Raw genomic sequence first — 115,343 nt, 5'->3', positions numbered from 1 at the left:
GACGGACACTATATTGCTTTTTATGAAAGTGGAGCAATTAAAGAAGAGGGTAATTATCAATATGGAAGACGTGTGAAACGTTGGATGAGTTATTATGATGGAAAAGCAAAGAATGCAAAAGGACAACGTCATATAGAAACACAATATACAGAAGACCCTTTTGATAAAACTACAAAACCTTATACACTTAGAGAGTGGGACGAAAAAGGAAAATACATAAAAGACAATAGAAATTAATGAAAATCATCTATTCTAAACTATTCTTTAGTAGTTTATTGCTATCAATTTTATTTCCTTTTTTTGGTTTTGCACAATTAGATAACAGTTCTTTTTACCCTAAAAAAGAACTGTATTCTTTTTCAGATTCTGCTTCAAAAGTAAATAAAAACTCAAATCCAAGCTCAAATCAAAGACAGCTAAATCTTGAAATAGATTATTTTGGTTTCTTTCGTAATAGGGAGTTTTTTGAAACTGTTGCAGACGGCTATACACTTTTTGGTTCACACTTTTTGAGTAAACTATCTTATTCTGCTGATACAACCCTCAAAATATCGGGAGGTATATTTTTACGAAAAGATTTTGGAAGTGCAGCTAATAATAGCCGTTTTAATCAAATACAGCCTTATTTTCAGTTCTTATATAAAAAAAATAAACATCAATTTATTTTTGGTAACCTAGAAGGAAATCTACAACATAATTTAATAGAGCCATTATTCAATTTTGAGAATATAATAAACAGAAGACTTGAAAATGGAGTACAATATAAATATGTATCCAAAAATACGTCGTTAGATACATGGATAGATTGGGTAACAATGATTTATCCTTACTCAGATTTTGATGAAGAATTACATTTTGGATTGAATATAGAACGAAATATAATTACTTCTAAAAATAAAAAAAAGTGGAAAAGTACAATTCCAATTCAACTTACAGCTATTCATAAAGGAGGACAAATCAATACAACAGATAATCCTTTGGTAACTATTTTTAATGCTGCAATTGGCAACAAAACAACTTATTATTTTCAAGATAGTAATGGAAACAATAGTTCCTATTTGAAATATATAAGAACCCATCTTTATAGTGTGTTTTTTATAGATAACTCCTCTGTTCCTAATTTTGCTTTTAAAAATGGGATGGGTATGTATGCTAATTTAGAGTTGGCTACACAAAAACATCAACTTATGTTGTCTTACTGGCGAGGACAGGATTTTACATCTCCCTTAGGTGGAGATATTTATAGCTCTGTAAGTCGGATTTATGCGCCAAATACAGAAAATGAACCCTTGAGAAATTTGTTTATTTTACGTGTTCTGACAAATTTTTCTATTCCAAATATTGCAAAAGATGATGCAAAGATAGTTTTTCGTGCCACTCCATTTTATAATTTAGGGACGAATGAACTGAATTTTAGCACAGGTTTATATGCTATCTTTAACACTCATTTCTTATTGAAAGGATTTAAAAAGTAAATAAGACCTTTTTTTATCCTTGATTTGCTTGTCTTTCTGCTTCAAAAAGATTTTGAAAAAATTCCTTTGACTTATTTCCTTCATAATGAAAAGCTAAAATAGTTACAATGGAAATGATTATTATCATCAAAAAAGGAGTAAAGGAAGCCAAACTAGAAATAGATTGATGGCTTACTTCTCGTGAAAAAGTAGTAATAAGAAAAGTAGCAGCTATAAACATAACTGAAAGCCAAATAACTAAGAAGACAAGTACAAAAGTATGTAAACGCATTTTTATGTGAATAAGTGTAGATCCTTTTCCTTCCTCGATTTTACCTTCTATTCTTGGTAAAAATGAATTTCGATAACCAATAATACGACTGATTTTGAAAGAATTTTCATTTATAACACCTTCATATTCTTTGTGCTTTCCACTTGAAAAAACACCACTCATTCGAATCCATTGTTCGGGTTCTGTTTTGTTATTCAATCTTTTTAGAATTTCTTCTTTTGATAAATGAGTTTTATAAGTTAGATTTTCATAGGGTAGATACTTCATATTTTTTGAGATTATGCATATTATTTAGCTTTATACTTAGTAGCTTTGTGCTTACTAACAGTCATTCTCATTTTATATAGATCTTCTTCTAGTCCTTTATTCATTAGTTTCGACACTACTTCATCACTACCTAATTCTTCTTTTTCTCTGTGTTTTAGATAATCTAAAAAAAATTCAACAGTTTCATACCTTTTTATAATATTCCTCTTTCCTTTATCATTTGCCATTGGAAATATATCTTTAATTTTACTATAATATTCTTTATAGAAAATAGGTGTATCTTGTAAACATAATTCTATATACACATATCTGTTTATTAAATCGTCTATATAATATCTACCTTTTAAAGATATACTAATACTTTCTTGACTCTCCATCTTATTATTAAACTCTCTATCAGAAGCATTTTCATTTGTTTCTATTAATCGATATTCATATAGTTCGTTTATTTCACTTAATATTACAGACCTTTTAAAGCCCTGTTGCATAAATGAATCAATAATTTCTGAGGCTTGTATAAACTTTTCAGTTTGATTATATTGTTCAATTCTATCTAATAAAAACATTAATAGTTTTATTTTAAAAAAAACAAAATCACTTCCTTCAGCAGGGTAAAATAGGTTATGTATAGTACTTTCACTATGATTGTAATACTTCCTATTTAACAAAGCAATAGCTTTTAAAAATTCCCAAAACGGTATAGACTCAGGATGCTCTTCATCAGACATTCTTTGTCTTATTATATATTCTGAAACTTCTGTATGTCCAGATAGGAGAAAATCTCTAAATACATTAAGTCCATCACGTAGATTAGGATAAGTAGTTTCTTCTAAAAATCTAAGCATTTCTGAATTTTCATTTCCAAAAATAGAATTCTTCAATCCTTGAAAAAAATCTAATATAGCATCATTATCTATCTTAAACGTACTCATTCCTAAAGAACCTGTAGATTCTCCAACCATATTAACATTTTTAATAGCATAATCAATGCGTTTCTGTAATACCTCAGCATATGGAGGAGCTGTAATATGATAAACATTATTTACAAAAGCATCAAAAGGTGGTTTGTTTCGCCATTCGTAATAATATCCTTCTCTTAAAGATAGCATTACAGCACATTTTGCTTTTCTATTAATACTTTGTGCAAAAAGAAATACTTTTTTCTGTATATCTAAATTAAATTGATCTGCATTATCAATAATTATTGTAAGTCGCATGTACCTTTCTTTTAAAAAATAGAGAGATATTTTATTAAAATGACTTTCATAATCTTTTGTTCTTTCATTTAAAAATTCTCTTAAATATTTATCATATTCATTTTCATCTACTGGTGAAGTCCAAATCTCTTTGTATTCTTTTATTTCTGATAAGTAAATTCTTTCTAAAACTTTTCTAGAATATAGTTTTAAACTTTCGTAACGCTCATGAATATTACTAATAATATCTTTATAAATTTTTTCACTTATTATTTTTAAGTCTTCATCTACATATTTACGAAAATCTAAATAAACATAAGGACGTTTATTTAAAATTTCATTCTCTATACCTGACTTAAAAAGGTAGTTAATAAATGTCGTCTTACCAGCACCTTTTGAACCAATTATTAATATGGGTTTAGGAGGTTCAATATCTCTCGTTCCTATTGGGTAGTTTTTAAACTCATCGCTTATTTGTTCTATTATACTTTGTGTATTTCTAGCTCCACTTACTTCACTTAAATTCGGAGGTCTATCCCCAAATAATTTTTCTATGTCAGATTTATTTTTTTTTATTTCTTTATTCTCAACAAAACACTCTTTTATTAATTCTTCATTATCTAAAACTTCATGCTTATATATTTCATTAAATACTTGATTTAATATTGGTGTAAGCTCAGAACTTAAAGAATTTCTAACAATCTCAGCATTTTTAACTGGTAAAGATGAATAAATGCTTTTTCTAAACTCTTCTTTTATTTCTGTTGAGTAAATTCGCCCATTTTCTATTACAGATACTTTAGACAAAGCATTAAAAAATTCTATAAAGCGTTTGTCTATATCCTCTATTCCATTAAAAATTATGCAAGAATTTTTTTTCCAGTCACTACCATCTGAATTAACAAACTGCCCAATTATAAATTGTCTTCCATTTGAGATAACTCCATACTGTACCCCTACCTCAAACAAGTACTTTCTTATTTGTTCTATTACTTTTTGATTACCCTTCAATAAAGAATTTATACTAGCCTTCTTATGATTAGTTGGTAAATGAATCTCCACAAAGTTTTTTTTAGCTTCTAATACAAAACTGAAAGATGGTACTGATATTAGATAGTCATAGTAACCTTCTTGAACATATTTCTCCCTATCAATATTTTCTTCTTCCCAGCCAAGCACTTTTATGAGCAAATAATCTAATATTTTAGATCTTGTATCTGTTTCTGATAAATCAATCTTTTCAAATTTCTCAAACTCAAGTTTAAATTCTTCAAAACGTAGTTTTGCTATATCTATATTCTGCATTGATTTATGGCTTAAGTATTTTATAAAATTTATTTATTGAAATTAGAAATATGGAAGATTAAATATAGTCATTTCCTAAAAATAATCCTTTTTTATCAAGTTACAAAAATTACTCATTATTTTTATACCTTTATTCCTTTAAAATTAAAATCATTTTTTTCAATTTTATATCAGAAAACCAAACACATGAAACAATTAATTGAATGCGTTCCTAACTTTTCAGAAGGGCGTAATATGGATATTATCAATCAGATTACTAAACAAATTGAAAGTGTAGAAGGCGTTTCGCTTTTAGATGTCGACCCAGGAAAAGCAACCAACAGAACTGTTGTAACTTTTGTAGGCGAACCAGAACCTGTTTTGGAAGCAGCTTTTTTAGCGATGAAAAAGGCGAAAGAACTCATAGATATGAGCAAACACACAGGCGAACACCCTCGTTTTGGTGCAACAGATGTTTGTCCACTTATTCCGATTGCTAATATTTCGATGGAAGAAACAGCAAAATTAGCACACAAATTAGCTGAAAGAGTAGGAAAAGAGCTAGATTATCCTGTTTATTTGTATGAAAATGCAGCTACAAAAAAAGAGCGTAAAAACTTAGCTTTTGTAAGACAAGGAGAATATGAAGGACTAAAAGAACGAATCAAAACAGAAACTCCAGACTTTGGAAAAGCTGAATTTAGACCAAAAACAGGTGCAACAGCAATAAGTGCAAGAGACTTTTTAATTGCTGTTAATTTTAATTTAAATACTACTTCTTCAAGACGTGCAAACTCTGTAGCCTTTGATGTACGTGAAGCTGGAAGAGTATTGAGAGAAGGAAATCCAATTACAGGAAAGATAAAAGAAGACAAAAAAGGCGAACCACTACGACAAGAAGGAACATGTAAAGGAACAAAAGGAATTGGTTGGTTTATCGAAGAATATGGAATTGCACAAGTTTCTATGAATATTACTGACGTAAAAGCAACTCCTTTACATATTGCCTTTGAAGAAACACGAAAAAGTGCAGAATCTCGTGGAATGCGTGTAACAGGAACAGAAATAGTAGGTTTAGTTCCATTAAAAATGATGACTTCGGCAGGTAGATATTTCTTAGAACAGCAAGAGCGTTCGACAGGAGTTTCGGAAGAAGAATTGATAAAAATTGCTATCAAATCAATGGGTTTAGATGATTTGAAGCCATTTTATCCACAAGAAAAAATTATTGAATACAAAATTGCTGATGCTACAAAAACGCCTTTACTTCAAAAAAACTTAACAGAGTTTGCAGAAGAAACAGCTTCTGAATCGCCAGCACCAGGGGGAGGTTCTATTTCAGCTTATGTAGGAAGTTTGGGAGCAGCTTTAGGAACGATGGTAGCCAATCTTTCTTCACATAAAAGAGGTTGGGACAGTCGTTGGAAAGAGTTTTCAGATTTAGCAGAAGAAGGACAAATTTATAAAAATCAACTTTTGGCTTTAGTGGATGAAGATACTCATGCTTTTAATGGAATTATGAATGCTTTTGGTTTACCAAAAGAAACTGAAACGGATATTGCTGCAAGAAAAAAAGCTATTTCGGATGCCACAAAAAATGCGATTGAAGTTCCGTTGAGAATGATGGAAATTTGCGCTTCTATGTTTGACTGGTTAGAAAAATTAGCCAAAACAGGAAACCCAAATTCGGCTTCTGATACAGGTGTAGGTGCAATTTGTGTACGTGCTGCATTGCGTGGAGCTTACTTGAATGTAAAGATTAATACTGCTTCCTTTGATGATGCAACCTTTATTGAAGAAACTTTAGAAAAAGCAAAAACCTACCACAAAACAGCAAAAAAAGGTGAAAAAGAAGTTTTGAAATTGGTTAAGAATGCAATTAAGGAAATGTAAATTTTATAGAAATTCTTTTTAAAGGAATTTTTTATTAATCAAAAGACCATTTCAAATTTGTTTTTGAAATGGTCTTTTTTGTATTTCTTATCTAAATCAATTTAAAATAATTGTGCTGCAATTTTTTCAGTTGCTCCCGAACGCCCCATTGTATAATAATGCAGACATGGTACACCTTTTTCCATAAGTTCTTTTGATTGCTGAACAGCCCATTCTATGCCTACTTCTACAACAGCTTTGTTATCTTTACAAGCAGAAATAGCAGCTACTAAATCATCTGGAATATCAATATGAAAAATACGAGGCAAAACACTAAGTTGTTTTTGTGTGGTAAAAGGCTTCAAACCTGGAATAATTGGAACATTAATACCTGCCTCTTTACATTTTTCTACAAATGAAAAATATTTTGCATTATCAAAAAACATTTGAGTAACAATATATTCTGCTCCTGCATCTACCTTAGCTTTCAAATATGCCATGTCACTATTTAAGTTTGGCGATTCAAAGTGTTTTTCAGGATAACCAGCTACACCAATACAAAAATTTGTTGGAATTGGGTGATGCAAATCATCATCGATATAATTTCCTTCATTCATATTTACAATCTGCCCAATTAAATCAACAGCATAATTATGTCCATCTTTTTCTGGAATGAAAGAACCTTCTGATTTGACAGCGTCTCCACGAAGAGCAAGTACATTTTCAATTCCTAAAAAAGACAAGTCTATAAGAGCATTTTCAGTTTCTTCTTTTGAAAAGCCTCCACAAATAATATGAGGAACAGCATCTACTTGATAACGATTCATAATAGCTGCACAAATACCAACTGTCCCAGGACGTTTACGAGTTACTTTTTTCTCCAAAAGTCCTTCACCACGTGTTTTATATACATATTCTTCTCTATGATAAGTAACATCAACGAATGGAGGATTAAATTCCATTAAAGGGTTCATAGCATCAAAAATAGATTGAATGCTTTCTCCTTTTAGAGGTGGAATAAGTTCGAATGAAAAAAGGGTTTTACCTTTATTTGCGTTTAAATGTTCTATGACTTTCAATGCTATTCTGTTTTAGAGTAAGACGATAAAGAAAATAAACCAAATAATAGTAATTTTTATGGCTTAATTTTATTTTAAATACTGTGTAAAATGCGTTTGTTTTGTATCTAATGGATTACAAATATACAACTTACAACTTATTTAATTAAATTTGATTTGGTAGAATTGTTAAATTTGCGTTTTGAAGAGAGTGTTAAAACAAAAAGTTTTAAAAGATGGGTTTTAATTAAATTTTTACTCTTTAGAAAAAACATATTGATGATATTCTTAGGTCTTTTAATCGAAGTGATACCAACAATATCATAATTTGTATGTATTTCTTTTAATTTTGATTTCTAAAATCTTACTTTTTAATTTCTATGAAGCCTTGTGTTATTTGGTTTATTGGTCTTTCAGGTTCTGGCAAAACAACACTTTCAGATGCTCTTTTTGAAGAATTACATACTAGGTATCCTTCTACTTTACTCAAAAAACTAGATGGTGATTTGCTCAGAAATGGACTCAACAGTAACTTAGGTTTTTCTTTAGTAGATAGAAATGAAAATATTCGTCGTTCGGCAGAGGTAGCCAAACTTTTCTATGAGAGTGGTTTTGTTGTATTGGCTTCTTTTATTACTCCGACTCATCAAAATCAAAAATTGCTTACTGATATTTTTCAAAAAAGTAAAGTTTTTCAAGATTCTCAGAGTACTATTAATTTGTTCAAAGTTTTTATTGATTGTCCTTTGGAAACTTGTGAACAAAGAGATGTAAAAGGACTTTACAAAAAAGCACGCACAGGAGAAATAAAGGAGTTTACAGGAATTAGTAGTCCTTTTGAAAAACCATTACCAAATCAAGTAGATATAATCATCGATAGTAGTAAATTTACGATAAAAGAAAGTATAGGATTTATTTTGGATAAATTAGAAGAAAAAAGTTATTTGTAAAAACTGTTGCCCACAATGTCAATAAAAAGCCATATAATGCTAGAAATTTTAAAAAAAAATGTTACTTTGTGAAAGCATTCAATAAAATCTTTAGAAAAGTTTTTTATTGAGTTTTTACTTTCAATTTTTGTATAAAAATACTGCGATTATGAGTTTGCTTAAAAACCTTATTAATAAATTTCAACAGCTTTTTAGTGGTTCGGCTGCTCCAAGTCCAGATTCAAGTAGAGCTATCCAAGCAAGACAACAACTTTTTGTGGCTATTTTAGAAGCCTGTGAGGATGGTGTCATTACAAATGATGAAATGTCTGATGTTAGAGCCTTACAATCTAAACTAGGAATGTCTGACTCAGAACTTAATAGCATTAAAATCCAAGTTTTACAAAATCTTATAGATAGAGTAATGGAAGATAATATTGTTACTGAAGAGGAGATGGATTTTATAGAACAAATAGAAATTGACCTTCAACTGGGTGTTGCTGATTCTTTAAAAATAAAAGGAGATATTGAAAGAGTAAGGAGAATGTATAAGCGTTCAAACTCTGTGGGTGGAGATGAATTTGATGATGAAGATTTTTTTGATGATGATTATGAAGACGACTATGAAGACGATTATGATGATACAGAATATGACGAAGATGCAATTGATATTGGCGATGCTGCTGCAATAGCTACTGCTGTGGGTGCAGGAGCAATTTTGGCTAATCAACTTAATGAAGATAGCGAATTAGAAGATGATCCGATTGACGAACAAGAAATAGAAGAAGAAAATGAAGAAAATACAGATGAGGTAGAAACATTTTCTGATGAATCTTAAAAAAATATAGTCAAAAAAATAAACACAGTTTTTTTAATAGAAAATAGAAAAGAATTATTATGAATTTTAAGCAATAATTTTCTACTTTCTATTGTGTATTCTTATTTTCTCTCTGATGCAACTTCATCAAGATAAAATTCAGCTTCGTCTCTAGTAGCAAATTTTATAATTGGATGTTTAGCTCTCTGTGTCGAACGGTGGATTTGATAATCAGCAAGATCATCAGCAGAAGCAAGTTGGGCTGTTACTAAAAGCCCTTGTTCAACAAGATAAACCTGTATTTCTTGATGTAGATTTTCTACTTCCTTAGACATACTTCCCATCAAACGAATATCTGCAAAAATAGTGAAATGAGGTTTCATAAAACTAGCAGCCTTCTTCCAATCAGGAAAGAAATCTTTTACTTTATCTCTATTCATCCATCTGCCAATTACTTTAATGTATGCTCTATTTTTGTCAGTATCTACATAAATTTCGTAGTTTTCATTTCTTGCTATTTCTGTTTTCATTTTCTGATTGTTGAGTAAATATCTAAATAAATAATTTAAAAGGAGAAGCTAATCTAAAACCTAAAATATAAACTTGTCTTGATAATCAGATAATTCTTTAGTAAACTCAACAAAAGTAATGAATATTTAGATTAAAATGCTATTTTGTTATGTTTTTGTTTGTTTTTTTTAAACAAAAACAAAGGGTTGTGTAATGTTTGCGAAGTTGTGTTTTTTTTTATTTAGATATTTTTTCTTTCAAAGAATAACTATTTCTACTAATTTTTGGTTTCAAGAAAAATACTTTTTAATTCATATTTTAAGCTGTTTTTTGATAAAGAATCAAATTTAATTCGGCTTATTTTTTGTAATCACAATTTTGTAAATTTATTTAGAAGTTTACTACTTCATAAATTATAATTCCCTCCCTTCAACTTCTTCTTTACCCTTACTTTTGTAACTTATGATTTCAGCACCTTTACCTACTAATGAGAATGAACGTTTAGAAGCTCTTTTACGCTATGAGGTAATGGATACTGAATCTGAAAAAGAGTTTGACGATTTGGTAAAATTAGCCTCACAAATCTGTGAATCAGAAATTTCTTTAGTTTCCTTGATAGATTCAGAACGTCAATGGTTCAAAGCAAAGGTAGGATTAGATGCTCTAGAAACACATAGAGATATGGCTTTTTGTGCTCATGCTATCTTACAAGATGACATTTTTGAAGTAGAAAATGCACTTGAAGACGAACGCTTTCATGACAATCCACTTGTAGCCGATAAAGATGGATTAAATATTCGCTTTTATGCAGGAATGCCACTCAAAAATCCAGAAGGACTAAATCTAGGAACGCTCTGTGTTATTGATAATAAACCTAAAAAACTAACAGAAGCTCAAAAATTTGCTTTAACAACATTAGGACGCCAAGTTGTTACACAATTAGAATTACGCCTAAAATTTAGAGATTTACAAGAAGAAATGAAAAAGGTGCAAGCTGCACAAAGACAACTTATCGAAACGGAAAAAATGGCTACTTTAGGACAGCTTGCTGCCAATGTAGCGCATGAAATAAATACACCTCTAGGAGCAATTCGTTCTTCAGCTGATAATTCAGTTGTTACAATGGATGGACTTTTACCTCGTCTTACTGGGTTTTTACAAGGATTATCTCCTGAGAAATCGCTTATTTTTAATAATTTAATCAAGTATTCAGCAAATGCCAAAAATAATTTTTCTTCTAGAGAAAAACGAGCAATAAAATATAGATTGATAGAAGAGTTTGAAAAATTACAAATTGATGAGGCAGATACAATAGCTAATTTTATAGTAGAATTAGAAGTATATAATAATCCAGAACTTTATAAACCTTTATTAGAAACAGAAGATCCTTGTTATACTTTTAAAGTAGCACACCAATTATCAAGAATTGCCAAGAATAACAAGACAATAAAACTAGCTACTGATAAGGCTTCTAAAATTATTTTTGCTCTTAAAAACTTTTCTCGTCAAGACAAAACAGGAGAGAAAGCAATAATAAATATTAATCGTGGTATTGAAGATACAATCGTTCTTTATGAAAATCAATTCAAGCGTGGAATAGACTTACAGCTTCGTTTAGAAGAAATTCCTGAATTTATGGGATACCCAGATGAGCTAGTACAAGTTTGGACAAATCTTATTTATAATGCCATTCAAGTAATGGAAAGCAAAGGAGAACTAAATATTACTACAAAGTTAGTCACAGATTCATATAACAAAAAGGTAGTTGTCTCCGTAACAGATACAGGAGCTGGTATACCAATAGATATACAAGATAAAATATTTGATGCTTTCTTTACAACCAAACGAGAAGGTGAAGGAAGTGGATTGGGACTAGATATTACCAAAAAAATTGTAGAAAAACACAGTGGTAAGATTTGGTTCGAAACTCAAATAGGTAAGGGAACTACTTTTTTTGTAGAATTACCTCTATAAGTAAAACTTAACAGTTTCTATTTTTATTGAAGAACTGTTTATTTCAAAACAAATTAATTCGATAAAATATTAATCAATTGACAAATAGTCAAGAAGTTGTATTTTCTGAATTTTATGAAGAAAGTGTTATTTATATCATTTTACTACGATGTAATTTACTTTTGGTAAGAAATAAAGATAATTTAACTAACTTTGAAAACCACTATTATAATTATAAACGTATTCAAAATTTTTATCTTATGGCGAAAGCAAAAAAAACAAAAGCAATTCTATGTGTAGATGATGACCATATTATTCTAGGAAGTCTCAAAATTCAATTAATGCAAGAGTTTAATGATGATTTTATCATTGAAACAGCAGAGAGTGGAGATGAAGCATTAGAAATTCTAGATTTTCTCACAGAAAGAAACATCAATACATTAGTTGTAATTACCGACTGGCTGATGCCTGAAATGAAAGGAGATGAACTGTTGGTTGAAATAAACAAACAGTTTCCAAATGTAGCTAAAATCATGCTTTCTGGTCAAGCTGAGGATGAAGCTATTCAAAATGCTTTTAAAGAAGGAAATATGCACTTTTTCTTATCCAAACCTTGGGATAAAAAAGAACTTATTGATAAGATTTATCAATCTGTTGAAGTGATTAGTAAATAATTTTTTTTCTTTTATAGAAGAAAAGACAGTTTGATAAAACAATTTTATAAAGTTGGTTTATCAAACTTTTTATATTGTTATTAATTTTGATTCTGTATCCATTCAAAAGCTTCTTCTTTTGAATTGAAAATCATAGGAAATAAGCCTTCATTTTCCTGTAATTTTTTTTGTATAGCTTGAGCAGATAATTTTCCAAAAATAGAAGTTGGGAAAATAGCAATAGGATTAGTAATACCCATAGGAATGATTTTCTGTATAAATTCTGAAATAATCCATTCTTGGTCTTCTTGTGCTATTACTCCAGCATCAGTCAGATCACTAATGAAGATATTTGCTTTCTTTGCTTGTATGGCTTCATTTACCTTTTCCATATTTTGCCTAAAAAGTTTACTTGGAGTAAAGCCTTTTGATTTGTAATATATACAGTTGTATTGCTCATAATATTCTAAAAGAAAATAGTTGTCTTCTAAAAGTACCATAAAGAGATTATATATTAAAATAATAGTTGAAAAAATACAATTTCTAACCTAGCTAATCTGTAAAATGTTTTGTTAATTTTAGTTAGTTAATAACTATTTCTGCACTTCACAGCAATTTTAGATTTTTAGTTATACTAATTACTTTTTCGTAATTTTGTAGTATGTCTATTCCCTCTCACATCATCGACCAAATAAGAGAAAATGCCCACATTGAAGAAGTAGTGGGTGATTTTGTTACGCTTAAAAAACAAGGTTCTAGTTTTAAAGCATGTTGTCCTTTTCACCAAGAAAAAACACCTTCGTTTGTTGTTACACCAAGTAAAGGTATTTTTAAATGTTTTGGCTGTGGAAAAGGTGGTGATAGTATTACCTTTGTGATGGAGCATGAAAATCTGAGTTATCCTGAGGCTTTAAAGTTTCTTGCAGGAAAATATAGTATCGAAATTCCTGAAGAAAGCGAACGTAGTGACGAAGCCAAACAAGAACAACAACACCGAGAAAGTCTTTTAATTGTTCTTGCTTTTGCACAAAAATTCTATACTGAAAATCTTAAAAATACTGACGAAGGCAAATCTGTTGGAGGAAGTTATTTCAAAGAACGTGGATTTATCCAAAAAACACAAGAAAAATTTGAGTTAGGATATGCTTTTGATCAATGGGATTCTATCCTAAAAGCTGCTACTGAAAAAGGATATAGTAGCCAGTTTTTAGAAGATACAGGACTAGTAATAAAGAAAGAGGATAGACATTATGACCGTTTTCGTGGGCGTGTAATGTTTCCAATTCATAATGTTTCAGGTAGAACAATCGGTTTTGGAGCAAGAGCCTTAAAAAAAGACCAACAACCCAAGTATCTGAATAGTCCAGAAACAGAAATTTATCAAAAAAGCCATGTTCTTTATGGAATTTTTCAAGCAAAAAATTCTATTCGTAGAGAAGAAAATTGTTATTTGGTAGAAGGTTATACTGATGTAATTGGATTGCATCAAGCAGGAATTGAGAATGTAGTGGCAAGTTCGGGAACATCACTTACAGATGGACAGATAAACCTTCTAAAACGTTTTACAGACCGTGTAACACTGCTTTTTGATGGAGATAAAGCTGGTTTAAAGGCTGCTATTCGTGGAATTGATATTATTTTAGAACAAGGATTAGATGTTCAAGCTGTCGTTTTGCCAGAAGGACACGACCCTGATACATTTGTTACAGAACAAGGAGGAGAAAAAACTAAAAATTATTTGGAATCCAAAGCGCAGAATTTTTTGCGTTTTAAATATCAAGTTTTAGTACCTGATAAGGATGACCCAATGGCAAGGGCGAGTGCATTAAAAGAGCTTTGCCAAACGATTGCTGTAGTTCCTGATGTTTTCAAGCGTTCGTTATTGACAAAAGAATTGGCACATTGGATGGAAATAAGTGAGCAAGACGTAATCTTGGAAACCAATAAATTCATTCATAAAAGAGCAGCGCAAAAACTAAAGGAACAAGAAAGAGATAAAAACAGACAACACAGAGAAAGACATCAGAATAGAACTAGTCAGACCAATACCCAAAATAATTCTTCTGATGAGTTTGGCTATTTTCCACCTTCTGAATATGGACAAGCAGAGCACGAACAAGGTTTTCAAAATGAATCAAATTATTATGAAGAGTTTGGAGGACAAGCCATTGATTTATCCGAATTAGAAGCTGCATTAAATCCTCAACAAAAAAAAGAACAGCAAAATACAGCTTTTTTTCGTCAGTATGAAGATGAAATCACACGCCTGATGATTCGTTATGGACATCAAACTATTGCAGGAGGAGAGTATATTTGTGACTATATTTTGGAAGAGATAAGTGAAATTCCATCACTAAATCCTTCTTATGCACAGCTTCGTATTATTTATGAAAATGCACGAATTAATGACATCAAAATTTCGTATCAAGAATTATTAACCGATTTTATTCAGAATGATGAAAAATTAATACAAATTGTTACAGGATTTTTGACTGATTCTTCTCAGATTAGTCCAAATTGGGAAAAACGCATGCAACTTGTTATTCCAAATGAAGAAAAACAACTAGCTACTATTATCCCTCAAACTATTTTACATCTGAAAAGAGTTTTTCTAAAAGGAATTTTGAATGAAAACTTACGAAAAATAAAAAAAGCAAATAATCAAAGTCAGGAAGAAATAGAAAAATTACTACTTATTTATCAAGAACTTAAAACACAAGAAATACAAATTTCGAATGAATTAGGTATTGTAATTCATAAATAAGCAAATTTTCAAAAAAAACACTTTATTATGCTCATTTAATGAGAATAATAGAATAAAAAATTTTGCATTTTGCTAAAAGTAGTGTAGATTTGAGAACAAACAAATCAATTATTGATTTTGAGTTAAAAAAAAACATAAAAAAATACAATTATATAAAAAATGAGAAAATAATTAGTAGCCAGTTAGTATGGTATTTGAATGCCTATAATTAATTATTATTATTTTCTAATTTTCATTTACCATTTTTATCATTCGAATATATTTATTATGGGTTCTAAAAAAATACTTATTGCAGAAGACAGTTCTGTAATTCAAAACATTACTCGCAAAGTATTGCAATTTCAAAATTATGAAATTGAAACAGCAAAAGACGGTTTACAAGTGTTGGAAGCAATGGCAATGGGAGATTTTGATGCGATATTAATGGACATCAATATGCCAAAAATGGACGGAATGGAATGTGCTAAAAAAATTCGTGCTATGAGTGATCCTAAAAAAGCTAAAATTCCAATTATTGCAATTACTGGAAATGCTCGTAATTATACTGCAAAAGATTTTAGTGCAGTAGGAATCAATGATTATATGCAAAAACCTGTAAATTTCGATGATTTGGTTGAAAAACTTTCTTCTTATTTAGAAAAATAAGCTAGAAAATAAATTAAAAGAAATTCTATTCCAAAATCCAATTTTATTTCGGTAAAATTAAAAACCTTTATTATTCTATTTTTGTAGAACGATGAAGGTTTTTGCGCTTATGAATAATCTTATTACAGTGTAACATAAGTTTATTTGAGTTTTACTATCGTTGTTGGCAACACCGAAAATGGCAGAATTATAAATTGAACAGGGTTTAACCCTGTTTTATCTTAGTAGTATTATTTCATCTTTACAGGAAAACTATATGCCAAACGAAGTGAAAAAACAGAATTTCTGACAGGAAATCCAAATCTATCTAAAAAGACACTATTTCTTCCCCAGTAATGTCGGAATTCTGTAGAAAACCAACGCCAACTACCAGTTTCATATCTAAAACCAAAACCAACTAGCCAGCCTACATCAAAGTCATGTGTTGCCCAACGCAAATCATAACTAACGTGAACTCGGTTTTTAACTAATTGACTTTCAGTGTTTTGTTTACTTATTTCAGTTATTCTTGTCAAAAAAGGCTAAAAAAGGTTATTTTTGAATAGCTCTACTCAACTTTAACCTCTTTAGCCTTATGTTTGACAAAACTATAAAATTCGACGAAGACCACCTAATCGGTATTTTTTATTTAGTAGATGAGTTCTGTTTACAAGCTCAATCTTATGTATCTAGTAAATGGGTGGGAACAAAAAGCAGTTCTACTTTCACCCCTTCTCCTACTCGTGTTCCCCAGTTATCAGCTAGTGAAATAATGACTATTTTAGTATATTATAATTACTCAGGTTATAAGAATTTTCAATACTATTATCAACGTTTTGTGTGTAACGATTTAGTCCCTTATTTTCCTAAACTTTGCTCCTATAACCGATTTTTAGAATTAATAGAAAGGGTAAGTTTACCTATGTATGTACTCGCCAAACTCCTGTGTGCTAAAAGTGAAGAAACAGGTACTTACTTCATTGATTCTAAGAAAATAGTTGTTTCTGATAATCGTCGTATTCACTCTCATAAAGTGTTCAAAGACATTGCAAAACGAGGAAAAGGGTCAATGGGGTGGTTTTTTGGATTTAAACTTCACTTAGTCATCAATCATTTAGGAGAGGTAATGGCTTTTGAAATTACAGCAGCAAATAAGGCTGATAATAACCACGATCTACTCAAAAATTTATTAAAAAATTTGAAAGGAAATTGCTTTGGTGATAAAGGGTATTTGACAAAACTTTGGGAACAACTCTATGAAAAGGGACTTAAAATGATAACTAAAACAAAAAAAAATATGAAGAATCAACTCATCACATTGAAAGAAAAATACACACTTAGAAAAAGAGCCATTATTGAATCTGTAAATGATATTTTAATTTCTGTTTTTGACTTAGAACATTCTAGACATAGGAAGCCTATAAACGCATTTACGCATATGGCAGCTACAATAGTAGCTTATCATTTCTACCCAGAAAAACCTAGAATATTTGTACCTAAATAATACCGAGTTCACGTTAACTAGGATTTTTGTCATACTGAGCTTTCCAAAGATATGCTCCTGAAAGTGCTGCCGAAACTTGATAATTCCAGTAATTTCCTTCGAAAATATAAGAAAATGAATATTGATTTTCTATATAATGAAGCCTCAAAGAAGTTGTATTTGCTCGTACTTCCCCTACATCTCCTCCTATTTGGCTGTATAAAAGTTGAGGACGAATACGCCAATTATCTTTCAATTGTATTTCTAAAAACCCTCCTGCACCATATGCCAACCGACGAAAATTTTCGATATTGCGTATTCTTGAATAATTTCCCTGTGTAAGAAAACCTGCTGAAATTAATTGGGCTTGAGCAGAGTTTGAAACTAGAGAGAATAACAAAGAAAAAATAATCAAAAACGTACTTCTCCACAGAAAAAAAATGGGTTTGGATTCTTCTGTTTCTCTCTTAAATCTGTGGTTCAAATCATTCAGACAGCATACAAAACAAAAATTGTCGGTATTTTGTGTAAATCGGGTATTTCTTTTTTCCATTCTGCAACCGTTTTTGTTTTGATAAATTGATTTTCAGAAGTAATATTTGAAGCAACACAAATTTTTGTTTTCGGATTCAAGACCTTCAAAATATCTGTCAGTAAAGAATTATTTCGATAAGGCGTTTCCATAAAAATCTGTGAACGCCTTAGTTTCTGACTTTCAGACTCTAAACTCTTAATTTCATTTTTGCGTTTGGTTGCATCAATAGAAAGATAACCATGGAAGGCAAAATTTTGTCCATTAAAGCCTGAAGCCATTAGTGCAAGCAAAATTGATGATGCGCCCACAAGAGGAACAACTTCAATATTATTTTTATGTGCATACTCAACAGCCAATGCACCTGGGTCTGCAATTCCAGGGCAACCTGCTTCTGACATAATTCCCACTTTTGTAGGTTCGTTATTTTTATCATTCTTAGGGATTTGTTTGAAGTAATTTTCTAATTCAGTTTTTGTTGTTTTTTTATCTAACTGAAAAAAGATTAAATCATCTATTACAACTCCTAATTTGAGCGCAGAAATAAAACGTCTTGCTGTTCGTAAATTTTCTACTAAAAAATATTTTGTTTGCCCAATAATCATTGGTATTTCTTGTGAAAGACTTTCTTTATTTCCTTCTTCTAACCAAATTGGAATTAAATATATTTTCATTTTATATGCTAATTGCTATTGAAAAATAATAAAATAACACAAAGATAAACTAAACTTAACAAATCGTTCACTTACTAAATATCAAGAGTGGCTAAATGAAACACTAACTTTGCAGTCAATTAGAGAATACCTATTTATACATTTAATTAGGGTAATCAAAAAGTAAATTCAATAAAACGAACAATACTCAATTCATCTTGAACCTACCTCTGCAAAATCCTCTTCCTGTAAGAAACGAAAATAAAACAAATCTTTCAAAGATACTACTTCGCATTTTATATGCAGTATTGATTGTTTGTTTGTTTTTGGTTTCGATTGATATGTTGATGAGTGCTTTTCGTTTGTTTGGAAAAGAGGTAGCAAATACTATTTTTTCAGTTTCGGCGCATCCTTTTGTTGGAATTTTTATAGGACTCCTAATCACTGCCATTCTGCAAAGTAGTTCTACTGTTACAGCAATGGTGGTAGCAGCCGTAGCAGCAGGCGCACTGACTATCGAAACAGCTACTCCTATCATTATGGGAGCAAATGTAGGAACAACTATTACGAGTGCTATTGTTGCTTTGGGACATATTTCAAAAAAGAAAGAACTCAGAAAAGCGTTTGCAGCAGCTAGTTTACATGATTTTTTTAATGTCTTGACTGCTCTGATTCTTTTTCCATTAGAATATTATACTCATTTTTTATCTGATTTGGCTAAGTATGTAACTGAACTACTTCCTTTTTCAGCTAATTCTGGAAATTTTATTCCTCCTATCATTTCTATTCCTTCCAATTTTGTGGTTAGTCAATTACACGATTATCCAATCTTAATTTTGATTTTTGCTATTCTGTGTTTGTTTTTGGCTATTCGATTATTTATTAATCTTTTAAAAGAACAAATGATAGGAAAACAAAGACAACAAATGCACGAACTTTTTTTTGGAAGCACTTGGAAATCTTTTGTATGGGGATTTATCACTACAGCAGCTATTCAGTCTAGTTCTGTAACAACTTCATTGGTTGTGCCTCTGGTAGCTACTCGTAAAGTAAATATTCAAAAAGCATTTCCTTTTATTGTAGGAGCAAACATCGGAACAACACTCACAACACTTTTAGCAGCCCTTTTTAAGTCAGAAGCAGCCGTTACGATTGCGTTAGTTCATATTTTATTTAATCTTATTGGTGCTATTATTTTTTTAGTGATTCCTTTTATGCGTAGAATTCCAATTTTTCTTTCACAACGTCTAGGAATGGCTGCTATGAATAATCGAAGTAGTGCTTTGGCTTATTTGTTAGTTGTGTTTTTTGTTCTTCCTTTTGGCATGATTTATAGTTCTTTCCAACAGAATGACTTAGATTTGCAGAAAGTAAGCACAACAGAGACAAAACAAGACTCTTCCTTGATTCAAGAAAAAAAAAAGTGAGCTTAAGAGAACAAATTTTGATAAATTAATATACTATACTAGTCTATAAAAATAACTAAGTACAAAAATGGATTTTCATATCATATTTATGATTTTGGGTTTTAGTTTTGCAGCCTATTCGGTGGTGGGTAATGATGTAATTCAAACATTAGGAACATTTATAAGCTCCAATGGAAAAACGCCTTGGTATCTGCTGTGGGCTTATACAGGATTTATTTTGATAAGTGTGCTTTTTTACGGCTGGTATTCTGGACAGGGAGTAGCCTATGGAAGACTTAATAAAATTCCTTTTCCTGAAGTATTGCAATGGTGGCATGTCTTGCCTCCTTTAGTTTTACTAATTATTACTCGTTTCGGCATTCCTGTCAGCACGACTTTTTTAGTGTTGAGTGTTTTTGCGACCAAAAATATTGGAAGCATGGTTACCAAATCTGCTTTGGGTTATTTGGTTGCTTTTGGAGCAGCTATTTTTGTTTACTTCTTGATAAGTCGTTTTTTTGAAGAGAATTTTATTAGAAAGGAAATAAAGAAGAATGAAAAGAGAATCTGGACTGTTTTACAATGGATTTCGACTGGGTTTTTGTGGTCGCAATGGTTGATTCAAGATTTAGCCAATATTTATGTTTATCTCCCTCGTGGAAATGACCTTTCTACTACTGCTTTTGTCTTGTCAATGCTTATGTTATTGGCTCTATTGGGTTATATTTTTTATAGTCGTGGTGGCAAAATTCAGAAAATTGTGACAACCAAAACTAATACTACTGATATTCGTTCGGCTACTATTATTGACCTTATTTATGGAATTGTTTTGTTTGTTTTCAAAGAAATGAGCGATATTCCAATGAGTACAACATGGGTTTTTGTTGGTCTTTTGGCTGGACGTGAACTAATGCTCAATCTTCGTATAAATATGCAAGCTGCTTTTGAAGCTCGCCTAAAACAAGAAAAGAAAAAAGCTAGAAAGAAAGGCTTCAAAGAGAGTTCTGAAGGTATATTAGATACAGGTGTTTTTACTGATGATAATCAAGATATTTTGAACCATCCTCTTTATCCACGTTATTCGGATACACTAGCAATTTTGAGAATGATAGGTTCTGATTTATTGAAAGTATTTGCAGGTTTACTTGTCAGTTTGATTTTGGTTTGGCTCATCAGTTTTGTTAGATAGATAAACTGATAAGCTATATTTCCATAAATTAGAATTCAGAACTTCTAATTTATGGAAAATCCTTTTTTGATGTTTTAAAGTTACTTTAGCAAAAAACACTTTAGGTTTAATGAACATTATCACGGTTAATTTATTAATGTTCATTTTTCCATAGCGACATGTTTGCAAACCTGTCGCTATGGAAAAATAAGAGTGTTTTGATTTCTCCTAACTAATTTATTATTAGACCTTTAGATAAGTGATGACGTTTAATACAACTTATGGATAGTTGTCAAAATTTCTTCCATTTTATTTCCTATAGTTCTTGAAGATTCTCTATGATGATTATTTTGAAATGAAAAACAGAATTTGCGACCACTTTTAGTAATCAAAAAGCCACTCAAACAATGATTATTACTTATTGTACCTGTTTTTCCATATAAAAATGGTTTTGCATTTCTTGAAAATTCGTATCTACGTCTTAATGTTCCTGCTTCTCCTCCAATAGCAAGTGTTTCAAATAATTTTTCTTCTCCCATATCCTTACGAATAGATTTAAGCATTTCTACAAAATTACGAGGTGTAAAAAGGTTATAACGAGAAAGACCAGAACCATCAACCCAACGAGGACGATTATAAAATTTATTAAAATAATTTTCATCCAAATATTCAATCACTTTTTGTGTAGAAAGTGTTCCAAAAAGCTCTGCCGAACACATAAGAAGAGTCTGTTCTGCCAAAAAATTGTCGCTTTGTTGCATCATTCGTTTATACATTTCATCACTTTTTGCTGTATAAAATGTAGATGTATTTTCAGGCATTGGATAATCCAAATGGGTAATCTCTAAACCTAATTTATCTTTTAGAAGCAGTGTCATAAGTTCTGGTGTAGCATGAAAAGGGATAGATTTTCCATTCTTATAATACAAATCTCCAATATTATATTCAAAAGAATTGATACCCAAATCTCTTTCTACCCTAAAGTTATTAGTGTTTATATCACTATTTTCTTTTATCAAATTCTTAAAAATAGATGGATAGACTTCAATTTCACATGAAGGGTCAGCCTCAAAATAGACAGCATTTCCATACATAGGCAAAACCGATTTTTCTACGCCATACGTCGTTCGATAATCTTCCCATGCCCAACCATCGCCAAAAGGTTCATCTTTATAGTTAGTAGTAGAAAAGTAGAGTTTTTTTGTTTTAGATTTTAATAATAGAAAATCAATTACAGCAGAATTTCCAAAAATGGGATGCAAAAAAGTAGGATCACCTGTTCCCCAAAATATAAGAGAATCTCCTTTTTCAAAATAACTTAACGAAGGCAAACGCTCGCTCAAAATTTTGGTTGCTGCAAAAAGAGAAGCTATTTTTACGTTTGATGCTGGTGTAAAATATTTATCGGCATTATATTCAAAAATGTATTTCGAACTATCTAAGTCATATAAAACAAAACCATGAAAACTGTCTTTAAAACAATCTTCACCAAATACTTCGATTAAATTACCTATATAATCAGTGTTTTTCTTTTGAGCAGTAGCTGAAAAATTAATAAAACAACAACTAGCAACTAAAAAAAAGAGTAATTTTCTTGAAAAAATAAACGTAATTGTCATAAATAATTTTTAAAAAGTGTAGATAAAATTTGGTTGTAGTAGTAATCTTGAAATAAAAAAAGAGAGTAAAATGTATCCTTATCTAATTCCAAACGCAGAATCAAAAAGTATTGTTCAAACGTTGTTCCTACTTTATTAGTTTAACAAAGTTTTAAAACTAGGAACTAGGTTTTTTATATTAAAAAATAAGTTCTTATAGCATAATCTCACTTTTCCTCTTAACAATAAAGTGATATTTATTTAAAAAAACGAATTGACCACTCAAGCAAATTAAAATATTATAACATATCAAAACACCTTTAATTACTATAAAATAGTTGTGAATTACTTAAATTTGAAAAAATCTCTTTTCTATATTTCTTTTTTAGCATTTATAGACTTAATCAAACTATTTCATTTATCAATTTTTCTCAATGAATATTAAATACAATTATTCAAATATGCTACTTTTTATAGTAGGCATGTTTATTTGTTTTGCTTCTCAAAATGCCTTTGCACAGCGAGATAAAAATATAAATCGTTCTTATTTCAAACAACTTGATCAAGAACTTCCTACACCAAATGTTTATCGTGCAGGTTCTGGCGCACCAGGGCATGAGTATTGGCAACAAAAAGTAGATTACAAAATTCAACTTACTTTAGACGACGAAAAACAGCGCATTACAGGTCAAGAAACAATTACGTATCATAACAATTCGCCAAACGAACTTTCTTATTTTTGGGTACAGTTAGACCAAAACATGAGAGCAAAAGATTCTGATACCTACAAAACTTCTACAGGAACGCTAAACGAAAAGACAACTTTACAAGGAATCGCTTATGTAACAGGAAATTCTGATTTTGAAGGTGGTTTCAATATTGAAGGCGTGATGACAACAGATGGTACAAAACTCCCTTTCACTATCAATAGAACAATGATGAGAGTTGATTTGCCAACGCCATTGAAGGCAAATGAGAAATATTCTTTTCAAATAAAATGGAATTATAATATTCAAGATCAATTAAAATATGGTGGCAGAAGTGGATATGAGTATTTTGAAGGTGATAAAAACTATTTGTATGAAATTGCTCAATTTTTCCCAAGAATGGCTGTTTATGACGATGTAAATGGTTGGTTACACAAACAATTTTTAGGACGTGGAGAGTTTGCGCTAGAGTTTGGAGATTATGAAGTAGAAATGACTGTTCCTGCTGACCACATTTTGGGAGCAACAGGCGTTTTACAGAATCCTGATGAAGTTTTGACACCTGCACAAAAAGAACGTTGGGCAAAAGCTCAAACTTCTGATATTCCTGTCGTAATTGTTACACAAGATGAAGCAACCAAAGCAGAAAAAAACAAAGCAAAAGAAACAAAGACTTGGAAATTCAAAGCTGAAAATGTGCGTGATTTTGCCTTTGCAAGCTCTAGAAAATTTATTTGGGATGCTATGGCAGTAAAAATGCCAAATGGTAAGACAGTTATGGCAATGTCATATTATCCAAAAGAAGGAAATCCACTTTGGGGACAATATTCAACAGAAGTAGTAGCCCACACATTAGAAGTGTATTCAAAACATACAATTGATTATCCTTATCCTGTTGCTATTTCGGTTCATGGGCCTGTTTGGGGAATGGAATATCCAATGATTTGTTTTAATGGTGGAAGACCAGAAACAGATGGAACATATTCTGAACGTATCAAATATTCAATGATTTCGGTAATTATTCATGAAGTAGGACATAACTTTTTCCCTATGATTATCAATTCTGATGAGCGTCATTGGACTTGGATGGATGAAGGATTAAATACATTTATGCAATTTATTACGGAAGAAGAATGGCAACGTGATTACCCTTCAAGACGTGGAAATGCAAAAGATATTGTAGATTATATGAAAGGGGAAAAAGCTGGCATTATGCCAATCATGACAGATTCGGAAGAGATTTTACAGTTTGGAAACAATGCTTATGGAAAACCAGCAACAGCTCTTAATATTTTGAGAGAAACGGTTATGGGAAGAGAGCTTTTTGATTATGCTTTTAAAGAATATGCACAACGTTGGGCGTTTAAACATCCAAAACCTGCTGATTTTTTCCGTACTATGGAAGATGCTTCTGGAACTGATTTAGATTGGTTTTGGTGGGGTTGGTTCTATACGACTGATAATGTAGATATTTCTATTGAAAATGTAATGTTCTTTGAGCCAAATTCTGCAAATGCTGAAATAGCAAAAGCAACTAAGAAAGAACAAGAAAGCATTACATCACAACGCAACAAAACAGCTCTAAAAACAACTCGTTTGGAGCGTCGTCCACAGCTTAAAGATTTCTACAATTCTTATAATGGTGGAGTAACAGAAGCTGAAGCAAAGAAAAACTATGAAAGTTATATGAGTAGCTTAACAGATGAAGAGCGTACTTTTATCAAAGACAACCCTTATTTTTATCAAATAGATTTTAAAAATATAGGTGGACTTGTAATGCCTGTAATTATTGAATTTACTTATGCTGATGGAAGCAAAGAAATGCAAAAAATTCCTGCTGAAGTTTGGAGAAAAGATAATGCTATGTTTAGCAAAGTCTTTATGACTAAGAAAAAAGTAGTTTCTTTCCGTTTAGATCCAAATTTGGAAACAGCTGATACAGATGTTTATAATAATTCATATCCTCGTCAGGAAGTTCCTACTCGTTTTGAACTTTATAGAAGAGATAACAATTATTCTTCTCCAAATCCGATGCAAATGCAAAAGAAGAAAAAATAATAGTATCTGATAAATTAAATTTTTAGAAATAAAAAAACTCATTCTATATTTTTTATAGAATGAGTTTTTTTAAGGATCTAAATTTAATATTAATACAGAATGTAAACAGGGTTAAAATCCTGTTTAATTGATAATTATGTTATTGTTGGTGTGCCCACTGACAATATTAAAAACACAAACAAATTTTTGTTACACGGTATTAATACAGTTAATAAGTTACCTTATATTGTGCATTCAGTTCCTCAGAACTGAATGTTTCGCTTCCTCAGAAGCGTTTCGTCCAACTCTGAGGAGTTGAACACACAAAATAAACATTAAATTACTTTTGTTACATGGTATTAATCATTAAACTCTACAAAGTCACTTGATTTCTCATGCCATTGTAAGCCATATTTGTTCAAATCTTCCATAAATGGATCTGGATTAAACTCTTCTACATTCCAAACCCCAGCTTTCATCCATTTTCCTTCCAACATCATTTTTGCACCTATCATTGCAGGTACACCAGTTGTATAAGAAACAGCTTGCGCTCCCACTTCTTTATATGTTTTGGCATGGTCACAGTTATTATAAATGAAGAAATAAGCAGGCTTTCCGTCTTTAGTTCCTCTAATATGACATCCAATAGAAGTTTGTCCTTCATAATTTTCTCCCAAAGAAGAAGGCTCTGGCAAAACTGCTTTCAAAAACTGAAGAGGAACAATTTTTTGTCCTTGATATTCTACTTCATCAATTCTTGTCATGCCTACATTTTCCAAAACTCTCAAATGAGTAATATATTCATCTGAAAAAGTCATCCAAAATCTAGCTCTTTTTAAAGAAGGGAAGTTTTTAGTAAGTGATTCTAATTCTTCGTGATATAATAAAAATGATTTTTTTGGTCCTACCTCTGGATAATTAATCATTCTATTGATTTCTAACGGCTCAGTTTCTGTCCAGTCACCATTTTCCCAATATTTTCCTCGTTGAGTAATTTCACGAATATTAATTTCAGGATTAAAATTGGTTGCAAATGCTTTTCCATGACTTCCTGCATTACAATCTACAATATCCAAATATTCCATTCCATCTTTATCAAAATGATACTTTGCTGCGTGTGCTGTAAAAACGCCAGTTACCCCTGGGTCAAAGCCACAGCCTAAAAGAGCCATAATTCCAGCTTCTTCAAAGCGTTTTTTGTATGCCCATTGCCAACTATATTCAAATTTTGCTTCATCTATTGGTTCATAGTTAGCAGTATCTAAATAATGTGTTTTTGTTTCCAAACAAGCATCCATAATTGGTAAGTCTTGATAAGGAAGAGCTACATTAATAACTAATTTTGGCTCAAATTTTTTGATAAGTGTAACCAGTTCTTCAACATTATCAGCATTTACTTTTGCTGTCTGAATATCTCTTCCTGTTAGTTCTTTTACTTCTTTTGCAGCAGCCTCTACTTTTGGAAGCGTACGACTTGCAAGCATAATTTCTGAAAAAACATCAGGTAACATTGCACATTTTTTGACAACAACATTACCAACTCCACCAGCACCAATAATCAATACTTTACTCATAATAATTTCTTTTTTTAGATGTGAATTTGTGTTTTGAATTTCTTTTGAGAATAATGATTCAAAGATATTAAATAAATTTTGAAGTCAGAAGTCAGATTTTAGAAGTAAATCCAAAATGTATTATGTCTAGGTCAAAAAATAAAGTTAAATTTTTCAGTATTTAGTTTTTATAAGAATCTGAAAAGAACTTTTTAAGGATAATTTTAGTATTTTAGAATAAGAAATCAAAGTTAAAGTAAAATACGAGTAATCTTTACAACACAAAGCGAAACTCTAACGTATTACTTATATAAGCCCTACAAACTAGCACTTCCTAAAAGATTTATAAATCATGCATATTCATCAATTACACCCTGAAAAACACGAGAAATTCTTAACTCAAGCACGTATTGATCCAATTACAGGCGATACTTTGGAAGCTGGCGACAAAATTGTGCTTTGTGCTGAGTGTAAATCTGCTTTTCATTCGGATAGTTGGGCATATTTAGGCAATCGCCATTGCAATCAAACACGCACACTTCCTGCTATTCCTCAAAGCACTTCACTAGGACATTTCAAAAAACGTTCGGCTGAATATTATAGCCGAGTAAATTCAAACTTTAAAATTCATGAAAATTTACAAAGTGTAGTGAGTGCAGGACACCGTTTAGGAAGTGTTTTGATAGATTTAGCTTTAGTTTGGCTTGTTCAATATATGCTTTCTTACACACTTTCTCCTTTGCTTTGGACTTACTTTTTATTAAGAGATTTTTCATATAAAGGACGTTCTTTAAGTTTAGGAAAAAACTTAATGAATATTGAAGTAGTAGAAGAAAGAAATGAAAACAGACTAAGTTGGTGGCAATCTGTGCTTCGAAATGCACCTATCGGAATTCCTCAATTAGCAGGTGTTTTTGGTGCGTACGCTTATAATTTAAGTTATAGTTTTGGAAATTCTTTCAGAGTAGCTGATAATTTAGTTTCTGCTATTTTTACCATTATTTTGATTATTGATGTAATTCTTCTCTTTGGAAATAATAAACGAATTATGGATAGAGCAATGGATTTGAAAAGTATTTTTAGAACTAGAGAAAATAACTAGAAAAGTATAAACATATAGGACTTTATCAAAATAAAACTAGTGCTGAGTTTTATTTTGATAAAGTCCTACTTTAATTAATCTTCCTTTTTAAATAAAATAGTTGCTCTTGCGCTATATACTTTACAGGCAATAATTTCTAATTTTTCATTTCTGATAAATTCTACTTTACGAAAAAACCACTGATTACTTGTAAATATATTCTGTTGAAAAGGCATTAATTCTATATCTTTATTTCTATTATGGGTAGCTACAAGTTTATTGTCTTTTACTCTAAAAATATAACTTGTTCCTAATTCTTCACTATAATATCTGCCAGTATATTCTTCTACATCTACCTTTGATTTATCAAATGACTTCAAAAATACTTTTTTTCCATTATACTCAAAGTCAGAAATAGTCAGTTTTAAGTAAAAATCTTTTTCAGGTTCTTTTTTGTGAAATGAGAGCTTATAATTTCCCATCATAAACTCATTTTTAGATATAGGATATAATTCTGTTTTTTGATTGTTATCAGATGTTTCTACAAATAATGTATCTGAGTTAGAAGTAATTGTAAAAAATAATCCTGCAATAACTTCATAATTACCTTGATATGATTTTAAAATTTCATTTTTGATATTTATTGTTTCTTTTACTTCTGTTATTTTGGGAGCAGTTAACTCATTTTTTAAATAATAGTCTACAATTTTATAGGCTATACTTAGTGGATTAAATGTTTCTGAGTTACCTGCAATAGCTAAAGTAAAATTTTGGCTAGGAATACGAAGTAAATAAGAACGATAACCTGCATCACCTCCACCGTGAAAAATTACTTCTAACCCTTTGTAATTTTTGATTTCTTGTCCAAGTGCATACGATATTTCTTCCCCATTGTTGAGTTTACTTTTTGTCTGCATTTTATCAAAAATACCTGTATTTCCTACAATTCCTTTTTCAAAATTTAATGCCCACAAACTCAAATCTTCTACAGTTGTGCAAAGTCCAGTCGAACCAACAATAGAATAATTGAGCAGATTTTTTTGATAACCACTTCCGAAAGGAGAATATGAGTACACTCTATTTTTTATTATTCTTTCTGCATCATCTAAGAAAAAAGAATTTTTCATATTCAAAGGTGTAAATATTCTTTCTTGTGTAAATGCTGAAAAAGACTTTCCTGAAACTCTTTCTACCACTTTTGCTAGTAGCATAAATGCAGAGTTACAATATTCATACTGAGAACCTACTTCAAAGTTGATTTCCTTTTGATTAGTAACTATTTTAAAAGCATCCTCATTTGTAACTACATCTACAAAACCCACACCTGATAGGTAAAGCAAATCACTTTGTTCTCTGAGTCCACTAGTATGATTGGCAAGGTTTCGCAGCGTTATTGTTTTGCCAAAAGTGTTGAGGTTCTCAAGTTCTGGAATGTATTTTTTTATATCGTCGTCTAAAGATAGTTTTCCTTCTGATTCTAAAAGTAAAATTGAAAATGTTGTAAATTGCTTAGAAACCGAAGCCACCGAAAATATAGAAGTTGGACTAATTGGAATATTATACTCTAAATTTGCCATTCCAAACCCTTTTTGATACATCGTTTTGCCATCTTTTGTAACCGAAACTGCAACTCCTGGAGTATCAGAATTATCATAAATAGATAAAAGCTCATCTATTTTTTCGTTTGGAGTTATTGCTTTTGGTTTTATTGTTTTTACAAAAAGTTCGTATTTTCCAGCCTCAGCATTTTTTTCTAACATTTCTACTTCTAAGGTATAGTGTCCTGCTTTTGTAGAAGTAAGTAGAATAATTTCAGTGCCAAATTTTCCATTCGGACTATCAAAACTTTCTATTTTATTATTTTCAGAATCATAAGTTGTAATAATTACGTCTGCATTTTGCTGTTCTAATTTGAGAATAAGAAACTGATTTTCTTTCAATTGTATTTTACAATGATGCTTCTGATTTGCTGAAATTTCGTTTTTTAGTGTTGACTTTTCTGTGAAAATATAGTTTTTAATGTCTTTTTTTTGCTGTGCTTTTGCTTGTGAAAGTGATAGTAAAAAGAAGCTACAAAAGACTACTAAAAGAAGAAGTGCTTTTTTGATAAAAGATAATTTTTGTGAGTTCATAATTTTTTAAAAGTTTATTTGGGTGTGATAAAAAAGTTATGAAACAAAATTGAGGATAAAATCAAATGGATGCGACCGACTAAAAAAAGTCGTACTCTTTTTATGAAAAAAATGAGTACGACTTTTTACATTTTATAAAGTGCAACTTTTTTAAAGCTACCTTTAGATGCTTAAAAAGGAGTTTTTCGATATAATGAAGGAGTTGTCTTTGTGTATTTTTTAAAAGCTGTATTGAACGAAGATTTTGAATTAAATCCGACTTGATAGAGAATTTCTAAGATAGTTACTTGATTTTTTGTAGAATCTTTTAGAATAGATTTTGCCTTTTCGATTCGATATTCATTGATAAAATCAAAAAAATGTTGGTTGATATGATGATTAATTAAAACTGATAAATCACGAACAGGAATTTGAATTTGCTTGGCTAATTCTTGAATAGTTAAGGAAGGTTCAAGATAAGGTTCATGTTCAATCATATATTCTCTTAGCTTCTGAATTTGGTTATTTATTTCAAGGTTATTTTGTTTTGAGTTTTCAGTAATTGAAGTTGAGTTATTTTTTACTTCATTCTCATTTTTACGTCCTATTTTATCTTGAATTTGATTTTGTTCTTCTAAAGCAATAATTTCATTTTCTTCTAATTTGTCTACTTGTTTTATTTTTTTTTCTTGAATAAATTCTTTTGTAGATTTTAAATTCAAATCAATTTTTCTGAAAAGAGTAGGATAATAAAGAGCTTTAAAAACAAAACTACAAAGCACTATAAGTGCGATAATACTTACAAGAATATTAATCCAAAGAAAAAACTTACTATATTCTGTATAACTCAAAATATCTTTTATTACCACAAAAAAATGAGCTAAACTAAAAGTTAGAAGTAATTGAAAAAGCCATCTATAAGTCAGATTATCAGATTGTGTGTAATTTTCAAGGTAGATTTTTTTAAATTTCATTAAAAGAAAGAACATCAAAATAATATAAAATACCCATTGAATTTCGCCAAAGACAGAGAAAAAATAGCTTATTGAAGAATTATTATTTTGTAAAAAAAATATCTTTTGTTCTGTTGCTTTTAGATAAAAGGTAGGAATAGAAATAAGATGAATAAACAGAAAAGGAATACTATGAACTAAATATTTGGGTCGCCATTTAAAATTACTATCTAAAGCAGAACAGAAATAGAGATAAAATAAAGGCATTTCTAATAAGAATAATGTTCTACGTAAAAACTCTATTTTAGGGTAGGCTTGCAAATAGTTATAAATCACAAAGCCACTAATATTGATGGCTGTCAGTATTGTAAAAAGCCCAAAAAAGAAATTACCTAATTTGTTTTCCGTCTTGACCGTAAATAAAAATGTAGCCAAAAGCAGAGAAACAAATATAAAAAGTGTAGCAGAAGTATGTATTATCTTTAATTCCATAAGAGGTTAGTAGCATTTCTTTAAAAGTAATTCAAAGAAAGCAAAAATTCCCTTCTACTCCGAAAAGTAAAAGGGAATTTTTTATTTATATAGAAATTTGCGTTGGTATTTCCACCAATGACAAATTAAATTATTAGTCTAATGTAATTTCAAGAGCAAGACCACGAAGTTCGTGAATCAATACGTTGAAAGACTCTGGGATGTTTGGCTCTGGCATATTATCGCCTTTTACGATACATTCGTACGCTTTAGCACGTCCAAGAACATCATCTGACTTAATTGTCAAGATTTCTCTCAAGATGTGTGAAGCTCCAAATGCCTCTAATGCCCAAACTTCCATCTCTCCAAAACGCTGACCACCAAACTGAGCTTTACCACCCAAAGGCTGTTGCGTAATGAGTGAGTAAGGTCCGATAGAACGAGCATGCATCTTATCATCAACTAAGTGACCTAGTTTAAGCATGTACATAATTCCTACCGTAACAGTTTGCTCAAATTTTTCTCCAGTACGTCCATCAAAAACTTCCATCTTACACCATTCTGGTAAGCCTGCTTCTTTGATTTCTGCTGCTACTTCTTCTTCAGTTGCTCCGTCAAAGATTGGTGTAGCATATTTTTTACCCATTTTAAGACCTGCATGTCCCAAGATAGTTTCATAAATCTGTCCCAAGTTCATACGAGAAGGTACACCTAGAGGATTCAAGACAATATCAACAGGAACACCATTAGCAAGGAAAGGCATATCTTCTTCACGAACGATACGAGCCACAACTCCTTTATTACCATGACGACCTGCCATCTTATCACCTACTTTAAGTTTACGTTTCTTAGCAACATATACTTTTGCAAGTTTAACAATTCCTGCAGGAAGTTCATCTCCAACTTCTAGCGCAAAACGCTGACGTTTGAACTCTGCTGTAATTTCATTACGTTTTTGGTTGTAATTTTTTACAAGTTCTGCCAAAAGTTCATTAGTTTCTTCATCTTCTGTAAAATCTTTCAAGATTACATCAGCGATAAAGTTTACTTCTTCTGGAACATTATAGTTACTCTCATCACGGTATGCGTTTTTGCTTGGGAAGAATGCTTGCTCAATATTTTGTGGATTGAAACCTGAATCTTTTGCCAAAACCACATCACCGTATTTATGAACAATTCCTTGAGAAGTTTTATTTTCTAAAAGATCTGCCATTTTGCTTATCATCTGCGAACGCATTCCAACAAGGTCACGGCTATATTCTTTCTTCAAAACATCCACCTGTTTACGTACTTTTGCACGCATATCTTTATCCTTTTTAGGACGAGAGAAAAGCTGTGTATTGATTACAACACCTTGAAGCGAAGCAGAAGCACGCATAGAAGCATCTTTTACATCACCTGCTTTGTCTCCAAAGATAGCACGAAGAAGTTTTTCTTCTGGTGTAGGGTCTGTTTCTCCCTTAGGAGTAATTTTACCTACCAAAATATCTTGTTCTTTTACCTTTGCACCAATACGGATAATACCGTTTTCGTCCAAATCTTTAACTGCATCTTCGCTTACATTCGGAATTTCAGAAGTTAATTCTTCTTCTCCTCGTTTTGTGTCACGAACTTCAAGCTCAAACTGATCAATGTGGATTGAAGTATAAATATCATCTCTTACTACTTTTTCAGAAATAACAATTGCATCCTCAAAGTTATAACCCTGCCAAGGCATGAAAGCAACCATAAGGTTACGACCAAGTGCAAGCTCTCCTTTTTCAGTTGCATATCCTTCACAAAGAACATCTCCTTTTTTTACTTTTTCGCCTTTCAATACAATAGGACGTAAGTTGATACAAGTATCTTGGTTAGTTCTACGGAATTTAGTAAGGGTATAAGTTGTAAACTCGTTATCAAAGTTTACTAATTTTTGTTCTTTTGTCCAATTATATTTTACTACAATTTTCTTAGCATCTACATAGTCAATTACTCCATCATCTTCTGCTACAACTAATGCTCTAGAGTCCATTGCAACACGTCTTTCAAGACCTGTACCTACAATTGGTGCTTGTGGACGCAAAAGAGGAACGGCTTGACGCTGCATATTCGAACCCATCAAGGCACGGTTGGCATCATCATGTTCTAAGAATGGAATAAGAGAAGCTGCCACCGAAACGATTTGATTTGGTGCAACGTCCATGTATGTTATATTTTCTGGAGACTCTAAAGGAAAATCTCCCTCTAAACGACATTTTACAAGGTCAGATGTAAATTTGTTTTTACTATCTAATGTTGCATTTGCCTGTGCAATAATTTGCTCATCTTCTTCTTCTGCTGTTAAGAATTTAACTTCGTTAGTTGCTTTCTGATTCTTAACAATACGATAAGGAGTTTCGATAAAGCCCATACCGTTTACGGTTGCATGAACACAAAGTGAGGAGATAAGACCAATATTTGGACCCTCTGGAGTTTCGATAGTACACAAACGACCATAGTGCGTATAGTGAACGTCACGAACCTCAAAACCTGCACGTTCACGAGAAAGACCACCAGGTCCTAAGGCAGACATTCTACGTTTGTGCGTAATCTCTGCTAATGGATTGGTTTGATCCATAAACTGTGAAAGCTGATTTGTTCCAAAGAATGAATTAATAACCGACGATAAAGTACGGGCATTAATCAAATCAACTGGCTTAAAGTCTTCATTATCACGAACGTTCATACGTTCTTTGATAGTACGAGCCATACGAGCCAAACCAACACCAAATTGGCTATAAAGTTGCTCTCCTACAGTACGTACACGACGATTTGAAAGGTGGTCAATATCATCTACGACTGCTCTTGAGTTAATAAGAGTAATAAGGTGTCTAATGATACGGATGATGTCTTCTTTTGTCAAGACACGCACACTCATTTCTAAATCCAGACCTAGTTTTCTGTTGATTCTATAACGACCAACTTCTCCTAAGTCATAACGTTTTTCACTAAAGAAAAGACTTTGGATTACATCACGAGCTGTTTGTTCGTCTGGTGCTTCTGTATTACGAAGCTGACGGTAAATTTGCTCAACTGCTTCTTTTTCTGAGTTTGAATTATCTTTTTGTAATGTATTATAGACAATTGCAAAATCATTAATATTAATATCTTCTCTATGAAGAATGATTGCTTCTGTATTTGAATCGATGATAGTTTGGATATGCTCCTCTTCAATTTCAGAATCACGCTCCAAAAGTACCTCGTTACGAGTAATACTTACAACTTCTCCTGTATCTTCATCTACAAAGTCTTCTGTCCAAGTGCGAAGAACACGAGCAGCTAGTTTTCTACCCACAACTTTCTGAATATTTGCTTTAGTAGCTTTTACTTCTTCAGAAAGACCGAAAAGTTCCAAAATCTCTCTATCTGTCCCATATCCGATAGCACGCAAAAGAGTTGTAACAGGAAACTTTTTCTTACGGTCAATGTAAGCATACATGATATTGTTTACATCTGTCGCAAATTCAATCCAAGAACCTTTGAATGGAATAATACGTGCTGAATATAATTTTGTACCATTAGTATGTTTACTTTGAGCAAAGAAAACGCCTGGTGAACGGTGAAGCTGAGAAACGATAACACGTTCTGCACCATTAATAACAAAAGAGCCACGCTCAGTCATTACAGGCACATTTCCTAAAAATACTTCTTGTTCGATTGTTTCGAAATCTTCGTTGTCTTCGTCGTTACAAAGTAAACGTAGCTTTGCTTTTAAAGGCACTGCATAAGTAAGACCTCTATCAACACATTCTTGTACAGAATATTTTGGTGGGTCTATGATATAGTCGACAAATTCCAAAACAAAGTTATCTCTTGAATCAGAAATTGGGAAGTTCTCCATAAATACTTTATAGAGTCCGTCTGCTGTTCTTTTTTCAGGAGGAGTACCTAGTTGGAAGAAATCTTGAAACGACTTTACCTGCACATCTAGGAAGTGTGGGTATTCTAAAATGGAGGTCGTTTTGCGAAAGTTTATTCTGCCGTGTTTTAATGTAGCCAAGGCTCGTATAGGTTTGAGTGAACGAAATGGAATGCTTTATTCTTTATCAATTACAAATTAGAAATTTACGTCTTATAAGTAGATATAAATTAGTTAATGCTAATTTGTTGGTATAATGCTTTATAGCTATTTATTACTGCTTCTAAATAATCATTTTTTATCTTTTCTTATTTGTCTAAACTTATTAAAGTCAGAAAAATCCCTAAAATTAGGTAAAGAGTTATTTTAAAATTAGCTCTCTATTAAATTTTACGGTTTTATTCTTAATTAAAAAATTGTGAATTGAAGTAATTTCAAATAATTTGGAATACTTTTTATAATTCTAAATAAAATGCAGATAAAAACAAGAAAAATGCTATATTTTGGATATGTAATTATAATTTTGTTTTGATTTAGAACCAAAACTATACATTTGAAGCCAAAATATCCTGCAAATATAAGAATTATTTTATCATTTTCAAAAATAATTTTGTATTTATTCTTACAAAACAACAACTTAAAGTTGTTCTAACTCAATATCAAAAATTAGAGTGGAAAGCGTTGGAATTATTTCTCTTCCTTCCTGAGTTGTTCTTCCAGCCTCTCCATAAGCATAGCGAGATGGAATAAAAAAACGTGTTTTTTCCTTTAATTTCATTTGCTTGACTGCCTCTTCAAATCCTATTACTACCGAACCAGCACCAATAGTAAACTCTAAAGGGTTATTGGTTTCATAAGAGCTATCAAACTGTCTTCCATAAAGAACTTTTCCTACGTAATTTACTACTACTGATGCTCCATTATTTGGCGTAGCTGTGCCTTCTCCTTCTTCCAAGACAATATAATAAATCCCTAAATCTGTTTTTTCGGCTGTAAGGTTGTTTTCAGTTAAATATTGCTGAATAATTTGGTCTTCTCGCTCTGCCTGTACAGTTGCGTCTATTAGAGGTTCTATTTTATCTTTATTACAAGATGAAAATAGAAATGAAATAGATAAAAGCAGGAAAATATATTTTGATGATTTCATTTTTTAGCTGATTTTTTACTAAAATGGATAATTATTATTATTGCTGTTCGAAGAAGGATTTTTTTATTGTTAATTGAATACTTCGATTCTAAAAACTAATATAGCATAGGGTGGAATATCTGAACCTGCTCCTCTAGCTCCATATCCTAAATGGGAAGGAAGGTATAATGTTCCCTTTCCTCCTTTTCCAATGAGAGGTACACCTTCATTCCAACCATCTATAACACCACCTCCAACGGTAAAAGTAAATGGTTGTCTACCAAAAGAAGAATCAAATATAGCTCCTGATAATAGTTTTCCTTCATAGTTTACTGTAACTCTTTCTCCGTTTTGAATAGGTGTTCCCTGTTCATCAAGGACATAATACAAACCTGATTGTGTTTTTTGAGGAGTAATATTATTTTCAGTAAAATAAACTTGAAGAATACTATCTTGCACTAATGGACTTGATGGATTATTAGTTAGTGTTTCATTATTTTCATCTTTTTTACAAGAAGAAAATAAAGCACCTCCAATGAAAAGCAATAAAAGGCTTATTGTAATATACTTTGATAATTTCATTTTGGTAATAATTAGTTTTTAATGATTTTGTTTTTTAGTTTTTAATTTTCTAGGATTTCTATTTTATAGATAAGCATTGCATCAGGTTCTAGTTGTTCGCCTACTTCTTCTTTTCCGTAAGCTAGTTTGGAAGGAATATACAAATAACCTATTCCCCCTTTCCCAATAATAGGAATTCCTTCTTCCCAACCTTTTATAAAATTTCCTTTTCCAATAGTAATTTCATATATTTTTTCTGAATCATGAGAAGAATCAAGATTTTCATCTGTCATAAGAAAAGTTTCTTCATAACGAATTTTCACTTTTTCTCCTTTTTTTATTGGTGTTCCTTGCTTTTCAATTCTATAAAAAAGTCCAGATACTGTTTTTTTATAATCGGTAATGTCGTTGAGTTTTAGATATACATTTTCGATATAATCTTCTTGATTATCATCGATATAATAAGTGTTTGGTTTTTTTTGAGAAGTAGTTTCTTCTTCTTGTTCATTTTCATAATCTTGATTATTATCCAAATCTTCATCTAGCACTTCTACTTCAAAAATGAGCATTGTATTTGGTGGAATTGCTCCTTGAGAACCTTGTAAACCATATCCTAAATTAGAAGGAATATATAAAGTCCCTTTTCCACCTTTTCCAATAAGTGGGATTCCTTCATCCCAGCCTTGTATTACTTGTCCTATTCCAATAGCTACTTCAATAGGCTCACCTCTGTCGTATGAAGAATCAAATTTTTCTCCTGTTTTTAGTAGTGTTCCTTTATAATGAGCTTTTATTTTATCTCCTGTTTCGATGTCTGTTCTGCCTTGTTTATCTATTGTATATAAAAGTCCAAATTCTGTTTTTTTATAATTTGTAATTCCTTTTTCTACAAAATACGTTTTTTCAATGTATTCAACTTGTATTTTGGAAATACTGTCTAATTTATATTCATTTTCTTTTACTTTTCTTGAAAAATCTTTCTCCCTCTTTTCCTGTATTTTTATTTTAGTGTCCTCATATTCTTGAGTAGTATAGTCTTTGATAATACGAATTTCTTGACGAATCCAACTCCCCTCTTTTATAAAGTCAGGGTGTGGTTGTTCTTCTGAAAAAATAGAATCAGCATGTACAAAAACGGTCAGACTATCACCTATTTTCCCTTTTCTGATAACTTCTACCATAGACATTTCTCTAATTGCCTTATCATTCAAATCTATAAAAAGAGGAGTATCTTCTGTATATGAATCTCTTAAAAGAGAATCTGTAGAATTAAATATTTTCATCTGTATTTGAAAAATACTAGAATCTGTAAGAATTTTTCCTTTTCCTACTTTTCTAATTTTATAACGTATTCCTTTATGCTCTTGCATTCCTGTTTCAAATTGAGCTGAAACAGAAAATGTAATAAGCAAAAAAAGACAATTAAATATAGATGTATAAAAGAGAGATAATTTCATTATGACATTTGGTTTTAGGAAATTAGGATTGGAAATTAGAGAATGAGAAGTTTTTTTGTTACTCTAATTTCCAACCTCTATTACCTAATTTTTTTATTAATCTAATACTTCAACTCTAAAAACAAGTGTAGCATTTGGTGGAATATCATTTCCTGCACCACGCTCACCATAAGCCAAATGAGAAGGAATATATAGAGTGCCTTTTCCACCTGTTCCGATAAGAGGAATGCCTTCGTCCCAACCTTGAATAACTCGTCCTACACCAATAGGAAACTCAATTGGATCATTTCTATCAAAGGAAGAATCAAATTTTTGACCTGATAATAGAGTTCCTTCATAATGAACTTTTATAGTTTTTCCTTTTTGGATAGGTGTTCCTTGCTGATTGATTACATAATAAAGACCTGATTCAGTCTTTTGAAAATTTGTAATTCCTTTTTCTACAAAATAGGTGTTTTCTAAATAGTCCATTTGATTTTGCACTTTTGATTTTTCGTCCATTTTTTGTTGTTTTTGTTGTTCTTCTTGTTTTTTAGCCATTTCTTCCATGTATTTTTGTTGCATGGCTTCTAATTTTGCAGCATATTGTTGGGCTGTATAATTTGTCAGAATTTTTATTTCGTGTCTTAAAGAACTTCCTTTAGGAATAAAAATAGGGCGTATCTGACCATTTTGAAATACAGAATCAGAATGAATAAACAAAGTCAGGCTATCTCCAATTTTGCCTTCATTCATCATAATTTCTACAATAGGAATTTGTCTAGTCGTGCTGTCACGTAAATCTAAAATAAGAGGAAAGTCTTCGTTTTTTGTACTTCTAAGCAATGAGTCAGTACTATTATAAATACTCATACTTAACTCTACAATACTAGAATCTGTAATTGAAAGAGCTTTTTTACGCTCTTTTTTGGTAGTCTGTAATTGATAACGAATACCTTTAAATTCTTTTTCGTGTTTATTTTTGTCTTTATTATTTTGTGCATTTATAGAAAAAGAAATGCAACTTATTAAAATAATTAGAATAAAACGATATAAAAACATAAAATTTATTGTCAAGTAATAAAAGATTGATTTTTTATAAAGAAGTTGTGCTAAAAAGATATACATCTTCTTAACACAACTTTAAAGAGTATCTGATAAATAGCTTTTTGAAATTAGAGAGTTGGAATTATTTTCCAGCTTTAGTTACTTCTTCTAGCACTTCTACTCTGAAAACAAGCATTTCGTTTGGTCCAATTGCACCACCAGCACCTCTTGGTCCATAAGCTAAGTTTGAAGGAATATATAAATATCCTTTTCCACCACGACCAATAAGAGGAATACCTTCATCCCACGCTTGGATTACTTGTCCTTGTCCGATAGGAAACTCAAATGCTTCTCCTCTATCAAAAGAAGAGTCAAATTTTTCACCCGTCATAAGCAGTGTTCCTTCATAATTTACTTTTACTTTATCACCTGCTTCAATATCTGTTTTGCCTTGTTTATCTACTTTATAGAAAAGACCTGATTCTGTTTTCTTGAAATCAGTAATGCCTTTTTCAGGTAAATATGTATTTTCGATATATTCTACTTGTTCTACTGAAATTTTTGCTGATTCAGCTTGTGCTTCAGCTTGCTTTTTCATCTGTTCTTCCATGTATTTTTGCTGCATTACTTTTTGTTCTGCAACATATTCTGTTGGAGTCAAGTGTTTTACCAATTTGATTTCTTGACGAATAGAACTTCCTTCTTCAATAAAAGGAGGACGAGGTTGTCCTTGTACAAAAATAGAATCTGAATGGATAAACATAGTAACACTATCTCCAACTCTACCTTTTTCCATTAATATTTTTACAATACCCATTTTTGTATTGTTTGAATCACTCAAATCTATCATTAAAGGAAAATCTTCTGTGTATGTATCACGAAGTAAAGAATCTGTACTATTATAGATTTTCATAGAGATTTGAACTACGCTAGAGTCACTAAGTTCCTGTCCTTCTCCACGCTGACGAAGCATATAACGAATTCCGTCAAGTTCTTTTTCTTTATTAAGTGAGTCTGAATTACAAGACCACATTGTAGCACCAATAAGAGCAAATAGTATAGAACGATATAAAAAAAGAGATTTCATTTTTTGTTTGTTAGATAAAATAACTAGAATAAATAATAATATTGAAATAGAGTACATTGAAACTAGCCTACAAAGGTCTAATATAAAAGCCAAAGTAGAAAAGATTTATGGAAAATTAAATTTAAATGTAGGATAATTAATGTGTAGTTGTGAGTTCTGAACGATGCTCTTCGATAAGTTTCTCAAAATAAGTTACTACTTTATCGACAGGTTCTGTACTTCTTCCTCCTGCTGCATTGTGATGACCACCACCTCCAAAATAAGTACGAGCAAAATCGGCTACTGAAAATGTTCCGACAGAACGAAAAGACATTCTGACTTCATTGCCATAATCAATCAAAATTGCAGCAAATTCAATTCCTTCAATAGAAAGAGCATAGTTTACAATGCCTTCTGTATCACCCGACTGAGGATTGTATTTGCGAGTGTCTTTTTGTTTTAAGACAAAGTAAGCTGTTTTCAAATCCTGTCTGACAGTCAAACAACTGGAAAGCGCATGTCCTAAAAGACGAATTCTATTCTCGGTATTGCTATCATAAATCATACGTTGAACATACGAAGAATCTAAACCCATATCTATCAAATCGGCTGCAATACGATGTATTTTTCCTGTTGTATTAGGGTGTTTGAAAGAAGCTGTATCCGTCATAATACCTGCATACAAACATTGAGCTATCGGAATATCTATCAAATGTCTATCATTCATCAATAGAATAAGGTCATAAACTAATTCTGCTGTTGCTGCTGCTGTAATATCCCATAACTCAAAATGAGCAAAATCAGATTTACCTCTATGATGATCGACCATCAAAATAGGTGTATCAGGATTTTTTTCTATAAAAGAATCTAAAGGAGCTGTTCGATTAGGGCTAGAAAAATCCAAACAACAAATCAAAGTAGATTCAGCAACTAACGTCTCAACTCTTTGATGTGTTGCTTCTGAATAGACAACTACTTTATCATTGTCAGACATCCAATTCAGAAAATCAGGATATTCAGTAGGCGAAATAACTGTAGCTTGATGATTTTTCTTTTGTAAATAAAGAGATAAAGCCAAACAAGAACCTAAAGCATCAGCATCAGGGCGTTGATGTGGAAAGATGACCACTTTTTGAGGAGTGCTTAAAAGTTCTGCTAGACCTGCTAAATTTTGCATTCAAATACGCTTAGTTAATAAATTTTGAAAATCAAGATAGTCTTTAATTTCTTACAAACTATATTATGTTAAAACTAAAGGAATCTAATTTTCATTAGAAAAACGTTACAAAGATACCAAAACTTTTGAGTTATTGATTTTTGTTTAGGTAGAAATTAGAATAAATTATTTTCAAATCACAAATGTACCCTATTAATCCTTTTCTACAAATAATGCTATTTTATAATTTTTGAGAACAAGATAAGGTTTTAAAAGTTAGGTCTGCATACTATATCTTATTACAAAGATAATTTTTTAAACTATGAAATCCAGTAAATCTAACCGAAGAGAGTTTCTTAAACTCTTAACCTATTCTACACTCGGAGTAGCCACAACACCTATGTTGGCAAGTTGTGCTACTCTTTTTTCTACAAAAATGAAAAATAACGGATTCAAAAAAGCCATTGTTATTGGTAGTGGTTATGGTGGTGCAGTAGCTGCATTGCGCCTAACTCAAAAAAATATTCCTACTTTACTTATAGAAATGGGGCAAGAATGGAAACTAACACCCAAACACGATACATTTTGTAAAATGATTACGGCAGACAAACGCTCAAGCTGGAGAAGTTCTACACCTCATGCACCTATTACTATTCCTTTTTTTATCAAAAAATATGCAGGGGTTTTAGATAAAGAAAAGCATCCTAATATGGATGTTTTCTTAGGACGTGGATTAGGAGGAGGTTCTTTGGTAAATGGAGGAATTGCTATTACACCAGATAAAAATTACTTTGAAAAAATACTTCCTTCTGTAAATAGCGAAGAAATGTTTGATAAATATTTTCCTTTAGCTAATAAGGCTTTGCGTGTCAATACTATCGAAGCTGATTTTTTTGAAGAAACTCCTTATTATCAGTTTTCAAGAATAGCTAGAGAGGATGCAAAAAAGGCAGGTTATCAAACCAAATTTTTTCCTAATGTATATGATTTTGAATACATGAAAAAAGAAGCAAAAGGAGAAGTTTATAAGTCAGCTCTAAACGGAGAAGTTATCTATGGAAATAATGCAGGAAAATGGACATTAGACAGAACCTATATTGCTCAAGCACAAGAAACAAAAAACTTGGAAATCCGAACTTTATGCCAAGTAACCAACATAGAACAGCTTGAAAATGGACATTATAAAATTCTGATTACCAAGCTCAATACAAAAGGAGAACCTATTGCTCAGGAAACTTATACATGTCAGTATTTATTTTTGGGAGCAGGAAGTATGGGAACTTCTAAACTACTTATAAAATCGAAATATGAAGGAGGATTGTCAAAACTCAATGAAAAAGTAGGTCAAGAATGGGGAAGTAACGGAAATATAATGACAGGAAGAAACTTTGTAAATGCAACAGGAAGAAAACAATCTACTATTCCTGTTTTGGGAATAGATGGTTGGAACGATCCTGAAAACCCTATTTTTGCCGAAATTGCTCCTTTGCCTATGAATCTTGAAACTTGGACAACGCTTTATCTTGCCATTACTCAAAATCCAGAAAGAGGCTATTTTGCATATAATGAAATTACAAAAGAAGTTCAATTAATTTGGAACAAAAATCAAAATGACCCAGCAAAACAGGCAGCTAAAAAATTTATTGATAGAATGAACAAAGCGAATGGAGGCACAAGGTCTCATTTATTGTTTAATAATGGTTATGGAGATGATTTTTGTTATCATCCTTTAGGTGGTTGTGTATTGGGAAAGGCAACTGATAATTATGGCAGAATAGAAAACTATAAAAATTTGTATGCCATAGATGGTTCTCTTATTCCTGGAAGTGTGGGTGTGAATCCGTTTGTAACCATAACAGCATTGGCAGAACGAAATATGGACTATATTTTGAAAGAAGATTTTTTAAATGAATAAATACTGTTTGTTATAGGTGTTACCCAGCCGTGCCTCGCAAGAAATAAAACGACCATCGCTCGTTTTTAACGAGTGATTTATATGTATTCGGCTTGTAGCCGTGGTTTTTGTATTTGTTTTTATTGGCAATATCAGATTTAAAAAAGTGCCTAAATAGGTATATTTTTATTGCTAATTTATTAAACTTGTAGTATTGTTAAATATAGTACAAATCTATGTCAGAATATAGAAAAACGTATGAAGGGGGGTTATTTTTTATTACACTGACTGTTGTGGGGTGGATTGATGTTTTCACTCATAAAGAATACGCTGATATACTTGTGGAAAGTTTAGAGTTTTGTCAGAAAAATAAAAACTTATCTATTTTTGCTTATGTGATTATGCCAAATCATATTCATTTGATTGTTCGAAGAAATGAAGGTTTACTAAGTGATTGGCTTAGAGATTTCAAGAGTCATACAGCCAAAAAGATAATCAAAGAAATAGAAAATGGAGGTTTTGAAAGCCGAAAAGAATGGCTATTGCACATGTTCAAGTATTACGCAAAATTTCAAGCTCAAAATAGCAAGTATATGTTTTGGCAAAAATCAAATCATCCAACCGATTTAAAAAGTAATTAGACAAAAGATAGATTATATTCATCATAATCCAGTCGCAGCAAATATAGTAACTGAAGAAAGTTATTATCATTACAGTAGTGCAAATCCATTATCGCCTTTAAAAATGAATGGAGAAGAGTGAAAATTGTAGTATATTTGAATTTCAAATACAATTTCAAAAACCACGGCTACAAGCCGAATACATATAAGTCACTCGGCAAAGCCAAGCGACAGCAATCTTACGAGCCACAGCAGGGGCAGGGTTAATATCATTAGTAGCAGCTATACCAATAGTAGGAATAGTCGGAGGAGCTGGAAAACTAATTTGGAAAGGTGCTAAAGCTCTAGGAAATGTAGTAAAGAAGGGTAAAGCAGTAATAAGAGCTAAAAAAATTAATAAAATTAGAAAGACAAAGGAGTTAGCTGAAGCAAGTTCAAAACAAAAGTTAGTGAACAAACGAAAAGAACTAGATTTACCAGAAGCAGGCTCAAAAAATGATCAATCAACAGTTTCATTGTTAGAAATAGATGGACAGGAATTTTATGGTGTAAATAGAAAAATACAAAACCCTAAAACAGATGTTAAAATGAACGTTAATAATATAACAAAAACCCATGCAGAAGCTGATGCTGCTCAACAAGCCTTAGATGCAGGTATGAAAGGTAAAACAAATACTGCAACTATGACAATTGATAGAGATGCTTGTGCAGCTTGTGGTAAAAATGGAGGACTAAGGTCAATTACTAGGGAACTAGGTTTAGATAATTTACATGTTATCAGTCCTTCTGGAAGAAAAATATATACACCAACTAAACCAAAAAAATAATATGTATAAAGTTAATATAAATAAAGAGGAAAAATCGTTTTCTTCTAAAGATGCAGTTATTGAATTTTCAAAAAAATTTCTTAGAGGTGAAATGTGGTTGTCTAATGACCAAACAGAACTTTGCATACTGAAAAACACTACAAGAATATATGTTATGTTATTAACAGAAAGTAGTAGTAGTACATTGTTTGACAATAAAGTAAATACAGAAACCGAGTATATGGAAGAATTTACTTTATCCAATGGGCAGGTGGATGAGTTTAACAGAAAAGATACTTTGCCTGTATCAAATATGCAAAATGTGATTACTTCTTATTTAGAGAATAAGTTATTGAATGACTTTAATTATGAATCTAATGAAATAGATTAAATATGCAGGTAGAAGATTTTAATGAAATTGTTTCTGTCTATTTGAAGAAATTAAGCAAGTCTCATAAAACAGAAATAGTGGTTGAAAGTATGCAAGAAAATAACTTCGGTTGGGTTTATACTTACAATACTAAGGAATTTACAAACAATAAAGATTCTTTAAACAGGTTATTTGGACAAGGTTATTTAGTTATAGATAAATCGGATGGTAGTCTAAATACTGTTGATTTAACTATTGAAGAAGAGGTTATAGGTATTGATGTATCTCAAAAATATATGAAGCAAAAATATAATATTCCTATTCCTAATGAAGAAAAATTAAAACTAAAAAGGAGAAAAGATGCCACAGATTTTTATAAGAAATTAGAGAAGAGGAGCATAATTAATAGGTGGGTTAGTAAGATTTCAGTTTTTTTGAAGAAAATATGAAATTAAATATGCTAAATATTAATTATGAGATTCGTTATCAAGTAGGACTAAAAATCCTAGAGTTAGAAAATCGAATGAACCGTTCTTTAGCTTCAAAGAACATTCTAATGTATGTTTATCTTTATACCTTATTTGATGATAATACGATAATATTTCATACTGATTTTGCTCCTAAAATTGATGGTATTCTTGGTGGATTATATATTCCTGAAATAGTTTGGGATTGTAATTTACACAAAGTGAGAGAGTTTGAACCCCCCAGTTGAGCTTAGAATGAAAAAATAAATTGTTAAGCGTTGTCTAAAGACTACGATTTATCAGTTTGGCAAATCTTCAGATTTGCAAGTGTAGGTATTTTTGTATTTACTTGACTACACAAATCTGAAGATTTATATAATTGATAGGTCTTAGTTGCAAACTAGGGTAAACGCACGAAAAAAAATTGTACTCGTTTAAAGCAAATTAAGCTAGTTTTTAACTTTGCAAATTGAATATACTCTGATAATTAAAGTGCGTTTAAACATACTGAAAGCAGTATAAAAAGTTTCGTGCGTTTACCCTAGTTGCAAACTAAGACCAAAAACTAAGTAAATATTTTGTATTTACTTTACAGTTTATGATTTATTTTTTCTACAAAAAACAGTATCTTTCCAATAAAAAAATATGAGCGAAAGAGCATACAGTATCAATAATCCTGATGGTATTTATTTTGTTACTTTTTCTGTTGTAAACTGGATAGATATTTTTGTTCGGCAACGATACAAGGATATTATTGTGGAGAGTTTGAAGTATTGCCAAGCCAATAAAGGGTTAGAGGTTTTTGGTTGGTGTCTAATGAGCAGTCATATTCATTTGATTATACGAGCAAAAGAAGGGTGTAACTTATCTGATATTTTGCGTGATTTTAAAAAGTTTACTTCCTATCGTCTTATAAAATCTATTTCAGATAGAGATGAGCCAGAAAGCAGAAGAGAATGGATGTTGTGGATGTTTGAAAGAGCAGCCAAGAAAAATAGCCGAAATACAAACTATCAACTTTGGCAACAAAACAATCACGCAGAAGAGCTTTTTAGTGATAATTTTTTGCATCAAAAATTAAATTATATCCATAATAATCCTGTTGTTGAAAGCATTGTAGAAGATGCAGACCAGTATTTATACAGTAGTGCCAAAAATTATCAAGATGAAAAAGGGTTGATAGAAGTGATTTTTATTTGATTGTAATTACTTGACAACGCAAGTCATAGACTAAGCTGAACTTCATACCTCAACTTCATACACCCAAAAAAATAGAGTTTCAAAAATGAAGCTCTATTTTTTTGTCTAGCTATTTTATTTTTTACCCTGCTTCTGCTTTTAAGATGATATTGAAATTAATTCTTATTTTTGCATAAAATAAAATTGACACATTCCAAAAGACAAATAACTTGAATAGCTTAGATACAACTACACAACTCTCAAACGATTTTACGCAGCACAAAACTCAAATCTCTACTTGGTTTCAAGGTTTGCAAAGCAGAATCTGTCAAGCACTAGAAGAAGCGGATGGAAAATCAAGTTTTCAAATTGATACTTGGGAACGCAAAGGTGGTGGAGGTGGAAAATCTCGTGTTATCGAAAATGGAAATTTAATTGAAAAAGGAGGTGTTAATTTTTCGGCAGTTTTTGGAGAATCTCCTGACCAAATGCTAAAACTTATGAAATTAGAACCTGCTGATTTTTTTGCAACAGGTGTTTCTATTGTTTTGCATCCAAAAAATCCACTTGTTCCGATTATTCATATGAATGTTCGTTATTTTGAAATGAGCAATGGAATCTATTGGTTTGGTGGTGGTATTGACCTTACTCCTCATTATGTTTTTGATGAAGATGCAAAATTCTTTCATCATTCTTTAAAGACAGCTTGCGACAAACATCATAAAAGTTATTACCCAGAATTTAAGAAAAAAGCAGATGATTATTTTTATATTCCTCACCGTAAAGAAACACGAGGTATTGGAGGAATATTTTTTGACCATTTGAAAGAACAAGAGGATATTACAAAACAAGACCGTTGGGATTTTGTACGAGAAATAGGAGAAGCATTTGCACCAATTTATACTCAAATAGCCAATAAAAATAAAACTCTTCCTTTCACAAAAGAACAAACAGAATGGCAGCGCATACGACGAGGACGTTATGTAGAATTTAATTTAGTCTATGACAGAGGAACAAAATTTGGCTTAGAAACCGATGGAAGAACCGAGTCAATTTTGATGAGTTTGCCACCAAAAGCAAATTGGCAATATGCACATGAACCCCAAAAAGGAAGTGAAGAAGAAAGAACACTAGAACTTTTGAAAAAAGGAATTGATTGGGTTTAATAATCAGTAATTATCATTTTTCTTCATCATAAAAAAATCAAATGAAAAATCTATCCTATCTAATTCTGTCAATTTTACTAATTTCACTATTTTTTAGTTGTACAAATCAAGAGTCTAAAAAATTGCAAGCCAGCGAAGAAATAGAAAAAGTACGTCAGGATTCTATCAGAAAAATAGAAGCGCAAAGAGCCGAATTTGTAGAAGATTCTTTAAAAAGAATAGAACTTCAAAAGGAGCTTCAAGCAAGAGCAGAAGCTGAAAAGCAAGCCTATTTTGAAAAATTAGAAGATTCTGCAATGGTCGAACTTATTGACTATGATTCTAGCTTAGTTTTGGATATTCGATATGCGACAGAAAATAATTTTATGAAGCAAAAAGTCTATCCTTGTCCGAAGGCACTTTTGAGAAAAGTAGCAGCCGAAGCACTTTTTGAGGCTCATCAAAAATTTAAAGAACAAGGTTATAGAATCAAAATTTATGATGGATATCGTCCTTTGTCTGTGCAATGGATTTTGTGGAATACCACAACAAATAAAAATTATGTTGCCAATCCTAAAAAAGGTTCAAATCATAATAAAGGCTGTGCTGTCGATATGACGTTGGTAGATGCAGATGGAAACGAGTTGAATATGGGAACAGGATATGATTTTTTTGGAAAAGAAGCGCATCATACCTTTACTGCTTTCCCTGCCGAAACAAAAGATGAAATTTTGAAAAATAGAAAGATACTAAAAACGATTATGGAAAGTGTAGGTTTTAAATCTATTTCGAATGAGTGGTGGCATTACGATTTTAAGATAAAATATCCTGTTTCAGATACACCTTTGCCCTGTGAATAATAGGTCAATGCTATTTATTCATAAGCCTTTTTTTGCTACTTTGTCGAAACAATGGATATTCTTAAAAGAAAAAGCACACTTTTTGAATTATAGGAATTATTAATTTACCAAAATCCAAATCTAAAAAACTTTTTATTTTTATAATTATGATAAAAAAATATTGTTATACAAAAACAGTTTTTCTTCTCAGTTTACTCTGTTTTGTATTTTCCCTCTCAGCTTCAGCACAACAAGTTCCTATTCCAGAAGAAGTTTGTATGAATGGTTTTGAGCAGCAACTTTATGCGCTCATTGATACGTATCGTGGCGAGAATGAAGCTCATAAAATAGAAGTTTCTAAAAAACTTACTTTTGTAGCCAAACTGCATGCAAGAGATTTGTATCACAACCGAATAGATAAAGATTCATGTAGTATGCAAAGTTGGTCTGATAAAGGCTTTTGGAATGCGTGTTGTTTTAGTGAAAGAGATAACTCAAAACAATCGTGTATGTGGGACAAACCAAAAGAAATTACAGGATATGAAGGAAAAGCGTATGAAGTAATTTATAATGGAGGAAGTGAACCCAAACGAATTATGGAACTTTGGAAAGGAAGTTCTTTTTATTCGGATATTCTAAAAAACTCAGGTCGTTATGCTGATAAAGATTGGGCTGCTGTAGGCATTGGACAGTATAAAAATGTAACTGTAGTTTGGTTTGGAGAAGTAGAAGACGAAGATAAAGATGTGCAAAATTGTAGTGGTGCAGAGCCTGAATATGATTTGAAAAATGGAACATTATCAACTTCTACTCAAGTTGCTGATAATGGAAGCAATGAGGTAACTACACTTACAGGAGATAACGAAAATACAGATGCTGATGCAGGAAGTACAAGCTCAAATACGGGATTAGAAAGTGGGAAATTTTATCTGATTTATGGAAGTTATTCTACACAAGAATATGCTGATGCTGCTGTCAGACAATTGAGTGGACAGTTTCCACAAGCAAGAGTTATCACTACAAATGATAGCGACCGTTACAGAATTGCGCTTTATGAATACACTACCAAAGAAGAAGCACGAGATGCTCAAAACAAATTAGATTATACGTATGTAGGTGCTTGGGTACTTGCAGCAGAATAATTTTAGAAATTTCTTTTTTCAGAAAAGCCTATTTGATTTTTATTAAATTAGATAGGCTTTTTTTATGCTTTTCAAAATAATAAAAACCACAACTAAACAAATAGCGTAAATACAAAAATGAAAAATATCTTAACACTTACTGAAAAACAAACTCATTTCTTAGACGAAAATCGTCAAGATCCAATTACAGGAGATGGTTTTGAAATAGGCGATGAAATAGTTTTTTGTGCTGAATGTAAATCTGCTTTCTTAAGAGAGAGTTGGGAATATATGGGAAATAAGCATTGTAATCAAATACAAACACTTAATCAAATTCCTAAAGCTAAAAATCTAGAAATTAGAAAAATAGTAGAAAGTACATGTCATGTTCCTAAAATGACAGAAATTGCTTTTTCTTGGATGATAGATACACTTGTTTGGTTAATAATCAATGTTTTGGTTTGGCAATTCTCAAAAGACTATTTCGAAAATACATCAGTATTTTATAAAATAGTTGCCATACTTACACTCTTACTAAAAGATAACAATTTGATAGTTACAAGTTTGGGTAAATTTTCTAGAGGAATAAGTATTGTATATCTCAAAAATCATAAAAAAGTAAGCCCACTTTTATTTCCCTTGCACCATGTTATTTCTTCCATTTCACTTGCTTTAGTATTATTTGTCAATCATGTAGAGCTTGTTGTGAGCCTTGCTCCAGTTCTTTTTTGTATTTGTTTGTCGGATATACTATTTCAATTTGATAAAACTAGAAGAATAATAGACTATATTTTGGGAACTGCTACAAGACAAGATAATGATATAGAAGAAATTGACGTTTTTTTTCAAGAAGGAGGAACTTCTATATGGAATGGCTATCAAGACCCTACTTCACTTGAATAGTCTTAAAATTATTATTTATGTTTTTTAATAGAAAATGTAAATAAATTGAATTGTATTAACATTTTTAAACAATTAATAATTAAACCTTTTTTTCTAAAAAGTGTCTAATTAAATATTTCAAATTATTCTCTGTTGTTTAAACTTTTATTTTAATACTCTTTCTGATGAAATCTATTTTTTCCTTTCCCATTTTTATTCTTTCTTGTTTTTTTATTCTTTCGTTTTCTAATTTTGCTTTTGCTCAAAATTATAATTTACAGGGAATTGTTTTAGAAAAAGAAACCTCTGAGCCTCTTATTTCTGCAAATATTGTGATGCGTTTTGCTAGTGATACTTCAAAATTTGTTTTTGCAACAACAGATTTTGAAGGAAAATTTTCATTCAAAAATCTTACTCAGCAAAATTATATTCTTCAGATTAGTTATGTAGGCTATCAAAATTATTCTCAAAATATTATTTTATCAAAGCCAAGTACAGTTTTAGAGCCTATTTTGATGGAAGAAAGTACACTTTTAGCCGTAACTGTTGAGGGAAGGCAAACCATTTCGGAGCAAATAGGTGATACAACACAATATAATGCTTCTGCTTTCAAGACTGAAAAAAATGCAGATGCTGAAACTCTTTTGAAAAAAATGCCTACTATCACTACCGAAAATGGACAAATACAAGCACAAGGAGAAGCAGTAGGGAAAGTTTTGGTAGATGGCAAAGAGTTTTTTGGAAATGATGCTAGTGTAGCTCTCAAAAATCTACCTGCTGAAATTATTGATAAAGTACAGGTGTTTGATAGAGAAAGCGACCAATCTCAGTTTTCAGGTGTAAGTGATGGAAATACTGTAAAAACTATAAATATTGTTACCAAAAAAGATAGCAGAAATGGGCAATTTGGAAAAATTTATGCAGGTTATGGAACAGATGAACGTTATTTTGCAGGAGGAAATATTAATTTTTTTAATGGAAAACAACGTATTTCTGTTATCGGAATTACAAATAATGTAAGTCAGCAAAATTTTTCTACACAAGATTTATTGGGAGTTGTGGGTTCAACAGGTAATACAAGAGGTAGAGGACGCAGAAATAGAGGAAATCCTAGTGATGTAAATAATTTTTTGGTAGGTGGACAAAATGGAATTACAAAAACTAGCAGTATAGGAATTAATTATTCTGATGAATGGGGAAAGAAAATTCAACTTTCAGGGAGCTATTTTTTCAACTGGAGCGACAATAGTGCAACAACAAACCTAACGAGAGATTTTTTCTTACAAGATGATGCAAATGGAGCAGTTCAAAATCAATTTTATAACGAAAATCAAATTAGTGGTAGTGATAATCAAAATCATCGTTTTGCGCTTCGTTTTGAATACAAAATTGATTCAGTAAATGAACTTATTCTGACACCAAGATTAAATATTCAAAACTATACAAGTAATAGCCTTACTGATGCTCAAACACTTTTAGATGATGACTTTCTTTTAAACAGAACCGTAAATAATTTTAATAATAATTCAACAGCCTTTAATTTTGAAAATGATGCTCTTTTTCGTCATCGTTTCAAAAAACGTGGTCGTACTCTTTCTGTAAAATTAAATACACAAGCTAATTTACAAGACGGACAAAATAGTCTTTTAGCAAATGTAGAAACATTGAAAAGTTCTGATACGCTCAATCAAGAAACTTTTAATACTAAAAACGATATTCTTTGGGCAACTGAAGTAGAATACACAGAGTCTCTTTCAGAAAAATCTAGTTTACAAATTGAGTATGAATACTCAAATAATCAAATAGAAAACGAAACAGAAACCTTTGATATTTTTTCAGAATTGAATCAGGGCAGAATATTAAATAATCAACTTTCTTCTACTATTGAGAGTGATTATCTGTATCATAAAGCAGGTTTAGGTTATAGTTACCGTACCAAAAAACTCAATATTAATACTAGTTTTAATTATCAAAATGCAACTCTAAATGGAGGGCAGACTTTTCCTTTCGAAACTAACTTTGAAAGAAATTTTCAAAATATTTTACCTAGAGTAGTCATTCGTTATGAAATTTCGGATAACAGTAACTTGCGTTTGATTTATCGTTCTTCTACTCGTAATCCTCAAATTACACAGCTTCAAGAAGTGCTTGATAATAGCAATCCTTTACAGCTTTCTATTGGTAATGAAGACCTAAATCAACAAGTAGAAAATCGTTATATTGCTCGTTATTCGTATAATAACCCTGATAAACGTATTAACTTCTTTACTTTTGCATATCTAAGACAAACAAATGACTATATCACAAACTCTACTTGGATAGCACAACAGGATTCAGTAACTGTAGAAGGAGTTTTATTGAATGAAGGTGTTCAGCTTACTCGCCCAGTCAATGTAGATGGTTATTTGACAGGACGTTTGAATGCAATGATTGGCATTCCATTTTGGAAACTTAATTTTAATCTCAATAATCAGTTTGGTTACAATAGAATTCCTACTTTTATTAATGGACAAAAAAATCTAGCTAATAATTATGTTTTTACAGAAGGACTGACAATTAGCAGTAATATCAATGAAAAAATAGATTTTGGAATTACTTATAATTTGGGTTATAATATCGTAGAAAATACAATTCAACCTCAAGCAGATAATAACTTTATTACACATACTTTAGAGTTTAGAAATTTATTTCTATTCAAAAAAGGATTTTTATGGCAAAATGATTTAACTTATCAGAGTTATAATGGTCTTTCAGATAGTTTCAATCAAGATTATTTATTGTGGAGTATGAGTGTAGGAAAACGTTTTATGAAAGATGAAAGAGCAGAATTAAAACTAACTGTTTTCGATTTGTTAAATCAAAATAATAGTATTTCTAGAAATGTTACCGAAACTTATGTTGAAGATATACAAACGCAGGTTTTAAATCGTTATTTTATGGTAAGCTTTACCTATATGATTCGTAATTTCAAGACTGCCAAAGCAAAAGAAATGGAACAGGAAAAACATGGACAAGGCTCTGGAAGAGGCAAAGGAAGAAATTAACTTGATTATTACCCTAAGAGCCTTTTTAAGATTCTTAGGATTGAATAAAGGTTTCACCGTTATTTTTATATAACAGTCTTCCAAACCGTTGAATTTCATAAAATACTGTTTTTGATGTTCAGACTAGAAGTCTAAACTACCTTAATACAAACCGTGATAAGGTTTAATAAACTACTCTTTATCCTTTTATTTTTAGTAATTTTGGCATACTTTTAGGGAATTTATAACTAAATCTTATAATAAAAATATCCTATAAAAATAGCTTTCTATAAAACTCATTATTTATATGAGATTATTACCTAATTTAATAAAATGATAAATAGCACTACATTTCTTCGTCCTACTTTTTTCTATAAAATAATATTAAGTAGCATTTTTTTACTTTCTTCTTTGTTTCTTTCCACAAATGTACACGCTCAATTCAATTTCAAAAAAGATTCTACTAATAGAATTACAATAAACAAAGGGAGTCATTATACCAAAACGCCATTTGTTACTCTTCAAATAGCAGCTTTTGATGTTACACAAATGCAAATCAGTAATCGTCAAGATTTTATTGATGCTCATTGGATTCCTTATCAACCAACAGTCTATGGTTGGAAACTTATTCCAGAAGATGGCGATCAAAAAGTATATGTTCGTTTCAAAGATGCTAAAGCAAACATGATGGCAATTGTAACAGCAGATATTCATTTGGATATGACAGCACCAAAAAATCCTAAAATCAAAATTGATGTAGAGGGAGAAGCTATTAAAGATTCGACTCAACTAGTAAAGCTCTTTGTAAGCGCAGAAGAACCAGACAAACGTTATTATGTAATGGTTTCGAATCATCGTTCTTTTTATCGTCAGCGTTGGCAGCTTATTACACCAGAAATTGAAGATTGGCAGTTAGGAAGTAAATTAGATGGTGTAAAAATTGTTTTTGCTAAATTTAGAGACCGTTCAGGTAATATTTCGGATGTAGTTTCTGATAAAGTAGTTTTAGATACACAAGGTCCTGTTCGTCCATCAATTACTATAAATAATGGCGAACCTGCACTTACCAAGCAAGCTGCTGAAGTTCAACTTACTCTGACAGCAGGAGGAGCTACTGAAATGATGGTTTCTGATAATGAATCTTTTGAAGGACAAGAATGGCAGCCCATCAAAAAGTATTTAAAATGGAAACTCTCAGAAGGTGATGGTGAGAAAAAACTCTATGCAAGATTTAGAGACAATGCAAAAAATGAAACAGAAGTGGTTTCTGCAACTATAGATGTAGATTCTACGCCTCCTTCTGATATGACAATTATTATAAATGGAGGAGACCAAACCTCAAGACATATTGACGGAGTGGTTGAGCTTGCTATAAAAGCAACAGATGCAAAGTATATGATGATTTCGAATAGTGATAATTTTAGAGCAGGACGTTGGTTGCCTTATGAAGAATTAGTCAGTGATTGGCGTTTGATTGGTGAAAATGGAAAGAAGTCTGTCTATATAAAATTTAAAGATGATGCTGGAAATGAGTCCGAAGTAATTAGTGATGAAATTGTTTTGATTCGATAATCGTCTTGCTAAAGTATTTTAAAGTCCTTGTATAATTGATTTATACAAGGATTTTTTTATAAAAGTATTTTACAAGGATGATTAATTTGTTTATCATTATTTCGTTATATGCTAAACAAATAGTATATTTGTGAAATGAAAAGGGTGTAATATAATCATATAAACTCATAAAATTAAACAAAAATAATTTGTATCTAATTCATTGTATGTTTTAGATATCTTGGAAGGCTTGACTACTAGAAATAACCCATTTACTTAAATCTTTTAAGATGAAAATTACTATCGAAGAAAATCAGCATTATAAATTATATATAAGCTCTACAAAGAATAGAATCTATTTTAGTATGGTAGGAAAGTTACAAGATGAAAATCAAATTCCTTGTTTTATTGAAGATTGGAAAAGAGCTATTGCTCAAGTAACAACTAACTTTACTGTTCTTTCTGATATTAGGCTAATAGATTTACAAGGCAAGAAAATAGAAAAATTGCATGAAAAAGTACAATCTTTTCTTACTGAAAACGGACTTTTAGAAACAGCTGAAGTAATGCCTATGAATGATATAGCAGATTTACAAGCCAACCAAATGGTAGAACGTTCTGGAATGCCAACTACAAAATTTAGAAGTATAGAAGAAGCAGAAAATTATTTGGATACAATAGTAGCCTCATTTAATAAATCAAAATCAGAAGAAAAAAGAAATGATGCTTGTCAAACTAAAAATAAAGATAACCGAAAATCTGATTTTAGATAACAAACTTTAAATTATTAATCATTAAAAAATCCTTGTATAATTCATCTTATACAAGGATTTTACTTTTTATTGAATCACAACTTGAGCTATTATTGGTATCTCAATAATAACATAGAAATTATTTTTTCCATTTGATTGAACAACCAACAGCTTTTGCTTCTTTTTTAGTTACTTTTTTACCAGCTAAAAGTGCATCTACTGCATCTACTACGTATGTTTCTGTAACTTCGTCAGCACTTTTTGCATTGTCATCAATAGCACCAATATATTCTACTTTTAATTTTCCGTCGTTTTTGCTCAATACATAAACATGAGGTGTTTTTGTTGCGCCGTATGCTTTTGCAATACTTTGGTCTTCATCAGAAAGATAAACAAATGGAAACTCTTTTTCTGCTGCACGCTCTATCATCATCTCAAAGTTATCATCTGGTTGTGTCAATACATTTGGATTGATAGCAACTACAGGATAGCCTTTTTCTGCAAACTGATTGTGCAAAGAAATCAAACGGTCTTCATATAATTTTGCATACGGACAATGATTGCATGTAAAAGTAACAATATAGCCTTTGACATCTTCCATTCCAGCAAGAGAAACCATTTCGCCATCGATATTTTTGAGATTAAAGTCAGTTGCTTCATCGCCAACAGTATAACCATTTTCGTCAGTTGCAGCAGTAAATAAAAATGCAATAGCAAACACTGCCACTAGCATAGAAAGAGAAGTAAAAATTTTGTTGTAGTTCATAATTTTGAGAGTTTTAAGGATTTTTGAAAAGAACAGATTAATAAAAATAAATTGAAGTAATATAGGTAGTAATTAATTTTCTCATAACGCCAAAAGTGAATCAATCGTATGATATAGTTCTTCTTGATTGTAATCACCTTCGTGAAAATGATAAATATTTTTTGTTTTGTTGTAAAAAAGAGTGGCAGGAATAGAGCCAGACCAATCTTTATCTATTTCAGGCATCCAGTTATCATAATCCATAGATGTAATTAAATACTTATCCATAGCATAATCTGAAAAGTTTTTTCGTTCAAAAAATGGAAGTACTCGTTTTTCCAATTGGTCATCAAAATCCATGCTGATAAGTTTCATTGAAATTTTATCATTCGAATTATTATATTTTTTGTGTGCAGCATTAAAATAAGGAAGTTCACGCACACAGGGAGCGCACCAAGTAGCCCAAAAATTGATTACAAAGAGCGAATCATCTTCTTTTTGTGTAAGTTCAATAAGCTCATTTTTGTCTATTGGAGTAACTATTTGAGTGTTTTTGATAAAATCTTTATCTGATTTTATAATAAATGAAAAACAAATTAGACTTACTAAAATAGCTGAAAATGAATATATAAAATTTCGTTTTTTCATAGTTGAGTTTTTAATAATAGCTGTGATAACACTTTGATTATAACAAAGATACACCTTTATATAAGTAAAAAAAGTTTGTGCAATTTAAAAATTAGTTATAAAATCCTATCGTTTTATAATTATTATTAAATTGATTGAACCAAAATTGACCCAAAAATTGCTTAAAAATTGTGTATTAAGAATAATCGTTTCTAAAACTTCGATTGTAATTCTTTTTCAAGTTCACTTTATTACTATTACATTTATTTTTTATGAAAAATCTAAGAAAAGAACTTTCTATCAAAAACTTATTTATTGCTTTAATCTGTATTTCTTTTTCTTCTTGTAAGAATGAAAATATAGCCTCTCAAAATTCAGAAAAAATACTTCAGGCTAGTGAATCAAACCCTGTCTCAGATAATGTAAAGTCAAGTAAGGTCAATTCTTTTTCTCCTTCTGAATTACCTAAAAATTTACTTTTGGGAGAAGGAGAAGGACTTTCTAGTGTGATTGAGTACAGCTATGAAAATCATCAGGGTGCTTGGTCGCCAGAAACATTGGTACTTCGTAATCAAGAAGACTTTAAAAACTATCTTACAGATAACAAAGGACAGTCAAGTTGTTGGTATTTTGGAGATAGTTATAATCCAAACAAAACTGTTCCTCAATGGGCAATTATCGAAATCAAAAAAACTATTTCTATCAATTATTTAGGAGTCTTGAGTAGTGAATATTATTCTTCAGAAAGCTACTCAGATAGACATGTAAAGGATAGTGAAATTTGGGTTTCCAGTACAGATAAAAACCAAGATAGTTTTAAAAAAATTCTTCCAATTACTCTTCATAAAGATAAATTCTATGAAGTTTTCAGAATTGAGCCACAAGAAAATGTCAAATACATAAAGTATAAGATAAATTCTAATTATGGACATAAAACAGAGACAGCTATTGCTCCTTTGGCTGCTTTTTATGATGAAACTCCAAACAAAACAACTCAAGAAAAAATAACAAGTGGAAAAGCTGATTTTTATTCGATTTTCTTTGGATTGAATAGTGATTTTGTTCGTTCAGAAAGTAACCCTATTCTAGCTCAAATCAAAGATTATTTGACAACTAATCCGACTAAAAACATAGAAATATTGGTTCATAATGATAAGCTAGAAAATGAAAAAGCAAATCAAGAACTTACTCAAAAACGTGCTGATGCTTTAAAAGCAAAACTAAAAGATTTAGGAATTAATGAAAAACGAATCACAGCAAAAGGAATGGCTGCTACAAATCCAGTTGCCTCAAATGAAAATGAATACGACCGTTCGAAAAATAGACGTGTAGAAATAATTTTTAAATAGATTCTTGATTTAAGAAATGAAAAATTATTTTAATTTACCATACAGCTAAAAATCAAATTTTTTAGCTGTATAGATTTCTGTAAAGCACCTTCTACAACTTTTCTCTAATATCTTGTTTATTCCTTGTTTTTATTTACCTTTGTGTGTTTAATACTTTTTTGCGATAACTATCTAGTTCAAGCGTCGACGCTTGAACTAGATAAGAAAAATAAGAAATTCCATTTTCATAGAAAAAATACAACCGATTTTCATATATGTTAGATAATTTAACAGCCCGATTAGACAAAGCCATGAAATCGCTGAAAGGCGAAGGAAAAATTACAGAAGTAAACGTAGCAACGACCATCAAAGAAATTCGTCGTGCTTTAGTTGATGCCGATGTAGATTATAAAGTAGCCAAAACAGTTACAGACGAAATCAAAGATGAAGCTTATGGACGTGAAGTTCTTATTGCTGTAAAACCAGGGGAACTTTTTACTAAAATTGTCTATGATAAACTGACAGCTTTGATGGGTGGAGAAAAGAAAGAAATGAATCTTTCTGGTAATCCTTCTATTATTTTGGTGGCTGGTCTGAATGGTGCTGGTAAAACGACATTTACTGCAAAATTAGCTAATCATCTTAAAAAACAAGGTCGTCAAGTTCTTTTGGCAGCTTGTGATATTTACCGTCCTGCTGCCATTGAGCAGTTGAAAACTTTAGCTGAGCAAATCGATGTTGAGGTTTATGCAGAACCTGAAAATAAAAATCCTGTTGAGATAGCTCAAAATGCTATCAAACACGGTAAAAGCATAGGAAAGAAAATTATTATTGTCGATACGGCTGGTCGTTTGGCAATTGATGAAGCATTGATGAGTGAGATTTCAGAAATGAAAAATGTTCTGAATCCTACCGAAACTTTGTTTGTTGTTGATGCAATGACAGGTCAGGATGCTGTTACGACTGCAAAAATATTCAACGACCGTATCAATTATGATGGTGTAGTTCTTACAAAATTAGATGGTGACTCTCGTGGTGGTGCTGCCCTTTCTATTCGTAGAGTAGTTGATAAACCAATTAAGTTTATCGGTACGAGTGAAAAAATGGACGGAATAGATGCTTTCTATCCTGACCGTATGGCACAACGTATTTTGGGAATGGGTGACGTTCTTTCACTTGTTGATCGTATGCAACAAGCGTATGATGAAGACGAAGCACGTCGTATCAACAAGAAAATCCGTAAAAACCAATTTGATTTCAACGATTTTATTTCTCAAATCGAACAAATCAAGAAAATGGGTAATATCAAAGACTTGGTAGGAATGTTACCAGGTATTGGGTCAAAACTTAAAGATTTTGAAATTGATGATGATGCCTTCCGTCCTATCGAAGCAATCATTAATTCAATGACTGTACACGAACGCTCAAACCCAGATGTTTTAGATGGAAGTCGTCGTCGTCGTTTGGCTGCTGGTAGTGGACGTACTATTCAAGAAGTAAACAACCTTATCAAACAGTTTGGTGAAATGCGTAAAATGATGCGTAAAATGAACCAATTCCAAGGCGCAGGTGGAAGTAAAAAATTAGCCAAAATGATGAAAGGCAAAAGATAATTATTAATGATTAATTAGTTGCTAATTATTAATTTTAAAAAGCGTTTTAGATTTATTTCTAAGACGCTTTTTTATTAAAAAATATCCAAAAATCAAATCTGATTCTTATGAAATTTATTTATAGTATTATGTCACTTTTTATTTTGATATCTTATGATTCATTTGGTCAAAATATTACAAGGATAGAAGGTTATACCTATCAAGTAGAACAAAATCAAGTAACTAGCGACACTACTTTATGTGCTGTAAAATGGTATGATGGTTAAAAAAGTACTAAAAGAAGAACGTTATTGGATAGGAGAAGAAGGAAGAAATATTGAAAGAATAACATACACAAAAAACGAGGATATTCAGAAAAAAGAATACATCCTCAATGATAGCACTCATTTTCAAAGCAGTGAGTTTGAAAGAGATGAAAAAGGAGAACTATCAAGGCAAATACTCTCTTACAATGGCAATACTCAAATAATTAATCAAGAAAATAAATATAACAAAGAAGAAAAACTTATAGAATCAATTGGTAGATTTGAAAATGCTCCAAAAAAAGTAGCTGATGAATTTACGACCTACAGTAAATATAAATATGATGAAAAAGGAAACTTGATCGAACTTAATCAATCTACAAAAAATGAAAAAATAACACTCATAACATATAAATATGATAACAATAATAACTTAGTAGAGGAAATATCTCTAAATTACAAGAATAATGAAAAGTTCAAAACTACTTGTCTTTATGATAAAGATAATCAAGTCATAAAAAAGGATGTTTATCAAAATGATGAATGGGATTTTACTACAGAAACAATTTGGGAACATGGTATTATTAAATCTCAAACAACTTATTACGCTCCTTATCTAAAAGAAGAATACAATGAAGTCACTTTTTTTAAGAATAGTAATTAATAAAAAAAACTACTCAATTTCATATTTATACAAAATTGAGTAGTTTTTCTGTTAAAACAATTTAGAGATTTCTAAATTACTTCTTAGTAAGTTGTAACATTTTTACCTTGATAATTATTCCATTTCTCATGGATATGGTTATAATCATCTTCATCACGTGGTTTTGCTCCGATGACAACACCACCATTTTTGATACCTTCCTTATAAACTTCTGCGTGTTCTTCAGGAATTCCTGAGCCTACTAATGCGCCCAAAAGACCACCTGTAAGACCACCAGCACCAGCACCAGCCAAAGAAGCCAAAACAGGACCAGCAGCTACCAAGCCAAGACCGATTCCGGGAAGAGCAACAGCAGTTACTAATCCTACTACTGCGCCTAACACACCACCAATGGCTGAGCCAGTTCCTGCTCCTTCCATAGCTTTATTTCCAAGTTCAGTATCTGTATTTTTGAAATGTCTATCACGAGTTTTGTCTGACATCATTACGTTAATGTCTTTGTCTTCATAGCCACGTTCACGTAATGTATGATAAGCTCTTTCAGCATGTTCAGGTTCATTGAAAAGTCCTGTCATCATTCCTCCTTCACGGTATTTGCGAGTGCTATACGTGTTTGTAGTGTCAAGAGGATCGGTGTTTCTGTAATTGTCCATAGGAATAAATTGATAAAGTTTAAAAAATAAATTAAAAATGATAACTAAGTTATCAAAAAATAAAGAGTAAAAAATAACATAAAATATGAATGACTCTTCGCTTAAAAGAACACCCATTTTGAAATAATGTTTTGATAAAGAATTATTATTTATCATTTTGTTTAATGTAAATTGATTTTTTGACAAATAAATAGCTGATTTTAATAAACAATATCATAATTTAATATTATGGAATTAGAATTTATTTTAAATTAAAAAGTATATAAATAGATGTAAAATTTGTATGATATTTTTTAATTAAAAAATCTGTTTTTAGGAATCATATTCTATAAATTTTTACTTATTTTTTATTGAGGAACAAGTATTTATTTTTTATAATTTGTAATTCATTTACAAAATCCGTATTTTTTGATATAAATTAATCTTTAGTATTTTTCCAAACTAAAAACATTCCCTGTCTTATGAAATCACACGAAATAGATTATAAAATTATCGGAAACGATATTCAGATTGTAGAAGTTGAGCTAGACCCAAATGAAACAGTTATTGCAGAAGCTGGCGCAATGCTTTATATGGAAGAAAATATAAGTTTCGAAACTAAAATGGGTGATGGTTCAGAACCTGAGCAAGGAATTTTTGGAAAACTTATGTCAGCAGGTGCAAGAATGATAACTGGTGAGTCTCTTTTTATGACACACTTTACACAACGAGGAAGTGGAAAAGGAAAAGTTGCTTTTGCTGCTCCTTACCCAGGGACGGTTACACCTGTTCAGCTTGCTTCTTGTAATAATCGTACGCTGATTGTTCAGAAAGATAGTTTTCTTTGTGCTGCCTTAGGTGCAAAAATTTCAGTTCATCTCAATCGTCGTTTTGGTTCTGGCTTTTTTGGTGGCGAAGGATTTATTATGCAAAAATTGCAAGGCGACGGAATGGTATTTTTTCACGCTGGAGGAACAGTTATCGAAAAAGAACTTAAAGGAAATACATTGAAAGTCGATACAGGTTGTATTGTAGCTTTTGAAGAGGGGATTACAATGGACATCAAAAAAGCAGGAGATTTAAAATCTATGTTTTTTGGTGGCGAAGGTCTGTTTTTGGCTACACTTAGTGGAACTGGTAAAGTTTGGTTACAATCAATGCCTCTTTCGAAACTCGTTCAAGCACTTTCTCCGATGAGTAAAGCAGCTTCAAAGGCAACTTCTTTAGGTGGAATGTTGGGAGGTGATTAATATAAGAATTACATTTTTTGATATAATCTAGTCAAGTAATCCTTATTTTTAATTAGTTCAGTAATCTTTCCTTCAAAAGTATTTATGTTTTTTAAGTTGGGAAAGCTAAGTTTGGCTCTTGCAATCGAAATTGAGCAAATTAAATTTGGATAGTTATAAATAAGGATTAATTGTTTTATTGTATCAGTTTCTATCTTTTTTAATCCAAATTTTTCTGCTGTTCTTTCATTGATAATATAAGTAGTTCCCTTTATTGTTACATCTTCTAAAAATTGAGTATCTTTGGTTTCATATTCTGAAATTAGATTGAGAAGTCCTTCTAAATAGTGTTTTAAAATAAAATTTGAACGTTCTCTTCCTGTTAGTTTTCTATCGATGACAAAAAAATAATCGAATAAACTACCTCCATGTACGAGAATAATTTTGTTTTTCTCTCTTTCTGCAACAAATAATGAGGAATAATAAATGAGCTGATTATTTTCTTTCAAAGAAGGAATATCAAAAAAAGGAGCTATAATAGAAAATGTAATTGCTATTGGAAAAAAAATAAAAAGAAGTAGATTCAAATAGAGTAATATACAACCCATAGTTAGGTTTACAAGTAAAGACAATACTATTATTTTTGCTGTTATGCTATTTTTTTCTTTCTGAGATTTTGAATAATAAGGATGCTTCAAAGCAGGATTATTTAATAAGTAAAGTTTGATAGTTTAAATTTACAACATGTATCATGATAAAAAAATATCTTCAAACATTTGAAGTTCTTTCAGAAACAGAAATTGATGATTTTGTAAAAAATACCACTCCAAAAAAACTCAATAAATCAGATTTTTTTATTCGTGAAGGAGAAATTTGTAAGGAGATAGCCTTTATTAAGTCTGGAACTTTTCGGTCTTTCTACACTTCAAACAAAGGAGAAGAATTTACATATTGTATTATGTTTCCTAATAATTTAATGGCTGCTTATTCTTCTTTAATCACAGGAGAAACAACCTCTGAAAATATGCAAGCAATTACAGAAGCTGAATTATTAACTATTCCTAAAACTAAAGTAGATGATTTAACTCAAAAAAGTACCAACTGGCTCAAAGTCTTCAAAATTATAGCTGAACAACAGTATATTGAATTAGAAAAAAGAGTTTTCCAACTTCAAAAAGACAATGCAGTTCAGCGTTATAGAGATTTAATTGAAAAACAGCCTCAATATATTCAACAAATTCCATTGCAATATTTGGCTTCTTATTTAGGAATAACACAAAGACATTTGAGCCGAATTCGTAAGGAAATTGTTTTTTAGACATTTGTCCTATATCCTCATAAACCTCTTTTTTACCTTTGTTTAATCGCAAAAACTAATATAAATATCACTAAAAAGATTAAACAAATGAAAAAGAAAATTCTAATTATCAATGGACATCCAAATAAAGATTCCTTTAATTTTGGAATTGCTCAAGCCTACAAGGAAGGAGCAGAAAACTCTCAGGCAGAAATAAAAGAAATTGTTGTTTCAGAGTTAAATTTTAATCCAAATCTAAAATATGGATACCAAAAAAGAACAGAATTAGAACCTGATTTAGTAGAATCTTGGGAGAAAATAAAATGGGCAGACCATTTAGTTTGGATTCATCCTGTTTGGTGGGGAGGTTTACCTGCTATTTTGAAAGGATTTATTGACAGGCTTTTTTTACCTACTTTTGCTTTTCAATATAGAGAAAATTCTGTCTTTTGGGACAAACTTTTAAAAGGAAAAACAGCACATATTATTACTACATTAGACCAACCAAGTTGGTACTACAAATTCATAAATGGACAGCCAAGTACAAAACAACTCAAAAAGAACACCTTAGAATTTTGTGGTATCAAGCCTGTAAAAGTAACCTATATCGGAGTTGTACGAAACTCTACCCAAGCGCAAAGAGAAAAATGGCTAACTAAAGTAAAAATATTAGGTAACAAACAAAAATAATACAACTCATATCGTTAAGACTTTCGCAAATTCAAACTATTACTAAATTTTATTTTGTGCAAATGCTATTTTTTCCATAGCGTTGGGTTTGCAAACCCAACGCTATGGAAAAAACAAAATACTATTTTGTTTAGAAATGAATTTGCGAAAGTCCTAATCGTTAAAAACACTTTTATTTTAGAAAAATAGAAGTGTTTTTTGTTTCTGAAAATGCGTACTTTGTAAAAAAACAATTCAAAAATTATATACAAGAAAAATATGCGTTATTTCATTATTTACAAACCTTACGGAATGATTTGTCAGTTTTCAAAAGAAGGTGATAAAGCAACTTTGGCAGATTTAGCTTTTGATTTTCCAAAAGATGTTTATCCACTTGGAAGGCTAGATACAGACAGCGAAGGATTATTAATTCTGACCAATGATAAAAAACTAAATCATAAATTGTTAAATCCTGATTTTGCTCATGAGCGCACTTATTATGTACAAGTAGATGGACAAATTCATAAAGAGGCATTGAAGCAGTTAGAAGAAGGTGTTGTTATTCGCATCAAGAAAAAGGATTATTTTACGAGTCCTGCAAAGGCAAAATCTATTGAAGAACCAACTCTTCCACCACGTAATCCTCCAGTTCGTTATCGTGCTTCGATTCCTACATCTTGGATTTCACTTACACTTACAGAAGGAAAAAATAGACAAGTAAGACACATGACAGCAGCCGTAAAATTCCCCACTTTGCGTTTGGTGCGTTATGCCATTGAAAATATTGAATTAGGAGAAATGCAGTCTGGCGATATTGTAGAGCTTTCTGGAACAGAACTTTATACAAAATTGGGAATGAAGGTTAGGGAATAATTGTAAATGATAAGTTGTAAATTGAAATTCAGTACAACAAAATTTTGTTTAATTTATAGCCAAACGACTACAAATTCTTTTTCTTTATTGGTAAAATTATGATGAAATAAAGGCAGCCATTTATTTGAAATTAAATCATTTTTAATTCTTCCAAGAAGCTGACTTTTATTATTATTTATCAAATAATCATTTTCTAATTTTACGTTTAAGTCTTCTTTAAAAAAAAGTCCTTCAATATCTGCATATTTATAAAGTGCTTCTTTTGAAGACCAAAAAAGAGTTTGTTCTTTCAATGTTTGTGCTTTTTCCTGTTCTGTTTTACTCATAACACGATGAAAAACTCGGCTAATTTTTGGTGTAAGCGATTGAATATCAATTCCTACTTCATTATTTTGGTCGATAATGGCAGCGCAAAAAGGAAAATCATGAGAAATGGAAAGTTTTAATTTTGTGTTACCTTTCAAAAAAGGTTTTCCTGTTTGAGTTTTTTCTAAAAAAGTGTATTCAAAATCCATTTGTTCTACTAGATTTTTTACCAAAAGACGAACGGCTAAACGCTCAAGTTTTTTCTCGTTTTGTTTCGTTTTTAATCTCTCATTGGAGCTTTTATCTGAATATTTACTATTGATATATTCTAAATCTTCTTTTGGTAACTGATTTTCAAAAAACAGACTATTTTCTGTAATTTGCCAAAGTGCAACCAAACGATTTTCGGATTTTTCTAAAATTTGTAAAGGCATTTTTAAAAATTATAAGTGATAAATTGCAAACGATAAGTTATGCTCCTTTTTATAAAAAATTCACTGTTGTTGGTGTCTGACCAACGACAAAATAACCACTAATTTAATCAAAAAATGAAAAAAATAGTTTACGTATTATATTTACTGTTTTTTGCAGTATTATTTGTTTTGCAAAGTCAATATAGTTTTGTTTTTGCTCAACATGCAAAGATGATTTTTTCTCATCAAGATTCCTTGCGAGGAGCTTTGAGAAAAGAGCGAGCTTATGATGTAAAGTATTACGATTTGAATGTGAAAATTGATATTAAAAATCAATCTATTTCAGGATTTAATAAAATAACGTTCCAAAATCTTGATTTAGATTCAGTCTTACAATTAGACTTATTCGAAAATTTTGAAATTGATTCTATTGTCTATTATAATCAACATACGACTCAAAGTTTTATTAATCCTACTCAAATTCTACGAAATAAAAGAGAAGGAAAAGTTATTTGGGTAGAACTTCCTACCGAAATTAGAAATAGCTTAAATACTTCAAAAAAGAACAAAACTAATGAAACTATAAGTGTTTATTATCACGGAAAACCTCAGAATGCAGTTAATCCTCCTTGGGATGGTGGTTTTACATGGAACAAAACAGCAAATGAAAAACCTTGGGTGACTGTTAGTTGTCAAGGATTGGGAGCTAGTAGTTGGTTTCCTTTAAAAGATCATCTGAGCGATGAGCCTGATAGTGTTCGTATTTATACAGAAGTTCCAAAAGACTTGTTTTGTGTTTCAAATGGTGATTTAATTTCTATTAATAAAGAAACAACAGACAAAAATTACATTGGTTACGAATGGAAAACTTCTTATCCAATTGCTTCTTACAATATGACTTTGAATATTGGCGATTATGTTCATTTTGAAGATACATATATCTCTAAAACAAAGCTAACAAATCCTATAAACAAGCAAGATTCTTTAAAACCTATAAAACTAGACTATTATGTTATTAAGGGAAATGAGAAAAAGGCAAAACCTTATTTTGAGAGTCAAGTAAAGCCAATGTTAGAAGCCTTTGAATACTTTTTTGGAGAATATCCTTTCGAAAAAGATGGTTATGCGCTTGTAGAAACGCCTTACTGGGGAATGGAACATCAATCTTGTGTAGCTTATGGAAATAATTACAAACTTAATCCGTATGGTTTCGATTTTATAATTATTCACGAATCAGGACATGAATTTTTTGGAAATAGTGTCAGTGCAAACGATAATGCAGAACTTTGGATACACGAATCATTTACAACTTATTCGGAAGCTCTTTTTGTAGAATATTTTCAAGGAAAAGAAAAGGCAATTGATTATTTATTGACTCAAAAACCTAAAATTTTGAATCAAGATGTCATTCTTGCGCCTTTGGATGTAAACTATAACGACTGGCTAGGTGCAGATATGTATTACAAAGGAAGTTGGATGCTGCATTCTTTGCGTTCTGTGATTGATAATGATGGATTATGGTTTGCTACAGTTAAAGAATTTTATCAGACCTACAAACATTCACACATAAATACACAGCAAGTTATCAATTTTTTCAATCAAAAAACAGGTAGAAATTTAACTCCTATTTTTAATTATTATCTAACTAATAAAGAGATTCCTGTTTTGGAATATGAGATTTTGGAAGAAGATGATAACATCTTTTTATCTTATAAATGGAAAGTAAATCAATCAGAAAATACTGAAAACACAGATTTTAATATGCCTGTTGAAGTATTTTTGAATGGAGAAAAAGAAGCAATTGAATTAAATGCCACAACAAACATTCAAAAACTAGATATTTCGGACAAAATCAATAAAAAAGATAGAAAGAAAATGGAGAGTGTTGAACTGACAATTAATGTAAGGAAATATTTAGCTAAAACTCAAAAAAAATGATTTTCTACCATTATAAAGGTCAAGACCATTTCTAAGGTAGAAAATCAATGAACATAGTTAGTTTTTTACCTTAGCAATCGTCTGTAATCGGACGTTGATAATGGTGAAAAACTAATTAACTAACTAAAGTTGTATAATCAGCAGCTGACATAAGCTGAGCTACATCATCAACATTATTGACTTTAATTTTTATCATCCAACCACCAGCATAAGGATCTGAGTTTACTGTTTCTGGAGAATCTTCTAGTTCAGCATTTACTTCTGTTACTGTTCCTGTAATTGGCATGTATAAATCAGAAACCGTTTTTACAGCTTCAACAGAACCGAAAACTTCACCTGCTTCTACTTCATCGCCTTCTGTTGTGATGTCTACATAAACGATATCACCAAGTTCTGATTGAGCAAATTCTGTAATTCCAACAGTTGCAATATCGCCTTCTAAGCGAATCCATTCGTGTTCTTTAGTGTATTTTAATTCTTCTGGAAAAGTCATAATGATTGATTTGTGTTGTTGGTCTAAATTTCAAATAAAGCGTACAACAACGGCAAGAAAAAATATAAAAATAAGTTACAATCCATTACTAAGATTTAGCTAGATTGTTTATGAGTCAAATATACAAAAATAGAATAGGCAAAAATAAAATTTACGAATCTTTTATTAAAATAGATTTGATTTGCAAAGTGAAATTATTAATCTAAATTTTTTCTTTTGAATCTTACAAAATATAACTCTTTGCTAATCAGGATAATCTCAGTAAAGGATTTTCCCTCAACTGCCAAAAAAAGTTTGTGTTTGTATATACTTCTGGAAATGAAATTAACTCAATTAGAGTTTCTTTATTTCTGTCTGAAATAGAAGTCAAAAACTTTTTAATGAGTGTAGTTTGTAATTCTGTTTTTATTTTGATTCCACTTTTATCTTTTATTTCAATTATTGATTTGTCATCTGATTTGTAAGTCACAACTACTTTTTCTATGTGTTTATAACTAATAAAACTTTTCTGTTTTTTTTCTGAAAAATAGATAATCAGCTCATTTTCTCCTACACCTAGCATCGCTTTATCTGTATTAGAAGAATATACCAAATTGATATAATAACGAGCCAAAAGCAATAAAATAGGCGAACTCACAAGTCCAACAAGTCCTACCGAAACACCAAAATAAAACATAAAGACAACATACATAATCATTGCTAAAAAAAGAATAAAACCAGTACCTTCTCTTTCATTATAGACTATAATATTATTTTTTATAGATTCATATTCACTTGTCCAATATCCATTTTTTGTTTGTTTAATAAACTTTTTGAATGATTTTGCACCTTCTAATGGAATAAAAACGGTTTCTTGTTTTGCTTTTGCAAGAACAAGATTTTGCCCAAAAGTTGGTTTTTTGATGGTTTTATTTTGATCACAATGTTTTTTGTCTAAATAAAGCCACGTATCTTTTAAAAAAGCTGATTTGCAGCTTGCACAAAAAACTACTTCATCGCCTTCTTCTATCAAATCTCCTGTAATCGGGTCTTGACGGTTTTCTTTTAAAAAATCGGAATGTAAAACGGCATCTATTTTATGAATGTGCATAAATTTATCTTTTATATTTCTTTTTTCATAAAAACTGTTTTTGACTCAATATAGTTTTATAGTTGTCAAACTCTCTGTTAGTCTTTACCTTTGTAAAAATAAAAACAAATTATTCATTTTTTCAGTCGTTTTAATTTATTTATGACTCCAGACCAATTACGTGCCTTGCAAAATCGAACAGAAGATTTGCGAGGCTATCTTTGACTACGAAACCAAAAAGTCCGAAATCGAAGAAGAACAAGCCCAAACTTTCAAACCCGATTTTTGGAATGACCCAGAAGAAGCCGAAAAGCTGCTAAAAAATATTAAAGCTAAAAAAATATGGACAGATAGATTTGAAAAACTTTATACTCAACTTGGAGATTTAGAGGTTTTATATGAATTCTATCAAGCCGAAGAAGCTACAGAAACTGAAGTTAATAAGGAAGCTAAAAAGGTAACAAAAACTTTAGAAGACTTAGAATTTCAGAAAATGTTAAGTGGCGAAGAAGACAAACTAGATGCTATATTGGAAATAAATTCGGGTGCAGGAGGAACAGAAAGCCAAGACTGGTCTGAAATGTTGCTTAGAATGTACAGAATGTGGGCAGAAAAAAACGATTACAAATACCAACTTCTTGACCTTGTGAATGGAGATGTTGCAGGAATAAAATCAGTTACTATTCGTATTAGTGGCGATTTTGCGTATGGCTATCTCAAGTCTGAAAATGGTGTTCACCGTTTGGTGCGTATTTCTCCATTTAATTCGGCTGGAAAACGTCAGACTTCTTTTGCTTCTGTTTATGTGTATCCTTTAGTAGATGATTCTATCGAAATTGAAATCAATCCTGCTGATATCGAAAGGCAAACTTTCCGTTCGGGTGGCGCAGGTGGACAGAATGTAAATAAAGTAGAAACTGCTGTTCGTTTGAAGCACATTCCGACAGGAATTGTAGCCGAATGTCAGCAAGAGCGTTCTCAGCTTCAAAATGGAGAACTGGCAATGGAAATGCTTAAAGCAAAACTCTATCAAATAGAAATAGAAAAACGTAATGCAGCCAGAGATGAAATAGAAAGTTCTAAAAAGAAAATTGATTTTGGGTCACAGATTCGCAATTATGTTTTGCATCCTTATAAACTTATTAAAGATGTTCGCACAGGTTATGAAAGAACAGACATACAAGCTGTTTTAGATGGTGATTTGACCGAATATATGAAAGCATTTTTGATGGAGAATTAATAAACCTTTCAATTTGATTTCAAAAGCCTATTATTTATTATAAAAATAATGGGCTTTTTTTATTGCCTAATTTTAAATGTTTGAAATAGAGGTTTAAAATCGCCATAATTTTTGAAATATTTGAAAATGGCTTGTTATCTTGAGTTTAGATTTGCTTTTTCATTAAAAAAAACGTATTTTGGGTACATATCAAAAGTTACAGAAAAAAATAGGTTTAACATAATTTATTCAATTTTTAACTTGAATTATCACTATTTCACTAAACCTAAACTACTGGTTTTACGTTCTTAATTGCGATTACATTAGTTATCAAGTTAAGAATCAAGAGTTTTCTGAAAAAATAATTTGAGTTAATGTGAGTTCATAAGGTTTTGTAAACAAACCTCAAAATAAGCTTATTTAATTTTTCACTCAAATTTTTACTTAAAACTTACTAAGATAAGAATAAAGCAACTTTTGATAGCTACACACACAAATAATAAACACTCACTATTAAATTTTTTTCGCTTATGTTAGAGTATCAAAAAATGATTATTCAGAAAGTTAGTTTTTCTAAAATACTTTTTGAAAAAGAATTACGCAAAACAATAGCTATTCTTACTTCAAATGAGGTTTTTGAACTTCGTAACTGGGCTATTTCTCAATTCGGACAACTGTATTATGATATTTTATTACGTTGTTTTGCCAGTTCAAGAGTAGTAGCTTAAAAAGCTATTTCTATCATTTTAGTCAAATTTTTTAATACATATACTTAGCCAAAAACTATTTGCTACATTTTTAATCTATAAAACTTGATAAATCAAGTTCATATATAAGTTTAACCGACAAAAATTATTTTTATAACTTTTCTATATAAAATAGGAAAGTTATTTTTTTGTAACTACTTTTTTACAAATTCTATATTTCTTTTTAAGCCTTCAAATTTGGTTCTTTTTATAGCACTGCCTATAAATAATTCGTCAAAAAGCTCGTTTGTAAGTTCGTGCCAATCTTTTTTTGTCATTTCTTGCAACAATTCAGGGGGCAAAAAATCATTTTCGTTATGAGGAATTTGAGCTGATTTTCGCTTATTCCACGGACAGACATCTTGACAAATATCACAACCAAAAATCCAATCTTCAAATTTTCCTTGCATCTCTGATGGAATTTTGTCTTTTAGTTCTATTGTAAAATATGAAATACATTTGCTTCCATCAATTTGATAGGGATTTTCTACTGAAAGTGCATCAGTCGGACAAGCATCTAAACAGAGGGTACAATTTCCACAGCGATCTTTTGTAGGATTGTCATATTCTAATTCTATATCCAAAACTAAGGTTGCCAAAAAAAAGAAACTACCCGTTTTGGGATGAATAGCGTTTGTATGTTTTCCTTGCCACGTAATTCCACTTTTTTTTGCCCAAACTTTTTCCATAATAGGAGCAGAATCTACAAAAGCACGTCCATTAAAATCTCCAAATTCACCTTTTAAATGATTGATAAGATGTTTTAATTTCTTTTTAATGACTTTATGGTAATCTCTCCCATACGCATATTTTGAAATTTTGTAATTATTTTCTTGCTCAAATAACACAGGTGGATAATAATTGTAAGCAAATGTAAGAACCGATTTTGCATTATCAACCAAAAGACGAGGATCAAGACGAATATCAAAGTAATTTTCTATCCATTGCATCTGTCCGTTTTTACCTTGTGTAAGCCATTTTTCCAAATCTTTTGCTTCTTTTTCTAAAAATGTAGCTTTACTGATTCCACAATGCAAAAAACCAGCTTCAAAAGCTAAATTTTTAAAACTTTCTGTTTTTTGATGTAATGATATTGGATTCATAAAAGGAAGAAAAAAATTAAAATAAGAATAATAAAAAAAATAAAAATAGTTATTCCAAAAAAAGCAAAGGTAGAAAAGGTAGCTAGAAACACAAATAAATAATTTGTATTAATTTGATTAAAATTTTTTCAAAGCTCCTTTCGATAAAAAACAGATAATTAGATTAATTACATTTAAAACTGTATATTTTCAAGTATTTAGAAGTTTATTTTGAAAAAAATATTCTTTGCAGTGATTCATATTGTATTAATCTTTTGTTAAAGAATACTATTATACGTAAATTTAGACCAAAATAATTTTCAACCATCTAACAAAAGACTTGTTTTTGAGTCTTTAGGTTTTCTGAAAGGAGAATTTTCTTCTTATTTAGAATGTATCTAATATCAACTCAAAATATGGTTTTAATTAAAAATCAATGAAAAGTACCTCCTCTTTCTACAAGATAATTTTTCTTTTTATTATCTTTTTCTTACCTCTTGATTCTTTATTAGCACAAAATGCAGATTCAAAAGAATTACCAAAGGCTTCTATTACTAAAGAACTTTATATAATGTTTGCTCAAGATGTGCCTGAAGATGCAAAAATATTTGAAGCAGATATTACAAGCCTTAATCTAATTACATTAGAAGAAGCTAATCGTTTTTTTAGTTTCTTCAATGATGCAAGTGTCAAGTTCGACACAAATATTATCACTCAAAAAGTAAAAATTACACTAATTCCTGATGCCGAAAAAGAAAATTGGACTTTAGAAGAGTGGAGTTTATTTTTTAAAAATAAAACAGCTCAACTTTATAATGAAACAGGATTTGTTGATTTTACAAATAAATAACCAGCTAAAACAATGAAAAAATACTTTTACCTTTTTAGTGTTGTCTTACTGACAGCCTTTTTTTATACAGCCTCCTTTTGGAACTCACTATATGCACAAGGAACTACTTGCTCCACAGCAGATCCTTTTTGCACAGATTCAGGAGTAACTTATCCTGCAGGAGTAACCCCTGGGGGACCTCCTTATAATTTAGCTCCGACGGGACCAAATTATGGTTGTGTAAGTTCAGCTAGAAATCCTGCTTGGTTCTTCATGAGAATTGATCAACCTGGTACAGTTAATTTGCGACTTGCCTCTAGTCCTGCTGAAGATGTTGATTATGCAGTTTGGGGACCATTTAATGCTTGTACTACTCCTAGTGAAGCTTGTACAATAATATCTACTGGAACGATTGCTCCTAGTAGTTGTAGTTTTGCGGCTTCTACATCAGAATTCCCTGTTCTAAACAATGGACAAACAGGAGAAATATTTGTTATGATGGTTACGAACTATAGTAATGCTCCTTCTACTTTATCAATAACAAAAACAGGGGGAGCAGGTACTACAGATTGTTCTATTGTATTTGTGGATGATTGCCCAGTAGATTTTGGAAATGACATAAGTGTTTGTAGTACCGAAACTCTTCCTTTATTAGATGCTACTTGTCCTATTGCTAGTCCAAATTATAGATTTGAGTGGTTTGTAGATGGGGTTTCTCAAGGTCCTCCTTCTACTATTTCTACCTTTGATCCTAATCATACACCACAATTTGCTCCTGTTATTTATAGTGTAGTTGTTACAGAATTATCATCACCTTGTCCAGTCGGAGAAGATGAGATAGAAGTTACTATTAAACCTGAACCTGTAAAAGACTTAACTGTTTTTCCAAATGATAGCACACTTTGTTCAGGTGCAGGTGCTTTTGTTAGAATAGTAGGTTCTCAATTAGATATTGATTATCAAATTCTTAGAAATGGAACTCCTTTTGGAGGACTAATGACAGGTACAGGAGGTACAATACAACTTCCTCTTACAGGACTTCCAATAGGAATTTCTACGATTCAAGTTCAGGCAGGTTATATAGATGCACCTACTTGTACTGTTTTGCTAGACGAACAATCTGAGTTAGAAGTATTAGGTGATATTCAAATTGATTTGGGAGATGATAGAATAATATGTGAAAATACTTCTGTAGATTTAGATGGAACAGATGCTTCTCATCCAGCTAATGCAACCTACCAATGGAAACGAAGTACAGATGGAGGAATAACTTATATAGATATTCCATTAGCTACCAATGTAACTTATACAGCATCTGAGACACTGCCTATTCCACAGACTCCTTTTGAAGTTTTTTATAAATTAGAATTACGTGTTCCTGCAAGTAGTTGTGTGTATGAAGACGAAATAAAAGTAACCTTTGAACCTTTACCTATTACAAATCTTATTGTAGAAACAGATTCAATTTGTAATACAGGAGAGGGAACCGTTACGATAGTAAACCCAGAAGTAGGAACAAGATATACCTACCAACTTTATGAAAATAATGCAGGTGTCATTGGCGCACCTATTGGAACAGCAGAGTCTTCATTAACAGGAAACCCTATTGTCTTTACTACTCCTACCATAAGCACCACTACAATGTATTTTATTGTAGTACAAAATACAGTATCAGAAGGAGAGTGTAAAGTAGTTTTAGATATAGCACCTGAAATTATTGTGCATCCACTTCCAACAGCCGAATTTAGTGGAGGAACAAATCTTTGTCAAGGAGAGGATGTTGAACTTACCATAACAATGACAGGAACACAGCCTTTTACGATTGTTTACCAAAGAGATAGCGAACCAGATGTTACAGTTACTGGGATTAATGCAGATACCTATTCTTTTATTACAAATGAAGCAGGAGTTTATACTGTAAATCTTGTACAAGATGCTTTTTGTGAGAATTTGGATAATCCAATAACAACAACAGTAAATATAAATCCTAATCCTATTTTTACATTAGGAAACGATACTACACTTTGTGATACAGAAGCTCCTTTAGTTTTGGAAGCACACAACACAGCTGATTTTGATAACCCAAGTTATCAATGGTTCAGAGATGGCTTAGAATTAATAGGACAAACCTCAAGTACACTCACAACTACTGTTAGTTCGGTTGGTTTAGTGCCTACTACGTATGAATATACATTGAAGGTAACTAATAATGAAACCCCAAACACAACAAATTGTGATAGCTCTGATGTTATGCTGGTTACATTTTTTCCAGTTCCAGAAGCAGAAATTAGTTTTGCAGGTTATACATTTACCAATACATTACAGTTTTGTGATTCAGAAGGACAGCAAGTATTAAGTGGCATTACACCTGACCATACAAGTTTTCCAAATATTACCTATGAATGGGTAGATTTAGGAACAGGGGTAGTAGTAAGTACAGCCCCAACACTTACAGTTGATAACTTTAGTGCAACTACAAATTATCAACTTACAGTATCAAATGGAGAAACCACTTCATGTGCAAGAGTAGCAACAGCCACAGTTCAATTTATAGAAAACCCAATAGCAGCAATTTCTCACGATGGAACAACCGTTCCAAACGGAGGAAGTTTAGACTTCTGTTTTGATGATGGAGTACAAGTTTTAGATGGTGTTCATCCAAGTCATGCAGGTCTAGGTACAGTTACTTATGAATGGACAGATATTACAAACGGTATTTCACTAGGAAATACTCCTCAAATATCTATTTCTAACCCAACCAATACTTTTGCTTCTATTGACTACCAATTAATAGTAAATGACGAATCAAATGCAGTCTTTTGTGAAAATACAGCTACTATAACAGTTAATTTTTATCCAAATCCAGAAGCTGAAATTAGTTTTAATGGAAATATTGAAACAGGAAATACCTTGCAATTTTGTAATGTTGAAGGAGTTCAAACCCTTAGTGGAGTAACACCAGATCACGCAAGTTTTGCAGATATTACGTATGAATGGAAAGATGTTGCTACTAATACTGTTGTTGGAACAGGTTCAACTTTAGATGTTTCTAATTTTGGAACAACTACTACGTATGAACTTTTAGTAACAAATGGCTTAACACTTTCTTGTGAACGAACAGCACAGATAACAATTCAATTTATAGAAAATCCTATTACAGAGATTTCTCATAATGGAACAGCTGTTTCAAGTGGTGGAAGTTTAGATTTTTGTTTTGATGATGGAGCGCAGATTTTGAGTGGTATTCATCCAAGTCATGCAGGTCTAGGTACAGTTACTTATGAATGGACAGATATTACAAACGGTATTTCACTAGGAAATACTCCTCAAATATCTATTTCCAACCCGACCAATACTTTTGCTTCTATTGACTACCAATTAATAGTAAATGATGAGTCAAATGCAGTCTTTTGTGAGAATACAGCTACTATAACAGTTAATTTTTATCCTAACCCAGAAGCTGAAATTAGTTTTAATGGAAATATTGAGACAGGAAATACCTTGCAGTTTTGTAATGTAGAAGGAGTTCAAACCCTTAGTGGAGTAACGCCAGACCATGCAGGTTTTGCAGATATTACTTATGAATGGAAAGATGTAGGAACAGGTGCAATTGTAGGAACAAGTTCAACCTTAGATGTTTCTAATTTTGGAACAACTACCACGTATGAACTTTTAGTAACAAATGGCTTAACACTTTCTTGTGAACGAACAGCACAGATAACGATTCAATTTATAGAAAATCCTATTGCAGAGATTTCTCACAATGGAACAGCCGTTTCAAGTGGTGGAAGTTTAGACTTCTGTTTTGATGAGGGAGTGCAGATTTTGAGTGGTGTTCATCCAAGTCATGCAGGTTTGAATATTACTTATGAATGGACAAACCTGACTACAGGAGCATTTGCAGGAAATACAGCACAAATATCAGTTACTAGTCCAAGCAATACAACTCAATCTGTTGAGTATCAATTAATAGTAAATGATGAGTCAAATACGTTATTTTGTGAGAGTACAACTACCATAACTATCAATTTCTTAGCAAATCCTATTGCAGAAATACAGTTTGGAGGAACAACTGCTCCTGATAACTTAGCTTTTTGTGATTCGGAAGGCGCAAGAACACTAGAAGGTGCTTTGCCTTCTCATGCCGATTTTGGTTCTGTTTCGTATGTATGGACACAAGTAGGTGTTGGTGTGGTAAGCACTACAAGCACACTTGTTACACCTGCATCAAACTTCTCTAGTTCAGCTACCTATGTCTTAGAAGTTATCAGTAATGATAATCCAAATCTGTGTAGTAGAACTGATGAAATTACAATAGAGTTTTTCCCTTCTCCAGATACAGAAATTAAATTTGAAGGCAGTGTAGTTACTGATTTAGGTTTTTGTACAAGTGAAGGAGCACAAACTCTTTTTGCTCCTGCATCTCCTTTCTATACGTATGAATGGTTTGTGAGTAGTGCTTCTGCTCCTACCTTGATTCCTCTGGGAACAGGGCAAAGTCAAGTTGTAAATAATTTTGCTCTTCAAGGAGGAGATACAAATGAAGCAATTTATACGCTTATTGTTACAGATACGAGGGCAACTTGTCCAGCACAAAGCTCTGTAAATGTTAGCTTTTATGCTGAACCTGAAGTGGATGAATCTACATTGATTGTTTCTGCTTCTCCAGTTACACATTGTGCAACAGGAACTTCTACCATTTCGGTTATTAATGCAGAAAGAGATGTAGAATATCAATTATTTAGAGAAGGGGTAGCTGTAACGGGAGCAATCCAAACTCCAACTGTTGATTTGGCTACAATTACCTTTACGGGATTACCTGAAAGCACTACACTTACAACAGGAGAAGACAAGTTTATTTACTCTGTACAAGCTACACGAATAGGAGATTTTGGAAGACGTTGTACACAAATGTTAGCTGATACGGCAACAGTTACTGTCTATCCAGAACCAACAGCTACTGTAAGTGGAACAGCAACTGTTTGTGCTGATAGCCCTACTGATGTTACTTTTACAATTACAGGAAATTTCCCTGCAACACTTACTTATCAAGTAACTGATACATTTGGTATTGTACGAGTAGAGACTGAAATTATAGGAGCAGTAGGAAGTCCAAGTCCTCAAACATTTGTAATAAATACGAATACAAATACTTATCAAGTTCTTTCAATTACAGATAAAAATTGTAGTGGAACAGTTACAACAGATGAAGTAGTAATTACAACAGTACATCCTCCAAAAGTAAATTGGGTTGCTTCAACTACAGCTTTTTGTATTGATGAAGCTGCAACTTTTGAAGTAGTGGGAGGAATTAATCACCAATATTTTATCAATGGTTTACCTGTTTCTACTTCAAATCCATATATTATTCAACCTAATACACTTGACGCAGGAACATATCAAATCTATGCTAAAGGCTTTGCCACTGCAAATGGTTGTTCTTCTAATAGTGATACCGTTACTTTTGTTGTTCATCCTCTTCCTGTTGTTGATTTGGGAGTAGATAGAATAAAATGTGTTGATGATGTTGTGCCTTTAGTAGCAACTCAAGATGGTTCGTTTATCTATGATTGGAGACGTATAAAGGGTGATGGTGATATTATTACAGTAGGAAATGGAAATGATTCTCTATATGTTTCTCTTCAAGGAACATATTTTGTGATTGTTACTAATCTTGAGACAGGTTGTAGTGACTCTAGTAATATTGTTTCTGTTACCAATTATGATACGCTTGATGTAGATTTAGGAGCAGATGTATTTGTTTGTAACCCTTCAAGTTTGCCATATCGTTTGGTAGGTTCTGATATTTCTCATCAAAATGGAACGACCTATGAATGGTACAAAGAAAATGACCCTACAATTATAGGAACAGATTCTGTATATGATGCAACAGAAGAAGGTATTTATACAGTAACTGCCATTGACCCAAGAGGATGTGAAGCAAGAGATACAATTCGTGTAAACTTTACAGCTGACCCAGATTTTCAAATTTTAGGACACGATAATTATTTCTGTGGTGTGCAAGATACATTGCGAATAGAAGCTACAAACCTTCGTAACATGCTTATCGATTGGCAGGGAGCTGGAATTGTAAGTTTAAGTGATTCTAACCGAAGAGCTATCGTTAATGTAAGTGGAATTTATACAGTAACAGTAACAGACACCAGTACAATAGCTAATTGTTCTGTAACCAAATCTGTAGAAGTATTTGTTCGTCCTAAAATTGAGTTGCCTTTATCAAATACATCTAATGGAACGGATACGACAACTATTTGTCAAGGAGATTCGCTTATTTTAGATGCTTTTGACCCAACTCATGATGATGATTATCAATATGTTTGGACATGGTTAGAAAGCAATCAAGTAATTGCTACAACTTCAAAAATCAAAGTTACGTATCAAACAACTGAAAGTTTTGCTTCACAGCGTTTTGAGATAAAAGTAACTGATCCAAATGGAGGTTGTTTTTCTACTGATACTGTAAATGTTCGTTTTAGAAGAAAACCAATTGCACAAATAAATACAAGTGATTCGGTTATTTGTATAGGAGAAAGTGTAGTTTTAGAAGGAGGAGAAAGTTTTGGAAATCGTTTTGAATGGATAAAACTTCCTGAAACAACTTCTTTTGCAACAACTACAAACGTAACTGTAACACCTCAAGAAGTAGGCGAACATATCTATATTTTGAAAACGTATTTCAACTCTTCTACTGAGTGTGGTGGTGTAAGTGATACAATCAAAATTCGTGTAAATCGTAAAGCTGTGGCAAATATAGAAGAAGAAGAAATTCGTTTGTGTGAAAACGAGCAACTTGAAATCAATGGTTTCTTGCCTGATAATCCTGCTCTGACAAGATATATTTGGACACACGAAGAAAGTAATGTGCTTCTTTCAAGAGATTCTGTCTTGAACATTTCTTTTGAAGACATTCAACCAGCTTCTTACGAGCCTTTCCATGTTGTTTTGACAGTTTATGATTCACTTACAGGTTGTGATTCTACAGATAGAGTTTTGGTTAAGTTTAATCGTGCATCTGATATTACGATTGATTCTACTTACAAAACGGAAGTTTGTATGGGAGATTTTGTTACACTTAAAGCAAGAGGCGCAACTTCTTATCTTTGGAGTACAGGAGAAACCACTCAAACTATTACTGTACAATTAGATTCAATTGGTTTCCATACTTTCACAGTAACAGGTGGATATTTGAATGAATGTCAAAATACAGGAGATACAGCAATTATTTTTGTAAATCCATTACCAACTATTAGAGCGCATAGTGTAGATACAGTCAGTATTTGTGCTGATGATTCAATCACACTTTATCCTTCTGGTGGTAAGAGTTATGTTTGGCTCAACGACCCAACTGCTTTTGATACAATCACAGTTAGTCCGAAAGTTCCGACAGATTATATTGTAATGGGAACAGACTCAAATGGCTGTCAGAATATTGATACAGTTCACGTTTATGTAAGTCCGACTTTTGAGTTGCCAGAGTTATTACAAGTTTGTGAAAACGAAAGTGTAATGATTGGAGATACACTCAACTTTTTAGATTCTGCTACTGAGGCTCGTGCTACTTATTTCTGGACTCCAACAGGAGATACAACACCATTTATAAATGTAGCCAAATCAGGAATATACAGCGTAGAAGTAAAAATAGATGATTGTGTGTTTACAAGAACAACAGAAGTACAGGTCAAAGAGAAACCAATTTTAGAATTAGTTTCTGATACAACGCTTTGTTTTGAGTTGGGAGAAGAAGATCGTTTTGAAAGAGGGCAAACGCATATTCTGCGTTCTAAACTTCTGAATAAGGATTCTACAACGACCTATTTATATGTTTGGACAGATTCAACAGGACAGTTTTTAGGAAACAAAGATTCTTTAGAAATTGAAGCAGGTGGAAATTATCGTTTGCGTGTCATTGCTCGTTATTCAACAGAGTGTGAAACGAATGATAGCACTTTTGTAACCGAACTTTGCCAGCCACGTATTTTCATTCCTGAAGCATTTACGCCAAATAGCGATAACTTGAATGATAATTTTGAGATTTTTGGTAAGCATATCAAAAACTTCGAAATGCAAATCTTCAATCGTTGGAGTGAGGTAATTTATGAAGTACGTGCCGATGATATTTCAGACCTAGAACCTCAAGATTTTTGGGATGGAACTCACAAAGGTAAAGATGTACCAACAGGAGCATACGTTTGGATTATTCGTTATACAGATCCTTTTAGTGGTTCTACCAAACAAATCCAGAAAACAGGTTCATTTATGATTGTTAGATAATAATTATATAAACCTATAAAGCAAAAAGCCTATTCAGTCCTGAGGATTGAATAGGCTTTTTTGTATTGTTTAAAATGTGGCTTTAATACTATTATATATTTACACCCTAAAAAAAAATCCAAAGTAATACAGAAAAATACCTTACAGTTTTAAATTTATATATATTATGTTTTTTGATATTCATTATTTAGAGAATGAGATTATAGATCAGTATCTATACGATGAAAATTTGGATAGACCTTGGATAATAGGTTTTAGTGGTGGAAAAGATAGCACAATGTTGTTACAGGTAGTTTGGAATGCTTTGAAGAAGTTAGATCCTATTTTACTTACTCGTCAAATTCATGTTGTTTGTAACGATACTTTAGTAGAAAACCCAAGAATAGTAAAATTTGTCAATAAGACATTAAACAAAATACAAAAAGCTACTAACGAACAGTCTTTACCAATTTCTGTTCATCAAACTATTCCAAAACTAGAAGATACTTTTTGGATAAAATTAATAGGGTTAGGTTATCCTGCACCAAACCGATTTTATCGTTGGTGTACAGAACGGTTGAAAATAGACCCCACAACTCGTTTTATTTTAGATGAAGTTGGAAAAAAGGGAGAAGCAATCATTTTACTAGGAACTAGAAGTGCTGAGAGTTCAAATCGTGCATCATCAATGAAGAAGCATGAAGTTAAAGGACAACGTTTACGTAAGCATCAACTGCCAAATACACATGTTTATGCACCTATAAAAGATGTAAAAACTATAGAACTTTGGCAATACCTAAATCAAGTACCACCACCATGGGGAGGTGTTCATAAAGAGTTAGTTACTTTGTACAGAAATGCAAATGCTGGAGATTGTCCTTTAGTCATAGATAAAACTACCCCTAGGCTGCTGAAAGCAATAAAACATTTACATTTTTTTTACCCACCTTCCAATTGGTACGGTCAAGACATAAAACAATATCCTTCCACTTATCAATACCTTGTAAAGAAACAATTAAACGAGTAATTGCCTTAAAATCAAGGTTATAGCCATTTAAAAAGCGTTCAATACGACGTAAGGAGGAGCTGCATTCTACATTCCGTTCAAAAGCCGTAGCAATTTGAATCAATCCTCCTAAGCCTACTTTTATAACAGCTATTACAAAAAGACCTATAAATTGAACTCGTGCAAGATGAAACTCTGTCAAATGAGAAGATAAAACAGTAACTAATTTTGTAACTTTGCCACTAGAAGCATACTTTGCTTTTGCCATAATTGAGAAAATTTTGTGAGAAAAATTTTGTAAGAAACTCAATTATGGTTTTTTTTTATCTTTTTTCAAAATCTTTTGTCAGAGGACTGAGAAAAATTTCATACCTTTTACTATTTTAACCATGTTCTTATTTCATTTTATCTACACCTATATTTAAAATAGTTTTCAAAACTCATTTTTTTATCTCATAATTACCAAACTCTCAACTACTTTTCTTAATTTTGCACTTTATAAATTTTTAGTTTGTCTTTACTATCTTCTTTTACTAAAAATGTAGCTAAAGAAGATTTATTAAAAAAATTATGGCAAGTACTTCAGATATTAGAAATGGTCTTTGTATTGAATTCAATAATGGACTTTATATTATAACAGAATTTTTACACGTAAAACCAGGTAAAGGTCCTGCGTTTGTGCGTACCAAAATGAGAAATGTAGTTACAGGACGTGTACTTGATAATACTTTTTCGGCAGGACACAAAATAACTACTGTACGTGTTGAACGTCGTCCTTATCAGTATTTGTATCAAGATGAAAATAGTTTTCACTTTATGCACAAAGATACCTATGAGCAAACATTTGTTGCTGCTGATATGATAGAACGTTCAGAATTTTTGAAAGAAGGAATGATTGTAGAAATGATGGTACATGCCGAAACAGAAGAAATTTTGACGTGTGAAGTACCAGGTTATGTTGAGCTTTTGGTTACTTACAGCGAACCAGGGGTAAAAGGCGACACAGCTACCAATGCTACAAAACCAGCTACTTTAGAAACAGGAGCAGAAATTCAAGTTCCTTTGTTTATTGGCGAAGGCGACTTAATAAAGATAAACACAGCAGAGCGTTCTTATATGGAACGTATTCGTAATAAATAAGCCTAGCAAACGAATCAATAAATGGTTTTTGAAAGTATTTTGTCAAGATACTTCTCAAAAACCGTTTTTTATTTCTATTTTTAGGACATTAAACCAAGAATGAATAAAAAAGTAATCATTCTGACCTAACACGATTTTACTCACACTAAAAAGCCATATTTTATGAGCATGAAACCAAAAGAACTTCAAGAACTTATCGAATTTATCAATCAAACTGGTCTTGAAGAAGTAAATATTGAAACTGATAAATTTAAAGTTAGTGTAAAAAGAAGTGCAGCTCATACTATTTCTGCACAACCTGTTCAACAATATACACAGCAAGTTGCGCCACCTGTTCAACAAGCTGTTGCACAACAAACTCCTACAACTACACCACAAGTAGAAGCAAAAAAAGAAGAAACTAAACCAGCAGACACAGGAAATTATATCACTGTAAAATCACCAATGATAGGTACTTTCTATCGCTCTGCTAATCCTGAAACACCTGCTTTTGTAAATGTAGGTGATTCTATTAAAGAAGGTGGAACAATTTGTATTATTGAAGCAATGAAATTATTTAATGAAATTGAATCTGATGTTTCAGGTAAAATTGTAAAAGTTTTGGTAGAAAATGCTACTCCAGTAGAATATGACCAACCTTTATTCTTAATTGAACCAAACTAATTTTTAGTGATAAGTTATAAGTTGTTAGTGATAAATGAATGCAAATACATTTTTTATCATCAAATTATTAGTTTATAATTAAATATTCACAATTTATAAGTATCACAGAAAATCATTTTAATTTTTTCATTCATAAAAAGTATTCAGTAAGTTGTGAGTTATCGTACTATCATTTTATCAAAAAACCTTAAAGTAAATTTAACTGAAACTGATAACTGATAACTGGTAACTGGTAACTGGTAACTGTTTACTGGTAACTGATTAAAGCGTGAAACTTTTTAACAAAATATTAATTGCCAATAGAGGAGAAATTGCACTTCGCATTATCCGAACTTGTAAAGAATTAGGAATCAAAACGGTTGCCGTTTATTCGCTTGCTGATAAAGAAAGTTTGCACGTTCGTTTTGCCGATGAAGCTGTTTGTATTGGGGCTGCTCCAAGTAGAGATTCTTATCTCAAAATTCCTCATATCATTGCTGCTGCTGAAATTACAAATGCAGATGCTATTCATCCTGGCTATGGATTTTTATCTGAAAATGCTGAATTTTCAGCTATCTGTGCCGAACACGATATAAAATTTATCGGAGCAAGTGCAGACATGATAAACCGAATGGGCGACAAAGCAACTGCTAAAGCAACTGTAAAAGCTGCTGGTGTTCCTACTGTTCCAGGTTCTGAAGGACTTCTAAAATCCATCGAACAAGGGGTTAAAGAAGCAAAAGAAGTAGGCTATCCTGTCATCATCAAGGCTACTGCTGGTGGTGGAGGAAAAGGAATGCGTATCATCAATGACGAATCTGAGTTTCAGAAAGCATGGGATTCTGCTACACAAGAAGCCGAAGCTGCATTTGGAAATGGGGCTATGTATTTAGAAAAATTTGTAGTAGAACCAAAACACGTAGAAATACAAATTTTTGGAGATGGAAAAGGTGATGCTTGTCATTTATCAGAAAGAGATTGTTCTATCCAACGTCGTCATCAAAAACTGGTAGAAGAAACTCCTTCACCTATTATGACACAGGAATTGCGTGATGCAATGGGAGATGCTGCCATTGCCATTGCAAAAGCTATCAACTATGAAGGTGCAGGAACAGTAGAGTTTTTAGTAGATAAATACAAAAATTTCTATTTTATGGAGATGAACACTCGTATTCAGGTAGAACATCCTATTACAGAAGAAGTTACAGGATTTGATTTGGTAAAAGAACAAATTAAAATAGCTGCAGGAATGCCTCTTTCAGGTAGAAATTATTATCCAAAATTATTCAGTATCGAATGTAGAATTAATGCAGAAGACCCAACAAAAGGCTTCCGTCCTTCACCAGGTAAAATTACACATTTGCATATTCCAGGTGGGCATGGTATTCGTGTAGATTCTCATGTCTATGCAGGTTATACAATTCCTCCTCACTACGATTCCATGATTGCAAAACTTATTTCTGTCGGACAGACAAGAGAAGAAGCTATCGTAAGAATGAAACGAGCTTTACAAGAATTTGTAATCGAAGGAATAAAAACAACAATTCCATTTCATTTGAAATTGATGGATGATCCAAAATTCAAAGAAGGAGATTTTACAACCAAATTCTTAGAAAGTTTTGACTTCACTTCAATAGCAGAGTAATCATAATGTCACTGTTGGAAAAAGCAATAATGGCAAGAAAATAGTATTTTACAAAAAAGACTTTAACTGATTAATTCGGTTAAAGTCTTTTTTTATATAATATGTTGAACTAGTTAAGTTATTCTACTTTTTTATTGATCAAAACTCCTCCTTCTTTTCTTTTCCAAATACGAACAAAATAATATACAGCCGTACTGATAAAAGAACCAAAAAAGAGAGCCAAAATCCAAATGATTTTTTCAGTTTCATCTACATTTTCATCTCTTACTATATCAATGATGTAATAAATAGTGATTCCCAAATCAGCTAAGGAAGCTAATAAAATCAAGATAAAAAATGTAAAAAATCCTCCTATAAATAACTCAGGGAAACCATCAGGTGGATTTTGCTGGCTAGAAGCTGTCGCAATAACAGTAATGAAAGTTCCTATAAAAGCAATTATAGCCAAAATAGTTACTATCAGTGGAGAAAATGTAAAAATGCCTAACCAAATCTTTTTGCTTTTGCTCATTAAAGTTTTTTGTTAAAATAAAGTAGTAAGACAAACGAACTGTTTGTTTTTAGGATATTATACGCAGAATTTTAACAAAAAGTTAGAGTATAATCATTTATGCAGTTTATCTACAATTTCCTCCCAATCCAAACTTTCCCAGTTTGTTTCAATGTCTTCTTTTTTCATAATTTCATTCATAATTTGCTCTTGTTTTTTGCCAGTAGCAAGTGCATACGAATATGGTAAATGACTAAAAGTAACCATTGTATATTGTGGAATCCAACGACTAGGAAACTTTTCATGTAACTTAGCTTCAATTTTCTTTCTCAACAAAAATTCTGGGTCAGCTACTCTATCACGCATTTCTATAAAATTCTGAATCGCCAAATCTGCAATAGCATTTGCATTTGGAATACGTTCATCTTGAAAATCTGAAAATAACTCTTTCCAGTTGATAGAATCGTTCTCTTCAAGCTGTTTTTCCATAAACTCATTGAAATAAAAACAGTCTTCAAAACCCGAATTCATTCCTTGTCCATAAAAAGGAACAATTGCATGAGAAGCATCACCAATCAAACAAACATTTCCTTCATACGCCCAAGGCGAACAACGAATTGTAACCAAAGAAGACGTAGGATTTTGCTTAAAATCATCTAGTAAGGTTGGCATAAGTGGAATTGTATCAGCAAAATGAGTTTCAAAAAACTCCATTATTTCTTTATCTGTATTGAGCTTTTCGAAGGCTTCTTTATTTCCTTTATCACTTTCAAAAGGCAAGAAAAGTGTACAAGTAAAACTTCCATCCGTATTAGGCAGTGCAATCAACATAAAACTATGGCGAGGCCAAATATGTAATGCGTCAGGTGCTAATTTATGACTTCCATCTTCATTGGCAGGAATATGAAGTTCTTTATAACCGTGAGGAAGATAGTATTGTGTATAATTAAAAAGAGGCATTCTTTGCATGTGTCCACGAACAGACGAAAAAGCACCATCTGCACCAATAATAATATCTGATTTTATGGTTTGTCTTTCATTATTTTTTCCATCTTCTTCATTTTCAAAAGTCGCTTTTGCTTCTTTTATATCTACATCTTCACAACGCTGATTAAAATTGAATTTTACACCATGTTCTTTTTCAGCTACATCCATCAAAACTTCATTCAAGATTGCTCTTGAAACTGAATAAATAGCTTGATTTTCTTTTCCATACGGCTGAAAAGTTAGTTCTCCATCTGTTGCATGCATCATTCGCCCACGCATAGGAAGTGCAACATCTTTGATTCTTTTTTCGATTCCTGCTTTCTTTAAAGCTCTCCACCCTCTATCGCTTAAAGCCAAATTTATAGAACGCCCACCAACAGCACCAATTTTACGATAATCTGGACGACGCTCAAAAACTTCTACTTGCAGTCCTTTTTTTGCTAAAAAAATAGAAAGCAAAGAACCAACTAAACCAGCACCTACTAAAGTCACTTTTGAAGACATGTATTTTATGTATTTTTTAGTTTTAGAAAATAATTCACAATTTAAGGAAAGATTAGTTGAAAAGTTAGTCTATGATTTAGTTTCTACTATTATTTTAACGCACTTGTTTTGTTTTTAAGAAACAATTTCATTTTCTAAAAAGATATACAATATCAAAAATGAACTAAAAAATTAAACTATGGACTTATTCAATCAATCTTCATTTCAAAACAAATTACCTTTCATTTTACCTCAAAAAGAAGGCTATTCGTATTTTTTTGATGAAGATAAAAAAGCATTTATCATATCTATTCCGAATGGAAAATTGATTTTTGTACCGAATTTTTTTGATGAGAATTTGAGTAGTGAACTGATGAATTATTTTTTAGAAAATGACAATAATCTAAACTGGAATAAGATAGATTGGAGAGAGTTTGAGAAAGAAAAACTATCAGAAATTAATTTTGCAACCATAAATTGGACACACAATCAAATCAAAATTTTTGGAAAGTTACTTTTCGAACCTCGTTTTTCGGCTTGGTATGGAGATGAAGAGGCTGCTTATTCTTATTCTGGTCTAAAATTAAAACCTAATCCTTGGAATGAAAAATTACTATTTATTAAAGAAAAAATTGAAAAGTTGATTGAGGAAGTTGAGAAAATACAGAACAAAGAGAGTCTAAAATTCAATAGTGTTTTGTTAAATTGGTATAGAGATGGACAAGATTCGATGGGTTGGCACAGTGATAATGAAAAAGAATTAGGTCAAAATCCTGTTATCGCTTCGGTTAATTTTGGTGTTCCTCGTCGCTTTTTATTGCGACAAATAAATAACAAGTCTCATAAATTAGAGTTTTATTTAACTAATGGTTCGCTCTTGATTATGGCAGGACAAATTCAGCATTTTTGGCAACATGCTGTTCCTAAAGAATCTAAAATCAATGAGCATAGAATTAATTTGACTTTTAGAAAAATCAAGATGTAATTAAACTCAAAAAAGTTCTATAAATTATAACTTAAATTATAAAAATTTCCAAACAGTTTTGCATATTTGTTACTAAAGTCCTATATTTAATAAATAGTTATTTATCTTACAATCGACTATTTGATTTATTATACCTTTTTGTCTATTTAATGAGAAATTATTTAACTCTTTCAATTTCTTTCTCGTTTGTTATCTCCTTTATTTTCATAATTCAATTTCTGTTTTTTATCCAAAACTATTCTTTTGCACAAGATGAATATACCAAAGATGGAAAAAAAGTGAGTGTTGAAGAGTATCTTTCTATGTCTAAAGAAAGAGAAAGTCAAGAAGACTATAGAGGAGCAAGTGATTATCTCAATAAAGCTGCACTCATAAAATGGGAGGCAAAAGAGCTACGTCCTGCCATTAATTATTTTCATCAGTCATTAGATTTTAATAGAAAGGTAAATAATAAAAGTGGAATGTATGGAATTTATAGCAATTTGGCGATGATTTATGCTGACTTGTCAAAATATGATTCTTCACTTTATTTCTTTCAAAAAACATTAGAAGGAAGGCGTAAAAACTCTGAAAATATAACTATTATTTCTTCACTCATTAATATTTCTGTTGTCTTAAATAACCTACAAAGATATGATGATTCAGCTAAGTTTTTGAAAGAAGCCCTAGAAATAGCACAAGAAGCAAATGATATAGCTCAGATGAGAAGTTGTTATGGAATGCTTGCAGAAACTTATGAAAAGGCAGGTAATGATGAACAAAAGACCTATTATTTTAATCTCTATAAAAGTTTTAATGAACTTTTACAAAAACGAAAGATAGAGAAAGTCGAAACTGATTTGGATAAAGAAAAATTAAAAGCAGAAGTTTTAGCCCTCCAAAAGGAAAAATTAGATTTAGAATTGATTAATCAAGGTTTAGAACTACGCCAAAAAACGGAGATAGTTGAAAGTCAGCAAGATAGTTTAGGTATACTTACCAATAAATACACAAAACAAGAGCTTGCTATTGAGCTTACAAGAGAAAAAGTGAATGCTGAACGTGCTGAAACAATACAACGTATTCAGGAACAAAAAGCAATTACACGAATAGCTGTTTTGATAGCCTTTTTTATTTTGATAGTTAGTGGTCTTTTATTTTACTTTTATATTCGTACACGCCAAAAAAATAAATATTTGGCAGAGCAGAGGAATCAATTACAAGAACAAGCTATTTTGTTGGAAGAACAACAAGAACGACTAGAAAGTCAAAAGTCAATTTTGGAAAAACAAAGAGATAAATTGAAGGCAAGTAACGGAGTGAAGGATAAATTATTTTCTATTATTTCTCATGACCTACGAACGCCTTTTACATCTGTGAATGGGTATTTGACACTCATTAAGTATGGAGCTTTAAATTTAGAAGAAGTAACAACACTGGCAACAGAAGTCAAAATTTCTGTCGACCACCATTTAGAAACACTTAATAATGTTTTGGAATGGTCAAAGGCACAAATGCAAGGTTTGAGACCAACACCAGAAAAAATTAATTTGAATAAAATAGCTCAAAACCAGAAAAAATTCTTTAAATCTCTTGCAGAAAGTAAAGAAATAGAGATTATAAATGAAGTAGACACAAAAGCTAAAGTATTTGCTGACCCCAATCAGCTTGATATTATTTTGAGAAATCTAGTAGGAAATGCACTCAAATTTACTTCTAAACAAGGAAAAGTTAGTATTTCATCTATGATAAAAAATGATCTAGTAATTGTTTCTGTAACTGATACAGGAATAGGAATGAGCAAAGAAAATCTAAATAAACTCTTTAAGAAAGACAAACATTTTACCACACAAGGCACTAATAATGAAGCTGGAACAGGTTTAGGACTACTTTTATGTAAAGATTTTATAGAAGCCAATGGAGGACAAATAATTGTAGAAAGCGAAGAAGGAAAAGGAACAAGTTTTATATTTGACTTACCTCTTGCCGAACAATTACAAGAAATAAAAAGCTAACAATTGGAAAATGCGAGCATTAAAAGATAGGAATTTCAAATACAGTAACTTTATTTAGAAAAAACTATGAAAAATTCGTAATTTTGTTTGATAATTAAGTGGTTCATTATTCACTACAATATCAACTAATTCGCTAGAAAAAATGAAAGTAACTGTAGATAAAAAATTAATTGAGGATATTTCACATCTCTCTCGTTTAGAATTTTCAGAAGATGACAAAACTGCTATGGCAGATGATTTAAACGAAATTTTGGGTTGGGTTGAACAGCTTAATGAAATTGATACTGAAAATACATTGCCACTTACACATATTTCAGAAGAAGTAAACGTAATGAGAAATGATGAAATAGCAAATGTTCTTTCACATGATAAAGCACTCAAAAATGCTCCTAAAAAAGATTCAGATTATTTCAGAACACCAAAAGTTATAGAATAAGAACATTTTTGTCTTCTTGATTCAAATTTCATAAAAAAGGCTGTCTTGTTTAGACAGCCTTTTTTTATATTAAATTGAATATTGCTTATTCTTTAACAATACGTACAGTAGTTGTTTTTTCAGAATCCGAAACTTGAAGTAAATACAAGCCAAAAGACTGTTTTTCTAAATTAATTGTGCCTTCTAAAAATGCTCCTTCTTTAGATTGCTCTGCTTCAAAGATGATTCTGCCTGTGGCATCAAATAAACGAATGGTGTAATTTCCTTCTTTATTTGTTCTTAAGCTATATGAAAAACGATTTGGAGTTGGATTTGGATACACCATCAACTTTTCATTCTCAAAGAAATCTTGACTTGCTTCTGTTTTGAATAAAAGCACAAAACGTTTTACTTCATTTCCTTTTGTTGCTAAAAACTTATAATCGCCTTCTGCTTTTAAGTTATGTAACGAATCCGTCAAGGAATCATACAAATAAAGTTCGTGTTTTGAATGGAAATATTTCATACTGCGAAGCGTAATTTCATACTCTCCATCTGTCAGAATATTCATGGCTAAAGGTAAACTTTGGTCGGAATCAAAACGTCCTAATCCATTGATAGCAAAATATTCCGTTTCTGCTGTTTCTGTATTTTCATTGTATGAATAAAGCGTAGGGCTTGCACTATTCATTTTGTGAAGTTTGGCTGCATCATATTTGCCATCAAAATTAGGAGTTGCCCCTGATTCAAAATAAATTGTGGTTTCATCTAAAGAAGTCCCTTTCTTGAGAGCAACTCTAATCAATCCTTCTTTCAGATTTTCAGTTTCAGTCGTCTTATAGAAACGAGTATCCGTACTCAAACGAACACCATTATTCATATTGACAGTTCCTCCACCTAGAGTTCTGACAAAGAAACCTTGCATAGAAGCAATTTCTTTTTTACCTCCATTGTTCGAAACGCCATTGACATATTCTGCAAAAATCCCTTGATACTGATTAACTGGAATATCAATATAAACAGCATCTTCAACTCCTGTAGAAGCTAGCAAAACTAACTCCCAATCAATAGGAGATGGATATGGATTTCCAACCAAATTATAACCTTCTTGGCTAAATCCTCCTCCACTATTTGTAACAGAAATAGATTGACTTCCATTATTCAATGTTCCATTCAAATCTACCGTTACACCTGTTGAAATATTGGCTTGATAACCTCTAGTTACAGTCAAATTAGCTGTGGTAGGAACTTTGTAATTAGAAATAAATGGATTGAAATAAGCACTTGATGTTGCACCTGCATTACTTTCTTCATACTGGAAGAAAGTAGGGAAAGGACGAACAAAGGCAGGTTCGGGAGCTGTATTGTAAGCTGTCGTCAGAACTAGACTCATATCATCTCCAAACTGGGAAACTGTTGCATCAGAAAAAGGAGAACTAAATAAATGATATCCTCTTCCATCTGTGCCTCCTAAATCTGAAACAGCAGGTAAGTAGCGTTCCATAATGACAGTTCCTACAACTGTATTTGTAGGAGAATCATTGATTACTAAAGCCGTTTGAGTTGCAGAAGAAAGCAAGGCAAAATCAGTCGTTGAACCTGTGACTTCTACTTCGCCAGTAGATTCTAAATGTAAAACCTCTACAATACTCATATCACCTGTGATAGTCAGTTTATTTCCATTTTCTACAAGAATCTGATTGATGTTTACATTTTTATAATCTGTAAAATCAGAAGTAAAAGTGAGATTTTTATCTACGATTACATTTTCAGGATAATTTCTATTTCCTGTCGGTTTTATGGTATCATTTGCTATCGCTGCATCAACTGCCCATTGAATGGTTGAATAATAAATGCCTGTACGAACTAAAAGTACATCACCAGATGAATTATTAGCTCCTTCTACTACAAAATCATAAGCAGCTTCATCACAATCATTGTTATTTATTGTAATGGTTGCTGTATTTGTTCCTGTTGAAATGGCGGTAAAAGTAACATCAAAAGTAGCACTTCCACTTGCTGAAACAGAAGTAGGAATAGAACTGACTGTAAAATCAGTTGTATTACTTGAAGTGATTGAAGAAATCGTAATTGCTTCTGTTCCAGTATTCTCAATCGTATAAGTAATAGTTCTTGAGATAGCTGTATTGCCAAAATCTGTATCATCAGAAACATTGGGGGTGGCATCGCCATCTACAATAGAAACTGCATTTCCTAAAACATTGATTTCTCTTGTGCTAATTACAGTAACTGTTTGTGTTGCTGTTTGAGTATTTCCATTACCATCATCTGCTGTCCAAGTTACGGTTGTGTTTCCAATAGGGAAAGTAGCAGGAGCATCATTTGTGAAGGTAGGTGTTCCACAATTATCACTTCCTGTTGGTGTGCCTAAAGCAACTCCAGAAGCTGTACAAAGTCCTGTATCTGTGTTTACAGTCACATTTATTGGTGCTGTAATCGTTGGATTTGTAACATCATCAAGAATTACATTTTGGTCTGCTGTCGCTGTATTTCCATTCCCATCATCAAATGTCCAAGTTACAACTGTTGTTCCTTGTGCCGTGATTGGAAATACTGTTCCTGTTGTTCCTGTAATTGTTCCAACACAGTTATCTGTAGTTGTGGGTGCAGTTGGAGTAGACGAACATTCAGCAGTAACATCTTCTAATGTCGGCACTACTGGTGCTGTAACATCATCAAGAATTACATTTTGATCAGCTGTTACACTATTGCCATTACCATCGTTAAATGTCCAAGTTACAACCGTTGTTCCTTGGGCTGTAATTGGAAATACTGTTCCTGTTGTTCCTGTAATTGTTCCTGCACAATTATCTGTTGTTGTTGGTGCAGTTGGTGTTACACTACATTCGGCTGTAACATCTGCTAAAGTTGGAACTATTGGAGCTGTGACATCATTAATAATTACATCTTGATCAGCAGTTACTGAATTGCCATTGCCATCATCAAATGTCCAAGTAATAGTGGTAGAAGAAGTTATTGGAAATACTGTTCCTGTTGTTCCTGTAACTGTTCCTGCACAATTATCTGTTGTTGTTGGTGCAGTTGGGGTTACACTACATTCAGCAGTAACATCTGCTAAAGTTGGAACTATTGGAGTTGTGACATCATTAATAATTACATCTTGATCAGCAGTTACTGAATTGCCATTGCCATCATCAAATGTCCAAGTAATAGTAGTAGAAGAAGTAATTGGAAATGTCGTTCCTGTTGTTCCTGTAACTGTTCCTGCACAATTATCTGTTGTTGTTGGTGCAGTTGGGGTTACACTACATTCGGCAGTAACATCTGCTAAAGTTGGAACTATTGGAGCTGTGACATCATTAATAATTACATCTTGATCAGCAGTTACTGAATTGCCATTGCCATCATCAAATGTCCAAGTAATAGTGGTAGAAGAAGTAATTGGAAATGTCGTTCCTGTTGTTCCTGTAACTGTTCCTGCACAATTATCTGTTGTTGTTGGTGCAGTTGGGGTTACACTACATTCGGCAGTAACATCTGCTAAAGTTGGAACTATTGGAGCTGTGACATCATTAATAATTACATCTTGATCAGCAGTTACTGAATTGCCATTGCCATCATCAAATGTCCAAGTAATAGTGGTAGAAGAAGTAATTGGAAATGTCGTTCCTGTTGTTCCTGTAACTGTTCCTGCACAATTATCTGTTGTTGTTGGTGCAGTTGGGGTTACACTACATTCGGCAGTAACATCTGCTAAAGTTGGAACTATTGGAGCTGTGACATCATTAATAATTACATCTTGATCAGCAGTTACTGAATTGCCATTGCCATCATCAAATGTCCAAGTAATAGTGGTAGAAGAAGTAATTGGAAATGTCGTTCCTGTTGTTCCTGTAACTGTTCCTGCACAATTATCTGTTGTTGTGGGTGCAGTTGGAGTAGACGAACATTCAGCAGTAACATCTGCTAAAGTTGGAATGACTGGATTTGTACCATCTGCTGTTCCTGTTCCACGAATAGAAAAATTATATGGATTTTCGTCTGTATCATTATTATCAATACTAATAGTTGCATTTCGAACGCCTATTGCAGAAGGGTCAAAAGTAACCGTAAAGGTTTCACTTCCACCTACTGCTACAGTTGTTGGAAGAGTCCCCAATGTAAAATTACCTGCATTTGCTCCTCCAATAGTAATTCCTGTAATATTCAAAACGGATGTCCCTGTATTTTGAATGGTAAAGGTTTTGACAATCGTATTTGTGCCACACTCTAAAACACTTCCAAAATTAGTGTCATCAGTTAGACTTGGCGTTACATCACCATCTACAATATCAGTTCCATTACCTTGTAGATTGATTTCTGGATTTAATGAGTTTAATGGGTTTAACACGTCTGAAAATGTCCAATAACGCTGTAAATCGTTACTTAGATATCCAAAAGAACGTGTTGGCATTGCAACTGGTATTGCATTTACGGTCTGCCAGTTTGCTGGAAGTATTCCTGTAGTAGATCGCCAAAGTTGCATTTGAGTTAAGTCTTTTCCGTTATCTAAACCTGAAAGCCAGTTGAAAGTAATCGTACGAGACACATTGTTATCACTACTCAATAACCAATGCACAGCAATACCTTCATTTGTTCCATTAAAAATAATTCCTTGTGTGTTGCCAGTATAACGTGTAAGCGAAACATTACCTAGATTAGCTCCTGCATCCAGCGATACACCTAAAAACTCTGTCAAAGTTCCTGTTCCAATAAGGCGAGGACTCATAATGGCAGTACCTATTATTCGATTTGCATTAGTTTCAATAGGATTAAGGGCAGTTGTTGTAAAAGTTACAGGAGCAACTTCACTGATAAGTCGTCCATTTGTCAAGGTCAAACTATTACTTAGTGTTACTCCATTTTGGAGTACGACGTTGTTTGCCGAGTTATTAACTACTAGCTCAAATAATTGTAAGGCAGTAGTTCCAAGAACATTTTGTGTTACTCCCCCTTCAAAGGACACAAGGGAATTGTTATTTCCTGTAAATGTTCCATTATTTAAGAGGTCATTCCGTAGTGTAAGCGTTCCATCAAGTGTTACTGAAGAGGTAGGTGTTAGGTTAGCAAAGTTTCCTCCTCTAATAAACGTACCTGCTCTCACTCTAACTTGGGCATCATTGTTCCGTGTATTTTGTCCTAAAACCACTTGAGAAGATAGCCCTAAAAGAAGCAATAAAATATATTTTTTTATCATAACATTGTTATTTTACGTAGTTCCAAAAAGAATTTTAACTAGCTAAAGGGATGATATATAAAAATCCTATCATTCCTTTTCTGCAAGTTGTTTCTTTATCTTATTGATTTCTTCTTGAAGTGTTTTGAGTGCTTTGACTTCTGATTCTAATGCTTCTATCTTAGTAGCTTGCTGCTCAATGATTGCTTGTTGTTCTTTTACTGCATTGATAAGCATGTAGTTCAATGCCGAAGCATCATAAGACAAGATATTTTCTCCAGTTAGACCACTGTTGTCTTTAGAAGTCGTACTACCTTCTTTGTAATCAGCATCATTAGGGTTTTTCTTATCAGACTTGTAAACAACTTCCTCTACCATATAAGGAGCAATTTGTTGAATATCTTGGGCAATAACGCCAACAAATTCTTTTTCAAGATCATCTTTTATTGCAAACTCTTTTATATACTTAAATTTTACTGGGTTGATTGCCAAAATCTTAGAAAGACCATCTGTATAAGGAATAATGTCTTTTTTAAGTCTTCTGTCAGAAAAAGCAGCCCAAGTTCCACCACCCGTTTTATCTGCAGTACCATTAACAGAAAGAGTGGCTGTAGGATCTTCTGTGCCAATACCTACATCTCCATTTCTTTCAAAGGTCATAATAGTAGATGGAGCAACACAAGCTGTACGTAGGTAAAGGTTGTTAATAAGACCCTCATGTTCAAAAGCAAAACCACAGTAGCTAGTAGGATTGGTAGTATAAAGTGGTACGTTTTCTTCAAAAACAAGTCTTCCAGACTCTACGTTATTAAAACTTCCTAAATTACTTCCTATTTTAAAGGTGGGTTCTGCTCCTGTTACTACTAAGTCCATAGTACTACTTAAATTATCTCCCACTACCATATTTCCTCTTGTGTATATATTATCAGTAATTGAGCTAGGGTTGTTTGTACTTCCTTGAACAAAAAAATCAGCATCAGCTCCACCTGCACCAAGTTGTGTCCATGTTCCACTAAAAAACCAAAATGAATCTGTTGTAGTATCATATACCAAAAGACCTTCTGCAGGTGTAGCAATGGCATTTCGCTGTGCCGTAGTCATTCGGGGGATTAAAACTCCCTTGTTAGTTGATTTTACATCTAACATAGACGACGCATCTGCATCTGTGTTATCAGTATTGATGGCTACACCTTGAGAAAATGACTGCGTACTAAGTAGAGTAAGCAGCAAAACGAATAATAGATTATATTTTATCATAGAGTTTAAAAATTTGAGTGTGTTTTAATTATTCAGATGGAAAAACACAGGTATTGAGAAAAAATAAAGAGTTAATTATTGAATTGAATTGGTCAAAAAAGTATTTAATTTTTGATTGTAGAAAAAAATAATGAATTGTTTAAAGCAGCACTTGCGATTTATTAACTTAACAATGAAAGTACGAAGAATGATAAAAATTGTACTAAAACGAGATGTTGATTTTTTGTTGATTGCTTATAAAACAATAAATTAATTATATAAATTCTTTAAAAAAACATATAAAAAATCTCTATTTAGTAATTATTACAACTAAATAGAGATTTAAAGAGACAATGTGAAATAGTTTACTTCATTTCATTTTCTTCCTCTTGATTGTCTTTATTTCTAAAATCATAGACTTTTTTAGCTCCATAAGCTGCGCCTGCTGCCAAAAGTAGTGAAAGACCTCCATCTATAGGTGCGCCTAATGCATTAGGTGGATCAATAGGAAAACCTCCACCTTGAGCAAACAAATAGTCTACAATAAAAAATCCAATAAGGAGTAATACAATTTTTTTGAACATAATAAATAGTATTTTAATAGATGATGTTTTAGGTAAGATAAATAGCCGTAATAATACAATTAATACGGCTATTAATATCAATAATAGTGCTTATTCTTTAACAATACGTACAGTAGTTGTTTTTTCAGAATCCGAAACTTGAAGTAAATACAAACCAGAAGCCTGTTTTTCTAAATCAATTGTGCCTTCTAAAAATGCTCCTTCTTTAGATTGCTCTGCTTCAAAGATGATTCTGCCTGTGGCATCAAATAAACGAATGGTGTAATTTCCTTCTTTATTTGTTCTCAAGCTATATGAAAAACGATTTGGAGTTGGATTTGGATACACCATCAACTTTTCATTCTCAAAGAAATCTTGACTTGCTTCTGTTTTGAATAAAAGCACAAAACGTTTTACTTCATTTCCTTTTGTTGCTAAAAACTTATAATCGCCTTCTGCTTTTAAGTTATGTAACGAATCTGTCAAGGAATCATACAAATAAAGTTCGTGTTTTGAATGGAAATATTTCATACTGCGAAGCGTAATTTCATACTCTCCATCTGTCAGAATATTCATGGCTAAAGGTAAAGTTTGGTCGGAATCAAAACGTCCTAATCCATTGATAGCAAAATATTCCGTTTCTGCTGTTTCTGTATTTTCATTGTATGAATAAAGGGTAGGACTTGCACTATTCATTTTGTGAAGTTTGGCTGCATCATATTTGCCATCAAAATTAGGAGTTGCCCCTGATTCAAAATAAATTGTGGTTTCATCTAAAGAATTTCCTTTCTTTAAAGCAATTCTAATCAATCCTTCTTTCAGATTTTCAGTTTCAGTCGTCTTATAGAAACGAGTATCCGTACTCAAACGAACCCCATTATTCATATTGACAGTTCCTCCACCTAGAGTTCTGACAAAGAAACCTTGCATAGAAGCAATTTCTTTTTTACCTCCATTGTTCGAAACCCCATTCACATATTCTGCAAAAATACCTTGATACTGATTAACTGGAATATCAATATAAACAGCATCTTCAACTCCTGTAGAAGCTAGCAAAACTAACTCCCAATCAATTGGAGAGGGATACGGATTTCCAACCAAATTATAACCTTCTTGGCTAAATCCTCCACCACTATTTGTAACAGAAATAGATTGACTTCCATTATTCAATGTTCCATTCAAATCTACGGTTACACCTGTGGAAATATTGGCTTGATAACCTCTAGTTACAGTCAAATTAGCTGTGGTAGGAACTTTGTAATTTGAAATAAAAGGATTGAAATAAGCACTTGATGTTGCACCTGCATTATTTTCTTCATACTGGAAGAAAGTAGGGAAAGGACGAACAAAGGCAGGTTCGGGAGCTGTATTGTAAGCTGTCGTCAGAACTAGACTCATATCATCTCCAAACTGGGAAACTGTTGCATCAGAAAAAGGAGAACTAAATAAATGATATCCTCTTCCATCTGTGCCTCCTAAATCTGAAACAGCAGGTAAGTAGCGTTCCATAATGACAGTTCCTACAACTGTATTTGTAGGAGAATCATTGATTACTAAAGCCGTTTGAGTTGCAGAAGAAAGCAAGGCAAAATCAGTCGTTGAACCTGTGACTTCTACTTCGCCAGTAGATTCTAAATGTAAAACCTCTACAATACTCATATCACCTGTGATAGTCAGTTTATTTCCATTTTCTACAAGAATCTGATTGATGTTTACATTTTTATAATCTGTAAAATCAGAAGTAAAAGTGAGATTTTTATCTACGATTACATTTTCAGGATAATTTCTATTTCCTGTCGGTTTTATGGTATCATTTGCTATCGCTGCATCAACTGCCCATTGAATGGTTGAATAATAAATGCCTGTACGAACTAAAAGTACATCACCAGATGAATTATTAGCTCCTTCTACTACAAAATCATAAGCAGCTTCATCACAATCGTTATTATTTATAGTAATAGTTGCTGTTCTTGTTCCTGTTCCAGAAGGCGTAAAAGTAACATCAAAAGTAGCACTTCCACCTGCTGCAACGGTTGCTGGAATGCTACTTACTACAAAATCAGTTGCATTTGTTCCACTTGAAACAATAGAAGTAATAGTCAAAGTCTCTGTTCCAGTATTTTCAATCGTATAAGTAATTGTTCTTGATGTGGCTGTGTTTCCAAAATCTGTATCATCAGAAACATTGGGGGTTATATCGCCATCTACAATAGAAACTGCATTTCCTTGCACATCGATTTCTCTAGTGCTGTTTACAGTAACTGTTTGTGTTGCTGTTTGAGTATTTCCATTACCATCATCTGCTGTCCAAGTTACGGTTGTATTTCCAATAGGGAAAGTAGCAGGAGCATCATTTGTGAAGGTAGGTGTTCCACAATTATCACTTCCTGTTGGTGTCCCTAAAGCAACTCCAGAAGCTGTACAAAGTCCTGTATCTGTGTTTACAGTCACATTTATTGGTGCTGTAACTGTTGGATTTGTAACATCATCAAGAATTACATTTTGATCAGCTGTGACACTATTGCCATTACCATCGTTAAATGTCCAAGTTACAACCGTTGTTCCTTGGGCAGTAATTGGAAATACTGTTCCTGTTGTTCCTGTAACTGTTCCTGCACAATTATCTGTTGTTGTTGGTGCAGTTGGAGTAGACGAACATTCAGCAGTAACATCTGCTAATGTCGGCACTACTGGTGCTGTAACATCATCAAGAATTACATTTTGGTCTGCTGTCGATGTATTTCCATTACCATCATCAAATGTCCAAGTTACAACCGTTGTTCCTTGGGCAGTAATTGGAAATACTGTTCCTGTTGTTCCTGTAACTGTTCCTGCACAATTATCTGTTGTTGTGGGTGCAGTTGGAGTAGACGAACATTCAGCAGTAACATCTGCTAATGTCGGCACTACTGGTGCTGTAACATCATCAAGAATTATATTTTGGTCTGCTGTCGATGTATTTCCATTACCATCATCAAATGTCCAAGTAATAGTGGTAGAAGAAGTAATTGGAAATACTGTTCCTGTTGTTCCTGTAATTGTTCCTGCACAATTATCTGTTGTTGTTGGTGCAGTTGGAGTAGACGAACATTCAGCAGTAACATCTGCTAATGTCGGCACTACAGGAGGTACATTATCTGCTGTTCCATTTCCATTGATAGCAAATGTATAAGGATTTTCATCTGCATCATCATTAGTTATTGTAACTAAAGCTACTCTATTTCCTATTGCAGAAGGATTGAAAGTAACTGTAAAAGTTTGTGTTCCTGTTGTAGCTGTTACTGTCGCAGGGAAAGCAGGAAGACCACTTAAAGTAAAATCAGCAGCATTTGCACCTGTAACTGTGATATTACTTACTGTTAGTGCTGCTCCTCCTGTATTTTGAATAGTATATGTCTTAGCAAGACTATTCGTTCCACATTCAGCTACATCTCCAAAATTAGTATCATTGGTTAGACTTGTAGTTCCTGTTCCACTTACGATATTATTGCCATTACCTTGAACATTGATTTCGGAAGCAGTTGTTCCTGTTCCTCTTATGGAAAAGTTATAAATTGCTTCATCACAATCATTATTATTTATTGTGATTACAGCATTTCTTACCCCAACTACAGCAGGTGTAAAAATAACATCAAAGGTTGTTGTTCCACTGGCAGCTATTGAGGTAGGAAGTGTGATACCACTCAATACAAAATCAGCAGCATCTACTCCTGTTATAGCAATAGAAGTAATATCTAAAGCTAATGAACCTGTATTTTGGATTGTGTAAGTTACTGTTCTATTAGTAACTACATTGCCAAAATCTGTATCATCTGTCAAAACTGGAGTAATATCTCCATCAACAATAGAAACTGCATTTCCTTGTACATCTATCTCTGGATTTCCTCCAATTCCTTGCACTACAAAATTATAGATTGCCTCATCACAATCATTTGTATTTACAACAATAGTCGCATTATTATCTCCACAAGCAATAGGCGTAAAAGTAACATCAAAAGTTGCTGTTCCACCAGCAGACACAGTCGTAGGTATGTTACTTACAGTATATTCAGCAGTATTACTTGATAAAATAGAAGAAATATTTAAAACTGTTCCTCCTGTGTTATGAATTGTATAAGTAAGTGTTCTAGTAGTTAGCACGAGTCCAAAGTCTGTATTATTGCTTACTAAAATATCAGGAATTCCTGCTCCATCTACAATATTATTTAATGGTGTGCCACCTTGTATATTTATTTCTGCTGAAGTAGAAGGGCAAGTTTCAAAAGCTCCTAAATCTACAGTTGTAGCTCGTATACGAGGATTACCTGCTGCATCCAAAGTAATATTGGCTGGAATAGGAGCATTATTTCCAATATTAATCATTGGAGAAGTTGTTTGTAAATTTAGATTACCAATAGCTGCATTTACAAAAAGTGGATCTTGATTAAATAGATTATTTCCATTATTTGTAGTTCCTGCAGGAAATGCAGCTTCTTCAACTAGAGTATAAGAAACATTTACTGCTGAACCACTAAAACCTCCATTAAACCAAGACTGCCCAGTACCAGCGTTTTCCCAAAAGATGCTATTTGTAACTGTGGCAATACCTGTACCACCAGCACCACCTTCATTATATATTCCCCCACCTTGATTTGTTGCTCTATTTTGAGAAAAACTACAATTAGTAACTTTTGGGTTTGCCTGACCACCACAACAAGCATCATTGTATATTGCCCCCCCTTGAGCAGCTTGATTTTGAGTAAAACTACAATTAATTATTGTCGCATTAGCGTTACCCCCACAGCATCCATAATTAGCCATTGCTCCTCCTTCACCTCCTATATTTCTTGTAAAAATACAATTTGCTGCAATGGGTTGAGATACACCTCCACAACATCCGTCATTGTACCACCCTCCTGCTCTTATACCAGTAGAGCTACCATTTGCATTGCCTCCAACTATGGTAAATCCATCTAGTCGTGTAGCATTAGAAGCATTACGAGTATATACTACATGAATAGAATTATCAGCATAATTTCCATAAACAAGTGCAGGAAATACTCCTGTTACATTGTCATTTCCATTCAAATCACCACTTAGGATAGTTTCATTGGCAACAAAATCACGAGCATCAAGCAGAACTTGATTAATTCTAGTTTCTTTACCAGAAAACCCTCCATATATTTTTACTCCACTAGGAATCTGAAAGGTGGCATTACGATTTGTCCCATTAGTAGGTTTGTAAGTTCCTTTAGCAACATATATTTGTGTACCTGCAGTAGCACCACTTATAGCAGATTGTAAACTTGTATAGGCATCTGTCCAAGAAGTGCCATTATTAGCTCCAGTAGCAGAGGCATCTACATATCTTTGAGCTTGAGCTTGTGTATAAAAAAGTATTCCTATAAATAGAAGGAGATACTTGAAAAGTTTGTCTTGATGTTTCATTGAAAAAAAATTTAGTGAATAATTAAAACAGCTTTATCATTAATTAACAATGAAAATACGGATAATAATAATAATTAGACTAAAATAAGGTGTTGATTTTTTGTTGATTGCTTATAAAACAACAAATTAATTATACATATTCTTTAAAATATGACACAAAAATCATCTACTCTCATCCAAACAACTTTTCAAAATCTGATTTTCAATAAAAATTACATAGCTTTGAAATGTAGATATTTTTGTAGTTTTATTTCAGTTTGATTATCAATTTTTCTAAAGTGTTAAGGGATTGGATACATATTTTTACTTGAAAAAAAGCCTTTTTTTGCCTACCTTTATGTTTTTCGAAATGATTTAGAAATCTAGATCAACTTTTTAAACCAAAACCCTACTCAATGTCTATTTCAATAAAAAAGCTCACTCCAAGTTCTACTTTTGATACTTCTCTTTTAGAAGAAATAAATGAATTTCTTTTTAAACATTTAGAACAATATGGCGATCCAAAAGCTGATATCAGAAAGGCTATGGATTATTCACTATCAAAAGAAACTGGAAAAGGAGGATATATTTTTTATGCAGTTGAAAATGAAGAAGGCAAAGAAAAAATTGTTGGTGCAACTGTCATCAATGAAACAGGCATGAAAGATTATATTCCAGAAAATATCTTAGTTTATATTGCTGTTGATGGTTCGCAGCGTGGAAAGGGAATTGGTAAAAAAATAATGCAAGAAGCAATGAACAGTGTAAATGGCTCAGTTGCTCTTCATGTAGAACCTGATAATCCAGCCAAAAAACTCTATGAAAAACTAGGATTTACAAATAAGTATTTAGAGATGCGTTGGCAACAATAAATTTAGAAGTTAGAAGTGAAGACAGAATAAAAATCAAATCTTGTATTTTCATTCTCTTGATTTTCCTCTTCTTCTCTGTGGTTAAAATGTATTTCAATTCTCACTTCTAAACTCTAAATTCTAATTTTGTTACCTACTCGCCAACAACTTCATAAAATAGCCGAACTTTCCAATCAAGAATACAAAACAGCTAAGTTTGTAGTTGATTTTCTTACAACCTGTAATCCGACCTCTATCCAACAAAATATAGGAAATACAGGAATTATAGCAATTTGGGAAAGTGAAAATTTTGATACAACTAAACACAAAACGATTGCTTTTCGTGCCGAATTGGATGCTTTACCTATTCCAGAACCAAATAATTTTGATTATAAATCAGAACATCAAGGAGTTTCGCATAAATGTGGACACGATGGACACATGACTATTTTGCTAGGAGTTGCTCAGTATCTGAAAGAAAATTTTGATATACTAATTCAGCAAAAAAATAAAAGAGTAATCTTACTTTTTCAGCCCGCCGAAGAAACAGGTGAAGGAGCTTTACAGATGCTTAAAGATAAGCAACTACAAAAACTACATTTCAAAATTGATTATTTCTTTGCTCTTCACAATATTCCTTCTTACGAAAAAAACCTAATTGTTTGTAGAGAAAAAACCTTTGCAGCAGCTTCTACAGGAATAATTATAGAATTTGAAGGCTTGACTTCACATGCAGCCGAACCTCAGAATGGAAAAAACCCTGCTTTAGCATTAAGCGAACTAACTACTTTTCTTTATTTTTTATCAGAGAATATTATCAAAGAAAAAGAAAATAAAGATTTTGTGTTGGTAACTGTTGTAGATGCTATTTTAGGAGAAACCTCAAGAAAATCATTGGATGATATTGCCTTTGGTGTTTCGCCTGCAAAGGCTCGTGTTTGTGCTACTCTTCGCAGTTATTTAGATGAAGACTTACAGCTTCTTTCTCAGAAAACAGAACAAAAAGCCCAAGAATTAGCTAATAAGCATGATTTAAAACTCAAAATCAGTTATTCAGAGAAATTTGCAGCTACTACCAATACACCAAAAAGCGTAGAGCTTATTAAAAAAGCAGCTAAAAAACTAGATTTAAAGTATCAAAACAAAGAAAAACCATTTAGTTGGTCTGAAGATTTCGGACAATTTACGCAGCGTTTTGAAGGAGCTATGTTTGGATTAGGTTCTGGAACGAATACACCAGAACTTCATCATTCAAATTATGATTTTCCTGATGATATTACTCAAACTGGAATAGATATGTTTGTAGAATTAATCCAAAGTTAGAGGTATAAAATGTAATAGCCTATTTTTTGTCTTCTAAATTTAATTTAATTTCGTACATTTCAATTTCAAAATTATATACTTTAAAAATTGACATGAAAAATCCTGTTGTTCGATTTGTGATTTTATTTGTAGCTATTTATGGAAGTTGGTATTTATTGTATGAACTTTGGCTGGCAAAAAACACTCCAATTGATACAATTTTGATAGAATGGGTAGGACAAAGTAGCACAAAACTATTGACATGGTTAGGATTTGAAGCCTCTTATCAGTCAATGGCTCATACTGTTTATCTCAATTCTTTAGCTTGTATTTCGGTAGGTGCACCTTGTAATGGACTGGCTCTTTTTGCTCTTTTTGCTTCTTTTATTTTGGCTACTCCTGTTTCTATTAAACCCAAACTTTTATTTATTCCTTTGGGGATTGTTGTTATTTTTCTGCTCAATGTAATTCGTATTTCTGCTCTTACTCTCAACTTCAAATATTATCCTGAAAGTGTAGATTTTAATCACCATTATGTATTTACGTTTATTGTTTATGGTGTTACTTTTTGGATTTGGATGATTTGGGTAAATAAATTTATGATTCCAAGTTTGAAAACAAAATCTTAATTCCATTGCAAAAAAAACTGTTTTACCTTTTACGTATTTTTGGAATAATTCTGCTTTTTTTAGGATGGTTTTTTTTAGGAATGAGCCGTATGAAATTAGCAAGTTTTATTTCTGATACTTTCTCGTATCTTCCTTATATTTCTGTTTTGGATACAGGAATAGTGAGTTTATTATTTGTTCTTCTCAATGGATGGATTATTTGGTTGGCTTTTCTTTCTGTTCCAATTGTCAAAAAAACCATGATTATTCATTGTTTGATTTATATACTTGTTGTCACCCTGACACTTACTTATAAGTTCTTTGAGACAAAATTTTTATTTAATCTATCCGAAAATTTACTTCGGTTTTATTTTTCTCCTCTTATTCCTCTCTTTTCTATTCTAGTTTTTTATATTTCAAAGAAATTAGAGTCTTAAAAAATCATTCACAGAAAAAGACTGACTTTTCCTGTGAATGAGTCTTGTTTCTTTGTCGTTTTCGTTTTCTATTCCTGTTTATCTAGGTCTCTTTGACGTATTTTTTTACCTACCAAAATGCTCAATCCTAATACTAAGACGAGTAAAATAGCTATTCCATTGATTCCATATTTTTCCCATGTTATTTCATTTTTACTTCTCAGACTATTACTTTCTTCATTAATTCTATCATAAAAAGAACCTAAATCAGCATTTCCGATAGAAGCATTTTTTCTACTTTCTCCTGTTACACTCAATGTTATATTTGAAGAAAGTGTATCATAATTGCCCTTTTTGGTATTGAAGAATATATAACTAAAATAATCCTTCATTGGATAAAGCCCTGGTTCATTTGGAATGATATAATAATTAAAATCCTTCGTGCCATAAACAGCATTATTATTTCTTCGTAGCATTTCAGAAATAGTAGGTTCATAAAAATCAAAATTTGCTGTCTTTGGAAGCTGTGGTTTTTCGATAACAGACAAATTACCTTCTCCTTCAATTCTAAATTGATACTGTACACTTTGTCCTGTTTTCAAGTCTTTACTTCCTACTTGTTCCTTTAAGATATAATTTCCTACTGGCACTTGGTCTTTGAGTGGGTGTGGAGGTAATTCTTTAACAGTAATGGAAATAGGTTCACTATAATAGGTTTTGATATTCTCTTTCATCTGATTAAAAATACTTTGGGAATTGACAGCAACATCATATTTTACCATTTTGAAAGGAATAGCAGGAATAGATATTTTTTGAGGACTTAAAGAATAAAAAACAGCTTGATATACTTTATACTGGCGATAATCTTTACCTCTTATTTTGACCATTTCTGGAACAGGCTGAATAATATTAAAATTCTCTTCAAGGGCATTCTTTGGTCTTATTTGTTTTAATATTTCGGCTTTCTGTTCTCCTAATTCATAAAAATTAAGCGTTGCACGATTTGAAACGGCTACATAAAAAGACATAGTAATTGTAAATCCTTCTCCTGTATATGGGTTTTGTTTGTTTGTTGTGATAGCAAAAAAAGCATCATCTTTTACTGAAATATATTCTGTATTTTCAGTTTTGCCCCAAAAGCTATCAAATGGATTTGTAGTGGTAGACTTGCCTTTTACATCAATGCTTGCACCTGCATGGCGCACTTTTTCACCATTAACAGTCATATCAAAAGGACGTAAAAAATACGTTCCCTGCCTAGAAGCTCGGTAGCGTTGCGTAACAGCTTGCGTTTTGGAAACCTGACCATTTACAAAGTTTATTGACTGTGAAGTATATATTTCAGCTTTATCCATTCCATTTATTTTAGGAAATTCAGAGTATTTTTTTAACTCTCCATCTTTTACTGTGACTGTAACTTCAAAATCTTCATTCAAACCAATGGTTGTAGTTCCTACTTGAAGGGTTATTTCTTGGCAAAAAGCTGTTTGAGGAGCTATAATTACCACAAAAATTACAAACCAAAATATTTTCCAATTCAATCTGTTGATAATCAATTTATTCATAGTTACTTTATTAATTATTTTATTTATACTGCTCTTCTAATAATAGAAAAATTATATCTCTTTTACTAAAACAAGCCTTTTCTTATTTTTCAAATGTAAAACAGAGTTAAAACCCTGTTCAATTCATAATTTTGTCATTCTCGGTGTCTCAACTGACGTTACATTGTAGTAGTCTGAACAATTACAAATTTTACTAAAATAGTATGTTTTTATTTTATACAGATTAGAACATCTTTTATTCTATGCAATTTGAGTTAAGTAATTACAAATAACTCTTTTTTTTATGGAAAAAGAAAGTTTGTAGATTTAGAATTTAGAAATATTATAATCTATAAAAAAACACCTATTAGAAGAAAAAATCTAACAGGTGTTTTCTTAATTGTTTTCTTCTATATTCTAGTAATGATACTAAAGATATTTTTAGCGAATTCCCAAATTTTGGTGCATTTCTAAAATAAAGTAACGCACAACAGCACGAATAGCATCTTTTTGAGAATCAGAAGAAACATTATGTTTTCTTAAAAAATCATCTGAAAAAGATTTATCTCTATTAACAGTCATATAACCCGTACAGACGGCATTCTCTAACTTGTTAGTGCTTGGTTTACATATTACTCTAAAAAAGTCTGTTTTGCTTTGTTTCCAGCCGTAAGTCTGATATTTTGCTCCAAAAATAGTAACATTATATCCTTCTACATCTCCAGATTCGCTTCCTCCTTTTACCATTTTTTCTACTTCAAGATTTGTACTATATGCGTTATTGGACTTATTATTTTTAATAGATTTTATTTCCATTAAAAAACGATCTGAATCTCCAAAACGTTTTACTTCATAAAAATACTGCGTGCGAGTTTTGCTCACATCAACAATTCCTGTAAACCAACTTTCACTATTACCTTTCAAGCCGACTGCCCATTCTCTTCCCTCAGGTGCAAGCCAAGAATATCTAGGAACAGTTTTATTGAGTTCTTCAATCTGTTTGATGGTAGGAGAGTTTCCATAAATATCTTCTAAAACTTTTACTTTAGCACGCTTCAAAAGAGCATTTTTGCGTATTTCTTGTTTGACAGGTTTTCTTGACCAACGATTTTTTGGAGCAGCAGGTTCTGGGTCTAAATCATCTCTCTTAGACAAGTTTTCTATAAATTTTCTACCTTCTTCTAAATTATAAAAAGTTACGTTTTCTAAACGTTCTTTTTCATATTCATAAACCAAGTCTTCTTGTACAAGACCTTTTAAATCTAATCGTTGTTGAATAAGACTATCCAAATAAGGTTTTGCTAATGGCTCAAAAAATTTATCTTTTTCTAAAGCATTCTTAAAACTATAAAGTTCAGAAGGAGTATCTGCTTTATCAAAAATATCATCTACTTGCTCCAAAAGAGTTTGTTTGTACTTTTCTACATTTGCAGGTGTCAAAAACTCTATATTTTCAGGTGTTGTAATAGCATTTTTTATTGCTACTAAAGGACGAATATCACCTTGATAATGTTGATAATATTGGGGCATTTCTAAAGGAATATCAATAAACATTGGACGTTCGGTAGTAAGTTTTCCAAGTCCTGTAAGAGTTTCTAACTGTGTTGAAATTTCTTTATATTCATCGATAGCATTATCCATATAAGGAAACTGTTCTTCACTAAAATTTTGATTTTTAAGGGCGTATAGTTTACGAAAAGCAATGACATGCTCTTTTCCTTCTTGCACAAGGGCTAATAAATAAGTAGCCTTTAACTGATGTTCTTTATTGGCAAATTTAGGAACTACGAAGTTACGGAGTAGCTTTTCAGTTTCTTCTTTTACATCTTGTGGCTTTTGTGCTTGATGAACAAGGTAATTAGCATACTCTAATTTGGCAAGTTCACTCTCATCCTCTGCAAAACGTTTCATTACTTGATGAGCTTTATCTTTCTGATAAGCAAAAGGCATCTCATTTATAAAATCACTACGACGATTTCTGAAAAATTGCCATTTTGCTTTCATGTAATTTACATTTTGGCTGTATCTTGCGCTATCTGTACTAGCAGCTTTATCTAAAAACTGCATACCTGTTGTATAATCAATCTCAAACTCTAAGAAGTAACGTCCTAACAAAAACTGACTTTCTGCACTTGCTTCTGTTTTGGTAGCTTCTTTATACGTATCAAAAATATCCATCAGATAAAGGTCTGTATTGTCTTGGTAATACATGTGCAAATCCATACTATCAGCTACTACATCTAACCATTTTCTAGCTGCATCTAAATTTCTAGGAATATCTTCATTTCCAGTCATATAAATTTCGAAAAGTTCTCTAGCTGCAGGAACTTTCTGTGTCGAACTGGTAGCCATAGCTTGAGAATACCATTTTACAGCGTTTTTGTAATCTCTATACTCTCCACTTGTAAACATATCGCCCTTAAAAGCATTTGCAATTTTGAGCATAGCAGTAGAATTTCCTGCTTTCGCTTGTTTTTTATAGACCTTATAAGTCTCTTTAGAAATAGTTTGGGGAGCAGAACCACAACTTGTCATCAAAAAAGATACTAGAAAAACTGAGAAAAAGAGCAGTAAAAGAGTTATATTTTTTTTTATATTTTTCATGAGAACTGACATAATAATATTTAGGGATAGGAAAAAATGAGCTAAAAAGAGCAGCTAAATTTGATTAAAAAATTAGGTGAAATTAATTTTAGAGTGCTAATTTAAGGCTTTTAGTGTAAAAAAAGACATATTTTCTTAAATTTATTCCAAATCAACTTATTGAGAGTTTAAAAAATAAAATTTGGCTTCGCATTTGTTTTAAATGAAGAAAAGTAGGTTTTATATTTCTATAACTTTTCAAATACAGTTTTGTTATTTTGAATATTAAGCTACTTGATGTGTACTTAAACAAACTGCTCATATTCTCATAATTATCCCTACATTATTTCATTTTTATCTAACAATAATCTCATGAAAAAAATAACTTTATTTGCTGCTCTTATTTTTTGTTTTTTTGCCGTAAGTGGCTTTGTCTTTTTTTCTAAAAATGAAGTAAAAGAGGAAATAACAACACTAGAAACAACTAAAAAATCTAAGATTGAATGGCTTACTTTTGAAGAAGCTATGGAAAAATCAGCGCAAGACAAAAAACCTGTTTTTATAGATGTTTATACAGACTGGTGTGGTTGGTGTAAAAAAATGGACAAAAACACATTCCAAACTGATGAAGTAGTAGAATATGTAGCCAATAATTATCATGCTGTCAAATTAGATGCTGAAAGTGAAGATGCAACTTCATTTGACGGACAAAAACTAACTTATAGACAACTTTCTGGTGGAGTTTTCAAAATCACAGGTTATCCTTCTATTGTTTTGATAAATAATAAAAAAGAAGTTGCTGTTGCCCCTGGTTATAGAGAAAAAGACAACTTCATAGAAATGCTTGAGAAATTTAAGGCAGAAACAAAGTAGTATTTATACTAAAATAAAATCTAAACAGTTTTCTATTAAATTTTATTCATAAATCAAGTAATTATGAGCATAATTTAGAAAACTGTTTTTTTTTGATTAATTTGGCATACACATTTGTTAATTCCTCTTGTCATTTAATTTTTATTTATACAGATGTATGAAAAAAACAATATTTTTCTGTTTGTCTAGCTTCTTAGCTATTTTACTTTCTTTTTTATCTATTAATTTTATTCTTGCCCAAGATAATACCAAGGACAACACCAAGAAAGAATTAGTAATAAAAGGAGTTTATCATGGAACAAATCTATATATCCAAAATTCTTCTACTTCGGATACTGAATATTGTGTAAAAGAAATATTTGTTAATAATAAAGCCGTAAAGTTTCCTGCAACAACAGCCTTTGACATTAATATGTCCTTTCTAAAAATTAATGATGAGGTAGTAGTCAGGATAATTCATACAGCAAGTTGTACTCCAAAAGTTCTCAATCCACAAGCCATTAAAGATAGGCTTCCATTTCGCTTTTCTTCCATACATGTAGATATGAATACAATGGTTTGGGTAACAAAAGGAGAGAAAAAATTTGGACAGTTTTTTATTCAGATAAAAAATAATCGTACTTGGATAGTCGAAAAGGTAATTAGCTGTAAAGGAAGCGCACAACAAAATGTATATACATTGCCTCTTACACATCGTGGAGGAGAAAATATTTATAGGATAAAATACTTAGATGTAACAGGTAAGTATTATTATTCACCTGAAATTAAATTTGTGTCTGAAGGAGAACAACAAATTAGCTTTTATCCCAAAAGTGTAACAAGCCGTATTACTTTTTCTCGTTCTACTAATTATCAAATATTAGATAATAATGGAAAATTGGTTTTGGAAGGAGACGGACTTACAGTAGATTGTTCCAATTTAACTTTGGGTGCTTATTATTTACTTTTTGAAGGACAAGAAGAGCGTTTTTTTAAGAAGTAATTACAATTTTATAGAACCGATAATCCTACTTTAATAGTTTCTCTTAATTCTTCTTTGTTTGGGTTTGTCTTTCCTACTACTTTCAAACCACTATAAAACATAAATAAAAAAGAAGCAATAGATTGTACATTTTTTTGAGGCTCTATTTCTCCATTTGCTATTCCTTTATTGAGATACTCTACAAAAAAACCTTCAAACTCTTTTTTATTCTGTATAGCAATTTCTAATATATTATCATTATTGGGAATAAGTTCGCTCATGCAATTAATAACAAAACAGCCTTTCTCCTGAACATTTTTTTCTCCTAGAATGGCTAGTAAAAATAAGTTTTTTAACCCTTCTTTTACTGACGATTGATTATTTAAAAAAAATTGTATAGCTTCTTTGTTCTGATTTCTATAACTCTCCAATGCCTTATTAAATAATTCTTCTTTTCCTCCAAATGTATCATAAAGACTAGCTCTATTTATTTTTAAATGATTGACTAAATCTTGAATAGAAGTAGCATGAAAACCTTGTTTCCAAAACAAATTGGTTGCCTTAGTGAGTATTTCTTGTTCTTCAAATTGTTTTTTTCTTGCCATAATATATACTTAATCCTTTATTTAATTCTTTCTATTCTATACAAAAACGTTCCTATAGTAGTAGTATATAGGAACGTTAAATCAATTCAAAAGTTTTTTATTTACTAAAAAGTAGATATATACTTCAATTTTTTATTTTGTTTTGATGCTACTCAAGAGTTTTAAACTTTGTGGGCTTTGATAATCATATTGATACAATCCATCTTTTCCTATCAGCATTAAAATATTTTGATGAGCAATTACATCATATCCATTAATTGATTCATCAGAAGCTATTTGTTCTACATTCGATGGATTGGTGACATCAAAAACTTTCAAGCCAGCATCTCCATCACACACAAAAAGCATTTTGTTTGTATAATTTGAATTTACACCTAAACCATATGGATTTGTCATGGCTTCTGTATTGATTAAAGAAGGATGTGATAAATCAGAAATGTCTATTAGATGAAGTTCGTTTACACCATTTCTGCAATTTGTGCCATCTCTAAGTGTTACATAGGCTGTATTTCCAGAAACTACAACAGGATCACAACTTGTAATATGCTCATACGTAGAGATAAATTTAGGCTGACTAGGCTCATATAAGTCATAAATGTGCATTCCTCGTTGTGAACCAATAAATAAGTTAGCTCCATACGGAAAAAGTGTTTCTATTCCCCATCCTAATTTTATCTCACTTTTCATTTTTGGAGAAACAGGATTCAGAATAGAATATGACTTTAGATTATCTCCATTGAGTGTATAAAGATGATTTTGAGTAATAGCAAAACGAGCCATCG

The 115,343-nt window shown here is 31.7% G+C and carries 91 protein-coding genes and 1 pseudogene (2 of these 92 only partly in view); 54 read left to right on the top strand and 38 right to left on the bottom strand.

Translation table 11 applies throughout. The features are described 5' to 3' along the window. Together V9L05_RS03185 and V9L05_RS03180 are read left to right on the top strand one after the other, a co-directional pair. A protein-coding gene (locus V9L05_RS03185) for a hypothetical protein (protein WP_338814355.1) crosses the window boundary here: on the top strand, window positions 1–237 show its 3' portion. Its footprint begins 687 nt before the window's first position; the window shows 237 of its 924 coding nt (coding positions 688–924); its start codon lies beyond the left edge, outside the window; its stop codon occupies window positions 235–237. Beyond that, on the top strand, window positions 237–1,475 hold the full coding sequence (locus V9L05_RS03180; protein ID WP_338814354.1) for a hypothetical protein: 1,239 nt from the start codon (window positions 237–239) through the stop codon (window positions 1,473–1,475). Before V9L05_RS03185 ends, V9L05_RS03180 begins: the two co-directional genes overlap by 1 nt. A gap of 13 nt (window positions 1,476–1,488) precedes the next feature. Here V9L05_RS03180 and V9L05_RS03175 read toward each other — a convergent pair whose 3' ends face one another. Together V9L05_RS03175 and V9L05_RS03170 are read right to left on the bottom strand one after the other, a co-directional pair. Then, the gene (locus V9L05_RS03175) at window positions 1,489–2,013 is read right to left on the bottom strand and encodes a hypothetical protein (RefSeq protein WP_338814353.1); all 525 of its coding nucleotides are present in this window, start codon (window positions 2,011–2,013) and stop codon (window positions 1,489–1,491) included. Between the two features lie 20 nt (window positions 2,014–2,033). Continuing rightward, the gene (locus V9L05_RS03170; RefSeq protein ID WP_338814352.1) at window positions 2,034–4,514 is read right to left on the bottom strand and encodes a hypothetical protein; all 2,481 of its coding nucleotides are present in this window, start codon (window positions 4,512–4,514) and stop codon (window positions 2,034–2,036) included. Between the two features lie 186 nt (window positions 4,515–4,700). Between V9L05_RS03170 and ftcD the strand changes: the two genes are divergently transcribed. Continuing rightward, window positions 4,701–6,386 (top strand): glutamate formimidoyltransferase, encoded by a 1,686-nt coding sequence (ftcD, locus tag V9L05_RS03165; RefSeq protein WP_338814351.1) that lies wholly within the window; start codon window positions 4,701–4,703, stop codon window positions 6,384–6,386. A 101-nt stretch (window positions 6,387–6,487) separates the two neighbouring features. On the opposite strand, the gene metF is transcribed toward ftcD, so the two are convergent. Beyond that, a complete protein-coding gene (gene metF / locus V9L05_RS03160; protein ID WP_338814350.1) occupies window positions 6,488–7,444 on the bottom strand; it encodes a methylenetetrahydrofolate reductase [NAD(P)H] in 957 nt (318 codons plus the stop codon). A gap of 359 nt (window positions 7,445–7,803) precedes the next feature. Here metF and cysC point away from each other — a divergent pair, with 359 nt between their 5' ends. Together cysC and V9L05_RS03150 are read left to right on the top strand one after the other, a co-directional pair. Further along, a complete protein-coding gene (gene cysC, locus V9L05_RS03155; protein ID WP_338790367.1) occupies window positions 7,804–8,373 on the top strand; it encodes an adenylyl-sulfate kinase in 570 nt (189 codons plus the stop codon). A gap of 148 nt (window positions 8,374–8,521) precedes the next feature. Further along, window positions 8,522–9,190 (top strand): hypothetical protein, encoded by a 669-nt coding sequence (locus V9L05_RS03150; RefSeq protein ID WP_338790368.1) that lies wholly within the window; start codon window positions 8,522–8,524, stop codon window positions 9,188–9,190. A 101-nt stretch (window positions 9,191–9,291) separates the two neighbouring features. Here the strand turns inward: V9L05_RS03150 and V9L05_RS03145 are convergent, their stop codons facing one another. Continuing rightward, window positions 9,292–9,699 (bottom strand): hypothetical protein, encoded by a 408-nt coding sequence (locus V9L05_RS03145; RefSeq protein WP_338790369.1) that lies wholly within the window; start codon window positions 9,697–9,699, stop codon window positions 9,292–9,294. A gap of 442 nt (window positions 9,700–10,141) precedes the next feature. Here V9L05_RS03145 and V9L05_RS03140 point away from each other — a divergent pair, with 442 nt between their 5' ends. Continuing rightward, window positions 10,142–11,653 (top strand): ATP-binding protein, encoded by a 1,512-nt coding sequence (locus V9L05_RS03140; RefSeq protein ID WP_338790370.1) that lies wholly within the window; start codon window positions 10,142–10,144, stop codon window positions 11,651–11,653. A gap of 239 nt (window positions 11,654–11,892) precedes the next feature. Further along, window positions 11,893–12,306: a response regulator gene (locus tag V9L05_RS03135; protein WP_338790371.1), complete on the top strand. Its 414-nt coding sequence runs from the start codon at window positions 11,893–11,895 to the stop codon at window positions 12,304–12,306. Window positions 12,307–12,386: 80 nt separating this feature from the next. On the opposite strand, the gene V9L05_RS03130 is transcribed toward V9L05_RS03135, so the two are convergent. Beyond that, window positions 12,387–12,785 (bottom strand): hypothetical protein, encoded by a 399-nt coding sequence (locus V9L05_RS03130; RefSeq protein ID WP_338790372.1) that lies wholly within the window; start codon window positions 12,783–12,785, stop codon window positions 12,387–12,389. A 161-nt stretch (window positions 12,786–12,946) separates the two neighbouring features. Between V9L05_RS03130 and dnaG the strand changes: the two genes are divergently transcribed. Further along, window positions 12,947–15,049: a DNA primase gene (gene dnaG, locus V9L05_RS03125; RefSeq protein WP_338790373.1), complete on the top strand. Its 2,103-nt coding sequence runs from the start codon at window positions 12,947–12,949 to the stop codon at window positions 15,047–15,049. A 267-nt stretch (window positions 15,050–15,316) separates the two neighbouring features. Then, the gene (locus tag V9L05_RS03120) at window positions 15,317–15,694 is read left to right on the top strand and encodes a response regulator (protein WP_338790374.1); all 378 of its coding nucleotides are present in this window, start codon (window positions 15,317–15,319) and stop codon (window positions 15,692–15,694) included. Window positions 15,695–15,924: 230 nt separating this feature from the next. On the opposite strand, the gene V9L05_RS03115 is transcribed toward V9L05_RS03120, so the two are convergent. Further along, a complete protein-coding gene (locus tag V9L05_RS03115; protein ID WP_338814349.1) occupies window positions 15,925–16,209 on the bottom strand; it encodes a hypothetical protein in 285 nt (94 codons plus the stop codon). Window positions 16,210–16,268: 59 nt separating this feature from the next. Between V9L05_RS03115 and V9L05_RS03110 the strand changes: the two genes are divergently transcribed. Next, window positions 16,269–17,177: an IS982 family transposase gene (locus V9L05_RS03110; protein WP_338814348.1), complete on the top strand. Its 909-nt coding sequence runs from the start codon at window positions 16,269–16,271 to the stop codon at window positions 17,175–17,177. 13 nt (window positions 17,178–17,190) lie between these two features. On the opposite strand, the gene V9L05_RS03105 is transcribed toward V9L05_RS03110, so the two are convergent. Next, window positions 17,191–17,556, bottom strand: coding sequence for an outer membrane beta-barrel protein (locus V9L05_RS03105; RefSeq protein WP_338814347.1), 366 nt, complete (start codon window positions 17,554–17,556; stop codon window positions 17,191–17,193). Window positions 17,557–17,645: 89 nt separating this feature from the next. Then, window positions 17,646–18,362 carry an SAM-dependent methyltransferase gene (locus V9L05_RS03100; RefSeq protein WP_338814346.1) on the bottom strand — a complete coding sequence of 239 codons (717 nt, stop codon included), beginning with the start codon at window positions 18,360–18,362 and terminating at the stop codon, window positions 17,646–17,648. A 197-nt stretch (window positions 18,363–18,559) separates the two neighbouring features. Here V9L05_RS03100 and V9L05_RS03095 point away from each other — a divergent pair, with 197 nt between their 5' ends. Together V9L05_RS03095 and V9L05_RS03090 are read left to right on the top strand one after the other, a co-directional pair. Further along, window positions 18,560–19,768: a Na/Pi symporter gene (locus V9L05_RS03095; RefSeq protein WP_338790377.1), complete on the top strand. Its 1,209-nt coding sequence runs from the start codon at window positions 18,560–18,562 to the stop codon at window positions 19,766–19,768. Window positions 19,769–19,835: 67 nt separating this feature from the next. Continuing rightward, a complete protein-coding gene (locus V9L05_RS03090) occupies window positions 19,836–20,936 on the top strand; it encodes a hypothetical protein (protein WP_338790378.1) in 1,101 nt (366 codons plus the stop codon). A 248-nt stretch (window positions 20,937–21,184) separates the two neighbouring features. Here V9L05_RS03090 and V9L05_RS03085 read toward each other — a convergent pair whose 3' ends face one another. After that, on the bottom strand, window positions 21,185–22,534 hold the full coding sequence (locus tag V9L05_RS03085; protein WP_338790379.1) for a D-alanyl-D-alanine carboxypeptidase: 1,350 nt from the start codon (window positions 22,532–22,534) through the stop codon (window positions 21,185–21,187). Between the two features lie 413 nt (window positions 22,535–22,947). On the opposite strand from V9L05_RS03085, the gene V9L05_RS03080 reads away from it, so the two are divergent. Further along, window positions 22,948–25,278: a M1 family metallopeptidase gene (locus tag V9L05_RS03080; protein ID WP_338814345.1), complete on the top strand. Its 2,331-nt coding sequence runs from the start codon at window positions 22,948–22,950 to the stop codon at window positions 25,276–25,278. Window positions 25,279–25,616: 338 nt separating this feature from the next. On the opposite strand, the gene V9L05_RS03075 is transcribed toward V9L05_RS03080, so the two are convergent. After that, window positions 25,617–26,831 carry a saccharopine dehydrogenase family protein gene (locus V9L05_RS03075; protein ID WP_338790381.1) on the bottom strand — a complete coding sequence of 405 codons (1,215 nt, stop codon included), beginning with the start codon at window positions 26,829–26,831 and terminating at the stop codon, window positions 25,617–25,619. A gap of 331 nt (window positions 26,832–27,162) precedes the next feature. Here V9L05_RS03075 and V9L05_RS03070 point away from each other — a divergent pair, with 331 nt between their 5' ends. After that, the gene (locus V9L05_RS03070) at window positions 27,163–27,912 is read left to right on the top strand and encodes an RDD family protein (RefSeq protein ID WP_338814344.1); all 750 of its coding nucleotides are present in this window, start codon (window positions 27,163–27,165) and stop codon (window positions 27,910–27,912) included. Window positions 27,913–27,986: 74 nt separating this feature from the next. On the opposite strand, the gene V9L05_RS03065 is transcribed toward V9L05_RS03070, so the two are convergent. From V9L05_RS03065 to V9L05_RS03025, 9 genes are all read right to left on the bottom strand, one after another. Next, window positions 27,987–30,023, bottom strand: a complete 2,037-nt coding sequence (locus tag V9L05_RS03065; RefSeq protein WP_338814343.1) for a serine hydrolase domain-containing protein — start codon at window positions 30,021–30,023, stop codon at window positions 27,987–27,989. Between the two features lie 170 nt (window positions 30,024–30,193). Beyond that, window positions 30,194–31,447 carry an AraC family transcriptional regulator gene (locus V9L05_RS03060; RefSeq protein ID WP_338814342.1) on the bottom strand — a complete coding sequence of 418 codons (1,254 nt, stop codon included), beginning with the start codon at window positions 31,445–31,447 and terminating at the stop codon, window positions 30,194–30,196. A 133-nt stretch (window positions 31,448–31,580) separates the two neighbouring features. Continuing rightward, window positions 31,581–35,444 carry a DNA-directed RNA polymerase subunit beta gene (gene rpoB, locus V9L05_RS03055; protein ID WP_338790385.1) on the bottom strand — a complete coding sequence of 1,288 codons (3,864 nt, stop codon included), beginning with the start codon at window positions 35,442–35,444 and terminating at the stop codon, window positions 31,581–31,583. Window positions 35,445–35,940: 496 nt separating this feature from the next. Then, window positions 35,941–36,450: an FKBP-type peptidyl-prolyl cis-trans isomerase gene (locus tag V9L05_RS03050; RefSeq protein ID WP_338814341.1), complete on the bottom strand. Its 510-nt coding sequence runs from the start codon at window positions 36,448–36,450 to the stop codon at window positions 35,941–35,943. Window positions 36,451–36,519: 69 nt separating this feature from the next. Next, window positions 36,520–37,011, bottom strand: coding sequence for an FKBP-type peptidyl-prolyl cis-trans isomerase (locus V9L05_RS03045; RefSeq protein WP_338814340.1), 492 nt, complete (start codon window positions 37,009–37,011; stop codon window positions 36,520–36,522). A gap of 41 nt (window positions 37,012–37,052) precedes the next feature. Beyond that, window positions 37,053–38,447 (bottom strand): FKBP-type peptidyl-prolyl cis-trans isomerase, encoded by a 1,395-nt coding sequence (locus tag V9L05_RS03040; RefSeq protein ID WP_338814338.1) that lies wholly within the window; start codon window positions 38,445–38,447, stop codon window positions 37,053–37,055. 96 nt (window positions 38,448–38,543) lie between these two features. Continuing rightward, the gene (locus V9L05_RS03035) at window positions 38,544–39,488 is read right to left on the bottom strand and encodes an FKBP-type peptidyl-prolyl cis-trans isomerase (RefSeq protein WP_338814337.1); all 945 of its coding nucleotides are present in this window, start codon (window positions 39,486–39,488) and stop codon (window positions 38,544–38,546) included. Window positions 39,489–39,615: 127 nt separating this feature from the next. Next, complete coding sequence (locus V9L05_RS03030) at window positions 39,616–40,560, bottom strand: FKBP-type peptidyl-prolyl cis-trans isomerase (RefSeq protein WP_338814336.1); 945 nt, start codon at window positions 40,558–40,560, stop codon at window positions 39,616–39,618. Between the two features lie 136 nt (window positions 40,561–40,696). Further along, window positions 40,697–41,716, bottom strand: a complete 1,020-nt coding sequence (locus tag V9L05_RS03025; protein ID WP_338814335.1) for a DHH family phosphoesterase — start codon at window positions 41,714–41,716, stop codon at window positions 40,697–40,699. 301 nt (window positions 41,717–42,017) lie between these two features. Between V9L05_RS03025 and V9L05_RS03020 the strand changes: the two genes are divergently transcribed. Next, window positions 42,018–43,610, top strand: coding sequence for a GMC oxidoreductase (locus V9L05_RS03020; RefSeq protein WP_338814334.1), 1,593 nt, complete (start codon window positions 42,018–42,020; stop codon window positions 43,608–43,610). 215 nt (window positions 43,611–43,825) lie between these two features. Next, window positions 43,826–44,351: pseudogene (locus V9L05_RS03015) on the top strand (transposase). Window positions 44,352–44,384: 33 nt separating this feature from the next. Here the strand turns inward: V9L05_RS03015 and V9L05_RS03010 are convergent. Next, window positions 44,385–44,666: a hypothetical protein gene (locus tag V9L05_RS03010; RefSeq protein ID WP_338814333.1), complete on the bottom strand. Its 282-nt coding sequence runs from the start codon at window positions 44,664–44,666 to the stop codon at window positions 44,385–44,387. On the opposite strand from V9L05_RS03010, the gene V9L05_RS03005 reads away from it, so the two are divergent. The 12 genes from V9L05_RS03005 to V9L05_RS02950 all read left to right on the top strand — a co-directional run bounded on the left by V9L05_RS03005 (window position 44,659) and on the right by V9L05_RS02950 (window position 56,365). After that, the gene (locus V9L05_RS03005) at window positions 44,659–45,036 is read left to right on the top strand and encodes a deaminase (RefSeq protein ID WP_338814332.1); all 378 of its coding nucleotides are present in this window, start codon (window positions 44,659–44,661) and stop codon (window positions 45,034–45,036) included. The two genes, V9L05_RS03010 and V9L05_RS03005, sit on opposite strands and share 8 nt — an antisense overlap. Before the next feature lies 1 nt (window position 45,037). After that, a complete protein-coding gene (locus tag V9L05_RS03000; RefSeq protein ID WP_338814331.1) occupies window positions 45,038–45,406 on the top strand; it encodes a hypothetical protein in 369 nt (122 codons plus the stop codon). Window positions 45,407–45,408: 2 nt separating this feature from the next. Next, complete coding sequence (locus tag V9L05_RS02995; RefSeq protein WP_338814330.1) at window positions 45,409–45,834, top strand: YrhB domain-containing protein; 426 nt, start codon at window positions 45,409–45,411, stop codon at window positions 45,832–45,834. Next, on the top strand, window positions 45,831–46,100 hold the full coding sequence (locus V9L05_RS02990) for a hypothetical protein (RefSeq protein ID WP_338814329.1): 270 nt from the start codon (window positions 45,831–45,833) through the stop codon (window positions 46,098–46,100). Before V9L05_RS02995 ends, V9L05_RS02990 begins: the two co-directional genes overlap by 4 nt. Before the next feature lie 397 nt (window positions 46,101–46,497). Further along, the gene (locus V9L05_RS02985; protein ID WP_338814328.1) at window positions 46,498–47,052 is read left to right on the top strand and encodes a transposase; all 555 of its coding nucleotides are present in this window, start codon (window positions 46,498–46,500) and stop codon (window positions 47,050–47,052) included. Window positions 47,053–47,261: 209 nt separating this feature from the next. Then, the gene (hemF, locus tag V9L05_RS02980; protein WP_338814327.1) at window positions 47,262–48,197 is read left to right on the top strand and encodes an oxygen-dependent coproporphyrinogen oxidase; all 936 of its coding nucleotides are present in this window, start codon (window positions 47,262–47,264) and stop codon (window positions 48,195–48,197) included. A gap of 41 nt (window positions 48,198–48,238) precedes the next feature. Next, the gene (locus V9L05_RS02975; RefSeq protein ID WP_338814326.1) at window positions 48,239–49,036 is read left to right on the top strand and encodes a M15 family metallopeptidase; all 798 of its coding nucleotides are present in this window, start codon (window positions 48,239–48,241) and stop codon (window positions 49,034–49,036) included. A 146-nt stretch (window positions 49,037–49,182) separates the two neighbouring features. Next, window positions 49,183–50,157: an SPOR domain-containing protein gene (locus V9L05_RS02970; RefSeq protein WP_338814325.1), complete on the top strand. Its 975-nt coding sequence runs from the start codon at window positions 49,183–49,185 to the stop codon at window positions 50,155–50,157. A 117-nt stretch (window positions 50,158–50,274) separates the two neighbouring features. Further along, on the top strand, window positions 50,275–51,039 hold the full coding sequence (locus tag V9L05_RS02965) for a hypothetical protein (protein ID WP_338814324.1): 765 nt from the start codon (window positions 50,275–50,277) through the stop codon (window positions 51,037–51,039). A gap of 164 nt (window positions 51,040–51,203) precedes the next feature. Next, entirely contained in the window at window positions 51,204–54,062 is a 2,859-nt protein-coding gene (locus V9L05_RS02960) for a TonB-dependent receptor (RefSeq protein ID WP_338814323.1), read from the top strand. A 312-nt stretch (window positions 54,063–54,374) separates the two neighbouring features. Then, a complete protein-coding gene (locus tag V9L05_RS02955) occupies window positions 54,375–55,613 on the top strand; it encodes a hypothetical protein (protein WP_338790403.1) in 1,239 nt (412 codons plus the stop codon). A 269-nt stretch (window positions 55,614–55,882) separates the two neighbouring features. Further along, on the top strand, window positions 55,883–56,365 hold the full coding sequence (locus V9L05_RS02950) for a hypothetical protein (RefSeq protein WP_338790404.1): 483 nt from the start codon (window positions 55,883–55,885) through the stop codon (window positions 56,363–56,365). A gap of 118 nt (window positions 56,366–56,483) precedes the next feature. On the opposite strand, the gene V9L05_RS02945 is transcribed toward V9L05_RS02950, so the two are convergent. Together V9L05_RS02945 and V9L05_RS02940 are read right to left on the bottom strand one after the other, a co-directional pair. Then, the gene (locus V9L05_RS02945) at window positions 56,484–57,110 is read right to left on the bottom strand and encodes a thioredoxin family protein (protein WP_338814322.1); all 627 of its coding nucleotides are present in this window, start codon (window positions 57,108–57,110) and stop codon (window positions 56,484–56,486) included. Window positions 57,111–57,191: 81 nt separating this feature from the next. After that, window positions 57,192–57,737 (bottom strand): TlpA family protein disulfide reductase, encoded by a 546-nt coding sequence (locus tag V9L05_RS02940; RefSeq protein WP_338814321.1) that lies wholly within the window; start codon window positions 57,735–57,737, stop codon window positions 57,192–57,194. A gap of 251 nt (window positions 57,738–57,988) precedes the next feature. Between V9L05_RS02940 and V9L05_RS02935 the strand changes: the two genes are divergently transcribed. From V9L05_RS02935 to V9L05_RS02920, 4 genes are all read left to right on the top strand, one after another. After that, window positions 57,989–59,065: an OmpA family protein gene (locus tag V9L05_RS02935; protein ID WP_338814320.1), complete on the top strand. Its 1,077-nt coding sequence runs from the start codon at window positions 57,989–57,991 to the stop codon at window positions 59,063–59,065. Window positions 59,066–59,319: 254 nt separating this feature from the next. Beyond that, window positions 59,320–60,657 carry a signal recognition particle protein gene (gene ffh / locus V9L05_RS02930; protein ID WP_338790408.1) on the top strand — a complete coding sequence of 446 codons (1,338 nt, stop codon included), beginning with the start codon at window positions 59,320–59,322 and terminating at the stop codon, window positions 60,655–60,657. Window positions 60,658–60,764: 107 nt separating this feature from the next. Continuing rightward, window positions 60,765–60,923, top strand: coding sequence for a hypothetical protein (locus V9L05_RS02925; protein ID WP_338814319.1), 159 nt, complete (start codon window positions 60,765–60,767; stop codon window positions 60,921–60,923). Continuing rightward, complete coding sequence (locus V9L05_RS02920; RefSeq protein WP_338814318.1) at window positions 60,913–61,563, top strand: hypothetical protein; 651 nt, start codon at window positions 60,913–60,915, stop codon at window positions 61,561–61,563. The genes V9L05_RS02925 and V9L05_RS02920 overlap by 11 nt, the downstream gene beginning before the upstream one ends. Window positions 61,564–61,646: 83 nt before the next feature. Here the strand turns inward: V9L05_RS02920 and V9L05_RS02915 are convergent, their stop codons facing one another. Continuing rightward, window positions 61,647–62,216 carry a hypothetical protein gene (locus V9L05_RS02915; protein ID WP_338814317.1) on the bottom strand — a complete coding sequence of 190 codons (570 nt, stop codon included), beginning with the start codon at window positions 62,214–62,216 and terminating at the stop codon, window positions 61,647–61,649. Between the two features lie 461 nt (window positions 62,217–62,677). Here V9L05_RS02915 and V9L05_RS02910 point away from each other — a divergent pair, with 461 nt between their 5' ends. Beyond that, complete coding sequence (locus tag V9L05_RS02910) at window positions 62,678–63,445, top strand: TIGR00266 family protein (protein ID WP_338814316.1); 768 nt, start codon at window positions 62,678–62,680, stop codon at window positions 63,443–63,445. A gap of 8 nt (window positions 63,446–63,453) precedes the next feature. Here V9L05_RS02910 and V9L05_RS02905 read toward each other — a convergent pair whose 3' ends face one another. Beyond that, window positions 63,454–64,122 carry a hypothetical protein gene (locus V9L05_RS02905; RefSeq protein ID WP_338814315.1) on the bottom strand — a complete coding sequence of 223 codons (669 nt, stop codon included), beginning with the start codon at window positions 64,120–64,122 and terminating at the stop codon, window positions 63,454–63,456. Between the two features lie 53 nt (window positions 64,123–64,175). Here V9L05_RS02905 and V9L05_RS02900 point away from each other — a divergent pair, with 53 nt between their 5' ends. The 3 genes from V9L05_RS02900 (at window position 64,176) to V9L05_RS02890 (ending at window position 66,263) form a co-directional block, all read left to right on the top strand. Then, window positions 64,176–64,742, top strand: coding sequence for a Crp/Fnr family transcriptional regulator (locus V9L05_RS02900; RefSeq protein ID WP_338814314.1), 567 nt, complete (start codon window positions 64,176–64,178; stop codon window positions 64,740–64,742). A gap of 87 nt (window positions 64,743–64,829) precedes the next feature. After that, complete coding sequence (locus V9L05_RS02895; RefSeq protein WP_338814312.1) at window positions 64,830–65,411, top strand: NAD(P)H-dependent oxidoreductase; 582 nt, start codon at window positions 64,830–64,832, stop codon at window positions 65,409–65,411. Between the two features lie 258 nt (window positions 65,412–65,669). Further along, on the top strand, window positions 65,670–66,263 hold the full coding sequence (locus V9L05_RS02890) for a pseudouridine synthase (protein ID WP_338790415.1): 594 nt from the start codon (window positions 65,670–65,672) through the stop codon (window positions 66,261–66,263). A gap of 53 nt (window positions 66,264–66,316) precedes the next feature. On the opposite strand, the gene V9L05_RS02885 is transcribed toward V9L05_RS02890, so the two are convergent. Next, window positions 66,317–67,003, bottom strand: coding sequence for a 4'-phosphopantetheinyl transferase superfamily protein (locus tag V9L05_RS02885; RefSeq protein ID WP_338814311.1), 687 nt, complete (start codon window positions 67,001–67,003; stop codon window positions 66,317–66,319). A gap of 114 nt (window positions 67,004–67,117) precedes the next feature. Here V9L05_RS02885 and V9L05_RS02880 point away from each other — a divergent pair, with 114 nt between their 5' ends. Then, a complete protein-coding gene (locus V9L05_RS02880; RefSeq protein ID WP_338814310.1) occupies window positions 67,118–68,920 on the top strand; it encodes a M1 family metallopeptidase in 1,803 nt (600 codons plus the stop codon). 115 nt (window positions 68,921–69,035) lie between these two features. On the opposite strand, the gene gcvH is transcribed toward V9L05_RS02880, so the two are convergent. Both gcvH and V9L05_RS02870 read right to left on the bottom strand, forming a co-directional pair. After that, window positions 69,036–69,413: a glycine cleavage system protein GcvH gene (gcvH, locus tag V9L05_RS02875; protein WP_338790418.1), complete on the bottom strand. Its 378-nt coding sequence runs from the start codon at window positions 69,411–69,413 to the stop codon at window positions 69,036–69,038. A gap of 247 nt (window positions 69,414–69,660) precedes the next feature. Beyond that, a complete protein-coding gene (locus V9L05_RS02870) occupies window positions 69,661–70,503 on the bottom strand; it encodes a hypothetical protein (protein ID WP_338814309.1) in 843 nt (280 codons plus the stop codon). Window positions 70,504–70,644: 141 nt separating this feature from the next. Here V9L05_RS02870 and prfB point away from each other — a divergent pair. Both prfB and V9L05_RS02860 read left to right on the top strand, forming a co-directional pair. Beyond that, window positions 70,645–71,722 (top strand): peptide chain release factor 2 gene (gene prfB / locus V9L05_RS02865; RefSeq protein ID WP_338814308.1). Its coding sequence is split into 2 segments (ribosomal slippage): window positions 70,645–70,698 and window positions 70,700–71,722, totalling 1,077 coding nucleotides; the frame shifts between segments, so codons are not numbered across the junction. A 509-nt stretch (window positions 71,723–72,231) separates the two neighbouring features. Further along, window positions 72,232–72,429, top strand: coding sequence for a hypothetical protein (locus V9L05_RS02860; RefSeq protein ID WP_338814307.1), 198 nt, complete (start codon window positions 72,232–72,234; stop codon window positions 72,427–72,429). A gap of 173 nt (window positions 72,430–72,602) precedes the next feature. On the opposite strand, the gene queG is transcribed toward V9L05_RS02860, so the two are convergent. Beyond that, window positions 72,603–73,550, bottom strand: a complete 948-nt coding sequence (gene queG / locus V9L05_RS02855; RefSeq protein ID WP_338814306.1) for a tRNA epoxyqueuosine(34) reductase QueG — start codon at window positions 73,548–73,550, stop codon at window positions 72,603–72,605. 415 nt (window positions 73,551–73,965) lie between these two features. Here queG and V9L05_RS02850 point away from each other — a divergent pair, with 415 nt between their 5' ends. The 6 genes from V9L05_RS02850 (at window position 73,966) to accC (ending at window position 87,062) form a co-directional block, all read left to right on the top strand. Beyond that, a complete protein-coding gene (locus V9L05_RS02850; protein WP_338814305.1) occupies window positions 73,966–74,379 on the top strand; it encodes a hypothetical protein in 414 nt (137 codons plus the stop codon). 12 nt (window positions 74,380–74,391) lie between these two features. Next, window positions 74,392–82,650, top strand: coding sequence for a gliding motility-associated C-terminal domain-containing protein (locus V9L05_RS02845; protein ID WP_338814304.1), 8,259 nt, complete (start codon window positions 74,392–74,394; stop codon window positions 82,648–82,650). 166 nt (window positions 82,651–82,816) lie between these two features. Then, a complete protein-coding gene (dndC, locus tag V9L05_RS02840; protein WP_338814303.1) occupies window positions 82,817–83,656 on the top strand; it encodes a DNA phosphorothioation system sulfurtransferase DndC in 840 nt (279 codons plus the stop codon). Between the two features lie 549 nt (window positions 83,657–84,205). Then, window positions 84,206–84,775 carry an elongation factor P gene (gene efp, locus V9L05_RS02835; RefSeq protein ID WP_338790426.1) on the top strand — a complete coding sequence of 190 codons (570 nt, stop codon included), beginning with the start codon at window positions 84,206–84,208 and terminating at the stop codon, window positions 84,773–84,775. Between the two features lie 168 nt (window positions 84,776–84,943). Beyond that, window positions 84,944–85,438: an acetyl-CoA carboxylase biotin carboxyl carrier protein gene (accB, locus tag V9L05_RS02830; RefSeq protein WP_338794203.1), complete on the top strand. Its 495-nt coding sequence runs from the start codon at window positions 84,944–84,946 to the stop codon at window positions 85,436–85,438. A 268-nt stretch (window positions 85,439–85,706) separates the two neighbouring features. Then, window positions 85,707–87,062, top strand: coding sequence for an acetyl-CoA carboxylase biotin carboxylase subunit (accC, locus tag V9L05_RS02825; protein ID WP_338790427.1), 1,356 nt, complete (start codon window positions 85,707–85,709; stop codon window positions 87,060–87,062). A gap of 118 nt (window positions 87,063–87,180) precedes the next feature. On the opposite strand, the gene V9L05_RS02820 is transcribed toward accC, so the two are convergent. Beyond that, window positions 87,181–87,573: a PLDc N-terminal domain-containing protein gene (locus V9L05_RS02820; RefSeq protein WP_338814302.1), complete on the bottom strand. Its 393-nt coding sequence runs from the start codon at window positions 87,571–87,573 to the stop codon at window positions 87,181–87,183. Between the two features lie 93 nt (window positions 87,574–87,666). Next, window positions 87,667–89,043, bottom strand: coding sequence for an NAD(P)/FAD-dependent oxidoreductase (locus V9L05_RS02815; RefSeq protein ID WP_338814301.1), 1,377 nt, complete (start codon window positions 89,041–89,043; stop codon window positions 87,667–87,669). Between the two features lie 178 nt (window positions 89,044–89,221). Between V9L05_RS02815 and V9L05_RS02810 the strand changes: the two genes are divergently transcribed. From V9L05_RS02810 to gatC, 3 genes are all read left to right on the top strand, one after another. Beyond that, window positions 89,222–90,007, top strand: a complete 786-nt coding sequence (locus V9L05_RS02810) for an alpha-ketoglutarate-dependent dioxygenase AlkB (protein ID WP_338814300.1) — start codon at window positions 89,222–89,224, stop codon at window positions 90,005–90,007. 149 nt (window positions 90,008–90,156) lie between these two features. Continuing rightward, a complete protein-coding gene (locus V9L05_RS02805; RefSeq protein WP_338790434.1) occupies window positions 90,157–92,001 on the top strand; it encodes an ATP-binding protein in 1,845 nt (614 codons plus the stop codon). Window positions 92,002–92,143: 142 nt separating this feature from the next. Further along, window positions 92,144–92,437 (top strand): Asp-tRNA(Asn)/Glu-tRNA(Gln) amidotransferase subunit GatC, encoded by a 294-nt coding sequence (gene gatC, locus V9L05_RS02800; RefSeq protein WP_338790436.1) that lies wholly within the window; start codon window positions 92,144–92,146, stop codon window positions 92,435–92,437. Window positions 92,438–92,522: 85 nt separating this feature from the next. Here the strand turns inward: gatC and V9L05_RS02795 are convergent, their stop codons facing one another. The 4 genes from V9L05_RS02795 to V9L05_RS02780 form a co-directional block, all read right to left on the bottom strand. Next, on the bottom strand, window positions 92,523–97,634 hold the full coding sequence (locus V9L05_RS02795) for a choice-of-anchor D domain-containing protein (protein WP_338814299.1): 5,112 nt from the start codon (window positions 97,632–97,634) through the stop codon (window positions 92,523–92,525). Between the two features lie 69 nt (window positions 97,635–97,703). After that, complete coding sequence (locus V9L05_RS02790; protein WP_338814298.1) at window positions 97,704–98,870, bottom strand: tail fiber domain-containing protein; 1,167 nt, start codon at window positions 98,868–98,870, stop codon at window positions 97,704–97,706. Between the two features lie 344 nt (window positions 98,871–99,214). Continuing rightward, window positions 99,215–99,433: a hypothetical protein gene (locus V9L05_RS02785; protein WP_338790439.1), complete on the bottom strand. Its 219-nt coding sequence runs from the start codon at window positions 99,431–99,433 to the stop codon at window positions 99,215–99,217. 90 nt (window positions 99,434–99,523) lie between these two features. Beyond that, window positions 99,524–104,839, bottom strand: coding sequence for a choice-of-anchor D domain-containing protein (locus V9L05_RS02780; protein ID WP_338814297.1), 5,316 nt, complete (start codon window positions 104,837–104,839; stop codon window positions 99,524–99,526). Window positions 104,840–105,234: 395 nt separating this feature from the next. Between V9L05_RS02780 and V9L05_RS02775 the strand changes: the two genes are divergently transcribed. The 4 genes from V9L05_RS02775 (at window position 105,235) to V9L05_RS02760 (ending at window position 108,016) form a co-directional block, all read left to right on the top strand. Beyond that, window positions 105,235–105,690: a GNAT family N-acetyltransferase gene (locus tag V9L05_RS02775; protein ID WP_338790442.1), complete on the top strand. Its 456-nt coding sequence runs from the start codon at window positions 105,235–105,237 to the stop codon at window positions 105,688–105,690. A gap of 126 nt (window positions 105,691–105,816) precedes the next feature. Next, window positions 105,817–106,992: an amidohydrolase gene (locus V9L05_RS02770; RefSeq protein ID WP_338814296.1), complete on the top strand. Its 1,176-nt coding sequence runs from the start codon at window positions 105,817–105,819 to the stop codon at window positions 106,990–106,992. 92 nt (window positions 106,993–107,084) lie between these two features. Next, complete coding sequence (xrtF, locus tag V9L05_RS02765; RefSeq protein WP_338814295.1) at window positions 107,085–107,600, top strand: exosortase family protein XrtF; 516 nt, start codon at window positions 107,085–107,087, stop codon at window positions 107,598–107,600. 5 nt (window positions 107,601–107,605) lie between these two features. Continuing rightward, a complete protein-coding gene (locus V9L05_RS02760) occupies window positions 107,606–108,016 on the top strand; it encodes a hypothetical protein (protein ID WP_338814294.1) in 411 nt (136 codons plus the stop codon). A gap of 68 nt (window positions 108,017–108,084) precedes the next feature. On the opposite strand, the gene V9L05_RS02755 is transcribed toward V9L05_RS02760, so the two are convergent. Together V9L05_RS02755 and V9L05_RS02750 are read right to left on the bottom strand one after the other, a co-directional pair. Next, complete coding sequence (locus V9L05_RS02755) at window positions 108,085–109,560, bottom strand: BatD family protein (protein WP_338814293.1); 1,476 nt, start codon at window positions 109,558–109,560, stop codon at window positions 108,085–108,087. A gap of 420 nt (window positions 109,561–109,980) precedes the next feature. Further along, complete coding sequence (locus V9L05_RS02750; protein ID WP_338814292.1) at window positions 109,981–112,143, bottom strand: hypothetical protein; 2,163 nt, start codon at window positions 112,141–112,143, stop codon at window positions 109,981–109,983. A 351-nt stretch (window positions 112,144–112,494) separates the two neighbouring features. Here V9L05_RS02750 and V9L05_RS02745 point away from each other — a divergent pair, with 351 nt between their 5' ends. Together V9L05_RS02745 and V9L05_RS02740 are read left to right on the top strand one after the other, a co-directional pair. Then, the gene (locus tag V9L05_RS02745; RefSeq protein WP_338790449.1) at window positions 112,495–112,995 is read left to right on the top strand and encodes a thioredoxin family protein; all 501 of its coding nucleotides are present in this window, start codon (window positions 112,495–112,497) and stop codon (window positions 112,993–112,995) included. Between the two features lie 157 nt (window positions 112,996–113,152). After that, entirely contained in the window at window positions 113,153–113,977 is an 825-nt protein-coding gene (locus V9L05_RS02740; protein ID WP_338790450.1) for a hypothetical protein, read from the top strand. Window positions 113,978–113,985: 8 nt separating this feature from the next. Here V9L05_RS02740 and V9L05_RS02735 read toward each other — a convergent pair whose 3' ends face one another. Both V9L05_RS02735 and V9L05_RS02730 read right to left on the bottom strand, forming a co-directional pair. Further along, a complete protein-coding gene (locus tag V9L05_RS02735) occupies window positions 113,986–114,561 on the bottom strand; it encodes a TetR/AcrR family transcriptional regulator (RefSeq protein ID WP_338814291.1) in 576 nt (191 codons plus the stop codon). A gap of 132 nt (window positions 114,562–114,693) precedes the next feature. After that, window positions 114,694–115,343 carry the 3' portion of a hypothetical protein gene (locus tag V9L05_RS02730; RefSeq protein ID WP_338814290.1) on the bottom strand. It continues 628 nt past the right edge of the window, so 650 of the gene's 1,278 nt are visible here — the last part of the coding sequence; its start codon lies beyond the right edge, outside the window; it ends in the stop codon at window positions 114,694–114,696.

Origin of the sequence: Bernardetia sp. Wsw4-3y2 (assembly GCF_037126295.1) — a bacterium.
In the GTDB taxonomy this organism is placed as follows: domain Bacteria; phylum Bacteroidota; class Bacteroidia; order Cytophagales; family Bernardetiaceae; genus Bernardetia.
The sequence above is the reverse complement of the archived record's forward strand: the minus strand, read 5'-3'. Positions and strand labels throughout refer to the sequence as shown.

Bases quoted from the DNA above. Each gene is read 5' to 3' on its own strand.
- V9L05_RS03180 (WP_338814354.1), top strand. From the start codon at position 237: ATGAAAATCATCTATTCTAAACTATTCTTTAGTAGTTTATTGCTATCA.
- V9L05_RS03175 (WP_338814353.1), bottom strand. From the start codon at position 2,013: ATGAAGTATCTACCCTATGAAAATCTAACTTATAAAACTCATTTATCA.
- V9L05_RS03170 (WP_338814352.1), bottom strand. From the start codon at position 4,514: ATGCAGAATATAGATATAGCAAAACTACGTTTTGAAGAATTTAAACTT.
- ftcD (WP_338814351.1), top strand. From the start codon at position 4,701: ATGAAACAATTAATTGAATGCGTTCCTAACTTTTCAGAAGGGCGTAAT.
- cysC (WP_338790367.1), top strand. From the start codon at position 7,804: ATGAAGCCTTGTGTTATTTGGTTTATTGGTCTTTCAGGTTCTGGCAAA.
- V9L05_RS03150 (WP_338790368.1), top strand. From the start codon at position 8,522: ATGAGTTTGCTTAAAAACCTTATTAATAAATTTCAACAGCTTTTTAGT.
- V9L05_RS03145 (WP_338790369.1), bottom strand. From the start codon at position 9,699: ATGAAAACAGAAATAGCAAGAAATGAAAACTACGAAATTTATGTAGAT.
- V9L05_RS03140 (WP_338790370.1), top strand. From the start codon at position 10,142: ATGATTTCAGCACCTTTACCTACTAATGAGAATGAACGTTTAGAAGCT.
- V9L05_RS03135 (WP_338790371.1), top strand. From the start codon at position 11,893: ATGGCGAAAGCAAAAAAAACAAAAGCAATTCTATGTGTAGATGATGAC.
- V9L05_RS03130 (WP_338790372.1), bottom strand. From the start codon at position 12,785: ATGGTACTTTTAGAAGACAACTATTTTCTTTTAGAATATTATGAGCAA.
- dnaG (WP_338790373.1), top strand. From the start codon at position 12,947: ATGTCTATTCCCTCTCACATCATCGACCAAATAAGAGAAAATGCCCAC.
- V9L05_RS03120 (WP_338790374.1), top strand. From the start codon at position 15,317: ATGGGTTCTAAAAAAATACTTATTGCAGAAGACAGTTCTGTAATTCAA.
- V9L05_RS03110 (WP_338814348.1), top strand. From the start codon at position 16,269: ATGTTTGACAAAACTATAAAATTCGACGAAGACCACCTAATCGGTATT.
- V9L05_RS03100 (WP_338814346.1), bottom strand. From the start codon at position 18,362: ATGAAAATATATTTAATTCCAATTTGGTTAGAAGAAGGAAATAAAGAA.
- V9L05_RS03090 (WP_338790378.1), top strand. From the start codon at position 19,836: ATGGATTTTCATATCATATTTATGATTTTGGGTTTTAGTTTTGCAGCC.
- V9L05_RS03085 (WP_338790379.1), bottom strand. From the start codon at position 22,534: ATGACAATTACGTTTATTTTTTCAAGAAAATTACTCTTTTTTTTAGTT.
- V9L05_RS03080 (WP_338814345.1), top strand. From the start codon at position 22,948: ATGAATATTAAATACAATTATTCAAATATGCTACTTTTTATAGTAGGC.
- V9L05_RS03075 (WP_338790381.1), bottom strand. From the start codon at position 26,831: ATGAGTAAAGTATTGATTATTGGTGCTGGTGGAGTTGGTAATGTTGTT.
- V9L05_RS03070 (WP_338814344.1), top strand. From the start codon at position 27,163: ATGCATATTCATCAATTACACCCTGAAAAACACGAGAAATTCTTAACT.
- V9L05_RS03065 (WP_338814343.1), bottom strand. From the start codon at position 30,023: ATGAACTCACAAAAATTATCTTTTATCAAAAAAGCACTTCTTCTTTTA.
- V9L05_RS03060 (WP_338814342.1), bottom strand. From the start codon at position 31,447: ATGGAATTAAAGATAATACATACTTCTGCTACACTTTTTATATTTGTT.
- V9L05_RS03050 (WP_338814341.1), bottom strand. From the start codon at position 36,450: ATGAAATCATCAAAATATATTTTCCTGCTTTTATCTATTTCATTTCTA.
- V9L05_RS03045 (WP_338814340.1), bottom strand. From the start codon at position 37,011: ATGAAATTATCAAAGTATATTACAATAAGCCTTTTATTGCTTTTCATT.
- V9L05_RS03040 (WP_338814338.1), bottom strand. From the start codon at position 38,447: ATGAAATTATCTCTCTTTTATACATCTATATTTAATTGTCTTTTTTTG.
- V9L05_RS03035 (WP_338814337.1), bottom strand. From the start codon at position 39,488: ATGTTTTTATATCGTTTTATTCTAATTATTTTAATAAGTTGCATTTCT.
- V9L05_RS03030 (WP_338814336.1), bottom strand. From the start codon at position 40,560: ATGAAATCTCTTTTTTTATATCGTTCTATACTATTTGCTCTTATTGGT.
- V9L05_RS03025 (WP_338814335.1), bottom strand. From the start codon at position 41,716: ATGCAAAATTTAGCAGGTCTAGCAGAACTTTTAAGCACTCCTCAAAAA.
- V9L05_RS03020 (WP_338814334.1), top strand. From the start codon at position 42,018: ATGAAATCCAGTAAATCTAACCGAAGAGAGTTTCTTAAACTCTTAACC.
- V9L05_RS03000 (WP_338814331.1), top strand. From the start codon at position 45,038: ATGTATAAAGTTAATATAAATAAAGAGGAAAAATCGTTTTCTTCTAAA.
- V9L05_RS02995 (WP_338814330.1), top strand. From the start codon at position 45,409: ATGCAGGTAGAAGATTTTAATGAAATTGTTTCTGTCTATTTGAAGAAA.
- V9L05_RS02990 (WP_338814329.1), top strand. From the start codon at position 45,831: ATGAAATTAAATATGCTAAATATTAATTATGAGATTCGTTATCAAGTA.
- V9L05_RS02985 (WP_338814328.1), top strand. From the start codon at position 46,498: ATGAGCGAAAGAGCATACAGTATCAATAATCCTGATGGTATTTATTTT.
- V9L05_RS02975 (WP_338814326.1), top strand. From the start codon at position 48,239: ATGAAAAATCTATCCTATCTAATTCTGTCAATTTTACTAATTTCACTA.
- V9L05_RS02970 (WP_338814325.1), top strand. From the start codon at position 49,183: ATGATAAAAAAATATTGTTATACAAAAACAGTTTTTCTTCTCAGTTTA.
- V9L05_RS02965 (WP_338814324.1), top strand. From the start codon at position 50,275: ATGAAAAATATCTTAACACTTACTGAAAAACAAACTCATTTCTTAGAC.
- V9L05_RS02960 (WP_338814323.1), top strand. From the start codon at position 51,204: ATGAAATCTATTTTTTCCTTTCCCATTTTTATTCTTTCTTGTTTTTTT.
- V9L05_RS02955 (WP_338790403.1), top strand. From the start codon at position 54,375: ATGATAAATAGCACTACATTTCTTCGTCCTACTTTTTTCTATAAAATA.
- V9L05_RS02950 (WP_338790404.1), top strand. From the start codon at position 55,883: ATGAAAATTACTATCGAAGAAAATCAGCATTATAAATTATATATAAGC.
- V9L05_RS02945 (WP_338814322.1), bottom strand. From the start codon at position 57,110: ATGAACTACAACAAAATTTTTACTTCTCTTTCTATGCTAGTGGCAGTG.
- V9L05_RS02940 (WP_338814321.1), bottom strand. From the start codon at position 57,737: ATGAAAAAACGAAATTTTATATATTCATTTTCAGCTATTTTAGTAAGT.
- V9L05_RS02935 (WP_338814320.1), top strand. From the start codon at position 57,989: ATGAAAAATCTAAGAAAAGAACTTTCTATCAAAAACTTATTTATTGCT.
- ffh (WP_338790408.1), top strand. From the start codon at position 59,320: ATGTTAGATAATTTAACAGCCCGATTAGACAAAGCCATGAAATCGCTG.
- V9L05_RS02925 (WP_338814319.1), top strand. From the start codon at position 60,765: ATGAAATTTATTTATAGTATTATGTCACTTTTTATTTTGATATCTTAT.
- V9L05_RS02920 (WP_338814318.1), top strand. From the start codon at position 60,913: ATGATGGTTAAAAAAGTACTAAAAGAAGAACGTTATTGGATAGGAGAA.
- V9L05_RS02915 (WP_338814317.1), bottom strand. From the start codon at position 62,216: ATGGACAATTACAGAAACACCGATCCTCTTGACACTACAAACACGTAT.
- V9L05_RS02910 (WP_338814316.1), top strand. From the start codon at position 62,678: ATGAAATCACACGAAATAGATTATAAAATTATCGGAAACGATATTCAG.
- V9L05_RS02900 (WP_338814314.1), top strand. From the start codon at position 64,176: ATGATAAAAAAATATCTTCAAACATTTGAAGTTCTTTCAGAAACAGAA.
- V9L05_RS02895 (WP_338814312.1), top strand. From the start codon at position 64,830: ATGAAAAAGAAAATTCTAATTATCAATGGACATCCAAATAAAGATTCC.
- V9L05_RS02890 (WP_338790415.1), top strand. From the start codon at position 65,670: ATGCGTTATTTCATTATTTACAAACCTTACGGAATGATTTGTCAGTTT.
- V9L05_RS02885 (WP_338814311.1), bottom strand. From the start codon at position 67,003: ATGCCTTTACAAATTTTAGAAAAATCCGAAAATCGTTTGGTTGCACTT.
- V9L05_RS02880 (WP_338814310.1), top strand. From the start codon at position 67,118: ATGAAAAAAATAGTTTACGTATTATATTTACTGTTTTTTGCAGTATTA.
- gcvH (WP_338790418.1), bottom strand. From the start codon at position 69,413: ATGACTTTTCCAGAAGAATTAAAATACACTAAAGAACACGAATGGATT.
- V9L05_RS02870 (WP_338814309.1), bottom strand. From the start codon at position 70,503: ATGCACATTCATAAAATAGATGCCGTTTTACATTCCGATTTTTTAAAA.
- V9L05_RS02860 (WP_338814307.1), top strand. From the start codon at position 72,232: ATGTTAGAGTATCAAAAAATGATTATTCAGAAAGTTAGTTTTTCTAAA.
- queG (WP_338814306.1), bottom strand. From the start codon at position 73,550: ATGAATCCAATATCATTACATCAAAAAACAGAAAGTTTTAAAAATTTA.
- V9L05_RS02850 (WP_338814305.1), top strand. From the start codon at position 73,966: ATGAAAAGTACCTCCTCTTTCTACAAGATAATTTTTCTTTTTATTATC.
- V9L05_RS02845 (WP_338814304.1), top strand. From the start codon at position 74,392: ATGAAAAAATACTTTTACCTTTTTAGTGTTGTCTTACTGACAGCCTTT.
- dndC (WP_338814303.1), top strand. From the start codon at position 82,817: ATGTTTTTTGATATTCATTATTTAGAGAATGAGATTATAGATCAGTAT.
- efp (WP_338790426.1), top strand. From the start codon at position 84,206: ATGGCAAGTACTTCAGATATTAGAAATGGTCTTTGTATTGAATTCAAT.
- accB (WP_338794203.1), top strand. From the start codon at position 84,944: ATGAAACCAAAAGAACTTCAAGAACTTATCGAATTTATCAATCAAACT.
- V9L05_RS02820 (WP_338814302.1), bottom strand. From the start codon at position 87,573: ATGAGCAAAAGCAAAAAGATTTGGTTAGGCATTTTTACATTTTCTCCA.
- V9L05_RS02815 (WP_338814301.1), bottom strand. From the start codon at position 89,043: ATGTCTTCAAAAGTGACTTTAGTAGGTGCTGGTTTAGTTGGTTCTTTG.
- V9L05_RS02810 (WP_338814300.1), top strand. From the start codon at position 89,222: ATGGACTTATTCAATCAATCTTCATTTCAAAACAAATTACCTTTCATT.
- V9L05_RS02805 (WP_338790434.1), top strand. From the start codon at position 90,157: ATGAGAAATTATTTAACTCTTTCAATTTCTTTCTCGTTTGTTATCTCC.
- gatC (WP_338790436.1), top strand. From the start codon at position 92,144: ATGAAAGTAACTGTAGATAAAAAATTAATTGAGGATATTTCACATCTC.
- V9L05_RS02795 (WP_338814299.1), bottom strand. From the start codon at position 97,634: ATGATAAAAAAATATATTTTATTGCTTCTTTTAGGGCTATCTTCTCAA.
- V9L05_RS02790 (WP_338814298.1), bottom strand. From the start codon at position 98,870: ATGATAAAATATAATCTATTATTCGTTTTGCTGCTTACTCTACTTAGT.
- V9L05_RS02785 (WP_338790439.1), bottom strand. From the start codon at position 99,433: ATGTTCAAAAAAATTGTATTACTCCTTATTGGATTTTTTATTGTAGAC.
- V9L05_RS02780 (WP_338814297.1), bottom strand. From the start codon at position 104,839: ATGAAACATCAAGACAAACTTTTCAAGTATCTCCTTCTATTTATAGGA.
- V9L05_RS02775 (WP_338790442.1), top strand. From the start codon at position 105,235: ATGTCTATTTCAATAAAAAAGCTCACTCCAAGTTCTACTTTTGATACT.
- xrtF (WP_338814295.1), top strand. From the start codon at position 107,085: ATGAAAAATCCTGTTGTTCGATTTGTGATTTTATTTGTAGCTATTTAT.
- V9L05_RS02755 (WP_338814293.1), bottom strand. From the start codon at position 109,560: ATGAATAAATTGATTATCAACAGATTGAATTGGAAAATATTTTGGTTT.
- V9L05_RS02750 (WP_338814292.1), bottom strand. From the start codon at position 112,143: ATGAAAAATATAAAAAAAAATATAACTCTTTTACTGCTCTTTTTCTCA.
- V9L05_RS02745 (WP_338790449.1), top strand. From the start codon at position 112,495: ATGAAAAAAATAACTTTATTTGCTGCTCTTATTTTTTGTTTTTTTGCC.
- V9L05_RS02740 (WP_338790450.1), top strand. From the start codon at position 113,153: ATGAAAAAAACAATATTTTTCTGTTTGTCTAGCTTCTTAGCTATTTTA.
- V9L05_RS02735 (WP_338814291.1), bottom strand. From the start codon at position 114,561: ATGGCAAGAAAAAAACAATTTGAAGAACAAGAAATACTCACTAAGGCA.